This is a genomic window from Alteromonas sp. IB21 (assembly GCF_016405965.1).
Classification (GTDB): Bacteria; Pseudomonadota; Gammaproteobacteria; order Enterobacterales; family Alteromonadaceae; genus Alteromonas.
On record NZ_JAEFCD010000001.1, the window covers coordinates 45,813 to 161,155 of the forward strand.

The 115,343-nt window shown below is 44.5% G+C and carries 97 protein-coding genes and 1 tRNA gene (1 of these 98 only partly in view); 48 read left to right on the forward strand and 50 right to left on the reverse strand.

Annotation, left to right across the window (positions count from 1 at the left end):
* Positions 1 to 348: 348 nt before the first annotated feature.
* From ybgF to aspS, 12 genes are all read right to left on the reverse strand, one after another.
* Entirely contained in the window at positions 349 to 1,143 is a 795-nt protein-coding gene (ybgF, locus tag JC525_RS00185) for a tol-pal system protein YbgF (RefSeq protein WP_198812820.1), read from the reverse strand.
* Complete coding sequence (gene pal, locus JC525_RS00190; protein ID WP_198812822.1) at positions 1,143 to 1,709, reverse strand: peptidoglycan-associated lipoprotein Pal; 567 nt, start codon at positions 1,707 to 1,709, stop codon at positions 1,143 to 1,145. The genes ybgF and pal overlap by 1 nt, the downstream gene beginning before the upstream one ends.
* A 40-nt stretch (positions 1,710 to 1,749) precedes the next feature.
* On the reverse strand, positions 1,750 to 3,105 hold the full coding sequence (tolB, locus tag JC525_RS00195; RefSeq protein ID WP_198812825.1) for a Tol-Pal system beta propeller repeat protein TolB: 1,356 nt from the start codon (positions 3,103 to 3,105) through the stop codon (positions 1,750 to 1,752).
* Positions 3,106 to 3,109: 4 nt separating this feature from the next.
* Positions 3,110 to 3,985, reverse strand: coding sequence for a cell envelope integrity protein TolA (tolA, locus tag JC525_RS00200; RefSeq protein WP_198812827.1), 876 nt, complete (start codon positions 3,983 to 3,985; stop codon positions 3,110 to 3,112).
* Positions 3,986 to 3,992: 7 nt separating this feature from the next.
* Positions 3,993 to 4,412, reverse strand: a complete 420-nt coding sequence (gene tolR / locus JC525_RS00205) for a protein TolR (protein ID WP_105931903.1) — start codon at positions 4,410 to 4,412, stop codon at positions 3,993 to 3,995.
* A gap of 29 nt (positions 4,413 to 4,441) precedes the next feature.
* Positions 4,442 to 5,131, reverse strand: coding sequence for a protein TolQ (tolQ, locus tag JC525_RS00210; RefSeq protein WP_025254600.1), 690 nt, complete (start codon positions 5,129 to 5,131; stop codon positions 4,442 to 4,444).
* A complete protein-coding gene (gene ybgC, locus JC525_RS00215) occupies positions 5,121 to 5,519 on the reverse strand; it encodes a tol-pal system-associated acyl-CoA thioesterase (protein ID WP_198812829.1) in 399 nt (132 codons plus the stop codon). Before ybgC ends, tolQ begins: the two co-directional genes overlap by 11 nt.
* 619 nt (positions 5,520 to 6,138) lie before the next feature.
* A complete protein-coding gene (gene ruvB / locus JC525_RS00220; protein WP_198812831.1) occupies positions 6,139 to 7,143 on the reverse strand; it encodes a Holliday junction branch migration DNA helicase RuvB in 1,005 nt (334 codons plus the stop codon).
* A 68-nt stretch (positions 7,144 to 7,211) separates the two neighbouring features.
* Positions 7,212 to 7,832, reverse strand: a complete 621-nt coding sequence (gene ruvA, locus JC525_RS00225) for a Holliday junction branch migration protein RuvA (protein WP_198812833.1) — start codon at positions 7,830 to 7,832, stop codon at positions 7,212 to 7,214.
* 36 nt (positions 7,833 to 7,868) lie between these two features.
* Positions 7,869 to 8,387: a crossover junction endodeoxyribonuclease RuvC gene (gene ruvC, locus JC525_RS00230; protein ID WP_198812836.1), complete on the reverse strand. Its 519-nt coding sequence runs from the start codon at positions 8,385 to 8,387 to the stop codon at positions 7,869 to 7,871.
* Complete coding sequence (nudB, locus tag JC525_RS00235) at positions 8,387 to 8,827, reverse strand: dihydroneopterin triphosphate diphosphatase (protein WP_198812849.1); 441 nt, start codon at positions 8,825 to 8,827, stop codon at positions 8,387 to 8,389. Before nudB ends, ruvC begins: the two co-directional genes overlap by 1 nt.
* 3 nt (positions 8,828 to 8,830) lie before the next feature.
* Positions 8,831 to 10,591 carry an aspartate--tRNA ligase gene (gene aspS / locus JC525_RS00240; RefSeq protein ID WP_198812852.1) on the reverse strand — a complete coding sequence of 587 codons (1,761 nt, stop codon included), beginning with the start codon at positions 10,589 to 10,591 and terminating at the stop codon, positions 8,831 to 8,833.
* A 199-nt stretch (positions 10,592 to 10,790) separates the two neighbouring features.
* On the opposite strand from aspS, the gene JC525_RS00245 reads away from it, so the two are divergent.
* Complete coding sequence (locus JC525_RS00245) at positions 10,791 to 11,708, forward strand: DUF72 domain-containing protein (protein WP_233094794.1); 918 nt, start codon at positions 10,791 to 10,793, stop codon at positions 11,706 to 11,708.
* Positions 11,709 to 11,725: 17 nt separating this feature from the next.
* On the opposite strand, the gene JC525_RS00250 is transcribed toward JC525_RS00245, so the two are convergent.
* The 8 genes from JC525_RS00250 to JC525_RS00285 form a co-directional block, all read right to left on the reverse strand.
* Positions 11,726 to 13,066, reverse strand: coding sequence for a sigma 54-interacting transcriptional regulator (locus JC525_RS00250; protein WP_198812856.1), 1,341 nt, complete (start codon positions 13,064 to 13,066; stop codon positions 11,726 to 11,728).
* The gene (locus JC525_RS00255) at positions 13,063 to 13,647 is read right to left on the reverse strand and encodes a hypothetical protein (protein ID WP_198812859.1); all 585 of its coding nucleotides are present in this window, start codon (positions 13,645 to 13,647) and stop codon (positions 13,063 to 13,065) included. The genes JC525_RS00250 and JC525_RS00255 overlap by 4 nt, the downstream gene beginning before the upstream one ends.
* A 1-nt stretch (position 13,648) precedes the next feature.
* On the reverse strand, positions 13,649 to 15,046 hold the full coding sequence (locus JC525_RS00260) for a sensor histidine kinase (RefSeq protein ID WP_198813866.1): 1,398 nt from the start codon (positions 15,044 to 15,046) through the stop codon (positions 13,649 to 13,651).
* Positions 15,047 to 15,107: 61 nt separating this feature from the next.
* On the reverse strand, positions 15,108 to 15,389 hold the full coding sequence (locus JC525_RS00265; RefSeq protein ID WP_233094796.1) for a calcium-binding protein: 282 nt from the start codon (positions 15,387 to 15,389) through the stop codon (positions 15,108 to 15,110).
* Positions 15,390 to 15,700: 311 nt separating this feature from the next.
* Positions 15,701 to 17,770, reverse strand: a complete 2,070-nt coding sequence (locus tag JC525_RS00270; protein ID WP_198812862.1) for a putative bifunctional diguanylate cyclase/phosphodiesterase — start codon at positions 17,768 to 17,770, stop codon at positions 15,701 to 15,703.
* A gap of 173 nt (positions 17,771 to 17,943) precedes the next feature.
* The gene (locus JC525_RS00275; RefSeq protein WP_198812865.1) at positions 17,944 to 18,387 is read right to left on the reverse strand and encodes a tellurite resistance TerB family protein; all 444 of its coding nucleotides are present in this window, start codon (positions 18,385 to 18,387) and stop codon (positions 17,944 to 17,946) included.
* Between the two features lie 154 nt (positions 18,388 to 18,541).
* Entirely contained in the window at positions 18,542 to 20,218 is a 1,677-nt protein-coding gene (locus JC525_RS00280) for a fused response regulator/phosphatase (RefSeq protein WP_198812868.1), read from the reverse strand.
* A 21-nt stretch (positions 20,219 to 20,239) separates the two neighbouring features.
* Positions 20,240 to 20,545, reverse strand: coding sequence for an STAS domain-containing protein (locus JC525_RS00285; RefSeq protein ID WP_198813870.1), 306 nt, complete (start codon positions 20,543 to 20,545; stop codon positions 20,240 to 20,242).
* 170 nt (positions 20,546 to 20,715) lie between these two features.
* Here JC525_RS00285 and yciH point away from each other — a divergent pair, with 170 nt between their 5' ends.
* The 3 genes from yciH (at position 20,716) to pheA (ending at position 23,403) form a co-directional block, all read left to right on the forward strand.
* Positions 20,716 to 21,048: a stress response translation initiation inhibitor YciH gene (gene yciH, locus JC525_RS00290; protein WP_198812871.1), complete on the forward strand. Its 333-nt coding sequence runs from the start codon at positions 20,716 to 20,718 to the stop codon at positions 21,046 to 21,048.
* Positions 21,049 to 21,111: 63 nt separating this feature from the next.
* Positions 21,112 to 21,912: a response regulator gene (locus JC525_RS00295; protein ID WP_198812872.1), complete on the forward strand. Its 801-nt coding sequence runs from the start codon at positions 21,112 to 21,114 to the stop codon at positions 21,910 to 21,912.
* 309 nt (positions 21,913 to 22,221) lie between these two features.
* On the forward strand, positions 22,222 to 23,403 hold the full coding sequence (pheA, locus tag JC525_RS00300) for a prephenate dehydratase (protein ID WP_198812874.1): 1,182 nt from the start codon (positions 22,222 to 22,224) through the stop codon (positions 23,401 to 23,403).
* Between the two features lie 151 nt (positions 23,404 to 23,554).
* On the opposite strand, the gene tyrA is transcribed toward pheA, so the two are convergent.
* Complete coding sequence (tyrA, locus tag JC525_RS00305) at positions 23,555 to 24,709, reverse strand: bifunctional chorismate mutase/prephenate dehydrogenase (RefSeq protein WP_198812884.1); 1,155 nt, start codon at positions 24,707 to 24,709, stop codon at positions 23,555 to 23,557.
* Between the two features lie 41 nt (positions 24,710 to 24,750).
* Positions 24,751 to 25,839 carry a 3-deoxy-7-phosphoheptulonate synthase gene (locus JC525_RS00310; protein ID WP_198812887.1) on the reverse strand — a complete coding sequence of 363 codons (1,089 nt, stop codon included), beginning with the start codon at positions 25,837 to 25,839 and terminating at the stop codon, positions 24,751 to 24,753.
* 472 nt (positions 25,840 to 26,311) lie between these two features.
* Between JC525_RS00310 and JC525_RS00315 the strand changes: the two genes are divergently transcribed.
* The gene (locus JC525_RS00315) at positions 26,312 to 27,028 is read left to right on the forward strand and encodes an enoyl-CoA hydratase/isomerase family protein (protein WP_198812889.1); all 717 of its coding nucleotides are present in this window, start codon (positions 26,312 to 26,314) and stop codon (positions 27,026 to 27,028) included.
* Between the two features lie 76 nt (positions 27,029 to 27,104).
* Here JC525_RS00315 and JC525_RS00320 read toward each other — a convergent pair whose 3' ends face one another.
* From JC525_RS00320 to rpsP, 5 genes are all read right to left on the reverse strand, one after another.
* The gene (locus tag JC525_RS00320) at positions 27,105 to 27,755 is read right to left on the reverse strand and encodes a trimeric intracellular cation channel family protein (RefSeq protein WP_198812892.1); all 651 of its coding nucleotides are present in this window, start codon (positions 27,753 to 27,755) and stop codon (positions 27,105 to 27,107) included.
* Between the two features lie 129 nt (positions 27,756 to 27,884).
* Positions 27,885 to 28,244 (reverse strand): 50S ribosomal protein L19, encoded by a 360-nt coding sequence (rplS, locus tag JC525_RS00325; RefSeq protein WP_024015986.1) that lies wholly within the window; start codon positions 28,242 to 28,244, stop codon positions 27,885 to 27,887.
* An 18-nt stretch (positions 28,245 to 28,262) separates the two neighbouring features.
* Entirely contained in the window at positions 28,263 to 29,024 is a 762-nt protein-coding gene (trmD, locus tag JC525_RS00330) for a tRNA (guanosine(37)-N1)-methyltransferase TrmD (protein ID WP_198812894.1), read from the reverse strand.
* The gene (gene rimM, locus JC525_RS00335; RefSeq protein ID WP_198812897.1) at positions 29,025 to 29,546 is read right to left on the reverse strand and encodes a ribosome maturation factor RimM; all 522 of its coding nucleotides are present in this window, start codon (positions 29,544 to 29,546) and stop codon (positions 29,025 to 29,027) included. It abuts the gene before it with no gap.
* A gap of 23 nt (positions 29,547 to 29,569) precedes the next feature.
* Positions 29,570 to 29,821, reverse strand: a complete 252-nt coding sequence (gene rpsP, locus JC525_RS00340; RefSeq protein ID WP_105931878.1) for a 30S ribosomal protein S16 — start codon at positions 29,819 to 29,821, stop codon at positions 29,570 to 29,572.
* A 383-nt stretch (positions 29,822 to 30,204) separates the two neighbouring features.
* On the opposite strand from rpsP, the gene JC525_RS00345 reads away from it, so the two are divergent.
* The 4 genes from JC525_RS00345 to JC525_RS00360 all read left to right on the forward strand — a co-directional run bounded on the left by JC525_RS00345 (position 30,205) and on the right by JC525_RS00360 (position 37,171).
* Complete coding sequence (locus JC525_RS00345) at positions 30,205 to 30,699, forward strand: hypothetical protein (RefSeq protein WP_198812900.1); 495 nt, start codon at positions 30,205 to 30,207, stop codon at positions 30,697 to 30,699.
* Positions 30,700 to 31,048: 349 nt separating this feature from the next.
* Entirely contained in the window at positions 31,049 to 32,863 is a 1,815-nt protein-coding gene (locus JC525_RS00350) for an ABC transporter transmembrane domain-containing protein (protein WP_198812915.1), read from the forward strand.
* 140 nt (positions 32,864 to 33,003) lie between these two features.
* Entirely contained in the window at positions 33,004 to 34,062 is a 1,059-nt protein-coding gene (locus JC525_RS00355; protein WP_198812918.1) for an efflux RND transporter periplasmic adaptor subunit, read from the forward strand.
* Positions 34,055 to 37,171, forward strand: a complete 3,117-nt coding sequence (locus JC525_RS00360) for an efflux RND transporter permease subunit (protein WP_198812921.1) — start codon at positions 34,055 to 34,057, stop codon at positions 37,169 to 37,171. Before JC525_RS00355 ends, JC525_RS00360 begins: the two co-directional genes overlap by 8 nt.
* 118 nt (positions 37,172 to 37,289) lie before the next feature.
* On the opposite strand, the gene JC525_RS00365 is transcribed toward JC525_RS00360, so the two are convergent.
* The 5 genes from JC525_RS00365 to JC525_RS00385 all read right to left on the reverse strand — a co-directional run bounded on the left by JC525_RS00365 (position 37,290) and on the right by JC525_RS00385 (position 44,949).
* Positions 37,290 to 38,525, reverse strand: a complete 1,236-nt coding sequence (locus tag JC525_RS00365) for an alpha/beta hydrolase (RefSeq protein ID WP_198812924.1) — start codon at positions 38,523 to 38,525, stop codon at positions 37,290 to 37,292.
* Between the two features lie 30 nt (positions 38,526 to 38,555).
* Positions 38,556 to 38,948 carry a TerB family tellurite resistance protein gene (locus JC525_RS00370; protein ID WP_198812927.1) on the reverse strand — a complete coding sequence of 131 codons (393 nt, stop codon included), beginning with the start codon at positions 38,946 to 38,948 and terminating at the stop codon, positions 38,556 to 38,558.
* Positions 38,949 to 39,380: 432 nt separating this feature from the next.
* Positions 39,381 to 40,598, reverse strand: coding sequence for a phosphoenolpyruvate carboxylase (locus JC525_RS00375; protein ID WP_198812930.1), 1,218 nt, complete (start codon positions 40,596 to 40,598; stop codon positions 39,381 to 39,383).
* The gene (locus JC525_RS00380; RefSeq protein ID WP_198812933.1) at positions 40,595 to 41,230 is read right to left on the reverse strand and encodes a condensin complex protein MksE; all 636 of its coding nucleotides are present in this window, start codon (positions 41,228 to 41,230) and stop codon (positions 40,595 to 40,597) included. The genes JC525_RS00375 and JC525_RS00380 overlap by 4 nt, the downstream gene beginning before the upstream one ends.
* Positions 41,227 to 44,949: an ATP-binding protein gene (locus tag JC525_RS00385; RefSeq protein WP_198812936.1), complete on the reverse strand. Its 3,723-nt coding sequence runs from the start codon at positions 44,947 to 44,949 to the stop codon at positions 41,227 to 41,229. Before JC525_RS00385 ends, JC525_RS00380 begins: the two co-directional genes overlap by 4 nt.
* A gap of 245 nt (positions 44,950 to 45,194) precedes the next feature.
* On the opposite strand from JC525_RS00385, the gene JC525_RS00390 reads away from it, so the two are divergent.
* Positions 45,195 to 45,395, forward strand: coding sequence for a hypothetical protein (locus JC525_RS00390; protein ID WP_198812939.1), 201 nt, complete (start codon positions 45,195 to 45,197; stop codon positions 45,393 to 45,395).
* A gap of 131 nt (positions 45,396 to 45,526) precedes the next feature.
* Here JC525_RS00390 and JC525_RS00395 read toward each other — a convergent pair whose 3' ends face one another.
* Positions 45,527 to 47,638 carry a hypothetical protein gene (locus tag JC525_RS00395; RefSeq protein ID WP_198812942.1) on the reverse strand — a complete coding sequence of 704 codons (2,112 nt, stop codon included), beginning with the start codon at positions 47,636 to 47,638 and terminating at the stop codon, positions 45,527 to 45,529.
* A 189-nt stretch (positions 47,639 to 47,827) separates the two neighbouring features.
* The gene (gene ffh / locus JC525_RS00400; protein ID WP_198812945.1) at positions 47,828 to 49,258 is read right to left on the reverse strand and encodes a signal recognition particle protein; all 1,431 of its coding nucleotides are present in this window, start codon (positions 49,256 to 49,258) and stop codon (positions 47,828 to 47,830) included.
* Positions 49,259 to 49,492: 234 nt separating this feature from the next.
* Between ffh and JC525_RS00405 the strand changes: the two genes are divergently transcribed.
* Together JC525_RS00405 and JC525_RS00410 are read left to right on the forward strand one after the other, a co-directional pair.
* Positions 49,493 to 50,284, forward strand: a complete 792-nt coding sequence (locus JC525_RS00405) for a cytochrome C assembly family protein (protein ID WP_198812958.1) — start codon at positions 49,493 to 49,495, stop codon at positions 50,282 to 50,284.
* Positions 50,285 to 50,467: 183 nt separating this feature from the next.
* Positions 50,468 to 51,763, forward strand: a complete 1,296-nt coding sequence (locus tag JC525_RS00410; protein ID WP_198812974.1) for an HlyC/CorC family transporter — start codon at positions 50,468 to 50,470, stop codon at positions 51,761 to 51,763.
* A gap of 18 nt (positions 51,764 to 51,781) precedes the next feature.
* Here the strand turns inward: JC525_RS00410 and JC525_RS00415 are convergent, their stop codons facing one another.
* Positions 51,782 to 51,976 (reverse strand): hypothetical protein, encoded by a 195-nt coding sequence (locus JC525_RS00415; protein ID WP_198812977.1) that lies wholly within the window; start codon positions 51,974 to 51,976, stop codon positions 51,782 to 51,784.
* A gap of 120 nt (positions 51,977 to 52,096) precedes the next feature.
* Positions 52,097 to 52,612: a phosphohistidine phosphatase SixA gene (gene sixA / locus JC525_RS00420; protein WP_233094797.1), complete on the reverse strand. Its 516-nt coding sequence runs from the start codon at positions 52,610 to 52,612 to the stop codon at positions 52,097 to 52,099.
* 171 nt (positions 52,613 to 52,783) lie between these two features.
* Here sixA and JC525_RS00425 point away from each other — a divergent pair, with 171 nt between their 5' ends.
* From JC525_RS00425 to JC525_RS00435, 3 genes are all read left to right on the forward strand, one after another.
* Positions 52,784 to 55,531 (forward strand): insulinase family protein, encoded by a 2,748-nt coding sequence (locus tag JC525_RS00425; protein WP_198812983.1) that lies wholly within the window; start codon positions 52,784 to 52,786, stop codon positions 55,529 to 55,531.
* A gap of 220 nt (positions 55,532 to 55,751) precedes the next feature.
* Positions 55,752 to 60,308 carry an EAL domain-containing protein gene (locus tag JC525_RS00430; RefSeq protein WP_198812986.1) on the forward strand — a complete coding sequence of 1,519 codons (4,557 nt, stop codon included), beginning with the start codon at positions 55,752 to 55,754 and terminating at the stop codon, positions 60,306 to 60,308.
* 308 nt (positions 60,309 to 60,616) lie between these two features.
* Positions 60,617 to 60,787 carry a hypothetical protein gene (locus tag JC525_RS00435; RefSeq protein WP_198812989.1) on the forward strand — a complete coding sequence of 57 codons (171 nt, stop codon included), beginning with the start codon at positions 60,617 to 60,619 and terminating at the stop codon, positions 60,785 to 60,787.
* A 100-nt stretch (positions 60,788 to 60,887) separates the two neighbouring features.
* On the opposite strand, the gene JC525_RS00440 is transcribed toward JC525_RS00435, so the two are convergent.
* The 3 genes from JC525_RS00440 to fadI all read right to left on the reverse strand — a co-directional run bounded on the left by JC525_RS00440 (position 60,888) and on the right by fadI (position 64,764).
* Positions 60,888 to 61,085 carry a hypothetical protein gene (locus tag JC525_RS00440; RefSeq protein WP_198812992.1) on the reverse strand — a complete coding sequence of 66 codons (198 nt, stop codon included), beginning with the start codon at positions 61,083 to 61,085 and terminating at the stop codon, positions 60,888 to 60,890.
* Between the two features lie 207 nt (positions 61,086 to 61,292).
* Positions 61,293 to 63,434 carry a fatty acid oxidation complex subunit alpha FadJ gene (fadJ, locus tag JC525_RS00445; protein ID WP_198813004.1) on the reverse strand — a complete coding sequence of 714 codons (2,142 nt, stop codon included), beginning with the start codon at positions 63,432 to 63,434 and terminating at the stop codon, positions 61,293 to 61,295.
* 19 nt (positions 63,435 to 63,453) lie between these two features.
* Positions 63,454 to 64,764 carry an acetyl-CoA C-acyltransferase FadI gene (gene fadI, locus JC525_RS00450; protein ID WP_198813007.1) on the reverse strand — a complete coding sequence of 437 codons (1,311 nt, stop codon included), beginning with the start codon at positions 64,762 to 64,764 and terminating at the stop codon, positions 63,454 to 63,456.
* Positions 64,765 to 65,172: 408 nt separating this feature from the next.
* Between fadI and JC525_RS00455 the strand changes: the two genes are divergently transcribed.
* The 17 genes from JC525_RS00455 (at position 65,173) to JC525_RS00535 (ending at position 86,562) form a co-directional block, all read left to right on the forward strand.
* On the forward strand, positions 65,173 to 66,129 hold the full coding sequence (locus tag JC525_RS00455) for an AAA family ATPase (protein ID WP_198813010.1): 957 nt from the start codon (positions 65,173 to 65,175) through the stop codon (positions 66,127 to 66,129).
* Between the two features lie 3 nt (positions 66,130 to 66,132).
* Entirely contained in the window at positions 66,133 to 67,107 is a 975-nt protein-coding gene (locus tag JC525_RS00460) for a DUF58 domain-containing protein (RefSeq protein WP_198813013.1), read from the forward strand.
* On the forward strand, positions 67,107 to 67,760 hold the full coding sequence (locus JC525_RS00465) for a DUF4381 domain-containing protein (protein WP_198813016.1): 654 nt from the start codon (positions 67,107 to 67,109) through the stop codon (positions 67,758 to 67,760). The genes JC525_RS00460 and JC525_RS00465 overlap by 1 nt, the downstream gene beginning before the upstream one ends.
* Positions 67,753 to 68,802, forward strand: a complete 1,050-nt coding sequence (locus tag JC525_RS00470) for a vWA domain-containing protein (RefSeq protein WP_198813019.1) — start codon at positions 67,753 to 67,755, stop codon at positions 68,800 to 68,802. Before JC525_RS00465 ends, JC525_RS00470 begins: the two co-directional genes overlap by 8 nt.
* Complete coding sequence (locus tag JC525_RS00475) at positions 68,802 to 70,820, forward strand: VWA domain-containing protein (RefSeq protein ID WP_198813023.1); 2,019 nt, start codon at positions 68,802 to 68,804, stop codon at positions 70,818 to 70,820. The genes JC525_RS00470 and JC525_RS00475 overlap by 1 nt, the downstream gene beginning before the upstream one ends.
* Positions 70,821 to 72,647: a BatD family protein gene (locus tag JC525_RS00480; protein ID WP_198813026.1), complete on the forward strand. Its 1,827-nt coding sequence runs from the start codon at positions 70,821 to 70,823 to the stop codon at positions 72,645 to 72,647.
* Between the two features lie 206 nt (positions 72,648 to 72,853).
* Complete coding sequence (locus JC525_RS00485; RefSeq protein WP_198813029.1) at positions 72,854 to 74,707, forward strand: DUF885 domain-containing protein; 1,854 nt, start codon at positions 72,854 to 72,856, stop codon at positions 74,705 to 74,707.
* Between the two features lie 116 nt (positions 74,708 to 74,823).
* Positions 74,824 to 75,381, forward strand: a complete 558-nt coding sequence (locus JC525_RS00490; protein WP_198813032.1) for a sigma-70 family RNA polymerase sigma factor — start codon at positions 74,824 to 74,826, stop codon at positions 75,379 to 75,381.
* On the forward strand, positions 75,374 to 76,078 hold the full coding sequence (locus JC525_RS00495; protein ID WP_198813034.1) for a DUF3379 family protein: 705 nt from the start codon (positions 75,374 to 75,376) through the stop codon (positions 76,076 to 76,078). The genes JC525_RS00490 and JC525_RS00495 overlap by 8 nt, the downstream gene beginning before the upstream one ends.
* A gap of 300 nt (positions 76,079 to 76,378) precedes the next feature.
* The gene (locus tag JC525_RS00500; RefSeq protein ID WP_233094798.1) at positions 76,379 to 78,238 is read left to right on the forward strand and encodes a diguanylate cyclase; all 1,860 of its coding nucleotides are present in this window, start codon (positions 76,379 to 76,381) and stop codon (positions 78,236 to 78,238) included.
* 116 nt (positions 78,239 to 78,354) lie between these two features.
* Positions 78,355 to 79,860, forward strand: a complete 1,506-nt coding sequence (gene putP, locus JC525_RS00505) for a sodium/proline symporter PutP (protein WP_198813045.1) — start codon at positions 78,355 to 78,357, stop codon at positions 79,858 to 79,860.
* Between the two features lie 266 nt (positions 79,861 to 80,126).
* Entirely contained in the window at positions 80,127 to 81,041 is a 915-nt protein-coding gene (cysD, locus tag JC525_RS00510; RefSeq protein WP_198813060.1) for a sulfate adenylyltransferase subunit CysD, read from the forward strand.
* A complete protein-coding gene (gene cysC, locus JC525_RS00515) occupies positions 81,041 to 81,637 on the forward strand; it encodes an adenylyl-sulfate kinase (RefSeq protein ID WP_198813063.1) in 597 nt (198 codons plus the stop codon). The genes cysD and cysC overlap by 1 nt, the downstream gene beginning before the upstream one ends.
* The gene (gene cysQ, locus JC525_RS00520; RefSeq protein WP_198813066.1) at positions 81,637 to 82,428 is read left to right on the forward strand and encodes a 3'(2'),5'-bisphosphate nucleotidase CysQ; all 792 of its coding nucleotides are present in this window, start codon (positions 81,637 to 81,639) and stop codon (positions 82,426 to 82,428) included. The genes cysC and cysQ overlap by 1 nt, the downstream gene beginning before the upstream one ends.
* A gap of 1 nt (position 82,429) precedes the next feature.
* Positions 82,430 to 83,845: a sulfate adenylyltransferase subunit CysN gene (gene cysN, locus JC525_RS00525; RefSeq protein WP_198813069.1), complete on the forward strand. Its 1,416-nt coding sequence runs from the start codon at positions 82,430 to 82,432 to the stop codon at positions 83,843 to 83,845.
* Positions 83,846 to 83,861: 16 nt separating this feature from the next.
* Positions 83,862 to 85,586: an SLC13 family permease gene (locus tag JC525_RS00530; protein WP_198813086.1), complete on the forward strand. Its 1,725-nt coding sequence runs from the start codon at positions 83,862 to 83,864 to the stop codon at positions 85,584 to 85,586.
* A 271-nt stretch (positions 85,587 to 85,857) separates the two neighbouring features.
* Positions 85,858 to 86,562 carry a YIP1 family protein gene (locus JC525_RS00535; protein WP_198813088.1) on the forward strand — a complete coding sequence of 235 codons (705 nt, stop codon included), beginning with the start codon at positions 85,858 to 85,860 and terminating at the stop codon, positions 86,560 to 86,562.
* A 203-nt stretch (positions 86,563 to 86,765) separates the two neighbouring features.
* Here JC525_RS00535 and JC525_RS00540 read toward each other — a convergent pair whose 3' ends face one another.
* Positions 86,766 to 87,683 carry a DUF3025 domain-containing protein gene (locus JC525_RS00540; RefSeq protein ID WP_198813103.1) on the reverse strand — a complete coding sequence of 306 codons (918 nt, stop codon included), beginning with the start codon at positions 87,681 to 87,683 and terminating at the stop codon, positions 86,766 to 86,768.
* A 70-nt stretch (positions 87,684 to 87,753) separates the two neighbouring features.
* Here JC525_RS00540 and JC525_RS00545 point away from each other — a divergent pair, with 70 nt between their 5' ends.
* Complete coding sequence (locus JC525_RS00545; protein ID WP_198813106.1) at positions 87,754 to 89,421, forward strand: M28 family metallopeptidase; 1,668 nt, start codon at positions 87,754 to 87,756, stop codon at positions 89,419 to 89,421.
* Between the two features lie 387 nt (positions 89,422 to 89,808).
* Positions 89,809 to 91,479 (forward strand): asparagine synthase B, encoded by a 1,671-nt coding sequence (gene asnB / locus JC525_RS00550; protein WP_198813108.1) that lies wholly within the window; start codon positions 89,809 to 89,811, stop codon positions 91,477 to 91,479.
* 79 nt (positions 91,480 to 91,558) lie between these two features.
* On the opposite strand, the gene JC525_RS00555 is transcribed toward asnB, so the two are convergent.
* Both JC525_RS00555 and queE read right to left on the reverse strand, forming a co-directional pair.
* Complete coding sequence (locus tag JC525_RS00555) at positions 91,559 to 92,446, reverse strand: amino acid ABC transporter substrate-binding protein (protein ID WP_198813111.1); 888 nt, start codon at positions 92,444 to 92,446, stop codon at positions 91,559 to 91,561.
* A 37-nt stretch (positions 92,447 to 92,483) separates the two neighbouring features.
* Entirely contained in the window at positions 92,484 to 93,158 is a 675-nt protein-coding gene (gene queE, locus JC525_RS00560; protein WP_198813872.1) for a 7-carboxy-7-deazaguanine synthase QueE, read from the reverse strand.
* A gap of 94 nt (positions 93,159 to 93,252) precedes the next feature.
* Between queE and queC the strand changes: the two genes are divergently transcribed.
* Positions 93,253 to 93,909 (forward strand): 7-cyano-7-deazaguanine synthase QueC, encoded by a 657-nt coding sequence (queC, locus tag JC525_RS00565; protein ID WP_198813129.1) that lies wholly within the window; start codon positions 93,253 to 93,255, stop codon positions 93,907 to 93,909.
* 120 nt (positions 93,910 to 94,029) lie between these two features.
* Here queC and JC525_RS00570 read toward each other — a convergent pair whose 3' ends face one another.
* The 3 genes from JC525_RS00570 to JC525_RS00580 all read right to left on the reverse strand — a co-directional run bounded on the left by JC525_RS00570 (position 94,030) and on the right by JC525_RS00580 (position 98,778).
* On the reverse strand, positions 94,030 to 94,956 hold the full coding sequence (locus tag JC525_RS00570) for a LysR family transcriptional regulator (RefSeq protein ID WP_198813143.1): 927 nt from the start codon (positions 94,954 to 94,956) through the stop codon (positions 94,030 to 94,032).
* A 257-nt stretch (positions 94,957 to 95,213) separates the two neighbouring features.
* Positions 95,214 to 97,229: an excinuclease ABC subunit UvrB gene (uvrB, locus tag JC525_RS00575; protein WP_198813147.1), complete on the reverse strand. Its 2,016-nt coding sequence runs from the start codon at positions 97,227 to 97,229 to the stop codon at positions 95,214 to 95,216.
* A 163-nt stretch (positions 97,230 to 97,392) separates the two neighbouring features.
* Entirely contained in the window at positions 97,393 to 98,778 is a 1,386-nt protein-coding gene (locus tag JC525_RS00580) for an MATE family efflux transporter (protein WP_198813150.1), read from the reverse strand.
* Between the two features lie 998 nt (positions 98,779 to 99,776).
* On the opposite strand from JC525_RS00580, the gene JC525_RS00585 reads away from it, so the two are divergent.
* The 9 genes from JC525_RS00585 to JC525_RS00625 all read left to right on the forward strand — a co-directional run bounded on the left by JC525_RS00585 (position 99,777) and on the right by JC525_RS00625 (position 108,555).
* Positions 99,777 to 99,853 (forward strand) — tRNA-Asn (locus tag JC525_RS00585).
* Between the two features lie 194 nt (positions 99,854 to 100,047).
* Positions 100,048 to 100,629: an electron transport complex subunit RsxA gene (gene rsxA, locus JC525_RS00590; protein WP_105931838.1), complete on the forward strand. Its 582-nt coding sequence runs from the start codon at positions 100,048 to 100,050 to the stop codon at positions 100,627 to 100,629.
* Entirely contained in the window at positions 100,629 to 101,210 is a 582-nt protein-coding gene (rsxB, locus tag JC525_RS00595; RefSeq protein ID WP_198813154.1) for an electron transport complex subunit RsxB, read from the forward strand. Before rsxA ends, rsxB begins: the two co-directional genes overlap by 1 nt.
* Positions 101,211 to 101,215: 5 nt before the next feature.
* Positions 101,216 to 103,618 carry an electron transport complex subunit RsxC gene (gene rsxC / locus JC525_RS00600; protein WP_198813881.1) on the forward strand — a complete coding sequence of 801 codons (2,403 nt, stop codon included), beginning with the start codon at positions 101,216 to 101,218 and terminating at the stop codon, positions 103,616 to 103,618.
* Positions 103,618 to 104,706, forward strand: a complete 1,089-nt coding sequence (gene rsxD / locus JC525_RS00605) for an electron transport complex subunit RsxD (RefSeq protein ID WP_198813167.1) — start codon at positions 103,618 to 103,620, stop codon at positions 104,704 to 104,706. Before rsxC ends, rsxD begins: the two co-directional genes overlap by 1 nt.
* Complete coding sequence (locus JC525_RS00610; RefSeq protein WP_198813171.1) at positions 104,703 to 105,482, forward strand: electron transport complex subunit G; 780 nt, start codon at positions 104,703 to 104,705, stop codon at positions 105,480 to 105,482. The genes rsxD and JC525_RS00610 overlap by 4 nt, the downstream gene beginning before the upstream one ends.
* A gap of 2 nt (positions 105,483 to 105,484) precedes the next feature.
* A complete protein-coding gene (locus JC525_RS00615; RefSeq protein ID WP_198813173.1) occupies positions 105,485 to 106,177 on the forward strand; it encodes an electron transport complex subunit E in 693 nt (230 codons plus the stop codon).
* Between the two features lie 45 nt (positions 106,178 to 106,222).
* Positions 106,223 to 106,936 carry an endonuclease III domain-containing protein gene (locus JC525_RS00620; RefSeq protein ID WP_198813176.1) on the forward strand — a complete coding sequence of 238 codons (714 nt, stop codon included), beginning with the start codon at positions 106,223 to 106,225 and terminating at the stop codon, positions 106,934 to 106,936.
* A 203-nt stretch (positions 106,937 to 107,139) separates the two neighbouring features.
* Positions 107,140 to 108,555: a M20/M25/M40 family metallo-hydrolase gene (locus JC525_RS00625; protein WP_198813179.1), complete on the forward strand. Its 1,416-nt coding sequence runs from the start codon at positions 107,140 to 107,142 to the stop codon at positions 108,553 to 108,555.
* Between the two features lie 225 nt (positions 108,556 to 108,780).
* Here JC525_RS00625 and JC525_RS00630 read toward each other — a convergent pair whose 3' ends face one another.
* A complete protein-coding gene (locus JC525_RS00630; RefSeq protein ID WP_198813182.1) occupies positions 108,781 to 108,960 on the reverse strand; it encodes a hypothetical protein in 180 nt (59 codons plus the stop codon).
* 139 nt (positions 108,961 to 109,099) lie between these two features.
* Complete coding sequence (cspE, locus tag JC525_RS00635; protein ID WP_105932040.1) at positions 109,100 to 109,312, reverse strand: transcription antiterminator/RNA stability regulator CspE; 213 nt, start codon at positions 109,310 to 109,312, stop codon at positions 109,100 to 109,102.
* Positions 109,313 to 109,800: 488 nt separating this feature from the next.
* On the opposite strand from cspE, the gene gloA reads away from it, so the two are divergent.
* Both gloA and glpQ read left to right on the forward strand, forming a co-directional pair.
* Entirely contained in the window at positions 109,801 to 110,202 is a 402-nt protein-coding gene (gene gloA / locus JC525_RS00640; protein ID WP_198813185.1) for a lactoylglutathione lyase, read from the forward strand.
* A gap of 68 nt (positions 110,203 to 110,270) precedes the next feature.
* Entirely contained in the window at positions 110,271 to 111,383 is a 1,113-nt protein-coding gene (glpQ, locus tag JC525_RS00645; protein ID WP_198813200.1) for a glycerophosphodiester phosphodiesterase, read from the forward strand.
* Positions 111,384 to 111,446: 63 nt separating this feature from the next.
* On the opposite strand, the gene JC525_RS00650 is transcribed toward glpQ, so the two are convergent.
* On the reverse strand, positions 111,447 to 112,319 hold the full coding sequence (locus JC525_RS00650) for a flagellar protein MotY (RefSeq protein WP_198813203.1): 873 nt from the start codon (positions 112,317 to 112,319) through the stop codon (positions 111,447 to 111,449).
* 388 nt (positions 112,320 to 112,707) lie between these two features.
* On the opposite strand from JC525_RS00650, the gene rnt reads away from it, so the two are divergent.
* Positions 112,708 to 113,343 carry a ribonuclease T gene (gene rnt, locus JC525_RS00655; RefSeq protein ID WP_198813206.1) on the forward strand — a complete coding sequence of 212 codons (636 nt, stop codon included), beginning with the start codon at positions 112,708 to 112,710 and terminating at the stop codon, positions 113,341 to 113,343.
* Positions 113,344 to 113,447: 104 nt separating this feature from the next.
* Here the strand turns inward: rnt and JC525_RS00660 are convergent, their stop codons facing one another.
* Complete coding sequence (locus JC525_RS00660) at positions 113,448 to 114,053, reverse strand: peroxiredoxin (RefSeq protein ID WP_198813209.1); 606 nt, start codon at positions 114,051 to 114,053, stop codon at positions 113,448 to 113,450.
* A gap of 275 nt (positions 114,054 to 114,328) precedes the next feature.
* Between JC525_RS00660 and JC525_RS00665 the strand changes: the two genes are divergently transcribed.
* Positions 114,329 to 114,523 carry a bacterioferritin-associated ferredoxin gene (locus JC525_RS00665; RefSeq protein ID WP_198813212.1) on the forward strand — a complete coding sequence of 65 codons (195 nt, stop codon included), beginning with the start codon at positions 114,329 to 114,331 and terminating at the stop codon, positions 114,521 to 114,523.
* Positions 114,524 to 114,706: 183 nt separating this feature from the next.
* Here the strand turns inward: JC525_RS00665 and JC525_RS00670 are convergent, their stop codons facing one another.
* Positions 114,707 to 115,343, reverse strand: the end of a protein-coding gene (locus tag JC525_RS00670; protein WP_442859504.1) for a TonB-dependent receptor domain-containing protein. It continues 2,318 nt past the right edge of the window; only the last 637 of its 2,955 coding nucleotides appear in the window; the start codon falls outside the window, past its right edge; it ends in the stop codon at positions 114,707 to 114,709.

A 115,343-nucleotide genomic window follows, 5' to 3' on the forward strand; every position in this document is an offset into this window, starting at 1 on the left:
GAACCAGCGACCAATTGATTAAAAGTCAACTGCTCTACCAACTGAGCTAACGACCCTTTCTTTCCTGTTGTTGCCGATGTCTTGGCAACGGCGGCATATAATACTCAGATTTTTATTCGACGCAACCCATAACGTCCTTTTATTTTCATTTTTCTGTCAAAATACGACTAAACGGTCAAAATGAAAACAAATCGCTGGGTATTTATACCAGTACTAAATGAGTTTATTAATATTTATACGGAAAGAAGCGAGATTTGGTGCAGAAGATTGAAGCCGTCTAAGTGAAGTATTTTGAAGAAATGAAGAGGTAAAATAATAAAAAAGCCTCTTTGAAAGAGGCTTTGTCCATTACAAGTTATTTAATCTAGATTCAGCTAGGCGTTTTGCCGAAGAATCTGGGTATTCATTTACAACTTGTTGAAACAGCTGCCTCGCTTTTGCGCTGTCTCCCGTTCGCTCAGCAATGACACCAAGTTTTAACAAGGCATCAGGTCGCTTAGTAGAATCGGTAAAGCGATTAGCTACAATATTGAATTGCTCGCTAGCCTCACTCCATTGCTGTTTGTTAAACAACAACTGCCCTAACCAGTAATGCGCGTTTGGCGCATAGCCACTGTTAGGGAATCGTGAAATGAACGATTGAAATGCAGGAATGGCTTTATCGTACTCACGCGACTGAAGGATCAGGTTTACCGCATTTTCATAGGCTTCGTCTTCACCTGCTTGAGGCGCTTGCGAAGGCACAGATGCTGCTGGAGAGCTTACAGAGCCCGAATCTACACCCGCGCTAGGCATTGCACTACCTTGTAACGCCCCGCTTTGCTTAAGTGCTTCTACGCGCTTATCGATTTCAAGATAAAGCTCACGCTGACGCTCTAGTACTTTTTGAAGTTCATTGGTATTCACTTCAACTGCACCGCGTAGCTGATCCACTTCCATTTGCATATTGTCTAGCTGAGTTTGCAGCCTATGCTGCATCTCAGTTCGACTTTTTACAATACGCTCCAGCACAACAATGCGCTGCTCTAATTCGCTGCCACCATTAGCGTCTACCACAGGTGCTTGCGCAAATGCGGTAGAAACAGCAAGGGCGGCACATAAGGTGACGCCCATTTTTAATGTCTTATTCATTAGAATAGTCATTAGCGGTATACAACCACTCCGCGACGGTTTTGAGCAAATGCATACTCAGTAGAACCCATCACCGCTGGTTTTTCTTCGCCGTATGAAACAACGGTTACTTGGCTGCTGCTAACGCCAGCATTAAGTAGATAAGTTTCAACCGACTGCGCACGACGCTCACCTAGAGCGATGTTGTACTCTGGTGTACCACGACTATCAGTATGACCTTCAATCGTCACTTTAGTGCTTGGGTTTTTAACCAAAAACGCCGCGTGTTTGTCTAAAATACGTTGGAACTCTGGCTTGATGCTTGCGCGATCGAAGTCAAAGTAAACGGTTTGCTCGTTTTTCAGCGCTTCCATTTCTTGCTGAACCATTTCTTCTTGACGCTTCATACGCTGAGCCGCTTCTGCTTTAACACGTTGCGCTTCTGCTTCACGGGCATCTGCTTCCGCAGCAGCTTGCTCTTGTGCTAGGCGGTTACGCTCTGCTGCCAACTCTTCTTCGCTAGGGCCTGAAGAACATGCCATCATTGTCACTACTGGCAATGCGATAATGAAGCTCTTCATCACTTTATTCATTTGCATCCTACTAATCCTTAAATTTTATTGTTTAGTCGTTAAATTGTTAGAACAAAAATGGTGACCAACTTGGCGATTTAACTTGCCCATTGGCTGCTGGTAACCTAGCTTTAAAACGCCCATCAAGAGAAACCAACGACAACACTTGGGTGCCCTCATGAAGGGTGCTGTATATAATCATGCTTCCGTTCGGCGCTATACTTGGCGATTCATCTAAGTACGTCCGTGTCAGTACTTGCGGTGAACCACCCTCCAAAGACTGCTTAGCAATGTGGTAGTTCCCATTAGTTTGGTTAACCATGACCATTTGCGTACCGTCTGGAGAAATTGTAGCGCCAAGGTTTTGTTCACCTACATAGGTGACTCGCCTTACTTTCCCAGAATTTAAATTTACGCTATATATCTGGGGTTTACCACCCCGTTCCGAGCTAAATATTAAACCACTGCCGTCGGGTAGCCATGCAGGCTCCGTGTCAATCGCTCTATTGCGTGTAACTCGGCGAAGATTTTTTGTCGCTAAGTCCATCACATAGAGTTCAGGGTTTCCATCTTTCGACAGAACCATAGCAAGTTGCTTGCCATCTGGCGAGAACACGGGGCTACTGTTTATTCCGGGAAAATCAGTAATACGCGTGCGTTCACTGGTGTAGATATCCTGGATGAAAATTTGCGGTCTGCGGTTCTCAAAGCTAACGTAGGCTAGCTTTTCGCCATCTGGCGACCACACGGGTGACATTAGGGGTTCAGGAGACGATAACAAGCGCGTCTCGTTTTCGCCATCATAGTCTGCAATGACCAATTGATACGGTTTTTCAACCGTATCTCGGTCACGTACGATGACGTAGGCGATTTTTGTTAGAAATGCACCGCGAACACCGGTTAATTTTTCATATACTATGTCGCTAATTCGATGCGCGTACTGTCGAAAATCTCGACCATTAATCACAGCCTGACGAGCGGCTAAAACATGATCATTGCTCGATACTAAGCTACCGTTTTTGAGCACTTTTGCCTGACCGTTATCCACCTGGCCTTTCAAGATATCAATCAATTCATAGCTTACCAGATAACGGTCGCCCTCTTGCGGCTCAATACTTCCTACCAATACCGTATCAACGCCCAACGTGGCCCATGCTGTGTAGCTCACTTGCGCTACAGTCTCTGGATACTGTGGCATTTTGTCGACAGATACCGGATTAAACTTACCACTGCGCATTAAATCAGCCATTACCACTTTAGAAATGTCGCCAGGCATACTGCCCTGACCTTTCCATTTAAATGGCACAACTCCGATGGGACGTGCACTATCTACGCCCTCGGTTATTACAATTTCTAAGGATGCAAACACGTTGGCACTAAATGCCATCGTAATAAGCGCTATCCATAAACCTAGTTTTTTCATACCACTATAATTCCAATTTGACGGTTAAATTTATGTCCTTGAGCTTTTCGTAAACATCGGGATCATCAGATACAGGTAATTTATCCACACGTCTTAAGGCGCTCTCGGCCTCGCGACATAAGGCTGGGTCACCGCTCAAAACAGTAACTCTAGTTACGAAGCCTGTAGTTGCTAACCTAACGTTCAAACGGCACACTTTGTCTCTGAAGTTGTCGTCACGGTACAAATTTCTGTTTATTGTCAGCGATATTAAACTACGATATTTCTCTACTTCAGATAACACTTGCTGCTGCCTGCGCGCACTATTAGCCGCTTGCTCTTGCGCTAACTGCTCTTGCATGATCCTTTCCACCTCTGCACGTTCAGCCGCTTCTTTTTTCTTACGCTCGGCTTCTGCTTTCGCTTTTGCTTCCCGTTCTTTTCGCTCTTTTTCTTTCTGCGCCGCTAAGCGTTCTAGCTCTTTCTGACGTTTAGCTTCAGCTGCCTCGGCCTCACGCTTTTCCTTCGCGCGCTTTGCAGCAAGCTGCTGTTGGCGCTTTTTCTCGGCAGCGGCTTGCGCTTGTCTCTGTTTCTCTTGCTCCTCAGCTCTTGCTTGTGCTTCAGCTTGTGCTTGAGCTTTTTTCTGGTCGGCTATGGCTTGCGCATCAATAAAGGTCGCCTCTATAACAGGTGCATTCGACGGCATACTCGGCAAAGGCTCAGGAGAGAAACTGACGCTAATAAGCAACAGAGCGGCGATGAGGATATGTAAGCCAATCGATTTATATAAGCCCATTTGCTCAGGGCTTATATTGCTGGTCTTTTGCGTCTTCGCACCGCCTTTTGCGCCATTGGATGCATCCGCGTTTGATGTGCTTTTCGACACTTCGGTTTTAGACATATCTATATTACTCAACCGGATCCGTCATCAACCCTACTGAAGGTACGCCAGCCTGCTGTAACAAAACCATCAACTGTATGACCTCGTTGTACGCTACTTGCCCGTCACCTTTAACGACTACAGGCGTATTGGGCTCTTTGGTTAATTGTGCTTTTACAATAGCACCGAGTTCATCTGCGCTAATTGGAGACTCTTGGTCTTCTCCCACATTAAGAAAATAGCGACCTTTAACGTCCACAGACGCAATAATAGGCGGTGTATCCTCTTGTTCTATAGGATTCGCACTTGCTTTAGGCAAGTCTACCTTTACCCCTTGAGAAATAAGTGGCGCCGTAACCATAAAAATAATGAGAAGTACCAGCATCACGTCGATATAAGGCACTACGTTTATCTCTGATACCGGCCTGCGACGTTTTCTTACATACATAACAAGTCCTCCGTTTGGAATGTAAACGCTTAGGCTTGTTGTTGTGCTTGCGCAGCAACCGCTTGGCGATGAAGAATTGCTGAGAACTCTTCCATAAAGTTGCCATAGCTATTTTCTAGCTTCTCAACTTGGTGACTAAAGCGGTTATAGGCAATAACCGCCGGAATAGCCGCAAATAAACCTATGGCGGTTGCAATCAATGCCTCTGCAATACCAGGTGCCACCATAGCTAGCGTAGCTTGTTGTACTTCTCCTAGTGCGATAAAGGCGTTCATGATCCCCCATACCGTACCAAACAGACCGATATAAGGACTAATAGAGCCTGCGGTGGCTAAAAAGGGTAAACGGCTTTCTAGCTCTTCAACCTGACGCGACATCGAAACGCGCATGGCACGGTATGTACCATCGACGATTCCGTTCGTTGCAGTGTTTGATTTGCGCAAACGAACAAACTCTTTAAAGCCTGAACAAAAGATACTGCCCATGCCGGTTAAGTTAGTTCTTGCTGATAATTCTTGATAGAGGCGGTTGAGGTCTGCTCCTGACCAAAACTTGTCCTCAAACTGACGCATTTCATTACGGGCAGCAGAGAGGGCTTTACTACGCTGAAATATAAATGTCCAAGAAGCTACAGAGACACTGAGTAGTAAAAGCATAACGAGTTGAACAATAAAGCTCGCTTGTAAAAACAAGCCAATAAAAGTGAGATCAGATGACACGCGAAATTTCCCCTAACAAAGTACGTGGTAATCTTTTTGGCTTCATAACGGCCAAATCGACGCAGGCAACCTTAATATTTCCTGTTACTAAGGTAACACCTTGTTCATTTTTAATAATTTGTTGAAACGTCATACTAGCGCCTTTTAATTCTACAACGCGAGTTTCAATACTCAACAGCTGATTGAAACGTGCAGGCGCATAATTATGCATTTCAACGTGTTTGACGACAAAAGCGATGGATTGTTCCATCAAGGTATCTTGTTCAAAGCCCAGCTCGCGAAGCCACTCAGTTCGCGCTCGCTCCATAAACTTTAGGTAGTTTGCATAATACACAATACCGCCTGCGTCGGTATCTTCGTAATACACTCTTACCTGATGTAAATGCATAACTATTCCTTAAACTAAAGAATTAATAATCCAAATCGAAGTTGGACTAACTATTTATCACGATAAAATGCAAACTAGAAACACTCCAAAGACCCTATTAAAGCTGACATTTAATCAAATTAAAACCAATATTAAACACTCAATTAACACATTAGTTTTTCTAATTTAAAATCACAATTTTACTCAATTGTGGTTTTTTCCGTGATCTCTATAATGCACAGCATCAGTCGTACAGAGCGTGATGGTGCGTAGCACGGTCATGCAAGAGTTATTCTCCTGTTAGACATGAGTTCCCTGGATTTATTTCCTTCAACACTTGTTGTTTTAGCCCGCTCAATGAGCGGGCTTTTTTTTGCCTAAAATTTAGTATTAGTACTTAGAAGTTATGTACGCAATTGTATTATTGATTTATATCGGCCGCTTGTTTTAGCTAGCACTTCGCACTCATTTAGCACGAACCCTAAAACTGCTTCTACGCCGGCAGTCATATGACAGTGCATCCCTTGTGCAAGCATTATCCTTTCGAGCGTCACACTGAGTTGCACTTCCAGAAAAAGCCTAGCAATCCTGCTAGGCTTTAAGAAGAATCTCTCCCCCCTCTTACAAAAAGGGTGGAAAATTATTCAGAGGGAGCGAAACCAAAATGAAGATAGGCGCGCTGAGAAACGATACGGCCACGTGGCGTGCGTTGTAAGAAACCTTGCTGAATAAGAAACGGCTCAATCACGTCTTCTATGGTTTCTTTCTCTTCGCCAATGGCTGCGGCTAAATTATCTAGGCCTACCGGCCCACCATCAAACTTTTCGATAATAGCTGTAAGCAATTTACGGTCCATATAATCGAACCCCTCCTTGTCTACATCGAGCATATCTAGCGCTTTAGCAGCCGTGTCGGCGCCTACCGTACCGTCAGACTTAATTTCGGCGTAGTCGCGAACACGACGAAGTAGACGATTTGCTATACGTGGTGTTCCTCTAGAGCGACGTGCCACTTCTTTCGCCCCTTCTTCATTCATTTCTAAGTTAAGGTAACTTGCACTTCTTGCCACGATGCTGGTGAGATCTTTTACATTGTAAAATTCTAAGCGCTGCACAATGCCGAAACGATCCCTTAATGGCGACGTCAACGAGCCTGCGCGGGTTGTCGCGCCTACTAGGGTAAATGGAGGGAGATCTAATTTAATGGAACGAGCCGCCGGCCCTTCGCCTATCATAATATCAAGCTGATAGTCTTCCATAGCCGGATAAAGAATTTCTTCTACTACTGGGCTTAAGCGGTGTATTTCGTCGATAAACAATACATCGTTACGTTCAAGGTTGGTAAGCAGTGCCGCAAGATCCCCAGCTTTCTCAAGTACTGGACCAGACGTAGTTTTAATATTCACGCCCATCTCATTCGCCACGATATTAGCAAGGGTAGTTTTACCTAGCCCTGGCGGGCCAAAAATGAGTAGATGGTCTAGCGCGTCATCGCGATTGCGCGCCGCTTGGATAAAAATTTCCATCTGCTCACACACGTGAGGCTGCCCCGTATAGTCCTCCAGCATTTTAGGACGAATGGCGCGGTCGATGACCTCGTCTTCGGTACTGGCTTGAGGCGTAATCAGTCTGTCGGCTTCAATCATGATAGTTCTACTTTAAACGGTGATGGTAAGATAGCCTATCTCAATATAGACATCTTCACTGTGCGCCATTAAATGGCCGCTTTTAATGCTTCGCGAATAAGGGCCTCACTTTCCATGCCCTCTTTGTATACGCTGTCGACTAGCTTACTTGCCTGGGCAGGTTTGTAACCGAGAGAAATAAGCGCGCTTTGTGCTTCTTCGCGGGCGTCATTTAACGCCACTATACTGTTACCCGAAAGCAAATCGCTGGTAGGTGGCGGCATAGCAATGCTTTGCGTTTTACCAAACTTAGCCAACCGGTCTTTCAGCTCTACCACTAAACGCTCTGCAGTTTTCTTGCCTATACCCGGTAAACTTACCAGCGCAGATACATCTTCATTTTGCACGCTTGCTAAAAACTGACCTGCTGACATGCCAGATAAAATAGCCAACCCTAGCTTTGGACCTACACCGTTGGCTTTAATTAGTTCGCGGAATAACCCTCTTTCCATTTTGTCGGCAAAACCAAACAGTAACTGGGCGTCTTCACGAACCACAAAATGTGTGTAAACCACCACTTCTTCACCCACCGCAGGGAGCTGGTAGAAACTGGTCATAGGCATGTGAATTTCGTAGCCAACACCGGCTACATCTACAAGAATTTCCGGAGGCTGTTTCTCAGCCAACGTACCGCGAATTCGTCCAATCATGAGTTATCTCTGTAAAAGCGTGAGCTTTAGGCAGGTTTAGCGCAAACGACCACGAACGGTTTTTCGTGCTTGTCCTGCCATATTTATCAGGCTCTGCTCGGTGTGTGCATGACACAAGGCAACGGCTAATGCATCGGCAGCATCGGCTTGTGGCGTGCCGCTTAAATTCAAAAGGTGTTTTACCATATGCTGAACTTGCGTTTTGTCTGCGCCACCTTTTCCTACGACCGACTGCTTAATTTGCCTTGCGCTATATTCAGCAACAGGAAGTTGCGCTTGCGTGGCTGCTACAATAGCGGCACCTCTGGCTTGACCGAGTTTCAACGCTGAATCAGGGTTTTTCGCCATAAATACTTGCTCTATAGCAAACTGGTCAGGTTTATATTGACGAATAATATCGCCAACTCCGGTAAAAATGTTAGCAAGACGAGAAGGCAAATCTGCCGTTCCCACGCGAATGCATCCGCTTGCCACATATACCAGTTTACCTTGCCTACGCGCAATTAAACCGTAGCCTGTAATCCGAGAACCTGGATCTATACCCAGTATAACCATTAAGGCACACTCGGTACAAACAAAGATACCGCTTCTTTATTAGAGGGAGACCATAAACGTGCGAGCGCCTCGTCTTTTGACACCCATTCGAACTGCAGATGTTCAGTTAATACAATGGGTAAATCGCTGTTTATTTGAAGGGAAAATACATGTTCTGTGTTGTGCACAGTCCCTGGAGGATAGCGGTGTAGCCAGCGGCTACGAATTTCATATTGGTTTTGTTTATTGTGGTCGTTAACCACGAACCCATGTACTTTGGCATCAATGCCAATCTCTTCACGCACCTCTCGATATGCTGTTTCTAAGGGCAGCTCGCCATCTTCCAATGCGCCTGTTACCGACTGCCAAAAGGTAGGGTCGTCTTGTCGCTGTAAAAGCAACACTCGGTAGTGTTGGTCATACAACACTACCAGTGCAGATTCAGGCTTCTTATACGCCATAAATTACGATTGCTTTTTCACCGTTGCAATAGCGAGCTCTTCAAGCTGCTGTGGATTTGCAGGGCTAGGTGCAGACGTTAACGGACAAGCCGCTGTGGTCGTTTTCGGGAACGCCATAACATCACGGATAGACGTTGCGCCTGTCATAAGCATGACTAGACGGTCTAGACCAAACGCAAGACCTGCATGCGGCGGCGCGCCGAAACGCAGAGCGTCAAGTAAGAAGCCAAACTTGTTCTTCGCTTCTTCATCATCAATACCAAGAATGTTGAATACCGTAGACTGCATATCTCCATTATGGATACGTACAGAACCACCGCCTAATTCAACCCCGTTTAACACCATATCGTAGGCATCAGATAGGGCTTCAGCTGGGTTAGCTTTAAGCTCCTCAGGCGTTAGACCACGTGGCGCAGTGAACGGGTGATGGATAGCGTGAAGCTGGCCGTCGAATTCTTCGAACATTGGGAAGTCAACAACCCAAAGCGGCTTCCACTCGCCTTCAAGAAGCTCAAAGTCTTCACCAAGCTTAAGACGAAGTGCGCCCATGGCCTCGGTAACCACTGTATAGCTGTCTGCACCAAACAATAGAATATCGCCACTTTGTGCGCCGGTGCGTTCAAGCATGGCGTTAGTGATGTCTTCCGTAAGGAACTTAAGAATTGGCGACTGCAAGCCTTCAAGGCCTGCACCCGCATCATTGACTTTGACCCACGCCAGGCCTTTTGCACCATAAATACCTACAAATTTCGTGTAATCGTCAATTTGCTTACGCGAAAGTGACGCGCCACCTGGTACGCGAATAGCCGCAACGCGACCTTTCGGGTCGTTTGCTGGGCCGCTGAATACTTTAAAGTCAACGTTTGCAAGCAGGTCTGCTACGTCTGTTAACTCTAGCGGGTTACGCAGGTCTGGCTTGTCGCTACCAAAGCGCGTCATGGCTTCTGCATAGGTCATGCGCGGGAAGTCGCCAAGGTCAACGTTTAGCATTTTGTTAAACAAATCACGGATCATGCGCTCGGTAATAGACATTACGCCGTCGGCGTCTAAGAACGTTGTCTCGATATCGATTTGAGTAAATTCTGGCTGACGGTCAGCACGCAAATCTTCATCGCGGAAGCACTTAACGATTTGATAGTAGCGGTCCATGCCCGACATCATTAGAAGCTGTTTAAATAGCTGTGGCGATTGCGGAAGTGCGAAAAATTCACCTTTATGCGTGCGGCTTGGTACTAGGTAGTCACGTGCACCTTCTGGCGTTGCCTTAGTAAGAATAGGTGTTTCGATATCAAGAAACCCTTCTTCTTCTAGGAAACGACGTACTGCGCCGGTTACTTTTGCACGAAACTGCAATCGCTGGCTCATTACCGGGCGACGAAGATCAAGGTAACGATAGCGAAGGCGCTGCTCTTCTGAGTTTTCTTGGTTCCAATCTAACGGCAATACGTCAGCTTTATTAATCACTTCAAGACCAGTGCCAAGGATCTCAATTTCACCTGTGCGCATGTCTTTATTGATTTGTCCTTCAGGACGCGCACGTACTTTACCGGTTAGCTTTACACAGAATTCACTACGTAGCGTGTTAGCTACCGATAGCACCTCTGGCAAATCTGGGTCGAACACCACTTGTACGATACCTTCACGGTCACGTAAGTCGATGAAAATTACACCGCCTAAGTCGCGACGCTTGTTAACCCACCCGCAAAGGGTAACTTCTTGTCCAATGTATGATGAATCGATATTCCCACAGTAATCTGTGCGCATGGTCGTTGACCCCTGATGTTTTTCTTGCTTCGCGTGCAGTGAGTTGGCGTTTTAAACCGCGCATTTTTTGGGCTTAAGAGTTTGCCCAAAATCGCGTAAACTTGCTGGCCAATTAGCTGGCCCGCCCACTACATGCATAATGTAATGATTTAAAGGCCGCATAGTATAAACAAATGCTTGCTAAAGCCCAATGACAAATATGCACAATTCAGCTATATCCCGCGGAAATCTCTACATTGGTTTGCCAATGTGGCAACACAGCCATTGGCCCGGCTCATGGTTTGCTAATTATCCAAAGACTGATAATGGGTTGTCGCTATATGCAAAGGAGTGTAATACCGTTGAAGGGAATACCACGTTTTACTCACTTCCCAACGAAGATGCTGTGGCGAGATGGTGCGAATCGGTGCCCGCAGGTTTTCGATTTACTTTTAAGTTTCACCAGAACATTACTCATGTACATCAATTGCAGCATTGTGATGAAGAGGTTGCCCAACAGCTTTCTTTGCTGAGCCCGCTCAAAGAGAAACTAGGGGTTATGATGCTGCAACTCCCCGCCTCTTTCGGACCAGAGAAACTTACCGTTCTGGATACGTTTTTAGCAGCGCTGCCGCAAGAATTGAACGTGGCGGTTGAAGTGCGCCACCTGGCGTTTTTCGCTAAAGGGAATGAGGAAAAAGCACTAAACCAACTTTTAATTCGACACGGTACGAACAGAATAATTATGGACACCCGAGCGCTATTTACTGGCCCTTTAGACGCTGGCGGAATGATAGACGTTAGCGGCACTAGCAAACGTGCAATTCTTGAAGAAGTCAGGCAGAAAAAGCCCCGAGTTCCCGTCAACGTAATTGCAACAGGTCATACTCCTATTGTGCGCTTTGTAGGGAACGATGTAGATGAAAACAATAAACGTTGTTTATTGCCTTGGGTCAAAAAAGTGCATCAGTGGCAGGAAGAAGGCAAAGACGTGTACTTTTTTTGTCATCGCCCGGACAATAAAGACGCTCCCTGGTTAGCCCAGCAGTTTATTGATTTGTATAACGATAATTCATCACAGGTTAAGTTAAACAATCTTGCTTTGAAGCATCAACCCGCGCAAAACGCACTGTTTTGACATAGATCTATTTGTTATTACCTGAAGTCAGCTGCATCTAACTCGTGCTTTTTCATCAACTTGTGCATATCAGTGCGGTTTCTACCGGCTAATTCGGCCGCGCGGGTTACGTTGCCATCGGTCATTTTAAGAAGCTTATGAAGATATTGCTGTTCAAAGGCATCCCGGGCTTCTGTGAGCGTAGGCCAGCTTTGCTTAGTTGCTGATAGCGCCTGCTCTACCAAATGAAGCGGTATCACTGGGGTTTGTGTTAACGCTACGCACTGCTCTACCACATTAACCAATTGACGTACGTTGCCAGGCCATGATGAGGTTACCAGTTGCTGCATCGCATCATCAGAGAACTGGCTTGCATTTACACCGTGTCGCTGTGCGCTCTGTTGCAACAGAGAGCGCGCAAGAAGAGGAATGTCTTCACTTCTTGATTTTAGCGACGGGAGTTTTAAGTTCACTACGTTCAAACGGTAATATAAATCCTCTCGGAAGGTGCCTTCTTCCATCTCTTTGTGAAGATCTTTGTGCGTCGCTGAAATAATGCGCACATCAATATCTACATGCTTGCTGCTACCTACTGGACGAATCTGACGTTCCTGCAGCGCGCGCAATAGTTTAACTTGAAGCGTCATTGGCATATCGCCAATTTCGTCAAGGAAAAGGGTACCGCCGTCCGCTTCTCTGAACAAGCCGGGGTGGGCAGCGACCGCGCCAGTAAATGCCCCTTTTGCATGGCCGAAGAGTTCTGATTCGAGCAAGTTTTCCGGCAATGCACCGCAGTTAATCGCTACAAATGGTTTATCGCTGCGATTACTCGCCTTATGAATAGCATTAGCAAGTAGTTCTTTACCCGTTCCACTCGCCCCGCTGATAAGGACAGACACTTCCCGCTTGGCAATACGAAACGCTTGGTCCAACACGTTTAGCATCTCTGGAGAACGGGTGATGATGTCTTTTGCCCAGTCTCCAGGCTGTGCCGCCTGAGATTGACTTAGCGCCTTTTGCAACAAAGTGCGTAGTTCGTCGTGATCCACGGGCTTGGGCAAGAACCCAAATACCCCTCGCTGCGTTGCTGCAACGGCATCGGCAATCGTGCCATGGGCTGTCATAAGAATTACTGGGATATCCTTTCTAATTCCCATTATTTCCTCGAACAGACTTAAACCATCTAAGCCAGGCATCCGCAGGTCACTTAACACAACATCAAAACTTTCATTTTGAAGTTTTCGCAATGCCGATTGGCCATCTTCAACCGCGGTCACTTCATAACCTTCACCTTCTAAACGAATGGTTAATAGGCGCAATAAGCTTTTATCATCATCAACCAACAATAAGTTAGGGTTACTACTCGCCTTTTCGCTCACTGTTGTGTACTCCTGTTTTTATCCATCAATGTCGCTTCTATTTGCAACAATTCTTCTAATTTTTTGCGTAGGTTATCTACTTCTTTTTCAAGCACTTTTAACTTCTCACCCCGAGACGTATTCTCTTGCTCTAGCACAATTATTGCCGACTCTAGCTGCATAATCTGGTTATTTTGCGCGCCAGCAACAACCCTTATTAATTCTTGTGCTGCTGGGGTAAGTTCTATGGCAATGTCATTCAGTGCTAATTGCGCTCTGAGTCGATCCTGGTAAGGGGTATCATTAGGCAGCGTTAATATATATGCGTGAAACGTATCGAACGTCGATTTGCCTAAGGCACTCAACGTTTGCTTTCTCGCCAACCAAGGCTGATTGGCAGCATCAATCCACGTATTTAACCAATAGGTTGCATCGCAATTATTTTCAAAATTCTGTGGCGGCTCGTCAAACAAACAAAAACCGCGCTCTACTTTCAGGACAGGCGTTACCTTCTCAGGCTCACCTGCACTGTCGTTGTTTCTGGTTAAACTCTGACATCCTGTCAGAACCAGTAAGGCGACAATTAAACCACTTATTCTCATTTTACTTTTCCTGCTGCGGAATGGTCACTCTGAAGCAAACATCTGCATAGTCTACATCTACCACGCGTACATCACCATGCATTAGTCGAGCGCAATCGGCAACAATGGATAACCCAAGACCAGTTCCAATGACATTGTCATTTCTAGGCTCCGGTCCACGAATAAAAGGTTCAAACAATGTAGGTACTGATTCTGGCGCGATTCGCTTACCGCGATTTGCAACATCGAGTACTAAACTTTCTTTTTCTTTGTAAAGATGTATGTTGATTGGCCTACCCACTGCGCCATGGGCTACAGCGTTAGAAACCAGATTATCAAGTATTCTTCTGAATAATTCTTCGTCAACGTTCACATCGGTTGAGTCGATATTTACGTCTACTTCTCTATCTTGAATAGCTAAGGCATAATCTTCCAAACACGCTGAAACCAATTTTTTCGCGTCGCTTCTAACGATCTTCGGCTGTGCTTGCTGCAAGAGCAGGTTGTAATCGAGTAACTTCTCCACCAGCGTATTTAAGCGGTGAGTACTCGATGTAAGTAATGACAATATCTCTCTTTGACTATCGTTTAAGTCTCCCACTACATTTTCGGAAAGCAAACTACAGCCTTCTTTGATGCTAGCGAGTGGCGTTTTCAACTCATGAGCAGCATGTCGCAACAATGCAGTTCTAATGTGCTCCAACTGCTGTAATCGGTCGTAGAGCCAGTGTAAATCTTTTTCAACGTCGATAAGCTCTCTTGGCGCTTGAGTTGAAAGAGGCGGCAATTCACCGTCGCTGTGCGCCATAATCCTTATGATTTTTTTGAGGTTGTTTACCGGGTTAACAATAAGCTGACTGCCCAGCAATATCAGCAGTAGTGATACACTGACCAACATTGCCGTAGACCAAGCCTGTTTAGCTTGCATGGCATTAAGGTCGTCCTGCTGGACTTGGACACGCTCAGTAATCACAGCTTCAACATCGTCGCGAAGTTGTTCCACGCTATCACCAATTGAGGCTAAATAAGCATTTAGCAGCAATTGATCTTCAATAGTCCGGTAATCTGCTAATTGGTTTAACTGGCCAGAAAGGCGGGAGCACGTTGTGGGAACCGACAAGGCTTGGCATAAGTTATCCGCAGCAAGCGTAAACTGCTCGATTGCGTTATCTGAAAGGGAGGCGACTTGATCGCTTCTTAATACCGCGAACTGACGAATGCTCCTCTCGAGGTCCACAACAGCGTTGTCTAAACGCTGCATATCACCCACAACATCCACCACAAAACGCGTTTCGAGGGTTGTCATTTGCCCCACTTTGGCCAAGTCACTTTGGCTCTGCCAAAGTAGGGCAATAAGAGGAATAAGGGCCAGTAAAAAGCTAACTAACGTCAACTGCCTGAGCGAACCTAGCTGGACTATTCGCTTGCCAAACGAAACCTTGTTTATCAGAACCTTACCCTCTTCTGCTTATTTACTTTAGTTACTCACTTGCCGTGAGTTTTTTATTGCCAGGTGTTAACTGACTTTTCGCTAATTCGGATTCTGAAAGCTTTCCGTCTTCATTGTCGTCAATCAACCCAAAATTTCGAAGTAGTCCGGTATGATGAACCGCTTCCTTAAGTGAAATGAGACCATCTTTATTCGTGTCTAATTGTTGTAAGAGTGAGCGTGCTGGGTTGGCATGCGCATCCGCTACCGATATGGCTTGTACTGCAGCTACAGCACAGAGTGCTAAGAAAACTTTTTCGAGACGTTTCATCATGAATCCTCCGCAAAATGCTTATAAAATCCTTCTCTGAATGCTTTTTCATTCTTCAATTTTTTAACGTTAAGAATAAAAAAGCATGTAAATAGTACCACTAGTCTTCAATCAACCACTATCATAATTGACCACATTTCTTCTATGCGATTTATGTTATGCGATTTTTGGACCAAAAGGATAAAACCTAGACAAATCAGAGTCATGCACAACACTTTTTCACGCTAACTCATACGACAACATACAATGTGTTGCAATTAAGAAACACATATATGAAAGAATGTCAGAGAAGACGACTCCACATAGCCGTGAGATCAGGCAAACTCCTCGGTACTAAAGTGGCAAGGGGAATCTATCAATGTTGCAAGAGGAATAGGCTTGCTGAATAAGAAGCCTTGAACATTGTCGCAACCATGTTGCTTCAAATAATCCCACTGTTCGAGGTTCTCTATTCCCTCGGCACACACTGAGAGCGATAAACGTTTTGCAAGATCGATAATGGCGCCCGTCACCAAACGACTGCGCTCTGACGTTTGAAGCTCCATGACAAATTGCCTGTCTACTTTCAGCGTATCTATGGTTATTTGGGTAAGGTAGCTTAACGACGAGTAACCCGTACCAAAATCATCAAGGGCAATTGCGCACCCCATGTTTCCAATCCGTCTAAAGAACTTATTAGAGAGCGCGAAATTTTCGAGATAGGCACTTTCCGTTACTTCAAATTCGAAATTCTCTGGATTTACGTTATGCGATGTAAATGTACTATAAATATAATCAAATAGCTGAGTACTTCGTAAATCATGCCCAGATAGATTAATTGACGCCCTAAATGGAGAAGAAGCCCACTGATTGAGCGCAGGCATATCAATACAGACGCGCTTTATGACCCAACGAGTAATGGCGGTTATTTTGCCCCCCTGCTCTGCAATGGGAATAAACTCGTTCGGCATGACTAGGCCAAATTCAGGATGCTGCCACCGAATCAACGCCTCGACGCCAATAACTCTGCCGTCGTTATTCACTTTCACTTGATAGTAAAGCACGAATTCGTCGTTGGTAAGGCCCTTTTCAATGCCGTTCGCCAACAGCAGTTTTCGCTTATGCGATTCGACCATATCGGGCGTGAATAGGGTGTAACTTCCTCTCCCACGGGCTTTAGACCGATACATAGCCAGGTCAGCGTTACTCATAAGCTCACTGAGATCGTACGCGGCATCTGACGCTTTAGCTATCCCAACGCTAAGCCCCACAGTTAAAGACAGACCGCGAAGCTCAAAGGGTTCCTCAAAGGCTGTTATTAATCGGTTAGCTAGACTTTGCGCGTGTTTAGTAGAGGCATCTCTATCAGGAAGGACCAAAAATTCGTCGCCACCTAAACGAGCAAATAGGTCACCATCTCGCAGTAAACATTGCACCCGATCAGCCACTTCGATGAGTATCAGATCGCCTGTTTCATGTCCTAACGAATCATTGATGCCTTTAAAACCATCTAAATCGAAAAACAATAGAAGCAAATCTTCTTCATTTCTCTTGGCCCTCGCCAATTCTAACCTTAAATTGTCGAGAACAAACTGTCGGTTAGGTAACCCCGTTAAGCTGTCAAAGTTAGCGAGTCGCGACATGGTTTCTTGCTGATCAACCAGCGTTTGTTTTTGCTCAAAGTTCACCAGTAATTCAACTTCAATAGCATCTAACAAGTTGTTGATATTTCGAGCTAACTGACCAATTTCATTTGAAGCGTTTAAAGAGTTTCTCAAGGCGTAATCTTTTGACTCAAATACCTCTTGAGTGAATCGACAAAGGGAAGTAAGAGGCAACACTAATCGATATAAAATAAAAATACAGATGCCCGTACACAGAAGCCAAATGCCAAGAATGACAGGCACTTGCGTGAGAATTTCGCGAGCGGTATCCTTCGACTTTGCACGTTCAACATCGATGTAAAGGACCATATGTCCCATCGGATAAAGGCTACTTCCCACAATCTGATGTGCCACAAGGATATCGTCGTACTGCGTAATGCCATAGGGTGTAACTTCTGGTAACCGAGGTACTAATTGATCTTCGATTTCTTTTACACGTTCGCCATGGATCGTCGATATAACGTTATAATCGTTATCGTAGAGCGTCGCAGATAATAAGTGCTCATAGGCTTTTATAGGTTGGAAAACGGATGATAGTAGCGCGTTATTTCCTGGGTTTCTTTCCATCAACACCGCGAGTTGAAGGGCAACAGAATTACCCAATGCAGCAGTATTATCCCTTACAATTTTAACAACTGACTCAGTGCGATCTACTTTATTAACGACAGCAATAGACACAGCAAATGTTGACATGGTCGCTACTATCACAAGACCAATAGAAATCTTCAGGGTTCTAAACACACATGTGTCCTTTACTTACTACTCAGCTAACTTTAAAGAGCAACTCACTTTACGATTAACATTCATGCACATCGAGCGTGGCGCCTACTTTTTTGTTCACAATAGTAAGGCAGGAGCAAAGAAAGTAAAATGGATTTTTAAGAAAGTCCTATTTACTTTCTTTACAGTTTTAGTCAAACGTTGCCTTCAACGACAGAAAGTTTTGTTTTGATAAAGTCGCTGTGTGACACATATAGCAGGTCTGCGATTTGCCTGATAGTGCTTTCTTCAAGCGGAGCGAGAGACGAATCGGCATAGGCAATTATCCAAAGGCTTTTTACTACGCTGACTTTTTCATCTGCACTGCAGTGATTATTTAGCACCTGAGTAAAGTGCACAAGATCGACCGCTTCTTCTGAAGTCTCTTGTCCTCTTTTAAGAAGAAGCGCCATTGCATCCTCATCGACATTCACATGCTTCTTAAGTTGCTTTTCATATTCTTGCCGTTCAACTTCAGTGACTTCATTGTCTGCATTGACTATCTCACTGAGTAAAGCCGCCGTTGCCAATTCGACTGTGTAGGCCGGTTCCCTGTATCTGTGTGAATCTTCAAATAATTTCAAAAACGATTTCAGCATATATCCTCAGTAGTAAATTGTGCAACATCACCAGTGGCACGATAGTTTCTTCAATTTCTACTTAAGGAAAGAAAAATTCGATTAGTTATCTAATTCCCTAGATCACCTAACCACTACTAAACACCATGGGGAAAGAGACGTCGGATAGAAAAGCTCAATTTTGGGTATCAAGCAGGCAGAGCACCTTTTTGCCTCCATCCTCAAACCATACCCTTTCACATAGCGCATGTATAAGAGGTAAGCCACGCCCGTGACTCATTTCTTGTATGTTCCCCTTATTCGGCAAGGTTCGTCCTATGTCCCAACTAAACCCCTCCCCGCTGTCCTCTACTTGTAAAAGTACTTTACCCTCTGACGGTAAAGATTCGAAGCGAATATTAATTCGCCCATGACTAAGCGCCTTTAATGATGCATCACGCTCTGCATAGTATTGGTGGAAACCTGCGCTGTCTGTTTTGACTTTAGATTCGAGCTTTAAAATGCCGTGGTCAAGCGCATTGTTAAAAAGCTCCGTAAGAACGGTATACAAAATAGAACGTATATTTTGTATACCTTCACATTGACCAGCCAACTGCAAAATCCGCTGAAGAATATCAGGCTGCTTCAAGTGAGGCGCGCTCAGGGCGATTTCATGAACAGAGGGTAAACCCTCAACCGTTTTACGAATAGTGGATATGTTTATGGGTTTAGCATTGAAAACCACTAGAGTGACATCGTCATTTAATGTGAATGAGGAACCATACGTTTTCGCTTGACGAAAGAGCGACTCGGCGTCTACTTTTCCCCGCTCCTGCATTTGCGCTTTTATTATATTCGCTAAGCCTTCTTCCTGCAGCATCTCTCCATTGGCATTTGCTATTTCTATCAAACCATCACTATAAATAACGAGTTGCTCGTTGTGCCCTAAGTGAATTGTGTCATAGTCTGTGTTGAGGTCACTCTCGTCTAATATCCCAAGGGCCATATGCCGAGAAGGCACCGTGCGCAATGCGATATCAGTCTTCGCTGGAACTATCACTTCTGGCATGCCCCCCTGCCATAGATTGACGCGATCACCCGCCGCATTGATTTCTCCTATAACAGCAGCCATAAACATATCGCTTGGGAGAAATGTGATGAGAATTCGATTTAGTTCAGAGGTGATTTCAGCTATTGAAACGCCTTGCTGCGTCAATTCCCGAAATGCGCGGGTCACAGGTAGTGCGCCTATTGCTGACGCTAATCCATGTCCAGTGAAGTCTCCTACTACAAAGTAAATGCCTCCACTTGGACTTGCTTCGCATAGGAAGAGGTCGCCATTGAACGTCTCCGCTGGCTTTAATAAACAGTCAAAATGTGACAAGACTTCAGGGCAATTAACAATAGCGTGACTGAATATATGTTCCACAATGGCGTGCTCTCGCGCGACGCGCTGATTAAACAAAAGCAGCGTTTTGTTTTGCTGCTCAACGTGTTCACTTAGGGCCCGTATCTGCAGATGAGCTCTTATTTTTGCAATAAGGATGTGACGGTCGAACGGCTTAGTGGCAAAATCATTACCGCCAACTTCAAGACAGCGAACCAAGCTTTCTTTATCTTCAAGTGCTGTAATAAAAAGAATGGGCAGATAAGCGCCTTTCGCTAGCTTTCGAATTTTTGGCGCAACGTCAAAACCAGACAGTCCTGGCATCACAACATCGAGCAAAACTAAGTCTGGCTGCTCTTCTTCAAACAGTTTAATAGCTTCAACGCCGTTGACAGCTTCAATACACTCTTTGTAACCCGCGTTATAGAGCATGTTGGTTAACAGTGTGCGGTTGATGCTCTCGTCATCGACAATAAGAATTTTCACGGTCCGTGGATCTCTGAGTAGTTATTTGATGTCAAATTTCTTATCGAACCGAGATATTTGTAAGATTTTAGCAACTTGTGGGCGCGCATCTTCGATGCTGTAAGTGAGTTCTCTGCCTGCTAGCGATTTTTGCATATTGAGCAGCATGCCTAACGCAGAGCTATCCATGTATTCGGTGCGCGATAGATTGACGCTAATATGCGAAACATCGCTATCGAGATCGCAATAGGCGTTTCTAAACGCCTCAACTTTACTAAAATCGAATTTAGCACCTACATCAATGACTAATGTTTTTCCTTGATTTTCAAACCTTGCCGTTATTTCCATACGCGTTCCCTTAAATGTGAGCATAAATGCTTCATCTGATGCTTTTATCTTTGCTATTCTTATCTTAGTTGAAGTTTTCTACATCGTCATCGTTGCTGTATACAACTTTTGTATGATTGTGTTGTTTTCGGTGTAATTAAAATGGAAAGACGAATTTTATTGAGGTATTTATGCAAGACTGGCAAGACGCACTTTTAGTTTATAGTACTGAAAGCGGCAAAATAAAGCCTGAGCAGAAAACAGATCTGCGCTCAGTCTCTTCGGACGGTATCGTTCGTATTCATAGAGAAACTAAAGGGCGAAAGGGAAAAGGCGTATCCTTGATCAAAGGCTTAGACCTTCCCTCTGATGAGCTAAAAAAACTTGGCTCAGAACTTAAAAAGAAATGTGGTTGTGGCGGCGCGGTCAAAGACGGTGTAATTGAAGTTCAAACCGATGACAGAGAAAAGCTGCGTTCACTTCTTACAGATAAGGGTTACAGCGTTAAACTAGCTGGTGGCTAGTTGACGACAACGGATGGTAAGTGTTCCCTTTTTCATAAACACATAACAAAAAAAGAGTCTGAAATGGAAAAGCTGTCAATTTCTGATTTACATATTATTCTTGTTGAACCTTCTGATACTCAGCGGAAAATCATCACTACGTTGCTGTTGAAAGAAAACGTTAAGGAAATTGACCCCGTCAGTACCCTTTCGGAAGCGCGTTCTGCAGTAAAGGCCCATGGCGCCGATCTTATAGTAAGTGCGATGTATTACGAAGACGGAACCGCGTTGGAACTGTTAAAATTTATCAAAGAGAACGAGAATTTTAAGAGTATCCCTTTCATGCTTGTATCGAGTGAAAACCGATTGAGCAAACTTGAAGAATTTAAGCAGGCGGGCGTAGCCGCAATCCTGCCTAAGCCGTTCGAGCCCCTTCATTTATCTCGCGCGCTAAATGCAAGCTTAGACTTAATTAATCACGATGAGTTGGAACTTGATCTATTCGATGTTCACGATGTGCGTGTTTTGCTTGTGGATGACAGTAAGCTAGCAAGAAACCATATCAGGCGTGTATTAGAAGGAATGGGCCTACAACGCATTCAAGAAGCGGAAAATGGCGCAACGGCATTGACGCTGATAAAAGACCAAGCCTTCGACTTAGTTGTCACTGACTATAATATGCCAGAGATGGATGGGCGTGAACTGTCCGAGTTTATCCGCTTTAATCCCGAAACCACCCATATACCTATTATCATGGTGACCTCTGAATCAGCAGACAGTGCGCATATGGCTAATATTCAGCAAACGGGCGTAAACGCGTTATGCGACAAGCCATTTGAGCCGAATGAAGTACGGCAAATGCTGTCTGCACTTTTAGGTAACTAAGTCGTTAAGTTAAAGGCTTGAATTAGCAAAGTCGTTAGTGTGTGTTCACAAGGTTGCGTTGCTTACTTATTTTCTATGCTTTTTCAAGCCCAAAGCATAAAAAACAATAATACATTTTGTAAAAATGGGTTGACACGCATAGGTGTTCAACATACATTCAAGATATGAAACAGAACATAAAGCACGTAGCAGTTTTCTTTTTTGCGTTTACATCCTTAAATTAGGGAGGCGCGGCTACATGCATAAAACCTCCCATCTGGGAGGTTTTTTTTTAACAGCACTTTATTACATGTTACGCACGGGAACACTATGTCAGACAATGCATTAGATACTGTTAGAGAGCGGATTACCGCTTTGGACAGTGAATTACTTAAATTACTTGCAGAACGCAGAATACTTACTAACGAAGTCGCTGAGACAAAAATAAAACACCATATCCCTGTGCGAGATCAGAAGCGTGAAGAGCAACTGTTAGTGCGCTTAATTAAAGAGGGTCAAGGCATTGGCTTAGATCCCCATTACGTGACGCAAATCTTTCATGTCATAATTGAAGACTCGGTTTTGAACCAACAAGCAATGTTAGCTGAGCGCGCCAACCCCGGTAGCACCCTACCTCTTAACCGTGTAGCATTCTTGGGTGATAAAGGCTCATATTCGTACCTTGCAACACAAAAATACTTCTCTCGTCGACCAGGCGAGCTTTTAGAAATTGGCTGCCAAAGCTTTGCAGAAATCATCCATAAGGTAGAAAGCACCGAAGCTGACTATGCTGTACTCCCGATAGAAAATACGACCTCTGGCAGTATCAATGAAGTATACGACCAGTTGCAGCACACTCAATTAAGTATTATTGGTGAACTTACACACCCCATTCGACACACGCTACTGGTCGGCACCAATACCAGCATTGATAAAATAAAAACGCTTTATGCCCATCCCCAGGTTTTCACCCAGTGCAGCCATTTCCTCGCTGAGTTGGGCAATGTAGAAGTAAAAACTATGGACAGCACGTCATCCGCCATGTTGACGGTAAGCGAACTTAAACGGGATGATGTGGCTGCAATAGGAAGCGAAGCCGGTGGTAACTTGTATGGCTTGATGGCTATAAAAAGTAACCTTGCTAATCAGAAGGAAAACCACAGCCGCTTTATCGTTGTGGCGCGTAACCCCGTTGTAGTTCCACTTCAGGTACCAGCAAAAACCACACTCGTTATGTCCACAATTCAAAAGCCCGGCGCATTGGTTGAGGCCTTGTTAGTGCTAAGAGAAAACAGCATTAACATGACAAAGCTAGAGTCTCGCCCTATCCCAGGTAACCCGTGGGAAGAAATGTTTTACATCGACGTAGAGGGCAATGTAGAAGATGGGCCGGTACAAACCGCGCTTGACGCATTACGCGGAATTACGCGCTATATCAAAGTTCTTGGCTGCTATCCAAGCGAAGAAATAAGCCCAACAAAAGTGGCTGCAGCAAGCGCCCTTGCAAACTAATAAAAAGCCCCCTAATTGGGTAGTCCAATTAGGGGGCGCTTCACTTTCAGGCTCGCATTTCTTTTAAAGTTTGTGAGATTTAGGGGTGTTATACCATTAGTCCGCACAGATAATTACCCATTCAGCGTGCAATTATCTATGCGGATTAGTATCACTTATCTCTTAAAAGTTGACCATCATCTGCTTTTAATAACATTTGCTTACTGTCTACTAGGCATTTTTTAGCGTAATCACCGAACCAGGCTCCAACCTTCATAAACTGCTCCACAAACCCCTTTTTATCCCCACTCTCGAGAAGAGACAAGGCTAAGCCGAACCGTTCATAGAAACGACGCAGCAGCGCAAAATTGTCAGGATTGTTGAAAATAATATCGGCATAAAGCTGCGGTGACTGAGCAAACAGTCGCCCTACCATTGCGAGTTCTAAACGATAAATCGGCGAGCTAAACATGGTTAGTGACTCTAAATTCGGGTCTTCGCCTTTGAGGTGTTGTCCATACACAAAGGTATTAAAGTGGCGCATAACCTGGATATAGGCCATTGCTTGGTCATGCTCCAATGCACTAGAGTCGTGTATAGTAGCACCCCAGATTCGCATTTGTTCAATTAACCAATCATATTTTTCACTACCACGTCCGTCGCACACCACCACCACCTGCTTTATCATGCCAGGTGCATCAGGGCCGAACATGGGGTGAAGGCCCACAACAGGGCCGCTGTGCACTGCAAGCATTGCCTCTAGCGGTTTAGCTTTAACACTGGTTATATCTGCCAGTACACAGTCTTTAGGCAGCATTGTAAGCTGGCTAATTACCGCCTCGGTTAAGTTGATAGGCACCGCCACAATTACTAAAGATGCAGCACTTAACAGCGCCGCAGCTCGCCCGCTCTCCCAATCTTCTTTTTCGACTACCGATACAGCGTAGTTGCTCCGCTCGAACAAACTCACAAAAACGCGGCCAAGCGCCCCTGCACCACCTATTACAACTACATTATCTAGGTCAGGCTTAACACAGCGGTATCTGTTATTTTGAGTATGATAAGACTCGCGCATTACGCGGCGTAGTAAATCTTCAGTTAGGTCGGGAGAGACCCCGAGAGCTTCAGCCTGAGCGCGACGAGAGGCTATTAGCGCTTTTTCTCGTTCAGGTACATAAACAGGCATGCCAGCTTCGGCTTTGATTTGTCCAACTTGGGTCGTGATTTTATTGCGTTTTGCGAGTAATTCGACGAGCTGGGAATCCAGCTCGTCAATACCTTCACGCAGCGTATCTAGCTTGTTTAACTGCTGCGAAATATCGGCCATTATGTCTTATCCTTGAATCACATGGCACGGGTTGAGTTAGCTTATGCCACCGTGCGCTTATTTTGACGTAAGGGTAACACAGTAATTAATTTATCTCTGGCTTGAGCAATTAAGTTTTCTGTCGTTTCCCAATCAATACATCCATCAGTGATAGAAACGCCGTATTCAAGCTCTTCAGGTTTCTTACCTTCAGCTTTCTGGTTTCCGGGCTTCAAATGGCTTTCAAGCATAACACCAATTATTGACTGGTTACCTTCAAGTATTTGGTTCACTACATTCTGCGCTACCAGAGGTTGACGACGATAGTCTTTCGAAGAGTTCGCATGACTGCAATCAACAACTAAACCTGCAGTAAGCCCAGCGTCCTGTAATTCAATCTCACACTCAGATACGCACACCGAATCATAATTAGGCTGTTTCCCACCACGTAAGATAATGTGACCATCCGGGTTTCCACTGGTGCCAATAACACTTACTTGGCCCTGCTTGTTAATCCCCATGAAACGGTGTCCAGAAGCCGCAGATTTAAGTGCATTAATAGCAATATCCAAGCTTCCGTCCGTACCATTTTTAAAACCTACAGGCATTGAGAGGCCGCTCGCCATTTCTCGGTGAGTTTGCGATTCGGACGTACGCGCACCAATGGCAGCCCAGCTAAACAGTTCTGCTAGATATTGCGGGCTGATAGGATCTAATGCTTCTGTGGCAACAGGTAGCTCTAGCTCTGCTAACCAAATCAGCAGTTCTCTTGCTTTGCGAAGGCCCGTTTCAATATCAAACGTGCCATCGATATGCGGGTCGTTAATAAGCCCCTTCCACCCTGTTGTGGTGCGCGGCTTCTCAAAATAAACGCGCATCACGATAAACAATGTGTCTTTGCACGATTCGTGAAGTTCTTTAAGCTTAAGCGCATACTCTTTAGCTGCTTCAATATCGTGAATTGAACAAGGTCCGCACACCACTAGCAGTCTGTGGTCACGGCGATGGATAATATCGGAAACAATTTTTCTCGAATCAGAAATAGCGGCAAGTGCTTTTTCTGAAACAGGCAACTCTGCGCTAAGCGCGTCGGGTGTAATAAGCACATCTTCTGTACTTACGTGAACGTTATTAACAGTGTCCTTGATCATGGGAGTTCTCTTACTCTCTTAACTACAAATAAAAAATTGAAAATAAAACGCCAAAAGAGTGTCCAATCTGTATGTAAACTTTATTGTACAACCAGCTTTTTCTATATTTCTTCAACGTCATTGACTTTTTATCAATTAAAGCTTAATGAGGCAAGCTTTAACGAATAATACTTTAATCTAGGGTATATTCTAAGTGAATGAGCATGACCGAATGGCAACCTCCACTTTTATTAGCACATTTTTTAGTCGGCAGTGAGGTTTAACCTCTTTTCTTCGATGGTAATACGTTTAAATGTAAAGTCTTGCCCGCGATTTCTAGTAACCAGCAAAAATAGTTCGTATAACGCCCTAACACTGCCCCATATTTTATGTCTATTCATCATAGATAATTGACCAACATAAATAAGCTAAATTTCTCATTCCTCGTAAGGATTTTGTATCATTCCAACAACGGAATAATAACGAGAACACAATGCAAAATTTAGTTATCACCTACACGGGCCACGTTGCCACTTTAACCATGAAAAACGGTGAAAACCGCCACAACCCTCTCTTTGCCAAAGAGATGCTGTCTGCATTAGATACGATCAAAAGCAATGAAGATTGCAAAGCACTGGTTATCACGTCAAACGACGAAAAATGTTTTAGCTTAGGTATCGATACTAACTGGCTGATGCCTGCGATGAAAGCAGGTCGCACAGAAGAAATTAAGCAGTTCATGTACGATATGGATGAGGTGTTTAAAACTCTGCTTCTTTTTCCTCTACCCGTGATTGCAGCGATCAACGGACACGCTTTCGGTAACGGTGCTATCTTGGCCTGCGCCTGTGATTTTAGGTTTATGCGTTCAGACAAAGGTTTCTTCTGTTTTCCAGAGGTCGATTTATCTATTCCATTCCTTCCGGGCATGATTGAGTTTGTAAAGAAAGCGATACCTTATTATAGATTCAATGAAATGAAGCTTTCAGGTAGACGGGTGTCCGGTAAAGAGTTAGAAAATGATCATGTTGTTGAAAACGCTTACGAAACAGACGAAGCACTGATGGAAGGCGCGCTTAACTACGCAAAATCGTTTGATAAAAAGCGTGGAATTTTTGCTGAACATAAAAAACGTTTGCACAAACATATTATCGAAACTATTGATAATGAGAACGCCCCCCTCATCGAGGCGCTATCTTTAATGGCTTAACAAAGATCTACAGTGAAACTAGGTCGCCGAGTTTCACTGTCCTTAGTTGTCATAAAAGAGAAGCGTCAATAACACACTATAATTCAGCATCACATTTCTTCTTAGATCTTGGCGTTCGTTTCCTGAACAAGTCAACCTTCACTCCCCAATGCAAAGAGGCCGTTCTGAGTAAAACCGTTACAAATATAGAACCTAATATGCACCAAATATAGGGAGTATCTAACGCAAATAACGCGGCATAGGAAAGCCCCCCTGCAAAACACGCACTGGCGTAAACGTCACCTCGCATTACGTAGGGTACTTCTCTGCATACCACGTCTCTCATCAAGCCACCAAAAATACCCGTGGTCATCCCCATAGTCAGTGCGACTATCATTCCCGTTCCACTAATTAAGGCCTTTTCTATACCTATGACATTAAAGATAGCAAGCCCTACAGTATCGATGAGAATAAAGTAAAAATTTGAGGGGGAAGGCATGTAACGAACGAACAGCACGGTTGCGAAGATGGCAGAATAAGTAGCTATAAGATACTCCGACGTTTCTACCCAGAATATAGGCTTACCCAACAATAAGTCACGCAGCGTACCGCCACCTAGTGCTGTCATTACACCAACCACGACGATGCCAAAACCGTTTATATTTTTATCGTGGCCGAGTAACGCGCCAGAAACCGCAAAAAATGCAACGCCCAATATTCCCAGCACAATAAAATATTCTGAACTCATCCTTTTCTCTATTAACAAATATTAATATTTGTAATCGATGAGAGGACAAAAGGATCGAATTACGGGCACAAAAAAGCCCGCTTAACGCGGGCTTTTTCGAAGTTAACAATAACGCAAGGATTAGTAATCTTAGTTAAGCTTCTCTTTGATACGTGCAGATTTACCTGAACGCTCACGTAGATAGTAAAGCTTAGCACGACGAACCGCACCGCGACGTTTAACTTCAATTGAAGAAACTGCCGGGCTGTGTGTTTGGAACACACGCTCAACGCCTTCGCCGCTAGAAATTTTACGCACGGTAAAAGACGAGTGCAGACCACGGTTACGTTTAGCGATAACAACACCTTCATAAGCCTGAAGACGCTCTTTGTCACCTTCGGTAACGCGAACTTTAACAACTACTGTGTCACCTGGACCAAACGCAGGAACATCAGTCTTTAGCTGTGCTTCTTCGATTTTTTTGATGATATCTTGACTGACTTTGCTCATCATATCCTCTCGTCCTAGTTAACTGTCATCTTGCTGCAGTTGCGCTTGGAATAATTCAAGCAAACGCTGCTGCTCCTCAGTCAGAGCTAGGTGATTTAACAAATCAGGGCGACGATGCCAGGTTCTACCTAATGATTGCATCAATCGCCACTGCCTAATTTTTTCATGGTCCCCACTTAGCAACACCTCAGGAACCTTTTGACCATCAAGTATTTCGGGCCGCGTATAGTGCGGACAATCCAAAAGACCGTCAGTGAAAGAATCTTCAACTGCTGAAGCTTTATGCCCCAACACACCGGGAACTAACCGTGCAACTGCGTCCATAAGGACCATTGCTGGTAATTCACCGCCGCTTAACACGTAATCACCTATAGACACTTCTTCATCTACATGGCTTTCGATTACCCGCTCGTCGATGCCTTCATACCGGCCGCAAATTAAAATTGTGCGGTCGATGTTAGCAAGGCGCTGTACGCCTGCCTGGTCAAGGGGTTTCCCTTGTGGTGATAAGTAGATCACCTTACTTTTTTCGCCGCCCACTTTCTTGGCGGCTTGTATTGCGTCAGTTAGCGGTTTTACCATCATAAGCATACCGGGTCCGCCTCCGTAGGGGCGGTCGTCTACTGTACGATGGCGATCATGTGTAAAGTCACGGGGGTTGAAGGTGTCAACCGATAAGGTCCCAGATTTAACTGCTCGACCTATAACACCCTGCTGGGTAAATGGGGCAAACATATCTGGAAACAGGCTAACAACGCCGAACCACTTTTCCGGAGTCACTTAAAACCCCGGGTCCCAGTCAACTTTAATGACCTTCGCTTCCTTATCTACCTCTTGTACGACATCGTCGAACACAAAAGGCACTAGTCTTTCTTTTTGACCAAAAGCATCGCCTACATTTGCTTTAACGTGGATCACGTCGTTAGCACCTGTATTAAATACCTCTTTCACCACACCTAAGTCGTAACCTTGCGTTGTTACCACTTTCATGCCGGTGAGCTCACGCCAATAAATCCCTTCGTCACCTAAATCAGGCAGCTGTGAAGCATTTATGTTGATATCCAAGTTTTTGATGCCCTCGGCATCATCTCGACTATCAACGCCCACAATTTTTGCAACGAGGCTTTTACCGTGCGGTCGCCACTGGTCAATTTGGTATTCTTTTTCTTCGCCAAGAAACCATGGCGCGTACTCAAATATACCTTCTGGCGTTTCTGTATAGCTGTTGATTTTGACCCAACCTTTAACACCATACGGTGCGCCAATTTTGCCAACAATCACTTTGTCAGACGCTAGACTCATCTATACCACCAGTTAATAACAGCTTACGCTGCAGATTTTTTCGCTTCTTTTACCAAGCTAGAAACGCGATCTGATAAGCTCGCGCCTACGCCAACCCAGTAATCTACACGCTCTAGATCTACGCGAAGACGTTCCGCTTGACCTTGTGCAGTTGGATTGAAGAAACCGATGTTTTCAATGAAACGACCGTTTCTTGCACGACGGCTATCAGCCACCACTAGTTGATAAAATGGACGCTTTTTCGCGCCACCACGCTGTAAACGAATAGTAACCATAAATGCCTCAAACTCGTTGTAGCGTTACCGTTAACTTAAACCTTCAAACAACGTCTAAAAAATAGACGCCAGCTAGAAGGCCGCCGAATTATACGGATATCACTGTTTAATGCAAGTAAAAACCAGATTTATCCGTTGTTTAGTTAAACCTTTATTCATTGGCGTGGTATTGACGCTGAAACGGGTTCACAACTAACCTATCCATCGTAAATTTCTGTAAAACATATGATTCTGGTGTATTGTTAATAGTGCACTGTTTTATTGTGCGAATTGAACAGCCATATGCAGTTCAAAGGATGGCAACTCAGGATGTGTTTATTTTTAACTGAGGCTTTTGTTTATTGAAGGCATCAGTGTATGTTTCACGGAGAAGGACTATTCAAATGAAATTACCATCGCTTCTACTCGCTACTGCGATTGCTCCTCTTTTCGCTTGTACGTCTGTTTCAGATGTTATTAACCAACAAGCTAACGTTCAACCTAATGAAGCACGTATAGATTTTTTCGCTAATCGCGGCGAAGCTTTTGACAACAAGCGAGAGTACGTAAAACTGATGTGTCTTAATCAGCGTCCAACAAGTGCATCAGCGCTGCGGGACGTGGAAGAGGGAGAGCATGTTCTATTTGTTCGCGCCATGGTTGTGAATGCTGATCTTCCCGTAGACAACATGCGCGAAGCTATTGTTCGACTCGATGTAAATTTAGAAGGCGGTAAGCGTTACTCCCTTAACCAGACCCGCGACAATCGCGACATGAAAGTTTGGCTGCAAGAAACGGACTCTGGCATTCCAGTATCGGAAATCGTAACAACACGAGTTGAATACCCAAAATCAGTGGGTGATTTACGCCTTGAACAATGCAAAGAAGGCACTGTTTAAAAGTACGTACATTTTTCGATAATAGCTAAAGAAGACGCAGGGTTACACTTGCGTCATCGCCTCTTCCAATACTTTAGCTTCTTCGCTATCTTTCTCTTACCTTTCCTCACGGTTATTTCTACTTGTCGCTGCCGAACCTTAACACGTAAATACTTCGCAAGAGTTAACGCTAGATATGTGTAGCGTTATCACTTTAATGTTTTACTGCTTCATCCCAGCGTAAATACTGCCACTGTAATCGCATTGCTTACGTCCAATGCTCGTGCTTTGCCGTATAATCAAATCACGTATGTTAATTAGCGTTTTCTCAACAACGCTATCAGAAAGTCCCCCATTTAAAGAGGTAATTTTGACAACACCGCTAGCAACCGTATCGACGAAACAAGTTTTACAGTGGATTGGTTTTCATTTACTTCATTACAAATCGCGAGTTACGGGCGCAGTCATTGCGCTTTTTACTGCTGCTATCGCTTGGCTTTTACTTGGTCAGGGCATTAAGTATGCCATTGACAGTGGTTTTATTGAGAATGCTGCCGACACCTTAAACAAGGCAACGGTACTTGTATTGGGAATTACCCTATTGGCCTGCTTGGCTACTTACGCTCGATTTTATTTAATGACATGGCTTGGCGAACGTGTAAGTGCAGATATTAGAAATCAGGTTTATGCGCATCTGCTGTCTCTCCCCCCTTCGTTTTTCGCAGAGCTTAGAACAGGCGAAGTTATTTCTCGATTCACCAGCGATACGACCATCATTCAAACTGTAGTGGGTATGAGTCTGTCAATGACTCTGCGCTCCGTTGTAACTTTTGTTGGCGCTCTAGCGCTCATGACCCTATCAAGCCCATTATTAACGTTCTGCGTGATCGTTGCGGTGCCCGCAGTTTTAGTGCCTATAAAAGTGCTAGCGCCGCAAGTGCGTCGCTATGCGAAAGAAAGCCAAGATAAAGTGGCAGATTTGGGCGCGCGTATCGATGAAAGCCTACACGAGATAATGACAGTGCAGGCCTACACTGCTGAGAATGCTGAGCGAATGCACTTTTCAAGAAAAGTCGAGCTAGCCATGGACGTAGCCAAAAAGCGTATTCATTATCGGTCGCTACTTATCGGCTGTATTATGTGCATTAGTATGACAGCTATTATTTTCATCGCTTGGGTTGGTGCTAGACAAGTGCTCAACGGCACCATGACGGTTGGCGAACTGTCAGCGTTTTTATTTTATGCCGTGATGGCCGGCGGCAGTGTAGCTACTATTAGCGAAGTTATTGGTGAAGTGCAGCGTGGCGTAGGCGCGAGTGAGCGCTTGTACGAGTTATTAAACACTGAGCCCGCTATAAAGTCTGCGTTTGCGCGCGTGAAGCTTGGTTCTAAGCCATCTTCACCTTTTAATTCAGAATCAAAAGATGCTAACTACAACGCGCCAATTTCAAAAGCAGCACCTCACATACAAATAGAAAATGTCAGCTTTGCTTATCCCAACAGCAAGCCTTTATTCAATAATTTAACTATTGATATAAAAGCCGGTGAGCGCCTTGCGCTAGTCGGAGCAAGTGGAGCCGGTAAAACCACGCTGTTTCAATTATTAATGCGTTTTTACGACCCAAGCGCAGGGAAAATTTTATTTAACGACGTGCCAATCAACAAAATGCCCGTAGACATTCTACGGCAGCACATCGCTGTGGTCACACAAGAGCCTGTGGTATTCGCTGACTCCGTTTTAGAAAACATTCGTTATGGCAGCCCGGGGGCTAGTGATGAAGCGGTAATAAATGCCGCCAAACAAGCGTTCGCCCACGAGTTTATAGATAATCTAGACGAGCGCTACCAGACTCAGTTAGGTGAAAGAGGCGTAAAACTCTCTGGCGGTCAAAAACAACGCATTGCCATTGCCCGCGCCATCTTAGCGGACAGACCTATCTTACTTCTTGATGAGGCCACAAGTGCGCTTGATGCGATGAGCGAACGTATGGTTCAGCAAGCTATAGACAGATTGATGGTAGGCAAAACTAGCATTGTTATTGCCCACAGGCTAGCTACCGTGCAGCATGCAGATCGCATAATAGTAATGGACAAAGGAAACGTGGTGGGCAGCGGAGATCATGCTTCGTTGATGAAAAGCGATACCTTGTATAGGGAATACGCTGAACTGCAATTGCTTAGCTGAACCGCCTATGGTGCTATACGGTACAAATATGAGGTTAACCAAAAGTCTAATAATTAGGCAGTTTGGAAAAACAACAACAAAGAGCTTGCTGTAAAAAAGACAACGAAGAACCGCAAGTTCAATAGCGCTACGGGTTTAAAATGAAAAATTCAGTATATGGTGCACTGCAGACATGGACAGGTCTTTGTGCTCTTTTTCTTATTACAATACCAGTTGCTAACGCTCAATTCATGGGCGACAGACAAGCTAAACTTGTCGTCACCAAGCCTATCGAATTTATGAACGAAACGCGAAAAGTAGAGGCCGTTGGTAGCGCTGAGGCCGTGCGCTCCATCATCTTGTACCCGGCCGTTTCTGACGAGGTCACAGAAATCAATTTTGTCCCTGGCCAATCGGTTGAAAAAGGTAAGGTACTTGTTCGCCTTGATGACAGACGCCAACAAACTGCGCTTAAACGCGCTAGACTCAATTTAGAAGACGCACAGCGCACTGTAGAAAGACTGGCGTCTAGTTATAAACAAGGCGCAGTGCCTATCAGTGAATTAGACTTAGCTCGCACACAGCGGGACCTTGCCGAAGTTGCATTAGAAGAAGCCCAAGCAGATTTAGACGACAGGCATATTATTGCCCCGTTTGATGGTGTTGTTGGGATAACTGATGTTGAGGTGGGCGATCGCATAAACGAGCAAACGATCATCACTACGCTAGATAACCGAAGCAAACTTTTCATTAACTTCAAAGCGCCTGAAGCCGCATTGCCAGTGCTGCTCAACGCCCCTAATGTTACCCTAGAGCCTTGGAGCGATAAAGAAACGCGAGTAAAAGCTGAAATAGCGCAGGTTGATTCTCGTATAAACGAAGCAGATCGAACCCTTCGCGCGCGAGCGCTGCTTGACAATTCATCAGATCAATTCCGTCCAGGTATGAGTTTTCGCGTTAATTTGAGTATCGAAGGCGACCGTTTTGCCGCTATTCCAGAAGCTGCACTGCTTTGGGGTGCGACTGGCGCTTACATCTGGCTTGCTGAAGACGGAAAAGCCAAGCGAGTTGATGTGAGCGTTCATCAAAGACTAAGAGGCACCATTTTAGTTTCTGGTGAGATTAAAGAGGGCGACAAACTGATTGCAGAAGGTGTACAACGTTTGCGTACTGGTCAGGAAATTACAACTGAACTGGCCGGAGGGCCTCAAGGTGAGTGATCCTAATCTAGCGTCTTCTGTGAACGATTTACCCTCTCTATCAATACGACGCCCTGTTCTCATTGTTGTATTGAATTTACTCATTGCCATTGCTGGTCTTGCTGCATTAAGTGGCCTTGAAGTCCGTGAACTTCCTGACGTAGACACGCCCCGCGTTACTGTAACCGCTCAGTTTCCTGGCGCGTCACCAGAAACCGTTGATGCCGAAGTAACAGGCCGCCTCGAAGGTGCGGTTGCCCGAGTGAGTGGCGTAAAAGATATTTATGCACAAAGCGAAGAAAACTCAGCACGGGTACGCGTAGAGTTTCGCCCAGGTGTCAACTTAGAGGATGCTGCGAACGAAGTACGTGAATCGGTAAGCCGCGTACAAAGACAGCTTCCTGATGACGTTGAGCAAGTGGCGATTATTCGCGCTGACAGCGACGCACAAGCGGTGGTGAGCTTGGCCATATCAAGCGATACGCTGGATATGGAAACCCTTACTGAACGGGTTGATACTGACGTCGCACCACTGTTTTTAAGCATTCCCGGCGTTGCTGATGTAACCTTAAATGGCGATAGAGAGCGCGTACTGCGCGTTTCAGTTGACCCACTACGCCTCACTAGTTTTGGTTTATCAATGAGTGACATTGCCGATGCGTTATCACTGGCGCCCTTTGATGTGCCAGCAGGAAGCATACAATCGGCGGAACAAGCATTAATCGTTCGCGCTGACGCCACATCTGTCTCAGCTGAAGACGTTGGCAATATTGTGGTCACAGGTGATATACGAATTAACGACGTAGCCAGTGTATTTTTCGGCCCGGCTGACACCACCAGCGTGGTCCGTCTAGACGGCACACCTGTAATTGGCGTAGGCGTTATCCGTCAAGCCAGCTCAAATACCATCGAAATTTCGGACGAAGTGCTGGCGATGGTCGCTGATCTCGACAAGCGTTTTACAGATATGAATATTGTGGTGACCGCTGACGATGCTGAGTTTATTCGAGACTCAGTTAAAGAGGTGGTGATATCACTGAGTCTTACCGTAGCGCTTGTGATAGTTACGCTACTGGTGTTTATAGGCTCATGGCGCGCAACCATCGTACCTGCGCTGTCTATTCCCGTATCGCTGGCAGGTGCCCTTGCGATTATATGGGGTATGGGTTTTTCTATTAATATCCTTACCCTTCTTGCGCTCGTGCTGGCAACAGGCATGATAGTTGACGATGCGATCGTGGTTTCTGAGAATATTCAGCGACGTCGCAGCATGGGGCTTGGCGCTCGTGCTGCTGCCGTGGTTGGCACAAGAGAAGTGTTTTTTGCCGTGGTCGCCACAACAGCAGTACTGGCCTCCGTATTTATTCCTATTGCATTTTTACCCTCTACCGCAGGGCGATTATTTAGGGAGTTCGGCGGTGTACTTGCAGGCGCGGTAGTCATCTCATCTTTTGTTGCACTATCCCTCGTTCCCGCATTAACTGCTCGATTAAAAGTAAAACCAGCCAGTAAAGATGGTTTGTTCAGTAAAACCTTTGGCAAATTTGGTCATGCCTGTTTACGTCTTTATCAAGCCTCACTTCTAAAAGCACTAAAGTATGGCTGGGTTGTGGGCATTTTAAGCTTAGCGGCTGGCGGTGGTGCTTATATTTTGGCCCAAAATATCGACAATGAGCTTCTGCCTAGTGAAGACAGAGGCACTATACGCATTTTTGCCCGAGGTCCCGATGGAGCTGGCCTGAACTTTATGGACAGACAAGCAGAGAAAATGGAAGAGCTACTCATGCCTTATGTGGAAAACGGCACGATAGACTCTATTTACACTGTGGTGGGTTCTTGGGATCCAAACATTGTTTTCATCACTGCACCGCTTAAGCATTGGGATGAACGAGACAAATCCCTTCAAGATGTGGTGAATGAAATCCGTCCAAAACTTCAACAGATCCCGGGAGCGCCAGGTAATGCCTTTGGCGGAAATAGCTTGAACCTTCGTGGACAAGGCGGCGGTCTTGAAATAGCGCTTACCGGTGACACCTATGAAAATATCTTTAGTGCTGCACAACGCTTTTCCCGCCAGCTTGAAGAAACGCTGCCTGAGTTAGGCAGGCCTCGTATAAGCTACGACCCCACGCAGCCGCAAATGCGTGTAAATATTGACAGACGCCGTGCTGAAGAGCTAGGTGTACCGCTTACTGATATTGCAAGCACCCTTCGTGCTGCGGTTAATGGCGATGATATTGCTGATTTAAACGTGGGCGATCAAGCCATTCCAATTATGCTGCAAACCAACAACCGGAGTACCCTTGACCCTTCCGAACTTACCAGTCTGTACGTAAAAAGTAATGACGGTAACCTAGTCCCTCTCTCCAGCGTTGCATTCATAAGCGAAGAAGGTGTGGCCGCTGAGTTAGAACGTCAGGCGCAAAGGCGAGCGATAAAGATTGAAATGGAACTTCCTGAGGATGTAGCGCTAAGTGACGTCGTTGAAAAAATTCGAACGCTAGGTCTTGATACTCTGCCAGATGGTATAGGCCTGGTATTTTTAGGCGAGGCGCAGACTTTTGAAGAAACCTCTAAACAAGTCGCGCTTACCTATATATTGGCATTTGTTATCGTTCTGTTGGTACTTGCCGCACAGTTTGAAAGCGTAAATAGCGCAGTTGTGGTAATGCTCACCGTTCCTTTTGGAATAGCAGCGGCTGTGTATGCCCTGTTTTTAACGGGCACAAGCATTAATATTTATTCGCAGATAGGCCTAGTGATGCTGATTGGTTTGCTAGCCAAAAACGCGATCCTTCTTATTGAGTTTGCCGACCAGCTTCGTGACAAAGGGTTTGATGTTTACGATGCGATAGTCGAGGCCGGTAAAGTGCGTTTACGTCCCATTATGATGACACTGGTGTCGACCATTCTCGGTGGTCTACCGCTTATACTCTCGACTGGTGCAGGTGCAGAAGCCCGCAACGCGATAGGATGGGTGGTATTTGGTGGTTTAGGTATTGCCGTAGTATTTACGCTTTATCTAACCCCTGTACTTTACTTAGCCTTAGCTCGCTTTACCAAACCCCGTGCAGATGAAAGTGCAAAATTAGAGAAAGAAATGGAAGATGCTCAGGTACATAGCGCCTAGTTGGCGAGTGTTTGAGCGTTTTATAGAAAGTAAACCTAAACTGTTATCCTGTCGGTAAAAGACGCGCTCGCCAATTTGCATTCAGGTGATAGTTTAGGTTCGCTATGTAAGCAATTGTTCACTCGCTTTTGCAGAAAGCTGCGGCCTCATCTTTTCCGATAAATGCAGTTAACTGGTCTACTATCTTTTCGAAATAAGGGTTGTAGGTTAGCCTTGCGTAAACGTGAGGCTTCTCTTTCTCTGTAGGCTCATAACCCCAAGGCCCAAACCAAACCTCCTCTCCCGCGATACAGCGTGATTCTTTTTCGTCGCTTTGACCATTGTCACAAATTCGAAAATCACTTTGCGTGCCATATAGTGAGTTGTCAGAAGAGAAAAGCGTACTCATGTGAGATGCCGCGCTAATGCGCTGCTCTGGTAATTTCATCGTTTGAACGATAAGCGAATTTGAAGGTATGTCAGGCTCACTTTCCCCCTGCCACACTAAACACTTTTTTGGGTGAATGAAATTGTCCTTAAATTGCTGAGCAATGGTTAGCGTATCAACAACGCTGTCTTTTTCTGCAACAACCATGAAAACGGGCAAATTCAATTTACTTTGTTTGCTTGCTGATGCAGAAAACAAATCTTGAAGCGCATTAACGCTTTCTTGGTAGGCTGCAAAGCCCGGCATAGCGGTGGAATTATATCGGCTTGGATTATCCTCCTCTTCAACATTAGGCCACGGAAACAGTGAGTCAATGTAAGGCGCTAAACGAGAGACAAAAAAGCGAGATTTGTATGCTGGAGAAAAGTGTACAAGCCCTTTTATGTCGAGTTGATCGGCCATCGTAAAACTGGTGATGGCGGTTAAGTTTGCTCCTGTCGAAAAACCACCCAGGTAAAGGTTATCGACTTCGCTAGAAAACAGCTTGATGTGATGATTTGTTTCCTTTTGCCATTGCTGATAGCTGACATTTAGCATGTCTCCAGGTTTAGAGCCATGACCCGGCAATAAGATAGTTCTGACATGAACCCCCTCCCGACACAAAGCGCTGGCGATGTCTCGAAAGAAAAACGGAGAATCACCTAATCCATGAACAAGTAGTAGCCCTTTCTCGGTGTACTGAGAGCCGCATTCAAACGGCATATTCATGGTGACTTCTTTTGCTTTATCGTCAGAAATGAACGCTCTATGCTGGTAAAGGTAAGCTTCAACTTCTTCTAAGTAAGCGCTAAAAGGCTGAATCCCAACAGGAAACTGTTTTTCGCTGGCACTGAATTGAGAACTGTGTGAAGAATGACAGCCGCTCAACATTAAAAGCGACAGTGAAGCGGCACATGTAAATGCCGCTTTAATTACAAGGTTTGACATTATTTATAGGTCTATATTCGATACCTTGAATTATTGAAGGGTATCTTTTCCTGAAACTAGTGCTTTAGCCAATAACTTATGGGTAAGAAGCGAGAGCAGTTCCGTTTCTTCTTCACTACGCTCCCCGTCTACACCGGTTATCGCCATCGCAACTTCTAATGTTTTTTCAGCATCAAATGACAAGTCATTCTTTAGACTGCGTAAAAAAGTAATTGCATCGCCCGTGTCGATAGCCTTTCGAGTTTGATAGATAGTGTCGTTTAAAAACGCTTCGCGGCATATTGGGCTCTGCCAATCGAGCGATTCTACCATTGAGCTAAGATAATCCTGTTCAGACAGCGTTACCATACCGTCAACTTGATAAAGTAATACTGATAATTTGATTAGGGCCTGATTAAAGCTTTGTTGTTCTGATAATTGCATAACACTCTTCCTCTTCGTACTGTACGCGGCAGTACCACAACATGTACTGCATCCTGCAGTAGCGATAGTTTTGCGTTTACGTCACTGATTTTGATACTACGCGCAACGATAGCGCGATAACGAATCACTTGCTTTAGTAACCTAGACCAATGAATTGACCGTAATGTTACTCTGCAATGAAGCTTTTAGTTCAGCATGTTAAATAAGTGTAAACACTTACTGTATTATAGGTGCTTTTACACAGGTTCCAAGTATTGTACATCGTAAAAAAGTAAGAACTTTTTTGACGGTATGATTATTGGAGAAACTTGGGGCATAGACATTAACCATGGCCCTGTCGGACCTTGATGTGGTGATTAGGTGGAAAGATAAACGCCCAGCAGACGTTAAAGTCTATCGCTAGGCGCACTTCATATTGACATCACACTAGCACTATCTTAGTCCTAGTGTGATGTCATTAATATAAAAATTTCCCGTGTAAACCGCATCATTTTGGCCATGAGACTCTAGTGCGAAAAATTGCTTGTCTTCACTGGTTAGCGCTTGATATCCACCAATGACTTGATAAATCCATACTTCGGGATCGAAGTCTAAATCGTGCTCTTCATAGTAATTCAGCGCTGTCTTTGGCTGACCTGAGTCAATGACCTCACAGAAATACGCTTCTACTGCCTGCTGTAGCGGATCGCTTTCTAATGACAACGTTGATTGTTCCGTGACTTCAATATCGACCGGTTTAGTTTCTTCGTGCTTGGACTGACGTTTGTGAATGTGAGTCAACGAACCGACTATATGCTGATAGTCTGCTTCATGTTCTACGTTATTCACGTCGGGGGCAGCATTTGAAATGATGGAATCTGACTGGTTGAACAATACGGGAACGTTGGTAAGGTTGGCATAGTTGCCAGGCGCAAAATCAGGCTGCTGCTCCATATGAAGCAAAAATCCCTTGAGTAAGCGAGTACGACCTTGGAACTCTCTGAATCTACCAAGCAGATCTAGCAAGCGAGCTTGTACTACCGATAACTCCTGCGCAGCTTTGGCAAAACGCTGCTGCAGCGACACCACCAATAAATGACGAAGTTCACGGTTAGAGCCCGCCAACTCACTTAATTCATCGAAACGAAAACACTCAAGTTGTGCTAATAAGTCTGTGACCTGCCCTTGTGCTAGTTCGTTTTCACGAATTTTAGCTTCAACGGAAGACACATAGCCGAATTCATTATTAATACGACCGAACATGACACGTACACTGTTACTTAAGGATTCTGAGAGCTGGTAAACGTGCTCAGTCAAATCGCCCATATGGGCGGCGGCTTCGTTGTATTTACCGTAATGAAGCGCCTCTTTGTAGTGCTCGGTTAAGGTTTTAAGACTTGCCAACAACGCACCAATATTAGCATTAATGGTGCGGTTGCGTTCGTCTTGTAAACTGCCTTCTAAAAGTGTTCTTACCGCGCTTTTTAGGCGAAGTTCACTTTGTGCTTCTGGGCGCCATAACACGCCGAGCTGCACCAACTGCTCAAGCACTTTTGGGCTGTGATCGCGCTCTCTAACCGAACCGTTTACATACGCTTGCATGATAAGGTCACTGTGACGACCCAGCGCATTTAACAGTTTGGTACCCGCCTGAATTAACACTTGGCTCATATTAAGCTACCTTGCGAAATGGCGGCCTCCGCCTGCTCGGATAAACTTAACGCTTCAGTTTCATCAATAAAGCGAAGCATCTCGTACAAGTGTTCAATTTTACCCGTGCCTAAATAAATCTGTTTGTCTGGATTTGGCTTAATCAAATAGCCCATTTCGGTTAAGCGTTTAAATACCTGCTTAAGCTGACCATCTAAATTCACACTGGTAGAGCCGAACATGCGGTAACGCGATATTTTTTCTAGCTGCTCCGCATAGGCCGGTGTGTCTTCAATGGTCGTTTGCAGTTCATTTAAACGGATGGCGCTTCCCATGGTAATGGGCATGTCAGATTCGTTCGCTTGCTGTACGAGTAACAACCATTCAACTAAAGGAACTAAATTAGACGCCGTATCTTGAAACTGCTGAGTGAGCACTTTGCGCTCGCTCTCACCTATGGTGAGGTAGCTTGCAAAAAATACATCCCCTTCTGCGGTAGTTGATAATGTGCGGTTCAACAGTGCTAAGTGCGGCGCTAACTGTGCGGCATTGTCTCTTGATTTAAGAAAGCGCCACGCTTCCTCGTCGGTCACCTGACAAATAAACGCGCCTTGTAAAAGTGCACTTAGTACACGGCCTTTTTCTGTCATCATGCTGATGTCTCCTTACCCGCTACTTCATCGTCTTTTAGTGCTTCTTTTTTTAATTTTATACGCGCCCCTATCGAGCTTGCTTTTGGCTGAACGACCTGCAGTTGGCGAGTGACTTTATCGATTAGATAGCGATTTTCAAACAGCGTTAATACTTCCGACTCAGGGTTAGGAAACGCGCCGACAACGCTAATATTATTGTTCTGGCATGCCTCAAAAATTTTCTTCACGTTGTTTTGGTGAAGTGTGCCTAATTCATCAATAGGCCAATGCACGGTAGCATCAGCATCGCCACGAAGAAGGCGGGTGAAAGCTAATAGGAATTTACACAGAATAAGGTAGGCCATACCGTGGCTTGATGACTCATTGAGCTGTCGGTCAGTACGAATGACGAGGTCACTGTTACCTTCACGCAAATGAAGCTCGATATCAAGAAGCTTGCTGATGCCGCCAGTAAGCGCAGCACGGCCCAGAATATCGAGGACCCGGCGCATACTTTGACCGTATTCTTCCTCCGGTAGCTCATTTGCGCCCTCTTCCATCCAATGCTCGTAAAGCTTCCTAAACTGCTCCAGCTCAGGCCAGAATTCAAGTTCGCTGATACGAGAACGGATTTTGACAGCAGAGTCTGACACCCCGTCCAACGATAAATCGCCATCGACCTCTTGGGTAATTCGACGACTCTGCGACACAATGCGCTTATCGATATCTGCAAGAACAAAATAGTACTGTGAAAGGTCAGCCCCGAAAATACGCCCTTGCTCACGCAAGCCCTGCAGCTTCTGTGGAACGATGACATTGAGAAGCTGTGCCAAATGCGACACCATACGGCGGTGATCAAAGCTCTTCACGCCGTGAGCGTTAATTGTGGCGCATTCCTCTCGAGCGCGTTCCCACGTGTCTGATAAACCTGTACCCGCTTGCGCGGCAATCAACTGATCAAACCTTTCTACGTAAGCACGAATATCGCTGAGCAAGTTTTCTCGCTCTTGAAGCTGACTTTGCACTTCTGAAATACGCTGACTGATACTCACGTCATCGTGTTTAATCTCAGCAGTCTCATCCCCAGCATGCAGCGTTAGCTTAGCTAGCGATTTACTTAATGTTTTAACCTGCTCCAGGTGGTCGCTGGCGGTTTTAAGCGTTGCTTCTAATTGCACATGCTGTTCTTGAAGCTGTTCTCTTGCCGTCTTGTAGGTTGCCTGCTTACTCGCCAAGCTTCTTTCGGATTCACCGAGTAGCTTGCGCGCTTTAGATAAGCCTTCCTGCCATACAACCTTTTGTTTCGTGAATACATTGGAATACCAGCGTTCGTAGTCAGCCACTTTATGTCGATGGGTTTCAGTGCGCGTGATATCTTCTTTCAGCTTATTGATTTGCTTTTTAAGCTGGCCTATTTCATCTACGTCTACACCGCGATTGCTTAACTCACTTTCCAGCCAGTCTTGCATATTCTTACGGTCTTGCGCCGCGCTCTCTTTCGCTTTGCGCATATCGTTATCGGCTTGGGAAATCCTCGCTTCGCTATCAGCAATAAGCTGTTGCCAATGGAATTTGTGTTCGGTTTCCGCTTCGCGCTGCTGATCTTTTATCTCATCTCGACTCAGCTCAAACTGTGCCTTTGCTTGCTTTTGAGACTGCTGATTGGCTTCCAGCTTAGTTTTTGCTTTTTGCTTACGGGCAGATAAGGCCTGCTGATATTCACTGAGTACTGTGTCTCGGTCTTGCTGTGCACGTTTGCGCGTCGCTTCTGCGCTTTTTACTGTGTTATCTTTTTGCGTAACCACGAGTTCTGCGTTGCGCACGTCTTCGTTTGCTTTTGCAAGACGCTGCTCACATTCGTTTTGTGCTGCGTGTGCCGCAGCCTGACGCACTTCCGCTTCGTGTAGCTGCTGCTTAAGCGCTTGCTCGGTAAAGGCATAATCAGGTGTATCAAGCTCAGTGAGCGCTAATTTAACACCATTGAATATGTCGCTAACGCCCGCCGAGTCTGTCACCATGGTAGGCGCCAAATCGGTACGATCTAATAATTCTGGTCGAATGACTTTTCCAAGCGACAACTCCCAGTCGTCAACATTAGCGCGCAGGAATTCAAGTAGCGACCCTTCGCCGGGGTATAAAAGCGCATTAATTTTATTAACGGCTTTTTCTTCTTGCTGAAAAGCATTACGCGCTTTATCCAACGCGCTTGAACACTCTTTGCGAAACTCTACTGACTTGCTGTGGGCCTGCTGAGCTTGTCTTAATTCACCGCGCGCCGCATCTTCATTAATCGATGCTTCTTTTATGGCCGCATCAAGAATATCTAACTGAGATTGCTCAAACTCGTTGTAGCCCGCATTGCTAAGCGAAGCCTTAAGCTCGGCTTCTGCTACTTTCAGCTCATTTAAACTAGTTTGGTAATCATTCTGTAGCGCACTGAGCTGACCATTATAATCGCCTTGAATACGGCTTAATGCTTCACGCTCGTTTTGCTGCTGCTGCGCTTTATTCTCAGCGGCTTCTTGTCGTGCAGCCGACATTTCTTCCAACGTGATTGAGAGCTTCTCGCCTAGTTCAGCTAAGCGCTTGTTGTATGCAGATTCAATATCTTGGTGTTTTTCGGTTAGCAAAACATAGCGACTGTCGGCCATGGCTTTTTCATTTTGCCATTGGGCTAGATTTGCCACGTCTTCTTTCAGCTGTTCAATGTTCTCGTCTTGCCATTTATCGAATTCACGCTCTACTGTATCCAATTCACTCGTGAACTTTTCAACATCGGCGCGGGCAGACGAAATAACCTGGTTCAAGTGATCACGGGTATCCCCCCACTCACTGTCAGTTTGCTTGCGTTGAAAGCTGTTTTCATCAAGCTCATTTTTTGTGGTTTCAACACGTGCAGCTAAATAAGTTTTATCAAGTTCAAAACTATGTTTCAGGTTAGCAAGCACTTGCTCTGTGCTTGTCAGAGCCATGTCAGCCTGTTCAAGTTTAGAAAACTCTGGGCGAATTTTATCGAACTGCTTAATTAAGTGACACTCTTTGATCCAGTCATCTACGCGGTGGCGACTCAGGCCTGAAGTCGGTGGTGTAACGCCATCCTCTTCCAAGATAGCCGCTATCATGGCTTTGATAGTTTCCATCTTGCCTTCTTTGGAGTGAACCGCTTTTGCCAACTTCTCGATATGACGCATGTGCTTTGACGGCTCGCACAGGCTAAAGATTTTGGCGTAACCCAATAGTTCGCGAGCGTTGTTGCTTTGGTTTAGCACGCCATGATCGTTTTGAATAATTGCGCGGAAGTCTTTGGTATTAAGCAAGCTGGTTACCATGACGTTGTTACGCTTCATGGCGCGGGCAAGCTCGGCACTGCTAACGCTTGCGTGTTTACCGCTCTTTTGCTCTATCAGATAGTCGTTGATATCAAACGGTTTTCCAATTAACCGGTAGTTTACTCCGGTACCGTTAGAACTTAATACAGCTTGGCAAAGGTCACCCTCGGCGCGGGTGTATTCGTAAATAATAAAGCTAGACAGGCGAGGTAGATACCAACGTTCAAAACTGTCTCTGGTGGCGGGCACAACGCGACTGGGATATTCGCCGTAAAAGACAGGGATCAGTCGCTGTAGTGTAGTTTTACCCGACGCATTGGTACCACAAATATTGGTGTGTCCATCAAGCTTTAGCTCGACCACGCCTGGTAAATGCGTGTCGATAAGAATAATACGTTTTAAGCCTGCCATAGTGTTCCTGTATCAATAACTCTGCCACGCGAAATGCCACGCAGCACTAAACGGTACTCGCTTGCGTATGCCCAAAAAAGGCTAAAAACTGCATGCTTATATCACAGCAAGTACACGCGTACGATGTAGCCCGTCAGTGTATTATGAATTCGCTAATTTGCACAGACGCAGGTTGATTTGTTGGTTATAAAGCGCGCTATTGTGATGAAGTTTCTGGAACACTTTTTGAAGTAAATCGATTCTCTTTGGTTGAGATACTCGACGTAGCGTTGGTAATTATTAACAAGCTTGATATCGACAGGTGGCGGGGTGTTGCGGATGAAGACTCTATTCGCCTTAAAATGGGGTATTTAGCGTTCTGTCGCTGGCTAAACAAATCACGAGAGCAAGAGGGTCGCATGAAGTTTGTGGATTTTGTAATGAGTAGAGAAATGGCCCCAAAATGAGGGCTAATAATGAACGCGGCACACTTTCGCTACGTATAACGTACCACTTCTCTATGCTATCGGTTTGCCTCAGTGAGGACGGCGGTAGAAACGTTTGCTAAACAGTCTCTACCGCCACGACTTGCTTTAATTTACTGTACCGGCAACACTTGTACCGATTCAGGCGCGGGGTACATCATGCTAAAGGTCGGTGCAATATCACCCGATGCTGAATTTAGAATGTTATCGAAACGAAGGATCATGCCATTTGATTTTTCAGCAACGTATACGTGACCGTTGCTAAGCATTAAGTCCACTGGGTTACCCAACATTGAATTCGGACCGGCAATATTCACCGACACATCAGTTAAGCCATCGGCACGACCCGCGCCAGCTATCACGTAAAGCTTACCATCGGTGGCATCCGCTGCACTACCCACATCGGAGATAACAAGGCTGTCGCTTTGGCTGTCATAGTCAATACCGTGAAGGTTAGTGGGGGCGGAAAAAGCTGAACCACCACTTGCAGGCACAATCAGTCTATCTTCACCGGTAATGACGGTTTCACCGCTCTCCATTCTTCGGACAACTTCTTCAAATACCGCAACCGAACCATTTGTTAGTGCTAAATACGCACTGTCCGTCGCTGGGTCATAATCTACATCCCAAGGGCGAGCCCCATTAGCGGCTTCAAGCGTCAATAGAGGCGCAATGTTGCCAGAAGCACACGGCGAAAAGACGCGCACAGCTGGCGTTGCTTCGTTCACATCGGCAACAAATACAACCCCATCTTGTGAAGAAATATCTAAGCCTTTAGGCGCAACAAGCCCTGTTTCACTGCCTACAATCATATGGTCATAGCTATCGCTATACATCATGCCGTCACGCATGGTTTTAAGGCGATTAATTACAAGCAATCCACCTGTTGACGTATCCACATTATCAAAGGTGATAACACCATCGCCACTTGCGGTAAAGGCAGCACTCTCAATGCTTATACCCGCATCAAAGGTACTTAACTCGCTGGATAATACAGCGCTATATTGTGCTACTTGCCCTGTTGTTGCGCTCTCACTCGACGGGTTGCTTGATACAGACAGTCCCATGATAGGCGTGGTAGTTATGCCATTGTCAGACGCGTCTTTCATCGCTTCTAATTCTTTAAACTCGGCTACAGACTCTGGTTTTATAGAAGGCGTAGATAATGTAGGTTCGATATCACCGCTCTCGCCGTTGAAGATATTTGAGAACACAAGAATGGCGTCGTTTGATTTTTCCGCCACACGGAGGTCAGATCCCGTAAGAATAATATCTACCGGGTTACCAAGCTGAGTCGACGCTCCGCCAATCACTCTCGTTGGCACAACCGCTCCATCTGCAGAAGAAACATTGTCCAATACAAAAATTTGACCATCATCTGCAACCGCAGCATCACCCACATCTGACAACACCATGCGATTAGACATCGGCTCGTAGGCAATACCGTGAAGGTTTATCGATATTTGATTTCCATCAGCATCAGATGGTACGACTGAACGCATTACGGTGGGCGCAAACCCCGAGCCAGCGACATTGTCGTACACTGCCAATGTACCATCAGTCAATGCCACGAATAATCTGTCGTTTTGCTCATCATAGGCGAGGTCCCATGGTTTTGCCGACACCATTATTTCAGCAACAGGAGCAGCATCTCCCGCTGCCTGACCACCGAAAACACTTACCTTTTGGCCGTTGAAATCAGCAACCATCACTAAGCCAGCATCTTCAGCAAAAGTGATTCCTTTGGGGTTAACTAAGCCTGTTGAAGTACCGGTTATTTCCTTACCAGTACTCATCATATAATTCGTTTGAGTATCAAAATTACACAGCGTTCTCAATAAAGGTAAATCACTGTCACCAGCTTGAACCAACGCGCCGCCTTCAGTAAACACGATACCTTCATTTGCACCAGTTGTTACGATACTGAGTGGGTTGGCATTTTGATCGACGACTGTCACCGTGTTTCTATTAGCATCGCCATTGTTGGCAACCAAAAACTTGCCAGCTGCAAAGCCTGGAGCGCCGTCTTGGCCTGGTGCGCCGTCTTGACCGGGTGCGCCGTCTTGGCCTGGTGCGCCGTCTTGACCGGGTGCGCCGTCTTGACCAGCGGCACCGTTCAATCCATCAGAACCGTCGTCACCGTCACAGGCACTCAATGCGAAAACCATAGCGGTAGCTAATAACGATAATTTTAATTTTTGTTGTGATGTTTTATTAAGTTCCATCATCATCTCCATACTTGTTGTCTAGTGAAGAGACGTCGCGTATCGGCAGCGAGTGCGATAGGTACTGCTCACGTCCTGTTCAACAAGCCAAACGTTTGATGATTAATAGTGGATGCAAAAAAATAAAAAAACCTCAACGCATTGCTGCAATTGAGGTTTTTAAACATCTTAAAATGAAGAGGTAGCTCTTTACCGTGGCGGGAAGCCACCGCCTCCACCGAAGCCGCCACCGCCGAACCCACCTGGTCCTCCTGGGCCGCCAAAACCACCACCGCCCGGAGGCATCATGCCTTTCATCTGGCGCATCATTTTCTTCATACCGCCGCCAGACATTTTTTTCATCATCTTTTGCATTTGGGTAAACTGCTTTAGTAAGCGATTCACGTCTTGAATTTGGGTGCCAGAACCCGCCGCTATACGACGCTTGCGAGAACCTTTAATAATTTCAGGACGCGCGCGTTCAGCAGGTGTCATTGAGTTAATGATGGCTTCCATTTGATTGAACTGCTTGTCGTTTGCCTGATCTTTAATTTTGTCAGACATACCGCCCATGCCGGGCAGCTTGTCAAGCATGCCCATCATGCCGCCCATGTTTTTCATTTGCTCAAGCTGATCTTTAAAGTCTTGAAGGTCAAAACCTTTACCTTTCTGTACCTTCTTAGCCAGCTTCTCAGCTTTAGACTTATCAACCTTTCGCTCAACTTCTTCGATAAGGCTTAAAACATCGCCCATTCCCAAGATGCGAGATGCAATACGTTCAGGGTGGAAGGGCTCAAGCGCGTCGACTTTTTCACCCATACCGATAAACTTAATGGGCTTACCTGTAATATGACGCACGGATAGCGCTGCACCACCGCGAGCATCACCATCTGCTTTGGTAAGAATAACGCCGGTTAAAGGAAGTGCATCATTAAAGGCTTTAGCGGTATTGGCTGCGTCTTGACCTGTCATGGCATCAACCACAAACAAGGTTTCAATTGGCTTAATCGCAGCGTGAAGCTCTTTAATCTCGTCCATCATGTCGTTATCGACATGCAAACGACCCGCTGTATCCACGAGCAACACATCAAAGAAATTTTTCTTTGCTTCGCTTATTGCATCATTAACGATATCAATGGGCTTTTGTAGAATTGTAGACGGGTGGAAAGCAACGTTCACTTCACTTGCTAGCGTTTCAAGCTGTTTAATGGCGGCCGGACGATAAACATCGGCACTCACGACCATGACTTTCTTTTTCTCACGCTCAGTCAGATATTTGGCAAGTTTACCTACAGAAGTAGTTTTACCCGCCCCTTGCAGACCAGCCATAAGCACAACGGCAGGAGGTTGCGTGGCGAGGTTAAGCTTTTCGTTAGCTTCCCCCATCACCGACTCTAGTTCAGACTGAACTATCTTGATAAACACCTGGCCAGGTTTCAGGCTTTTGGTGACTTCGGTACCAACTGCACGCTCTTTAACTTGACCAACAAACGCTTTTACCACAGGTAGCGCAACGTCGGCCTCAAGCAGTGCCATACGCACTTCACGCAGCGTTTCTTTAATATTGTCTTCAGTAAGACGCCCCTTACCACTGACATTTCGTAATGTCTGGCCTAAGCGTTCTGATAAATTCTCAAACATAGTATGAAACTTCTTTTTATTTCAGACGTAATGCCTGCATTGTATCGTAAAAGGGAATATGAACGTACCCACAATTGCGGTTAAATTTTCAAACATTTATGTCGGTTATATAGTCAGGGACAAAGTGGGTGTGAAATAAACAAAATCAAGGAGATGGTTGAATTTACTTGCAAGTTGCAGTATCAATACCGACTCAGTCGGTGAACTCGTCACCTACGCATTACAGGAAGCACCATGAACACCCTTTTCGCCATATCCGCTGCTTTACTCTATGCCCTTGCTGCTGCAGTGCTTATTGGCAAATTTGTACATCAAGATGGACCTAATAAACGTTTGGGATTGTCCTTTGCAAGTGTAGGGGCAATTGCGCATATTGCTTTTCTGATTAACGTTATCATTCTTGCTCCCGGACAGGATATGAGTGTTACCAATGTGCTTTCATTGGTTTCATGGATTATTACCGTGTCTATGCTCGTTTTTGCTCGTGCTATACCCAACTTGATTTTGCTTCCCGTTGTTTTTGGTTTTGCGAGCCTTACTGTACTGGCGTCAAAGTTTATCCCAGTATCGTATATCATGCATATAGAGCTTCAGCCCGGTTTGGTTATCCACATCAGCCTATCTCTGTTTGCTTATTGCACTTTGGCCATTGCATTTTTATATGCGCTACAAATGTCTTATATAACCTATCGGCTAAAACAAAAAGGCGCCGCGCTTCTGCATTCTTCACTTCCCCCTTTGATGCTGGTGGAAAACATTTTATTTAAGCTTCTATTGGCAGGCACATCGCTTTTAACGGTTTCGCTTATCAGTGGTTTTGTTTTTTTAGATGATATGTTTAACAAAACCTACGCTCACAAAACCGTTTTATCTGCGGCGGCACTTGTGGTTTTCCTGATACTCTTAATAGGTCAAAAAGTACGGGGATGGCGTGGGCGTCAAGTCATCGTTATGACAGTACTTGGGGTATCTCTTTTATCCCTTGCTTACTTTGGTAGTAAATTGGTCCGCGAGTTTCTTTTGTGAACTCATACGCTTTGCACGCATTTCACCCAGCACACAGCTAACTTGCTTTGATTGAATTTTTGAGCCGTTAGTGCTGGTGCCTTTCGTTTTCTACATATTTAGGGGAATATCAACAATTTCCCCTTGAAACCAAGGCATCAAATCAATACATTTGAATCCTAAGATTAGACAGGAACCCATTAATTGGACGACATATCAACGAGTACGCTGTTTATCGCGCTCGGCGTACTCATATTATTATCCGCGTATTTTTCTAGTTCTGAAACTGGCATGATGTCGATAAATCGATATCGGCTCAAGCACTTGCAGAGCGAAGGCAACCGTTCTGCTATACGAGTTGCTAAGCTTCTCGACCGACCTGACCGCTTGATAGGTCTTATCCTTATCGGCAATAACCTGGTTAATATTGCTGCATCGTCTTTGGCAACAATTCTATGTATTCGACTATTTGGTGATTATTGGGGCTTGTTTGCGGCTACATTTGGCTTAACCTTGGTGTTGCTCATTTTTGCGGAAGTCACGCCTAAAACACTGGCAGCGCTTTATCCAGAGAAAGTAGCCTTCCCTAGCTCTATTATTTTGCTCCCGCTGCTAAAACTGCTCTACCCTTTCGTCGCCGCAATCAACGGAATTACCAACGGTATCCTTGCGCTTCTAAGAATTAGCCCTGCGAGTGGTAGCGATGATTCGCTAAGCAGAGAAGAATTAAGAACAGTGGTTTTCGAAGCGGGTGCGATGATCCCCAAGCGTCACCAGGACATGCTAGTTAGCATTCTAGACTTAGAGAGCGTTACCGCTGAAGACATTATGGTTCCGCGAGCAGAAATTTTTGCCATTGACATTAATGATGACTGGAAAAAAATCCAAAAAGCATTAACCCATGCGCAGCACACACGAGTTTTGTTATATCGCGACAGTGTTGACGATGCGGTGGGCTTTGTTCATGTGCGAGACGCACTGCGTCTGCTTTCGAAAGACCAATTCACTAAATCAAGTTTGCTTCGTGCGGTTCGTGAGATTTACTTCACGCCAGAATCGACGCCACTGCATACTTTGATGTATAAATTTCAGGCAGAAAAAGAGCGCATTGCTCTCGTCGTCGATGAGTACGGCGACATTATGGGGCTGGTAACGCTTGAGGATATTCTGGAAGAAATCATCGGTGATTTTACTACAAGCATGGTTCCCGACCACAGTAAAGAAGCCCACGTACAGCAAGATGGTTCAGTTTTAGTTGACGGTAGTGCCAACGTTCGTGAATTAAACAGAGAAATGAACTGGAATTTACCCACTGAAGGTCCTAAGACATTAAATGGACTATTACTTGAGTATCTTGAGGATATTCCTGAAAATAAGGTGAGCGTAAGGTTAGCCGGCTATCCGTTGGAAATTGTAGACATATCAGAGAGCATGATAAAAACGGTCAGAGTTATGCCGGAATATTATATTGCGCCCAAAGAATCTGGTAATGACCACTAGCGCTTTCCACTAAGATCACTACCCTTTTGCTTGCTCAGCTAGGCGCTGCGCTCGGTTTGCCAGTGCCCTAGCCTTCGCTTCAGCAACTTTATCTGATAACACAGATAATTTGGCAATAATATCCTGCGTCTCCTCATCTTCACGTAAATCCGCCTCCGCCATATGCGATTGCAATGAACGCTTAAGGAGCTCAGGAATAGATTTGCTGTCCATTTCCCAACCCTTCAATAGAATAAACTTTGACACTCTCAAAGATACTATCGACCGGATGAAAAGAACCTTAACTATTATTTGAGCAATTCTTATCTTTTAGTACCAATCCGCATTGATAAATTACAAGCCCTGATAATGTGTGACCAGGGTACCTTTATGTTCACGCAGCGAATACTTTATAACGGCAATTGAAGCTGTAGAGAATAAACTGGTTGTGTAAGAATCGCAGAGTTCGTCAACTAAATAGCTCACTAAAGGCATGTGACTTACCACCAATAGCTTTTTGATGGGCTTTTTCGAGTTAACTGCAGCGTGCAGAAGAGCGTCAATATAATCACTGACAAGTCGAGGAGAACCATCTGGAACAATATCCTCATAACTTTCTACTTTGTCTGCAATGATGTCTAGCGATACCATATCATGTGTTTGCTTGGCCCTGCGATAGGGGCTAACAAGTGCAAGGTCTACAACACCTTTTTCACAATATTGATCTCTTAACCATAAAGCTGCTGATTTCGCCTGCTCTCTCCCTAACGGAGTAAGCTGCCTGCTTTTATCATCGAGTCTGGGCGCTTCCGCTTCACCGTGACGCATAATGAAAAGATAAATGTCGTCGTTGCTACTTTGACCTGACATAACATTGCGCATAGTATTAATGAAAGTATGCGTAAGATATCAGAGACCTGGTACGACGCCTAGCGCTAAACGGCGAATAGTGAGAATATTCGTACATTATTTAATGTTTTTTGAAGTTCTACTTAACAGATGCTCCAGCAGTGAGGTGCTCTTGACTAATAACGAGACAATGTGAATAACATCATAAACTTAGAGAATGCACATCACGTTACCCTGCCCAACGGATTGGGTGTTATGTTATGCCATACCCCAGAAGCGAGTGAGTCGTTTATATCTATGGCTGTCAGAGCTGGACATTTCTATGACCCCCACGACTGTCAGGGCTTAGCTCATCTTCTTGAACATATGCTGTTTATGGGTAGTCGTCACTTACCCAAACCAAACGCCATCAACGGCTTTATCGAACAACACGGGGGGACGATAAATGCGTGGACAGGCACGGAATACGCTAATTACCACTACAGCTGCAACGGCGACGCTATAGCGCAAACACTGCCCGCCTTTGCAGACATGCTCAGGCAACCTTTGTTCGAAGAAGACGCGCTCACTAATGAAATTAAGAATATTCATGCTGAGTTCGAGTTTAAAAAGAAAGACGATTTACGTCGGCTTTATCAGATACATAAAGAAACCTGCAACCCTGAACACCCATTTGCTAAGTTTTCAGTGGGAAACAGCGATACATTTTCTAGGCATGACTGCGCAGAACTAAAACGTCGTTTAAAAACGCTTCATCAGACATTCTACTGTGCTCAAAATATGCGGCTATGTGTAGCCAGCCCAATGCCTCTCCCCCAGCTTGAAGCGTTGATAAACCAATGTTTTGGTTCGTTGACTCAGGGTGAATTAGCTAACGATAGTTGGCCACCGCTTTACACAGAAAATGAACTAGGTATTCAAATTAATATCAACCCGTTGCAGTCAGCAAGAAGAATGATTGTGACGTTTGCACTCCCTGCTTTGCAAAACGACTATGCCACTAAACCGCTTAATTATATAAGCCATTTAATTGGTGATGAAGGTGAAGGCAGCTTGCTTGCCTATTTAAAAGAGCAAGATTGGGCATTAAACCTTATTGCAGGCTCTGGGATAGAAGGTGATAGCTTCAAAGACTTCAACGTCAGCTTTCAGCTCACACAAGAAGGGCTAGAACACAAAACTTTGGTGTTAGAAGCACTGTTTAGCTACATAGAGTTAATAAAAAAGGCGGCATTAGAAGAATGGCGTTTTCATGAGAAGTCTCAGTTAAACGCACTCGCACTGGAATATGAGGAAAACATAAAACCACTCGGACTTATCATTGAGTATGCGCAGCACCAGTTCATTTTTGATCAGCACGAACTCAACCGACTCCGCTCTACTATTGGGAGCTACGACAGGGGCGTTTTAGAAAACGCCTTATCTTACTTCTCGCCCGACAATATTCGTCTCAAGATAATTGCTAAAGATGTGAAAACCACCAAATCCTGTGCATTTTACGAGGCCGAATATGGGATAGAGCAAATCGACCAGAATTTGCTGCGCTCCCTTGCCTCACCCAAGTTGAACCCAGCGCTTGCTCTTCCTCCGCCGAATCCCTATTTGGCGAACGAATATAAACTGATATTACCCGAGTCTGGCTTTAACATTCCTAACAAGCTGCACGACGACGGGGACTTCCGCTTCTGGTTTGCCCAAGACCAGCAATTCCATAGCCCCAAGGGCGATATCTATATTTCGTTTGACGCGAGCTATTTTTCAAATTCGTTACTATCGGTGGCAGCAAAGCGTATTTGGCTAGGTGCCCTGAATGACTATCTTCAAGCAAAATACTATCGTGCGGAAATTGCAGGGCTACATTATCGAATTTACGGGCACCAAGCGGGCTTTACGCTACACACCCGTGGTTTTACCAATCAACAAACCTTACTGGCAAGCCAGCTTCTCGAAGCTGTAGTAAATTTTATCCCTGATAAAAAAGCATTTGAACACCATAAAGCGCTGCAAATTCAGAGCTTGCATAATTCTTTGCTCAATAAGCCAACCAACAGGCTATTTTCTCGCCTGAGTGTACTTATTCAAAGAAATACGCAAGCGCCCGTTGAGTTATTAGACGTCATTGATGATATTTCATGTGAGCAGATGCTTACTTGTCGAGCCAAGGCATTCAATCGATACTTTATCGAAGCCTTTATGCATGGAAACTGGACCAGTGATGAAGCGAAACACTTTTCTGCGGGTTTACGGGAACTGTGCGCAAACAGGGGCGGCGCCCCACTCTCCCGCGCGGTATCTAAATTGCCGGTGGGCGGCTCGCTCTATCATGAGGTAATATGTAGTCACGATGACTCGGCGGTGGTGCTCTACCTACAAGCTCCATCTCCCAGCTTAACCGACACGGCACTGTGTATGGTACTAGAGCAGATGTTGGCAGCGCCTTTCTTTAACGCCTTGAGAACTGAGAAGCAGTTAGGGTATATCGTTGGTACCGGTTATGTTCCACATAATCAGCACCCAGGAATGGCGTTTTATATTCAAAGCCCACAGTGTGAACCCAAGGTTCTGTTAGAGGCTATGACAAACTTCTTATTCCAGCAGTTAAATGAGATCGAATTCTATCGCTTCTACTGGCCTACTATTCAGCAGAATCTTATTAAACAATTGGAAGAAAGAGACCTTACGCTATCAATGAAGTCGCAACGGTTGTGGGTGAGTCTAGGTACGCAGGACTTAGGCTTTAACCGCAACAGAAAACTAGCCGAACGAGTAAAAGCACTCGATTTTGAAGAAATACAAGAATTCGCTCAACAACTCGCCAAAAGAGAGCGATGTGGCGAGCTAGTGCTGTTCTCACGAGGAAAGTTCGACCCAATTCCTACCAGTGAAAAACGAACAATCAACAGTATTTCACAGTTTAAACAAGAAATTCCTTATTATTAAATAGTCAATTTTTTGCAGCTATCTGTCGAGATCTGCACGGAAAATAAGACTTAATCGATTCATTGACTAAAGTTGCTCAATAAGTAATCCACCGCCATGGTTATTTCCAAAAAGTCCTTGTAGCGACCACGTTAATTCGGCATATTTATTATTCTGGTTGTTAGGGATGCTGCCAGGAAAAAATAATAAATAATAAATGGCGTATGCCAAAGGTGTGTAGGTGCGCTCAATCCTAATATATTCAATGCTGTTTTTCGTGTTGGCTTTGCCTGGAGTATTCTTTTCCAGTGCGAAGGCGATAGAAGTGTCTGATCTTCATTTTACAGAATTAAATAAAAAACATGGTCTGTCCGACACCGCTGTTTTAGACATTGTGGAAGACGATATGGGCTTTATTTGGCTAGCAACGTCAAATGGCCTCAATCGTTATTCAGGTTACGATGTAAAGCAGTATCACCCTTCTGATGTCGACCCAAACTCCTTACCCTCTGGCTATATTCAGTCTCTTTTCGTGGATTCAGAAGGCAAACTATGGGTGGGTACCCATTCAGGCTTAGCGCTTTATCAGCCAGAGACCGACAACTTTAAAGTCTTTAATAAAGAAAACTCGGTAATAAAAACGGATTTAATTACGGCTATTTCGGAAGCTAAAGATGGTGACCTCCTTTTTGCCGATCGCAAATTTCTTTACCGTTACTCGAAAGAAAACGCTCAACTAAGTGTCTTAACACAAGTTTATAAAGAAGAAAGTTTCATTAAAGTAATTTTTGAAGAAGCTAATCGAATATGGGTTGGTTCCAATAAATTTGGAGCCAAACTTATAGACAAGGAAACGCTGGAAGTTCACGATACGGACAAAGTTAACCCCTGGGGAGTTACACTTGATATACGCGCTCTTCACGATATTGCAGTGATTAACGGTAATTATTGGTTAGCGACCAATGATGGCTTAATCGTTTTAGCTTCTAACGGCCGTGTTTTAAAGCGGATTAGAGGCGACGATTTAGGGGTCTATGAAGAAGTTAATTCTTTTTCGATCTCTGTAGTTGGTAACGATATTTGGGTCGGAACATATATCGGGCTGTTTTTATTATCAGATGCTGCTCAAAGCACCATATCATCCGATTTTATTCCCAATTATTTGCACTTGAACTCAGAAGCTTACAGCACAACCGGAATTCCATCTGCTATCGTAATTAGAGTTATCGAAGACCGTACTGGCGTAGTATGGGCGGCAACCTTTCATCGCGGCGCTTTCAAATACCACCCTGAATATGCCAGCGTACATTTTCAACCCGTTTACAATTCCAAGCGTCGTAGCGACGACAATTTTTCTACTCTTTGGGGCTTTGCAGAAAGCAGCAACAAGACTCTTTATCTAGTTTCCCAGCAAAAAGGACTAGGTAAAATATCCCGGGAAACAGGAAACGTAACGTTTTTCAATTTTTTCGAAAAAATGGATCCAGCAATATCTTACTGGGATATAGAAATTGATGATCAAGATAATATTTGGCTCGCCTCGTCTGCGGGGTTACTCGTTCTCAAAGAAACAGAAGAAGGCTTAGCACTAGTACGAGAGTATTTCAAAGATTCATTCATAGACTATATCTTTAAGAGCACCTCGGCAATTTGGTTACAAGCAGCAATTGGCGATGTACACACAATTAGTACTAATCCTAGTCCAGGCGAGATTCAAAGCGTCCTAGGGATAAATGTGGCGCTAACCGAAAAATCCGGGGACACTTTAGCGATATATGAAGATAGTGATAATAATATTTGGTTTAGGGCCAGTGACAAGATTGTCATTTACTCTGTGAAGGAAGGCCGCATCATTCGAACTCTGGATTCATCCAACGGCATAAATTCTTTGGTCTATGGCGTACACGAAACCCCAGATGGATTTTGGTTAACCACACGCTCAGATGGCGTCATTCAGCTAGATAAAAAAAGTTTTGCCTTAGTTAACAAACAAAACAGAGACAATCAAAGCGGGTTTATTACATCAACTACTGCATTAGAAAATAGCATCTGGTATTCCGATGCTAGAGGGGTTCATAAAGTTCACTTACCTACGCTGAGGGAGGCAGACAGTATTCCTAATGCCCAATTAGAATTTAATTCTCTTGGCGAAGGCGCTGTCATTGCAACTGCCGATAAGTCTATTTATTTTGGCGGTAACAAAGGCTTTGTTAAAATTTCGAAGCAAGCTACGAGCGCGGGTGGACGAGTAAATCAAACTCTAAGTCCGCAACTTTATCAAATTAGCGTATTTGGCTCATTGGCAAAAGCCAGTCGCAAACAATTTGAAAATGAGGAATTATCGGGTTATCAATCTTCAAAAGAAAATATCACCTACAAGGATAAGTTAGCGCTAAAGCACGATGAAACGCGCTTTAGTATTTCATTTGGGCTTGTTAACCCTGTTTATCCAGACCAAGTGACTTATCGCTACAGGCTGACTGGCTTTGAGAGTGAATGGATTTATGTAGACAAAGAGCGGAACGCTCAGTTCAATAATATCTCCTTCGGTAATTATACGTTTGCAGTACAAGCCAAAGAACCAGGAAAAACTTGGTCCGATAGTAAGGACTTACAGATAACTGTTGAACGCCCGCCTTGGCTTCACACCGTGGCGCTCGTTTTCTACTGTTTGGTAGCCTTCGCTATTTTCGCTTTTATTATTCGCCAATATCAAATTAGAAAGGCCAATCAGCTCGCCATTAAAGAGTCCGAAGAGCGCTTAAAGCTGACCCTTTGGAGTTCGGGCGATGAACTATGGGACTGGGACGTATATCGAGGTCAAGTTTACCGTGCTAATACATGGGGTACCTTAGATTTCCCACAAGATGATATACGTACTGCCGGCGCCTATGACGCTAACATTCACCCTAACGACATTAACCGGGTTAAAAACGCCTTAAGGGCTCATCTTGAAGGCAATAGCGATTTTTATGAACTCGCCTATCGAGCGAAAACTTTTAAAAATCAATGGATTTGGATATTAGACCGCGGAAAAGTGGTAGAACGTGATCACAACGAGCAGCCCGTGCGGATGACCGGAACACTCAAAAATATACATCACCTTAAAGAAGCGGAAGAACAGCTTAACCTGTTTAAACGCTCTATTGAAAACATCTCTGAAGGCGTATTTATTACCAATACACAATTCAAGTTTATTAGCGTAAATAATGCGTATTGCAGCTATACCGGTGAAACCCGTGAGCAAGCACTCGCTAGCTACATGCACTTTCACCTATACCCCGATGCGTTTACCGAAGAGATCAAAAAAACACTTAAAGCCAAAGGTAATTGGTCAGGTGAGGTAGAGAGCGTTCGGGTAACGGGCGAGCGCTATGAAATGGAGCTTAATATTGACGCCGTTCATGACGAAGACGGCAAAATAAGCCACTTTGTGGGTGTATTTAGCGATATCACATCACGCAAAAACACTGAAAAAGAGCTGCTGAAACTTGCCAATGTCGACCCGCTCACAGAGCTGCCTAACCGCTCTTTCTTCCAGGCGAGTCATCAAAACCTAGTGCGAAAAGCTGCGCAACATAGCTTGCTGTGTTTAGACATGGATAACTTTAAAAAGATCAATGATTCCCTAGGTCATCAAACGGGCGATATTTTAATAAAACAAATAGCGAAACGATTGCAACGAATTACGGGAAAGAATGCAACTTGCTATCGTTTAGGTGGTGACGAATTCAGTATTTTAATGGAAGATAATGCTGATATTCATACGGTTACTCACTTCGCGCAAAGCTTGCTTGATACCTTGTCCCGCCCTTTTATTATTAACAAACAAGAGTTTGTCTTGGGCGCGAGTATTGGTATTGCCTTTTATCCTGATGACGGCGAGTCGCCACAAGAAATGCTTAAAAATGCGGATACGGCCATGTATTTTGCCAAGAATAATGGCGGCAACAGCTACCAGTTTTTCAGTGGTGAAATGAATCAAAATGCCGTTAGGCAACTGCAAATTGAAAATCTTATCCGCCAAGGGATCAAAGACGACCTGTTCACTGTGTATTACCAACCCAAAGTGGATATTGCATCTGGTAAATTGGTTAGCATGGAAGCATTGGTACGATTTGAACACCCGCAAAAAGGCATTGTTAGTCCTGGCCAATTTATTCCATTAGCCGAGCAAACAGGGCAAATTATTGAGATTGGTGAACAGGTACTGCGTAAAGCCTGTGCGGATACGAAACGCTGGGTTAATCAGGGGTTATTCAGCGGCCGTGTAGCCGTTAATATATCGGCAAAACAGTTCGAGTTGCCAGACTTAGACGACAGAATAAACAAAATCTTAAGCGATGTGGGCCTTTCACCTTTGCACCTTGAGTGCGAGATAACCGAAGGCACCCTAATGGAAAGCCCTGAAAACGGCCTTCAAATGATGACTCGCCTACGGGAAAGAGGTATTCATTTAGCATTAGATGATTTTGGTACCGGTTACTCGTCATTAGCGTATTTAAAGCGATTCCCGCTCAACACCTTAAAAATTGACAAAGCATTTATTGATGATATTGCAAAAAGCAATGTGGACCGTCACATGGCCGCCGCTATTATCAACATTGCACATAATTTAGGTTTAAAAGTGGTTGCGGAAGGTGTTGAAGAAGAAGCGCAACTCGATATTTTACGTCGATATGATTGTGAAATGCTGCAAGGTTTTTTATACAGCCGTCCGTTAAACGCAGAGCGCTTTGAAAAACTGCTTACAGAGAACCAAAAGCTCCACACGCTTTTAAACAATACCCAATACTAACTGTACCCGTTAGGTGATAGACCCTCTGTTCAAGGGGGCGTCAATTTTCCTCTTTCAACTACGTCTATTGCAGCAAGAGGCAAAAAAGCGCCCCTAAACCCTTCGTATATTAGACTTTAGTGTCATATTTATGGCGCTGACAACCTCAACAGCTCCTTTCCCTTCAAATAAAAAACATAACCCTTTGTTTTATATAGCTTAAACTTTGATTTCAAAAAGTGGCACGCAATTAGCAAACATTAATATGTCGATAAAAATATAAAACAATCGGCTTTGTTTGTTCGTTCAAAAAATCAGAGGAAATTAACATGTTAAAAGAGTACGCCGTTGCACTAGTACTTTCTACCGCTACCCCAGTTGCTGCAGACAAACAAGAAGGCGCTAAACAGGCTCCTGAGTCGCAAAAAGAAACCATTACTCAGCCAGAGTATGTTAGACCTAAGACTGGTGGTGGTCATGGTGGTGGCGTAGGCTTCTAATTTGAAGTTTAAACGATTTTCAAAAAAAGAGAGTATGTACTCTCTTTTTTTATACCTGTTTCTTGATAAAAAGCTTTTTTAGCGAGATTGCCTACTGGGTCTATGCAGCGATATAAAGGTTATTAAACCCAACCGCATTGCGCCAATGTACATGACGAGAAATAGAGAACATAGGCAATAACACAGGGCCTAATACAAGGCCTGCAATAGCCCATTTTTTCGCGTTCATTCCCCACTTAAATGCTTCCACGTAAAAGTATAGTGAAAAGATTACGCTTAGTACCAACAGTGAAATCACATCGCCCCCATAATTTGACAAAACACAATGACAAAGACTCAATTAGTCAAATATTTGCAATAAGCTGCTGATAAATAGTGACAAGAATTTGACACGTGTATTTTTTAAACGGGCAGAGTTTACCCAAATTCGAACAATAAACCAGCAGAAATAAGCATTAGATATAAAAAAACCGGGCAAAGCCCGGCTTTTTAACATTTTATAAACTTAAGCGTAAAACTTGTGATCGTTTTCAGCCATTTTCACTAACACGTCAGCAGGTGTGAATTTGCCACCAACCGCGGTAGCGTAATGGTTAAGACGAGCAACCACATGTTTAATACCAAGGGTATCCATATAGCGGAATGGACCGCCCAGAAATGGAGGGAAGCCGATACCAAAAATAGCGCCAATGTCACCGTCACGAGCATTGCGAATAACGCCTTCATCCAAACAACGCGCCGCTTCGTTAAGCATCATTAAAACACAGCGCTCTGCCACTTCTTTTTCGCTTAACTTAGCAGAGGGTGACAGCCCCAGTAGTTCGTAGATTGATTCATCCACTTCTTTTCCTGGCTTTTTACCTTCATAAGAATAAAACCCTTTCTGATTCTTCTTACCTTTTCTACCATCAGCAAGTACTTTGTCGAAAGCGCTTGGTGCAGTGAAACGCTCTCCGAACGCTTCTACAAGGAATGGAATGATCTTGGTACCAACATCAATACCTACTTCGTCAAGAAGCTTCACCGGACCTACTGGGAAGCCAAACTTGACCAAAGATTTATCGATATGCTCAATGGGCTCACCGTCAAGAATAAGGTTTGCCGCTTCATTCATGTAAGGCGCTAAGATACGGTTAACGTAAAAACCTGCGCCGTCTTTAACAACCACCGGCGTTTTGCCTTGCTTCTTAGCAAACTCAACCGTAGACGAAATAACTTGATCAGAGGTTTTTTCGTGAGCAATAACTTCCGCTAACGGCATTTTGTCTACTGGCGAGAAGTAATGCAGGCCGATCACGTTTTCAGGGCGAGCTGCTTTCGCGGCAATTTGTGTAATTGGAATAGACGATGTATTCGACGCGAAGATTGTGCTTTCTTTACAGTTCTCTTCAATATCCGCCACCATCTTTTGCTTGAGCTCTAAATCTTCGAATACCGCTTCAACTACGATGTCGATATCTTGATAGCCACTATAGTCAAGCGTACCGGTGAGAAGCGCTAACTGCTTCTGCATTTCGCTATTACGCATAAAACGCTTCTTCACCTTTTTATTCAAGATGTCATAGCTGTACTTCATAGCGTTAGCGATGCCCTCAGCACGCACGTCTTTAATACGCACGGGAACACCAGCTTTCGTCGACGTTACATAGGCGATACCACCGCCCATCAAGCCGCCACCTAGCACACCAACTTTCTTCATCTTTTCAGGTTTAACGCCCTCAACGCCATTTTCTTTCTTCATTTCAGTAGTCGCGAAGAAAATTTGACGAAGCTGGAACGATTCAGGCGTCATGACAAGCTTTCCAAAGGCATCAGCTTCCGCTTTAAGCCCCGCTTTCATGCCTTCATTCATACCTGTTTCAATAACATCGATAATGTAGCCTGGTGCGGGATAGTTGCCCTTGGTCTTTGCAAACGTTGCTTCACGGGCTTTTTTAAACATCATGTTGCGGCCAGCGCCAGTTTTTTCCAACATTTTGTCCATAACGCTCTTCTGAGGCGCGTCGCGCTCAGGTTTGCGTTTAAGCGCAAACTGTTCTGCTACTTTTAGCAATACAGTCTGTGGTACAACTTCATCAACAATACCGTATTTTTTAGCTTGCTTCGCTCGCGCCGGAGAGCCTGTCAGCATCATTTTCATTGCTTGCTGAATACCGATTAAGCGAGGAAGACGCTGTGTGCCGCCACTACCAGGTAGTAATCCAAGCTGAACCTCAGGTAAACCTACCTGCGTACTTGGTGAATCGGTACATACGCGATAGTGACACGCAAGCGCGAGCTCTAAACCACCACCTAACGCAGGGCCGTGAATAGCCGCTACGAATGTCGCCTTCATGCTCTCAATTCTATCGAAAATGGCTTGACCGCCAGCGGCAATAGTTGTGGCATCTTCAGCGGTTTTACAGGCGGCTAGCATGGTAATGTCAGCACCAGCTACAAATGAACTTGGCTTGCCGCTCGTTAGCACAACACCTTTAATGCTGCTGTCACGCTCAATGTCGTCAAGCATGGCTGAAATTTCATCGCCAAACTCTGCTTTAAGCGTATTCATGGATTCACCAGGTACATCCATGCTTAGAATTGCGACGCCGTTATCCTGCTTAGTAAGCGTAAATGCGCCTGAGGTTGGCTGAACTTCATTTGTCATTTCTTGTTCCTGACTCATCTTATTCTGTCTCCACAATCATAGCCGCACCAAGACCACCCGCAGCACATGCAGTTAATAAACCTGTACCACCGCCACGGCGGTTTAACTCGTTAAGCATTTGCGTGATCATACGTGTACCAGTTGCAGCGAACGGGTGACCGTAGGCAATTGAACTACCCATTACGTTGAATTTGTCCATGTCAATTTCGCCAGTCGCTTTGTTGCGGCCTAATTTCTCTTTGGCGAACTTGTCACTTGCAAACATTTTAACGTTCGCTAACGTTTGCGCTGCAAATGCCTCGTGCATTTCGATAAGCGTTAGATCATTTAGGGTCATGCCTGCGCGGTCTAGGGCGATTGGAGTAGCATAGGAAGGCCCCATTAGCATGTCTTCCCACACATCGATTGCTGAGAACGCGTAGCTCTTAATATAGCCCAACGGCGTATAACCTAGTTCTTTTGCGCGGCTCTCTGTCATCATCAATACCGCTGAAGCACCATCGGTAAGTGGTGTGGCGTTTGCCGCTGTAACAGAGCCATACTTTTTGTCAAACACTGGACGAAGTTTCGCGTAACCTTCGAGTTTTGAATCGAAACGCACGTTGTTGTCGCGCTCAAGGGCACCTTTATATGGTTCAGCATAAGCGGTCATGACTTCGCCAGACAGTTTACCTGCCTCCCAACTTTCAGCTGCAAGACTGTGTGAGCGATGTGCGAGTTTGTCTTGTTCTTCCCGAGAAATTTGATGCGTTTTCGCCATTTGCTCTGCCGTTTGCCCCATCGACAATCCCGTAGAGTACTCGGCTACTGCTGGTGGAACCGGCGCTAAATCTTTCAGGCTCAAACGTCTGAAGATATTAAGTTTTTGACCAAGGGTTTTGGTTTTCTGTAAGTCAACCAACGCACGCGCAAGGTTTTTTGATACGCCAATAGGTGAGACTGACGTTGAGTCTGCGCCACCGGCAATACCCACTTGAACCGTGCCAGCCATCATACTTTCAGCAATATTGACCGTTGATTGGAAACTGGTCGCACAAGCCCGTGATACGCTATAAGCATCGGTGTGAACATTCATACCGGTACCAAGTACAATTTCACGTGCAATATTTGGGGCTTCAGGCATTTGAACCACTTGACCATAAACAACCTGGTCAACCCATTCCTTCTGAACACCGTGACGCACGAGCAGTTCGTTCACAACCATTTTGCCTAAATCTACAGCCGGCACGCCGTGAAAATATGTCGCCATTTTAGCAAACGGAGTACGCAACCCCGCGACAATGGCGATGCGATCACCCTCTCGGGTAGTAACTGATTGTTTTGTAGCCATAATGCACCTAAATTGATGACCTACTTTAAGATTAGCGCTATGCCTTTCAAGTGGTCTGACCTGTAATAGTTACGATTTTTACAAACTATGAACAAAATAGCAAATAATGCGGATAGAAGAACAAAATAAATGCCCCAAAGTTATTACCGCGACTGATGCCATGCTTAAAGACGGCCCGTTGCTTACAAGCATAACCAAATATCGTGTTATTAATACCGTTAAACGACTTGAAGAAAGATACAATGAACCTTATATGGAAATGAAAGTCTGTTTTGTGTCATTGTGACGTAAACCTAAGGTTTAAATAATCTAGTCATGGCATAAGCGATCACTTTAAAGTCATCTGTTTACGTCGTCGTCGCACTGACACATCCCAATAACGAGAACTTAAACGGAAATTTTTGCATTATGGCAGCAGCGCAATTTCAACAGTTACACGCTTACTTAGACCAACAAATCATTGGTCAACACGCGTTAACAAAAAGCCTTCTTATCGCTCTTTTGGCCGACGGTCACTTGCTTGTTGAGGGACCTCCAGGACTTGCGAAAACTCGCGCAATCAATGCACTTGCTAACGGTATTGACGGTGATTTTCATCGTGTGCAGTTCACCCCTGACCTACTACCAGCAGATTTAACCGGTACGGACATCTATCGACCTGAGACGGGTGAATTTGTATTCCAGAAAGGCCCGCTCTTTCACAATTTAGTGTTGGCCGATGAAATAAACCGTGCCCCAGCAAAAGTGCAGTCGGCGCTATTAGAGGCAATGGCCGAACGCCAAATTACGGTAGGGAGCAAAACCTATCCTTTGCCACCACTGTTTTTAGTTATGGCAACGCAAAATCCACTAGAGCAAGAAGGGACTTATCCTCTGCCAGAGGCTCAATTAGATCGTTTTTTAATGCATGTTGATATAGATTATCCAGGCGCGGAAACAGAACTAGAAATTCTGCGTTTAACACGCGGTGAAGCCCTGTCAGAGCCACCGGTAACACCACCTACGCTCACACAGGGCGATATTTTTACGGCCCGTAAGGAAGCCTTATCGCTTTATATGGCGCCTGAATTAGAACAGTATTTAGTTCAGCTTATTATGGCGACCCGCCAACCAGCAAACTTCGATGCTGATTTAGGCCAGTGGATTGCCATGGGAACAAGCCCCCGCGCCACCATTAGTTTAGATCGATGCGCACGCGCTCACGCATGGCTAAGCGGCAGAGATTTTGTCGGGCCAGATGACATTCAGGCTGTTGTACATAATGTTCTTCGCCACCGCATTATTTTGTCTTATCAAGCTGAAGCCGAAGGTGTAACAATCAACGATGTGCTAGATAAGATTGTCGCTACTGTCGCAGTTCCATAAGCCATGGAGAATGTGAAGTCGCAGCTAACTAAGCTGCAAAGCAACGGCGTCACCCTGTCAACAGCTGAGCTTCTTCGCTATCAGCAGCTATCTAAACTCTTTAGTTTAGCGCCCAAACGTATGCCTCAAGCCAAGCTTGCAGGAAGCTACCTTACTAAACACAAGGGGCGCGGAATGGAGTTTGACGAGGCGCGACATTACCAACCTGGCGATGATATTCGCGCCATTGATTGGCGCGTGACCGCGCGCACAGGGAAGACACACACTAAGATGTATCGCGAAGAGCGAGAACGCCCCGTGTTTCTGTTTTGCGATTACTTGCCCTCAATGGCCTTCGGAACGCAATTGTTAACGAAAGCAGTCCAAGCCGCTCATGTGTCTTCTTTAATTAGTTGGTCTGCTGCCGCTCGCGGAGATAAAGTTGGTGCGTTAGTTTTTAATCAGCAGCAGCATAAAGAAATCAAACCTCTCACGCGTAAAAAGGCCGTACTGCACGTATGCCATGAACTCATGTCCCTTCATGAGCAAAGTACGCAACATATGCCAGATAAAGCTCGTGATGAAAAAGCCTTTGCCGATGCTTGCGCTCGCGCTAGACGCTTAGCCAGACCTGGAAGCCTAGTTTACTTAGTGTCTGACTTTCAGCATCTTGGCACTCAAGCTATTCAGCATTTAAGCCATCTTACAAGACATTGTGAAGTTAGAGCCATAGTGGTCAACGACCCCATAGAGCACGCCTTACCAAACACATCGTCACTTCAAACGGTAAGTGTTTCAGACGGGAAAAATCAGCAGCGCTGGGTTTTAGGCGACAGTAAAGAGCAAGATCAATACAAACAATGGCGTGACGAACATAACCGTACAATTTATGAAATGCTAAGAAAAAATAATATCGCTCGTTTCAGTGTCTCAGCCGGGCTTCCCTTAGATGATCAGCTTCAAAGTATGCAACAAGAAAAACGATTGGAGCTGAATTGATGCAAAACAGCAATATTCCGTTAAACGTTACAAAAACTATGCAGTTACCTAATCAGCAACCTTTACAAACGCAGCAGCAGGACCCACTCGCTCAGCTTCGAGATATCCACGTTCCTAACGACGTCAGTGCTTGGCCGCTAGATTGGGGGTGGTGGTTACTTACTGCTTTAGTTGTCATTACAATTTTCGGCCTTTACAAAACGCTTTCAGCTTACCTGCGCCATAACAAGCCGCGAAAGCAAGCTTTAGCACTTCTTGAGTCCGTTTCAGCACAACAGAATAATTGGCCCGTAGCGCTTAATTCCATATTGAAGCGCGCAGCAATGAGCTACTACCCTACTCAACAAGTAGCTGGTTTATATGGTAAACAGTGGCAAGCGTTTCTAACCTCAGCGCTGAGGAAACGTGATAAAAAACTTGAGAGCGATTTAGCATTGTTGGTTAGCAATATTTATCACGCCAACCCAAATTCCAATGATTTTGATACATGTAAAAACGCGGTAAAAGGTTGGCTGTCTAAAGCTCGCTTTCCCAAGAACAAATTAACATTTGACGTGCCTGGCAATGAAGAATTCGAAGGCAGTAATACGCAAGCAGCCTTAAACGGCGCATCAGCAAACGACAATCAAGCAAAGGAGGCTCATCATGCTTAATTTTGCTTGGTGGTGGGTATTTTTTGCGATCCCCTTGCCTATTATTGTGCGCCTGCTTTCTAAAAAAGCGCAAGACATGCCGATGGCTGCGCTGCGGGTTCCCAGTTTGCGGCCTGGCGAAGTGTCAGAGCAAACTCAATTAAGGCAAACCAAGATACCGCTTGTGGTAAGTAGTTTAATATGGCTACTGCTTGTGACTGCCGCAGCCCGCCCTCAATGGTTGGGCGAGCCCGTGAGCATTCCCAACGAAGGAAGGGAAATGATGCTAGCCGTCGACTTATCAGGCAGTATGAAAATTGATGACATGCAGCTTCAAGGCAGACAAGTAAATCGACTAACCATGACAAAATCTGTGGTTTACGATTTCATTCAGCGTCGCGTGGGCGATAGACTTGGTCTTATTTTATTTGCTGATACCGCATACGTTCAAGCGCCACTAACTTACGACAGAGACACAGTATCTACACTTCTTAGTGAAGCTGTTATTGGTCTAGTGGGCGAGCAAACCGCAATAGGCGATGCTATAGGTTTAGCGGTGAAACGTTTTGATGAACGTGAAGAATCAAACAACGTACTGATCCTTCTTACCGACGGACAGAACACAGCAGGTAACATCACGCCAGAACAAGCCAAAGAACTCGCTATTAGCAAAGGCGTTAAGGTATACACCATAGGTGTAGGCGCCGACAAAATGCTAATTCAGAGTTTCTTCGGCAGTCGCCAAATAAACCCTTCGCAAGAGCTTGATGAGGGAATGTTGACCGACATCGCAACTTCAACGGGTGGGCAATATTTCAGGGCAAGAAATGCGCAAGAGCTACAGTCCATATACCAACAGCTTGACGCACTTGAGCCAATTGAAGGTGAAACCCGCAAAATGCGCCCATTAAGCGCACTTTTTTACTATCCTCTTGCGGCAGCAATACTCCTATCTGCACTATGGGCATTTTTAACCCTGGCAATTTCGTCATATCGCTGGATAAAACGAAAGCAAAATCCGTTTTCCGCGCATGGTCCAGAATTAACTAAGGAGACGAAATAATGAAACTCGACTTCTTAAACCAATTTCATTTTTTGCGCCCCGAATGGTTTATCGCGTTGATTCCTCTAATGTTGCTGGTGATATTAATAAGAAAAACCACGGCTAAGCAATCGGGATGGCAATCGGTGATCCCCTCTCACTTGTATCAATACATGGTGATTGGAAAAAACGAATTAGGCGCAAAACCGCCTATGTGGATGCTGGCCTTTGTATGGGTTATAAGTGTTATTGCGCTAGCTGGTCCAACGTGGGAACGATTACCTCAACCGGTTTATCAGCTAAAAATGGGACATGTCATTGTTATTGATATGTCGCTATCTATGCGCGCTACCGATATGACGCCTGATAGGCTGACCCGAGCTAAGTATAAGGCGATAGACTTGGTCAACGCTATTGGTGAAGGCGAAATGGGTCTTGTCGCTTATGCGGGAGATGCATTTGTTATAAGCCCATTAACCGAAGACGCTGGCAATATCACAACGCTACTTCCCAGTCTTTCACCCGAGATCATGCCAGTGCCAGGCAGCGATCCGCTGTTAGGTATAGAGAGTGCAGCCGAGCTTCTAACCAATGCGGGATATAACTCAGGCATGATCTATTGGATTACTGACGGTATAGAGTTAGAACAACAGCAAGAACTTCAAGAGTATGTGGCATCTATTCCTTTCACTGTAAATGCGCTTACGGTTGGCACGTCTGAAGGCGCTCCCATTCGCCAACAAAGCGGCGAGCTTCTAAAGGATTTTACAGGCAGCATCGTTATACCTAAGTTAAATGAAGGCGCAGTGAAAGGTGTTGTAAAAACGAGCGGCGGACGTTTCGAATCCTTCACATCAAACGACGCCGATATCGAGGCGCTCGCGGCGGTATCGCTACTCGATAAAAGTGATAGTGAAGAGGACGAAGAAGAGAGCAATTTACAGGGAGATCAGTGGAAAGAAGTCGGCCCTTACCTGTTACTTTTACTCCTTCCGTTCGCAGCTTTTGCATTTAAACGAGGCCTAGTATTCATTGTATTAGTTGGCATACTGAGTCCGTCTTTCGTTCAAAACGCTCATGCCTTGCAAAGTTCTCAAGACTCACAAAACGCAGCTGCACAGACATCGTCTGCACCAGCGTCGGCAAGCGGACCCAATCCGCTTTCATGGTGGCAAAAGCCGTTTATGAATGACAATCAGGAAGCATTGAACAGTTACCAAAGAGGTAAGTATAAAGACGCTGTTAACCAGTTTAATGACGAAACGTGGAAGGCCTCATCACTCTATAAATCTGGTGATTATGAAGGTGCGTTAAATGCCTACCAAAACATCCCTGGACCCAACAGCGCCTATAACCAGGGTAATGCACTAGCAAAGCTCGGTAAGCTTGAAGAGGCGGTTAAAAAATATGACCAAGCTTTGCGCGAAGATCCGGATTTTGAAGATGCGAGAACCAACAAAAAGATTATTGAAGATTTGCTGAAACAGCAACAACAACAGCAGAATCAAAATGATCAGCAGCAAGACCAAGATCAGAACGAGTCTGATAATAATAGCGAGCAAGATGACTCTCAAAATAGTGACCAAAACAATCAGGATAGTTCAAATGACCAGAACGGTCAGCAAAACCCTGGTGAGGACCAACAGTCAGATAAAAATCAAGATCAGCGCGCTAACAGTGAACAGCAAAATAGCGGTGATGACTCGCAGCAACCTGATGATTCAAAGATAAATGACGAGGACGAACCATCGGATTCACAGCAACAAAATGCAGAGCAGGACCAGTCTGATCAGAATGAAAATGCGCAGCAAAATAGTAAGCAAGCAAAAGAGAGCGAGCAACAGGCAGAGCGTGAAGCACAAGCCGCGCAAGGTCAAGCTGAAGAACTCACTGATGCAGAAAAAGAAGAACTACAGCGAATGGAAAGTTTAATGCGTCGCGTACCTGACGACCCCGCATTTTTGCTTAAACGAAAAATGCAATTAGAAGCCCAAAAACGTCAGCGTCAACGTATGCCTTCAAATCGGAGTGATTGGTAGATGAAAGCTTTATTACGATCTACATATTTTATTTTTATACTAACCACCTTGTTTAGCGCAGTGGCAAGTACAAACGCATGGGCGGATGTGAACGCAGTAGAAGCCACCATTGATAGAAACCCTGTAATGATAGACGAAGCGATACGCTTAACTATCACTGCAGATGGAAGTGCAGACAGAGATGCATTTGATAGTTCCCCTCTGTTAAAAGACTTTGTGGTTGGCAGAACGTCTGTAAGCAGCCAAACGTCTATCGTTAATTTTGACACTAAACGCACCACTGTCTGGACCACCACGCTTTTCCCTCGCAAGGAAGGTACGTTTACCATTCCTTCACTCACAATAGAGGGTAAGTCTACCAAGCCCATTCAGGTGAAAGTTATTCCGGTTCAAGAACAAAGCAATGTGGCCCGTGATTATTTCGTCACCACAGACATAGATATAAAAGAAGCCTATTTAAACCAACAGCTTCTTTACACCGTCAAACTTTTTCTCTCAAGTAATATTGAACGGGGCAGCCTTCAAGCACCCGAAATGCAAAATGCCGAAATTAAACAACTAGGTGAAGATAAGCAGTACACCGACATTGTTAATGGACGACGTTATCAGATCATTGAACGTCAATTCGCTGTAGTCCCTCAGGCATCTGGTGAATTCACCCTAAGAGGCCCTGTCTTTACTGGAGAAGTGATGGCGGCTAACACTAATCAGCGGTTTGGCTTTTTTAACAGAACGCAACAAATTAATCGGGTTGGGCCTGATATCACTGTGAACATTAAACCCATTCCTCAGGGAATTGATTATCCATGGCTGCCCTCTGAAATGGTAAGAGTGGATGAAGAGTGGCCGCAGGGAGATTCCTTTGTTGCAGGAGAGCCAGTAACCCGAATCGTTACACTGACTGCGCTAGGTGTGGTAGAGGAACAGCTTCCGGATATTCCCGAGTTTTATCCGCCAAACTTTAAATTATATCCAGACCAGTCGAATACGACGACTGTGGAAAAGGACCAAAGCCTTATCTCCCAGCGCCAAACGTCGTTGGCTATTATCCCTACTCAAGCGGGTAACTTTGTTTTACCTGAAATTACTGTTCCTTGGTTCAATACGCTTACTCAGCAAACCGAGTATGCCACCATTCCTGCTCGCTCAATTACGGTAGCGCCAGCAAGTGGCGCAAATAAGGGCAGTGCGACGAACGCGAACACCCCATTACCTAGCAGTACAACAGTACAGGACATCCCAAGCGATGTACCCTCAACTGCAGCGCAACCTTCCACTAACCCTGACGATGAGACTAACGCATCAAAAAATGCTTCAGATGACACCAATACTAATAAGATTTCGCCCTTATATTGGATTGTTACTGGAGTATTCATGGTGCTGTTCGTTATTGCGCTTTCGGGGTGGCTATACACCTATAGAAAGCTTAAACAATCGTGGATGTTTGGGCAAAACAGCAGTGTTAAAAATGTTATACAGGGCTCGCATGCTTCAACTAGTTTTGATGAAAAAGCCCAATATCAAAATCTTATGTCAGTGATAAAGGCAAAGGATATACGTTCATTATCCCCCTCACTTAGGCAGTGGATAAATGCGTTAACAGCAGGTAATGTGAAACATTCACAGTTTGAAAGTATTAACCGTATAGTTAATGAGTTGTACGCACTGCGTTTTTCAGCCAATAAATCTGATGCGAGCGTCCAAACCAAACAAATAACGAAGGTTTTGGAAGAACTTTCACATGAAGTTAAGCGTACTCGCAACGAATGGAAGCGAAAAGACGTGAGGGACAGTCACACGCTATCTAACCTATATCCTGCTTCATAAAACGCATTTCATTTGCTAATGGATTGGAATTTGCGTAATCAAAGCCCTTGCACTTTGCCATATCGTACTGGCAGGGGTTTTGTTGATACGATGTCTGTATTTGATAAACAGCTAGGGCCTCAGGCCTTATTGCCCTCAAAAGGTTTATTAACCGTAAAAGCCCTAGCCTATAAAAATAACCAATTAAACGCGACGGGGAACTAAAAATGAAAAAAACACTTTTGAAGCTAACGCCAATAGCGTTAGCTATTACGACGCTTGCGGCATGCTCTCCAGCAACGGAAACAGCCAATAACGCACCAGAGCCAATAAAAACTGAGAAGCCAGCTGGACAGTCTGAGTCAGAGCGTCTCAATGCGTTCTTTGAGCGCACCTTTGAAGAAGACCTCAAACGCTCTCCCCTGTTCCAAAGTTACCTTGGCAAAAAATGGGACTACGATAAATGGGATGATATCAGCGATGAAGAGGCCGATACTCGCGTTGCTATTGCCAAGAACCGACTTGAGAAACTAAATAGCTTCGACACAAGCAAATTGAGTGAGCAAGAAAAATTGAGCTTGCGTCTATACAAACTGGGTATAGAGCGTGATTTAGCTAACGACGAATTCAGACATCACCGCTATATTGTGCACCAATTCCGCGCTGCACATACTCAAGTGCCAAGCTTCCTTATCAATATTCACAGCGTAAAGAGTAAAGAAGACGCCCAAGCATATATAGGTCGTCTGGATAATGTTCGCACGTACTTCGATCAAGTTATTGAACAAATGAAAGTACGCGAAAAAGCTGGCGTATTTCCTCCAGCGTGGGCTTACGACCAAATGATTGATGCGTCCAAGAATGTCATTACGGGGGCACCTTTTGATTCTAGTGAAACGCCTTCCACGTTATGGGAGGATTTTCAAAATAAAGTTAGCAAACTAGATATAACTGACGCTGAAAAAACCACTTTACTTGGTGAAGCCAAAGCCGCTTTGGTAACATCAGTCATGCCCTCGTACGAGAAGTTTATCGAAGAACTGGCACATCAGCGTGAAGTAACACCAGAAGGCGATGGTGTATGGCGTTTACCTAACGGTGATGCGTGGTATCAGAACCGCCTCAACTGGTTTACCACCACCGACCTGACTGCAGATCAAGTACATCAGATAGGCCTCGATAATGTAGAGCGCATACACAATGCAATGCGCGACATCATGAAACAAGTAAAATTTGAAGGTACTCTTCAAGAGTTTTTTGTTTTCATGCGTGAAGACGATCAATTCTACTTACCTTCTACAGACGAAGGCAGGCAGCAATACCTTGATATGGCGAAAACCGCTATAGATGACATGCGGGACGCTATTCCTGAGTACTTTGGCATTCTTCCAGAAGCGCCAATGATCGTTAAACGCGTTGAAGCCTTTCGCGAACAGTCTGCGGGCAAAGCGTTTTATCAAAGCCCAGCCCAAGACGGCAGCCGCCCTGGGATTTATTACGCCAACCTTTATGATATGAAAGCAATGCCAACTTATCAGTTAGAGGCGCTAGCGTATCATGAAGGCATTCCTGGCCATCACATGCAGCGTGCAATTGCACAAGAGTTAGAGGGTGTTCCTCAATTTCAGAAGTTTTTAAGTTTTACGGCCTACACGGAAGGTTGGGGTTTGTATACTGAAGAATTGGCGAAAGACATGGGATTCTATCAAGACCCCTACTCCGACTTTGGTCGTTTAGCCATGGAGCTTTGGCGCGCCTGCCGCTTAGTGGTAGATACGGGCATTCATGCGAAAAAATGGTCCCGTGAAAAAGCGGTAGATTATCTTATTGAAAACACACCAAACCCTGAATATGACGCGCAAAAAGCTATAGAACGCTATATTGCCATGCCGGGTCAAGCCACTGCTTACATGATTGGTAAACTTAAAATCATGGAGCTTCGAGAAATGGCGCAGAACGAACTTGGCGACAAGTTTGATTGGAAAGGTTTCCATGATGAAGTGTTAAAATATGGCCCTGTACCGCTTTCTATTTTAGAAGAAAACATAAATGCATGGATAGCTGCACAAAAAGGTGCCTAGCAATCTCGATTAAATACTTTGCTCTAAAGTAGTAAATAAAAACGCGTCTTTCGGCTAACGAAATGACGCGTTTTTTATGCCATAGTGAAAAAAGTTTGGTTATTTTGGATTTTTTTATGTTCGGCCGAAATAAATACGATAGCGGTCAGGTCTTATCGGGTATGAAAGCAAAACACCAACGATATGAAGCGCTAGTAAAAGCCTTTCACGCAGATATCTATCGCTATGCTTTTTGGCTTATTAAAGACCAGAGCATTGCTGAAGACGTAGTGCAAGAAACCTTCTTACGCGCTTGGCGCTCACTCGACGCCCTAAATGATGAAAAGGCGGCAAAGTCATGGTTAATTACCATTCTTCGCCGTGAAAACGCCCGTCGGTTCGAGCGCAAGCAATTCGACACGGTGGATATTGACGATTGCCACATACAAGATGATACGCAGCACGCAGACGGCGATTTAAAAGACAGAGAACTTCAGCGACTGATAGGTGGATTGAGCGTTGAATATCGCGAGCCCTTAATCCTTCAACTCATCTTTGGGTTCAGTGGTGAAGAGATTGCTAATCAATTAGGACTTAATAAAAACACGGTAATGACCCGTTTGTTTAGGGCGAGAAATCAGCTGAAAGAGGCATTAGAGAAACAAAATGAACAGAGAGGTCGTGTAAATGGATGAATTAGAATTTAGGCGTCGAATCTACGCCGATCCAGAAACGACTGACAGTGATGTTGTAGAAGCGGCAAAAGATGATGAAAGCAAACGCAGTTTCTGGAATGAACAAAAGCAGTTCGACAAACAGTTAAAGCAAGCTTTGAAAGTGGATGTCCCGGAGGACCTTGCCAGTAAACTCATTTGGCAACAGTCTGCAGATGAATTCACCCGTTATAAACGCAGAAGCCGCTGGTATCTGGCCATGGCCGCATCCGTTGCTTTTACCGTGGGCATTGGCCTTACCATGTGGTATCACCAGCCGCTTAGCATTGGGGGGCAAGCGCTTGCTCATATGCAGTATGCAGAAATGGAACATGCACATTCATTGCTTCCGGTTGACTTAAATATGGTTAATGCAAAGTTAGCAAGCTTCGGCGGTAGTTTTAGCGAAATGTTAGACGGTGTAGAAGTTGCAAACTATTGCCACTTGAGCACGGTTAGAAGCCTGCACCTCATTGTTGATACGCCACAAGGTAAAATGTCTATATTTGTGGTGCCGGAACGAGGTGACATTAGCATACCGAGTAGGTTCGGGGATAGCCAATATCACGGCGAGAGCATTAAGATGCAGCGCGCAAACGTTATGATTGTTGGTGACAAAAACGCGGATCTTAGCGAAATGAAAAAAGCCATTTCGGAAAGGATACAGTTTTCTGCATAACGCTTTTATAAGGCGTTCCTAAAAACTGTTTACCTTACTCCTTCCCTTCTTCGGCCTAATGTGGCCGATTTTTTTGCCCAAATTTAAGGTGAAACTCACGCTTATAAAACTTATAATTGCTACCTGATTAAAACACTCGTTTTAAATTACAACAATATTCCGCTTATCCGCAGTATAGAGGTAGCAATTACAATGAGCGCTTGGTATCGCTTTACAAGGCTAATAGTGTGTCTATTGTTGCCTCTGATAACTTGTTTTTCTTTACGCGCACAGAGCCCAGATATCAAAAACGCTTTAAGGTTGGAGAAACTTGACGGCTATAGTCACATTGCAGCCACAACCATCTACCATTGGAACACACCAAGTGACGTTAGCAATACTGACATTACTGTGATGATTGAGGAATCAGGCTTACAGAATGATATTCAAAGTGAAGGGGTGATATTTAGACATTTATTAGCCACTTCCACTGCAAATGATGTTGATTCCCCAAGAGTTCCGATTTTCGTTAAAGAGCCGTTATTAGATAAACACTGGCAAGAGCTAAAAGCCCTCATGCCTGAACTCTTCGCTGCTTCTAAGGCGTATTACATATATGCAAGGGCGGTTAACGACTTTGATGGTTCTTCTCTGCGTATTAATGAAACTGTGCCCGCACTGAGACGGTTGAAACTTGAAGCTTTGGAGACGGGTAGTAAAACAGCTACAGCAATAGCGAGTATATGGCTGGCTATGGAGCTCAACTTAGCGAATCCTATTCAGGCCATTAATGAACTTGAATATGCGTTGGCGCATCTTCCTCATTATTCACCAGACAAAAACTTACAAAATGCCCTATCAAGAACTATCGCGCATGATTGGCTTAGAGAAGCCTATCTCGAGCTCTTCGTTCCGAGCAGAGCCTACTACCACTCTCAGCAACTTATTGATGGAAAAAAACAGGCTGAAAGCACAATTGTCACAGCTTGGGCCTTCTTTTCGGCGATAGACGCATTACTTGTTCAAAACAGTTTTGACGATGCTTTAGCTCTAGTAGAGGACGCGATAGATTATGTATCTAAGGTAAATTCAGTCGACGAGAAGCTGTTGATATATGTTCAAAAGCTTCGTGCTATTATTTTTCAGAAAGGTGAAGGTTATGAAAGCTCAGCACAAAAAGTCATGGAGCAAATTAGACAACTCGATACCTCAAAAGTGAAGGAAAAAACCCAAGAACTCTCTGTCTACGCAGATGCACTTTACTCAGCGCTACTGAATGATGAAGCAAAGTTCAATGATTCACTGCAGCAATATAAAAAGATCGTTCTCGCGAAAACCTCCGATTCAGGTTTTAAAGACAAAATTAAGCTCAAAATGGAGCTCGAACTCTCAAGACTCTACGATGCTGCGGGCGATTACAAAAAAGCGTATGAGCACTCTCAGTCCTACAATAAATTACTCGTTGCAAAAAATACGGAGCAATTTAAATTTTCTTCGTCTTACTTCACAGATAACTTGGCAGAAGATATTGAATTAGCGCACTATCGGCAGAAAGAGTTAACTACACTACGAAATGAAAGAAACGGTCTTTCTACCGACAAAGAAGCCATGAAAACGACGATATTCGCGTTGATACTAACCATATTGCTCATCCTTGTCCTCTGGCTCTGGGTCGCCAAAAAACAGAGCGATTTACTCGCTGAACGGGACTCGCTTACCGGCGCCCTTACCCGTCGAGCTATGTTAAATAGCTTGAAGAAGTCACTTAAAGACAACAAGACCTCAAGTATTGCACTATTGGATGTTGATAACTTTAAGAAGATTAACGACAGATACGGTCACGCTGTCGGTGATGAAGTGCTTACGACAATAACCCAGATTATTAAAGATAGAATTCGCAAATCTGACAAACTTTGCAGGTACGGAGGCGAAGAGTTTTTAATCTATTTCTCCGACACGGATGAAAAGTCAGCCAAACGGATACTCGATGAACTAAATCTGGCTCTTTCACGCCAAAAACATTGGAACGGCACTGATGAAAAGTTTTGCGTTAGCTTCTCGTCTGGGCTGTTAGACGTGAAAGGAGAAACAAACTTAGACACAATTATCAAAGCCTGTGACGACCTGCTTTACAAGGCTAAACGCGACGGCCGTGCTCGCGTAGCCTCTTTTTCATTTTAAAATTCCCTCAAACTTTATTTACCTATAGCCGTATAGAAAACATGCAAGGTCGCTGAATGACGTAGAGACTCTGAGTCATAGGTGTTAGCATGAAAGAAAAAACATAGGGAATTTATATGGCTACAGGCACGATAATCTCGTTGGGTTTATATTTTGTAGTAATGTTGGGAATAGGCCTCTTCGCCTATCGGCAAACAGATACCAACGTCGAAGGCTATATGCTCGGCGGCCGTCAATTAGGCCCCGCTGTTACCGCACTCTCAGCAGGCGCATCTGACATGAGCGGATGGATGCTCATGGGTTTACCCGGCGCTATGTATGTATCAGGTTTGTCTGCCGGTTGGATTGCGGTTGGTCTGACATTAGGCGCATTAGCAAATTATATGTTAGTTGCACCACGTCTTCGCGTGTATACGGAAGTCGCCAACAACTCCATTACGCTTCCAGATTATTTTGAAAACAGATTCGCAGACAACTCTCGTCTACTTCGCGTTATCGCCTCTGTTGTCATCGTCGTTTTTTTCACCCTTTATACATCTTCGGGTGTTGTAGCTGGCGGGAAATTGTTTGAAACATCATTCGGATTAACCTATGAGACAGGGCTGTATGTCACCGCAGGCGTTGTTGTAGCCTACACATTAGTGGGTGGTTTTATGGCGGTAAGCATGACTGACTTCGTTCAAGGCTGTATCATGTTTGTCTCGCTTATTATGGTCCCCGCTGTGGTTATCAGTGAGCTAGGCGGAATAGGTGCTTCAATCGACGCATTAGATACCATCAACCCAGCACTATTCGATGCCTTTATGGATGCGTCTTCCAACGAAGCATTAACGTTCATTGGTATTGTTTCTCTCATGTCATGGGGTCTCGGTTATTTTGGACAGCCTCACATCATTGTTCGTTTCATGGCTATCCGTTCAGTCAAAGATATCCCGACAGCCAGAAACATTGGTATGAGCTGGATGATAGTGTCAATTATCGGCGCCTTAATGACAGGCCTGTTTGGTTTGGCTTATGTGACAGGAAACGGTAATGAAATTGATCCGGAGACCGTATTTATTTACCTGTCTCAAATTCTGTTCCATCCGCTTATCGGTGGTTTCCTACTTGCAGCAATTTTAGCGGCGATAATGAGTACCATTTCATCACAGCTATTGGTAACGTCAAGTTCATTAACCAGTGACTTCTATCAGGCATTTCTGCGTCGTGACGCTTCAGATGGCGAACTCGTTATCGCAGGCCGTGTCAGCGTTGTAATTGTGGCGCTCGTTGCTATCTATCTAGCCTACGATAGAAACAGTACTATTTTGACCCTAGTAAGTAATGCATGGGCTGGTTTTGGCGCCGCCTTTGGCCCACTTGTTTTATTCAGCTTATTTAAGCGTGAAATGACCCGTCGGGCGGCACTAGGTGGCATGATAGTCGGAGCGGTAACCGTGTTGCTGTGGATTTATCTTCCTGTTGAGGTTGGTGGTCAGAAGCTTGGCGACTGGATCTATGAAATTGTGCCTGGGTTTATTTTATCTAGCTTAACCATCATGATTTTAAGTAAATCAGGTGCACCTCGAGAAGGTGTAGTTGATACTTTTGATGCGTTTCAAACGAAATTAAACGAAAAGTAAACTAAAGATAAGCGAAAAATAGCCCAGCGAATATCGCAAATACAAAGCTCTGTTTAGATTTCTAAGCAGGGCTTTTTTCTAATTATAGCCCTTGAAAAAAGTGGCTTATGCTTCAATTGCATGAAATTTTTAATTAATGGAATAAGATAGCTATTTTAAATAGCAAAATCGCATACTACTTTTTAAATTAAATATGTTATCGTTCTATGCAGAAAAATAACCCGTATATAACTTTTTTGCATATAACATAAAATTCGGACTTCAAAATGACTGCTAGTATCCCGTCTGTAACGCACTTGAAACAACTCGAAGCCGAGAGTATTCAGATTTTCCGTGAAGTCGCTGCTGAGTTTGAAAACCCAGTAATGCTTTACTCTGTAGGAAAAGACTCTTCTGTTCTGCTTCACCTTGCACGTAAAGCCTTTGCACCAGGCAAGATTCCTTTCCCGCTACTTCACGTAGATACTACGTGGAAGTTTGGTGAAATGATAAAATTCCGTGACGAACAAGCTAAGAAATACGGTTTCGACCTGCTTGTTCACATCAACGAAGAAGGTGTTGAAGCTGGCGTTGGTCCATTTAGCCACGGATCAGCAAAACACACTGACATCATGAAAACCCAAGCACTCAAGCAAGCATTGAACAAATATAAGTTTGACGCTGCGTTTGGTGGTGCCCGTCGTGATGAAGAAAAATCTCGCGCGAAAGAGCGCGTTTATTCATTCCGCGACAGCAACCACCGCTGGGACCCTAAAAATCAGCGTCCAGAGCTTTGGAATATCTATAACTCGCAGGTAAACAAAGGTGAAAGCATCCGTGTTTTCCCAATGTCTAACTGGACAGAGCTAGATATCTGGCAATATATCTACCTAGAAAACATCGATATTCCGCAACTTTACCTTTCTAAGCCTCGCCCAGTTGTTGAGCGTGATGGCGTATTGATTATGGTTGATGATGACCGCATGCCGCTAGAAGAAGGTGAAGTACCAGAGATGCGCTCTGTGCGTTTCCGTACTCTTGGCTGTTACCCACTTACCGGAGCGGTAGAGTCTGAAGCGGCAACCTTACCAGAAGTTATTCAGGAAATGCTGCTTACCAAGACGTCTGAGCGTCAAGGCCGAGTTATCGACCATGACAGCGCGGGCTCTATGGAGAAGAAGAAAATGGAAGGGTACTTCTAATGGCCACAGACAACGTCGTTTGGCACAAACACGAAGTCAACAAAACCACCCGCTCTGAAAAGCTAGGTCAAACGCCTCGCGTATTTTGGCTTACAGGATTGAGTGGTTCTGGTAAATCTACTTTAGCCAACTTGCTAGAGAAAAAACTGCACGAGCAAAATAAGCATACGTACCTGCTAGATGGCGACAACGTACGTCACGGTCTATGTGGCGATCTAGGTTTTAGCGATAAAGATCGGGTTGAAAACATTCGCCGCATTAGCGAAGTCGCCAAGCTATTTGTCGATGCCGGCACTATTGTGCTTACCGCTTTCATCTCGCCTTTCAAAGCCGACCGCGATTACTGCCGCAGCTTGATGGAAAGTGGCGAGTTTGTAGAAGTGTTTGTGGATACACCTCTTGAAGTGTGCGAAAAGCGCGACCCTAAAGGCTTGTACAAAAAAGCACGTAGCGGTGAAATTAAGGACTTCACAGGTATTGATTCAGCGTATGAAGCACCTGAAGCACCTGAAGTACACTTAACCTATCAGGATGAACCGGCAGAGCAAACCGCTGAGCGTTTGTATGCTTTGCTTCAAGAAAAGGGATTGGTGTAATGACACAGCCTATTAATTCTCTTGCACAGAAAGTGCTGACTATCGCTAAAGAAGCGGGCGATAAGATAATGGCGATTTACGAGAAAGATTTTGCCATTTACGAAAAGCAGGATACCAGCCCATTAACCGAAGCTGACCTTGCCGCGCACAACGTTATTGTAAATGCCCTTGAAGCGGAATCTGATCTGCCAATCCTTTCTGAGGAATCAGCAGATATTTCGTGGGAAGAGCGCAAGACATGGTCGTCATACTGGCTGGTTGACCCGTTAGACGGCACGAAAGAATTTATTAAGAAAAACGGTGAGTTTACGGTAAATATTGCTCTTATCGAAAACGGTAAACCAACAATGGGCGTGGTTTATGCGCCGGCACTCAACAAAAGCTATGTAGGCATTGTGGGTGAAGGTGCATGGACTGAAGTAGATGGTGAATTCACCCCTATTTCTGCGCGTAAGCACGACGGTGCAGAAGTATGGAAAGTGGTAGGCAGCCGTTCTCACCAGAGCCCCGAAATTCAAAATTTATTGGCACAGCTTGATGGTGAAGCTGAGCTAGTGGCGATGGGCAGCTCACTGAAGCTTTGCTTAGTGGCTGAGGGCGAGGCACATCTTTACCCTCGTCTGGGCCCAACATCTGAATGGGATACGGGTGCTGCACATGCAGTTGCATTAGCGGCGGGTGCAAACGTAACCGTACTTGACCCTGAAAACCCATTAGATGACAACGCTGACGCTCTTACCTATAACCAAAAAGAGTCTGTGTTAAACCCCTTTTTCCTTGTGAGCGCATAATATGAACAATGAAAACGAATTATTAAGACAGGACATTCTGTCTTACCTTGAACAACACGAAAAGAAAGACATGCTACGTTTCCTTACTTGCGGTAGCGTAGATGATGGTAAAAGTACCCTTATTGGTCGCTTACTTCACGATTCAAAAATGATTTATGAAGACCAGCTTGCTGCAATCACTAAAGACAGCAAAAAAGTGGGGACAACAGGCGAAAAAGTTGACTTGGCACTGCTTGTAGACGGTCTTCAGTCTGAGCGTGAACAAGGTATCACCATTGATGTAGCGTACCGCTACTTCTCTACCGACAAGCGTAAGTTTATTATCGCTGACACGCCAGGGCACGAACAGTACACCCGTAACATGGTAACCGGCGCGTCTACTTGCGACTTGGCTATTATTCTTGTTGATGCTCGCGGCGGCGTTAAAGTACAAACGAAACGCCACTCGTTCCTGGTTTCTCTTCTAGGCATTAAGCACGTGATTGTTGCTATCAACAAAATGGACTTAATGGACTATTCAGAAGAAGTCTACAAACAAATTCAGGAAGACTATCTGAAATTTGCAGAGCAACTTGATATTCCTGATATTCAGTTTGTGCCTATTTCAGCATTAGAAGGTGACAACGTAGTTGGCAAAAGCGAACATACCCCTTGGTTTGACGGCACGCCGCTAATGGAAATGTTAGAAAATATTGAAATTGGTGAAGACGACAACCACGACGATTTCCGCTTCCCTGTACAGTACGTTAACCGCCCTAACCTGGATTTCCGTGGTTTTGCAGGGACAGTTGTCTCAGGTCAGGTTGCACCTGGAGACGAAGTGACTGCACTTCCTTCTGGTAAGAAATCTAAGGTGAAGCAAATCGTTACCTTTGAAGGCGACCAAGAGCGAGCGTATGTACCTCAGGCAGTGACACTAACGCTTGAAGATGAAATAGACATCTCTCGTGGCGACATGATTGTTAAATCAGACAACCTGCCTTTGCTTAACACACAGTTCAAAACCCACCTTGTGTGGATGTCTGAAGAGTCGTTAATGCCAAACAAGCAATACTTGTTTAAGTTCGCGACCAAAACTACGCCAGGCGTTGTCGCCCACATTGATAACCAAATTGATGTAAACACCCTTGCAGAAACGGATGCAATGCACCTAAATCTTAACGAGATTGGTGTGGTTGACGTTAAGTTCACACAGCCTGTGGCGTGTGACCCGTACAAGCGCAACCGCCCTACCGGTTCATTCATCGTTATCGACCGCTTAACGAATGGTACAGTAGGCGCTGGTATGATCATTGATGAAATTGCCGGTGACGCTCAGCATACATCGCCTAACTTCTCTGAGTTTGAGCTTGAATTCAATGCGCTAGTACGTAAGCACTTCCCGCATTGGAACTCTGTGGATATCAGTAAACTATAAGCAGGACTGGAGTAATATGGATGTGACCCAGTTCATCGTACTGGCAATTTTTGCCAGTACGATATGTGCGCTGATTTTTACCAGTCAGCGCCCTTCTACTGTATTTTCAGGTGCAGTATTAGCTTTACTGGTTACCCAGCAGTTATCTCTTGATGACATCTTGCTAAATTTAACCAACAAGGGCCTTATCACCCTTGTTTTGTTGCTTTTAGTAAGCAGTGCTATAGATAAAACCGCATTAATAAAACGCCTTGGTAGAAAACTAGTAAGTGCTAACTTTACGAAATCCTACTGGCGGCTCTTTTCACTCACCTTTATTTCCTCTGCACTGCTAAATAACACGGCAATTGTGGCAAGCCTTATTGGCCCTGTAAAACAGAACCAATATCACCCCGCTTCCCGATTACTCATACCGCTTTCATATGCGGCTATTTTAGGCGGTACAGTTACCCTAATCGGTACATCTACCAACTTAATCGTTGATAGCTTTCTACAAGAGCACGGGCACCCGGGCTTCAACTTTTTCGACTTTACCTTATATGGCACCGTGGCAGGTCTCAGCTGTGGCTTACTGATGTTTTTATTGCTGCCTTTACTGCCTCATATCGGTAACAAAAGTAATAATTATCACGAGTATATGGTCGAAGCTGAAGTTGAAGCTGGTTCAGAGCTTATTGGCAAAACCGTTGAGCGAAATCATTTACGTAACCTGCCAGAACTCTTTTTAGTAGAGGTGGTTCGCAATGGCAATCTAATATCTCCGGTCGGCCCAGAATTAGTGATTCTTGAAAACGACAAGCTTATTTTTTCGGGCAATGTTCAAAAGCTTGAAAACCTTAGCCACATTAAAGGCCTAAGCATGTTTGCAGAAACCGACGGTGTGCTGCGCGAAAGCTTAACCGAAGTGGTAGTGGCTAATCGCGCTCAGGTGATTGGCCAAACGATTAAAAAGCTTGGCTTTAGAGCGCTATTTGATGCCGCCGTTGTAGCCATACGCCGTGACGGTGAACAGCTTTCAGGTAAGCTCGGTGAAATAAAACTTCAAGCCGGTGATTTTTTATTACTCGCTACCGGCCCTGACTTTGCAACTCGACAGAATTTAAACAAAAACTTTTTCATTTTGTCAGAGCAAAAAATCGCTCGCCCGTTAACGAACAAGCAAGAATGGATTACCCTTGGCGGTTTTCTTACCACGATTTTACTGGCCGCTGCAGACGTCATTTCACTGGCTATTGGCTTGTTATTTTTAGCCGCCGTTCTGATCGGTGTTAAAGTAACGTCAAATGGTGAGATGAAGCGAAACTTGCCTTTAAATTTGATTGTCGTAATTGTGGGCGCTTTAAGCTTAGCCACCGCACTTGAAAATTCAGGCGTTATTAGTACGACAACGGAAGCACTCATGCCTGTGTTATCCGATACCGACTGGTTTATAGCGTTGATAGTGATTTACTTACTTACACTGGTTTTGACCGAGTTTGTTACCAACAATGCGGCCGCGGCGTTAATGTTCCCTTTTGCCTACGGCTTAGTTCAGATTATCGGTGCGCCATTAATGCCATTTGCCCTTGCGGTAGCCTTTGCAGCAAGCGCTAGTTTTATCTCGCCGTTTGGCTATCAAACCAACTTGCTTGTTTATAATGCGGCGAATTATAGATTTTCGCATTTTATAAAAATAGGTCTGCCTATTTCAGTCATGTATAGCGCTATCGTGCTTACACTTTTGAATGTGACTTATCTATAGCGTTGAGTAAGAATTTTGTCTAAAGGGAAGCCTCGCTTCCCTTCTTACTTCCAGTTAATTGAAATATTTCACACTTTTTTGAGTTAGCTATATTCATCTTCCCTTACAAATAAATTCGTTTTATCCGAACCTTGTGCTGTACAACGGTTTTAGCCACCAGTAATCTGTAGTTTCAAAATAACTCGCGTGTTAAAAAGCAATTACGAACAACCAACCGTCGCTTTAAACTGCGCCCGAATAAAATATTAAAACGAAGAAAAAGGAGCAAGGGATGCACAACGTATCGAACCCCTTCCAAGCGTGTAATGATATATTCTTCAAGCCAAATGGCGTGTTCAAGGCCGTAGGCGAAAACAATAACTGGAGTTGGATGCCATTTATATTAATCATGGTCATCACGCTGGTATCTCAATATTTATATGTAAACTTTGTAGACATTGAGTGGTTCGCACAGATGAATATTGCCGCACAGGGCGATATGAGCCCAGCAGAAGAAGAGCAAATGAAAGCCTTCTTTACCAGAGACGCGTTACTTTGGTCATCAATGATTGGCGCTTTTTTTATTCCAATTATTGTGAATGCTGTATACGCGGTCTACGTGAACTTGATGACACGCTCAGATGATAGCCATGTTTTCGGCTTTACGGACTGGTACGGTTTTGCGTGGTGGCTTTCAATGCCTTATGTACTAACGGGTTTGGTTGGCTTAGCACTGCTGCTATTGGCCGGAGATCACCAGGTTGCTCCTTCGATTTTGTCACCTACATCTGTTGGCTTTATCGCGAGCATTCCCATGGACTCACCTTGGTACGCGTTCGGACAAGCGCTAAGGCTAGAGCTATTTTGGGGCATTTATTTAGCCACCGTTGGTATCTCGCAATGGACGTCATTTCCTCTTAAGAAAGCTGCATTGATTGCAAGCGCCCCCTATGTCGTTATTTATGGTATTTGGTTACTAGCACTTGCTGTATTTTAATTCGTTTGCGCTCGCTTTGCGCTGTATTCAGATGAGCACTGGTACAGCGCGCATACGTATTTATTCATCATCTTCACAGTACCGCGCTTTCTAACTTCATTTTTTTATGTGCACGCTTTTAACGTACTGCAGTCGCACTTTACATTATCTTTCGCCGTTCACGCAGGAAAAATGCTAAGCAATAGGCGTAGCAAAATAAGAAACTAAGACCATAGTGGAAGCTGTTTTGACGCCTTGGCTCCCGTTCGGAGCGGCCTGAAATAATCTTTGTTTTGATAAAACGCCGCATCTTGTTGACTATGCCACAAAGGTACGCCTAGCAAGGGCAAAGGCTTTAGAAGCGGTGCCGATTGGAAATAATCTAGTGCTTCAACGCGCGCTACAATAGCATCGTCTAGGACCAAGCGCTGCTGCCACCTGCCGAGATTGCGAAACCCGTAAGGTACTGAAACCGCTAGCCATTTTCCCGTAAGCCCTATAAATGGGTTGAGCATCATTTCTAAATTCGCGTGTCCGAAAATAAATGGAGTGACTTCAGCATGCCATCGCCCTCGATGGGTTAAAAAGGTCTGCTCCCATTCATGGGCGGCAAGTTTCTGCAGAAAGGCCTCTAGCGAATCAACATTATGTTGTCGGCTATCATGCTCCCTTTCAAGACCGACACCATTTTGTGTCGCATGCTTTGGTTCTTCTATCGCAAGCACTACACCACATTCATCGAAGTGAGTAATGCGATTGCGGCGAGCCGTTCTTGGGCTCACACCGTGTTCGTTAATATCGCGAATATGCAGCTCATTTAACAGAGATTTGGTTTTTGGAAACTGCAGCCAAACGAGCGCATTAAACAAGTCGTGCCAGCTTCCCTCGCGAGTTGGTACTACCTTGTCTTCACTAATGATGGTTTCATAGTATCGCTTGTCGTCATCTGAAAACTGACTTTGGCCTTTAAACTGAGGGCCTTGCCATTGCTTGTGATATTGCGTCGTTAATTGGTTCAATAGTTCGGGCGTGGGAAAATAATTGTTCCCTAATAAACCAACTTCTTCTAGAAGAGCCGTAACCGGTTTGCTGGCATGGTTTATTAGGTAGTCTTTACAGAAGGGTATTGAGTCTGATTGCATATCAACTATTGGTTCGCTCTGGGGTTTTCTCTATACTGGAACCGTATTGTAGAGCAAACAGAGACTAACAATGAAAAAAATGTTTTTGCCATTACTTGTACCTACTCTTTTAGGCGTAAGTGCATGCACACCATCAAACGACAGCACACCACAGAATCAAACCGCCAAAAAGGAAATGCCCGCGGTCTCAAATTTTGACAGTGTTTACAACAGCATTTCAGATGCCGATATTCGCGAGCCCCTTAAAGTACTTTCTTCAGACGAATTCGAAGGTCGTTTACCTACCACTGAAGGCGAAAAGAAAACCATCGACTATCTTGTCAGTGAGTTTACTAAAGCAGGCCTCAAACCCGGCAACGGTGATAGCTTTTTACAAAAAGTCGCGCTAATGGAAATCACCGCCGATCCAGAGATGACAATGACGATCGGCGACAATAGCTTTGTTTATAAAGAGCAAATGGTTGCGTCATCTAAGCGCGAGCAAAGCTCAGTGTCGCTTAAAGATTCTGAGCTTGTTTTCGTTGGTTATGGCGTTAACGCACCTGAGTACGACTGGAACGACTACGAAGGGCTAGACGTCGAAGGCAAGACAGTGGTCATGCTCATTAACGACCCTGGTTTCGAAAACCCTGAAAGCGGCAAGTTCCAAGGCACCACCATGACTTACTATGGTCGCTGGAGCTACAAATATGAAGAAGCTAGTCGTCAGGGCGCAGCGGGCGCTATTATCGTTCACGAGACCGCACCGGCCTCTTATGGCTGGTCAGTAGTCGCAAATAGCTGGAGTGGTCCGCAATACGGTCTAGTAAGCGCTGACAAAGGAGCAAGCCGTGTAGCTGTTGAAGGTTGGCTGACGCTTGATGCCGCGAAAAAAGTGTTTGCTGATGCAGGCCTTGATTTTGATACTGAAAAAGCTAACGCCATGAAAGGTCCCTATAGTAAGGCTATGGATATCCAAGCTTCAGTAACGGTCAAAAATACGTTCAAAAAATCAGAGAGCAACAACGTGATTGCCACTCTACCTGGCGCTGATTTTCCTGATGAGCATATTATCTATACAGCGCACTGGGATCACTTGGGTAAAGATGAAACTAAAGAAGGCGATCAGATTTATAACGGTGCTCACGATAACGCAACGGGCACGGCAGCGATTCTAGCCATGGCAAAAGCCTATTCTGAGCTAACGCCGGCGCCAAAACGCTCCGTATCATTTTTGGTGGTAACCGCTGAAGAACAAGGGTTACTAGGCAGTAAATTCTATGCAAGCAACCCTGTTATTCCAATTGAGAACACTGTTGCTAACATTAATATGGACGCAATGAACGTTTTGGGTAAAACAAAGAACGTGGCTGTTGTGGGCATGGGTAAATCGGAAATGGAAGAGTACCTTGAAAAAGCTGCTGCAAAGCAAGGCCGCTCGTTAACTCAAGAAGACCGCCCTGAAGCGGGCTACTACTATCGTTCAGATCATTTCAGTTTTGCCAAGCAAGGCGTACCAGCACTTTACGCTGAAGGTGGTAATGAGCCAGCAGATGAAGAAACGGCGAAGTACAGAAAGCGTATGAATGTTATTGTCACTGGTTGCTATCACCAAGTATGCGATCAGTATCGCGACGACTGGGATTTAAGCGGCATTGTGCAAGATACTCAAATGTTATTCGATGTTGGTGTAAGTGTAGCCAATGCGGACGGGTGGCCAAAGTGGAACGAAGCAAGCGAATTTCAGCGCAAATATTAGTTTTATAACCCCTCTATATGCATTTGATTGAGCATAAGATAAGGAGCCTTCCGTAAGGCTCCTTTTCCTTTATGCGTTTTAATAAGCTACGTTCAACAACAATTTTATTAGCCATAAAAGCGCTAGCGTTCTTATTCAAACAATATAGAAATATCGCTTCTAACGCTGTGAGTAGGACGAAAATGTTAATAAAACGCTATTTTGAGATAAAAGAAATAAGAATTTCCATTTTCTCATCATAATGTACTTGCAATTTCCTGTCAGACTGGCACATTCAAGGCACGCGATAAAAGAATAAAAACAATCCTTCGCTCACTCGTACGCGAGTACCGACAGAAAAAACTTCAAATTATTTTTTTCAACAAGTGAACAGAGAGAATCCGTTATATGTGTGGTATTTTCGGTATCCTTGATATCAAAACCGATGTGTCTGAACTCAGAACCCAAGCCCTCGATTTATCTAAACTATTGCGCCACCGTGGCCCTGACTGGTCGGGTATCTGGAATAATGACAATACCATTCTTTGTCACGAAAGACTGGCGATTGTCGATGTAGACACTGGTGCGCAGCCTCTTATCAGCCAAAACGATAAGCAAATTCTTGCGGTTAATGGCGAGATTTATAACCACAAACAGCTAGCTGCTAACTTAGATGAGCCTTATCCGTTTAAAACGCGCTCTGACTGTGAAGTTATTCTTCCCCTTTTTCAACAAAAAGGTGTGGACTTTATTGATGACCTAGAGGGTATGTTTGCTTTCATCCTATATGATGAAGAGCAAGATGCTTACCTTATTGCCCGTGACCATATTGGTATTATTCCCCTTTACACTGGCTACGATGAACACGGTAACTTCTACGTTTCATCTGAAATGAAGGCGCTAGCTGGCGTGTGTAAGACAATCAGTGAATTCCCTCCAGGCCATTACCTATGGAGCAAAGAAGGGAAAATCACCAAGTATTACAAACGCGACTGGATGGAATACGACAACGTAAAAGACAACACGAGCGATCTAGAAGAACTACGCGTTGCGTTTGAGAAAGCAGTGAAGTCTCACATGATGTCTGATGTGCCTTACGCGGTGCTGTTATCAGGTGGCCTAGACTCGTCACTAGTGTCAGCCGTGGCTGCACAATATGTAGCAAAGCGCGTTGAAGACGAAGACAAAACTGATGCGTGGTGGCCGCGCCTGCACAGCTTTGCTGTAGGTCTTGAAGGTGCTCCCGATCTAAAAGCTGCGAGAAAAGTGGCGGATATGATTGGTACAGTTCACCATGAGATCCACTTCACTATTCAAGAAGGCTTAGATGCCATCCGTGATGTTATCTACCACTTGGAAACCTACGATACAACAACCATTCGTGCCGCCACCCCTATGTACCTAATGACTCGCAAAATCAAAGCGATGGGCATTAAAATGGTGCTATCTGGAGAAGGCTCTGACGAAATTTTTGGTGGTTACCTGTATTTCCACAAAGCGCCGAACGCTAAAGAGTTCCACGAAGAAACCGTACGTAAGCTTGACCGCCTGCATATGTTTGACTGTGCTCGCGCCAACAAAGCAACTTCAGCGTGGGGCGTTGAGGCGCGTGTTCCTTTCTTAGATAAGAACTTCATTGACGTCGCCATGCGTTTAAACCCACAAGATAAAATGTGTCTTGATGGCAAAATGGAGAAGTGGATCCTTCGCAAGGCGTTTGATAACGGCGAAACGTTGCCTGCAGAAGTATTGTGGCGCCAAAAAGAACAGTTTGGCGACGGTGTGGGTTATTCGTGGATTGACTCAATTCGCGACTTCGTAGAAAACGAAGTCACAGATCAACAGCTTGCTACCGCTGAGTTCCGCTTCCCAGTTAATACGCCTGACACTAAAGAAGGCTACTACTACCGCACAATTTTCGAGGGCTATTTCCCTCAAGAAAGTGCAGCGCGCTGCGTACCCGGTGGTAAGTCAATTGCATGTAGCACAGTAGAGGCACTAGAGTGGGACGAAAGCTTTAAAAACAATGCTGATCCATCAGGTCGCTCAATGAAAGGCGTTCACTCGGGTGAATCTTAATGGCGATTTAGCAATCAAAGAGTAATAAGAAACGCGGCTGATGCCGCGTTTTTTCATTGTTAAGCGCATTAAGTAACGGCTATTCTTCTTTGATCTGCTTGTACCAAAGGGATGGGTTCGACAAAGGAGTTTCAACTGGCAGTAGCGGGTTTTCTAACGTAAAAACTGTTCTCTCTGCCACATTTAAAGACGCTAAAATAGGTGCATAGGTTGAATTGAATAATTCATCGAACGATCCATCATCTATGGCTCTTTGTAAACCCGTCTCAATTAAGTTCGCTAACGTTTTATTATTTAAGCTCACAAAATAATACATTGCCGTTGGATAATACAATGCCATAGATGGCTCAAGATAAAGATTGCTACCCGGACCTTCAGCCTCAAGTTCAGCGCTGACTTCCATCACTGAACGAGGAAAAATATCGCCCTTACCCTGCCCTATCAAGTCATAGGCTTCACGAAACTCTGGCACTGTGAATACATTAAAGCCGTTTGCTTGAAGAATTTTCGTATCTGGCCATTCTTCGCCTTGAATAGGCGTTAGTTTACGCATATCGTTGAGAGACAATACGTTTTCAAACTTCGACTTTTTATTTTTGTTTATAACGAACACCCGAAGCCCGATTAGCCCTTTTGCAATGGGGATTCGAATAGGCGTTAATTCCTTTTCTCGCTGGCTATCAGTCATGCTCCACACCACGTTTACTTCTCTATTTTCGCGAAGTTGACGCATTGCTTTTCCTGTCAGAAGGATCCTGTCTGATGGACGTAACTCGTAATTTACGCCTGTTTTATCTAGGGCAAGTTTTAATAATGCAATTGGATATTGTGCACGAGCGTCTGAGTCATCAATAGGACGAGGATAATTAATAGTCCACAGCGCCCCCTGCGCAGAAGACGCTGTAAGCAGGCCACATAGAACACAAAACAAAAGGTTAATCCTTTCAAATAGCTTTAAATTAACCATTTTCGCAGCGCCATAGGTTGGTCTTTTGAACTGACATTTACTCAATACCAATATACTTGTGTGTTTGTAACGATAGTCGCCAGTTGCGCTCAATACAAGTCTTAACTGCAAGCTCTGTCGCTCGCTTTTGCTGGCTAATAGGTTGTAAACACACCTGTTTTCCTTCAAGGGAAGACACAGTAGAAAGCAGCGCGTCAAGTTCATCAACGTGCTTTTGCATGGCAATAGGATGCTTAATCTCATTGGCTCTTTCAAGCGCACTGACTAATACATCATAACCGCCTTTCATATTTATTTTTGGCGACACTGTCACATAAGTACGCGCATCACAAAGCACTTCGAACGTACCGCTAGTTTCGATTTGCGTAGAGTACCCATTATCGTGAAGTAGCTTGGTGAGCGGTCGCAAGTCGTACATACATGGCTCACCGCCGGTGATAACCACGTGTTTTGCAACATATCCTTCCTTAGAAAACTGTGCCAATAACGCCGCTTCATCAGAAATAAAGTAGGTTTCAGATTCTTGACCTTTCTTAATCACAGCCTCTGGCGTTACGCTCAAATCAGCCTTTATTTCCCACGTATGCTTAGTGTCACACCACGGGCAGCCGACAGGGCAACCTTGCAACCTTACAAAAATAGAAGGAATACCAGTGTGAGCACCTTCACCCTGGATAGTTTCGAACATCTCATTGATGTTTAGCGTGGACATTACAGACAATTTGATACCCTTTAACGATTGTGTGTTGGGATTTTACCAAGGATCACATAAAATTCGGGCATAATTTCTTAAATCTTCAAAAACTATGTCAGAAAACGTTGTTGTTATTTACTCTGGAGGTATGGACTCCTTCACAGTGTTACATAAAGCATTGAAAGAGGGAAAAAAAGTTCACGCTCTAAGTTTTGACTATGGTCAACGCCACAAAAAAGAGCTTGATTACGCTGCCAGGGTATGTGAATCCCTCAATGTTCCGCATAAGGTTGTGGATATCAGTGCCATCAATACTCTGATTGGCGGTTCGGCGTTAACTTCGGATATAGAGGTACCAGAAGGGCACTATGAAGAGCCGAGCATGAAGCAAACCGTTGTGCCCAATCGCAACATGATACTGCTCTCTCTTGCTGTGGGTTATGCAGTGAGTCTAGAAGCTAACAAAGTCTATTATGGCGCACATTCTGGCGACCACGCTATATATCCAGACTGTCGTCCTGAATTTGTCCATAAAATGAATGACGTCTGCGGTATCGCTAATTACACCCCAGTCACTATCATGACCCCTTATATTGACGTGAGCAAAACGGCGATTCTGACTGATGGTCTTTCCATGGGGCTAGATTACGGACAAACGTGGACATGCTATAACGGCAGGGAAAAGGCCTGTGGTAAGTGTGGTGCTTGTGAAGAGCGTCTCGAAGCGTTCAAAGAAAATAATGCTACCGACCCCCTTGAATATGAATAAAGGGTACTAAATAAAAGCCTCTCACTTTTGCGCTGTTGTCTGCGACAAACCAGCGTTAGGTGAGGGGCATATTTGTGCGTCTTCGATTATGAGATCTCGTTGCCGTTAAATATTGGATGGTTATTTCTGGCTCTCAGCAATGAAGTAGCTCAATTCTTTAATACAGTGACGTAATACCGGGTTCAGGCGGGTATTTTTACCGTTCATTACGAACAGTTCGTGGCTAAAATTAAATAGACTTCCTTTCGCGATAGGTACAAGCCCAAGTGCAGCACCTTGCTCTTTCGCCATATAGTCAGGCAATAATCCGATGTATTCACCAGTCATAATGGCAGACATAGCGGCATCGAACGAGTCAGAAAAGGTTTGAATCGATAATCTCGTTTCATCCTCAATATAATTGGCCGAAGACAAACCTGAAATACCGATTGCGGGATAGTCGCTTATTTTAACGCCCTCAGGTAATTCAGTATCGCGGTATTTCGCCAACGGATGCGCAGGCGAGCAATAAAGTCGTCCTTCAGTGCTAATACCGATGGGGTGGAATGTCACTGATTCTGGCTTAACCATATCATAGGTAGATACGACTAAATGGCATTCTCCCGATAGCGCCACATGTTCCACTTCGTTGTATAGCCGAGTTTGGATATTTACGTGGATATCATCAAACTTCTTCATCGTGCTTTTTACTGCCTTACTGACAGCCAAATGCATGGATAACGGCAGACCAGCCATTAATACAAGAGTGATGTGACCAGAATAGTCGTCATGAAGTGACTTCAGGTTAAACACGAAGTTGTCAAAGGCATTAAAGATACGTTTTGTTTCTTGAAAAACGACCTCCCCTTCCTTTGTCATCTGGAAACCACCGCGACCACGATGGCAGAGTACTAAATCAAGCCGTTCTTCCAGTTTCTTAATTGCAGCACTGATATTTGGACGTTGCATTCGCAACACGGGTTCAGCCGCAGTAAATCCATTGCAGCTTGCCACTGCGTAGAACACACGCAATAGCTTTATATCTGATTCTTGAAGACGGTTAAGCATATTAGCACCTGTTTATAGGTATAGTTTTCGATACTCAATATAGAACTATATGAAACTAATTGTGCTATTACAACGACATTTTACGGCTTTTCATCTCATTTCAAGCAAAAAAACCTAATACTGTGGTAACGAATCTAAGTCATTCTCAAATTAACAGTGGGTAAGATAAATTAGAAGGGGAGTAAAGAAAGGCTGATGGGGTTATTCATCTATATACGAAAACCCACATTCAGCCATGTGTTAAGCAAAAGCAATAACTAGGAGAGTGTAACGACTTGTTTTCTCAATGATTCAATATCATCACGCAATGACGCCGCTTTTTCAAACTCTAGTTCGCGGGCATATTCAAACATTTGCTTCTCAAGTTCGGTGATTTGATCCATAAGGTCAGTTGCACTGGCTGCTTTTTGTTGTTTCTTCTTCTCTTCAACTTTTCTGAGCCTTACCTTGCCAGACGCGGGATGCGCACTTTCACCTAAGTCCATGATATCGGTAATTGGCTTATTTAATCGCATCGGCGTAATATTATTCGCCTTGTTATGAGCAATTTGTTTTTCTCGGCGTCGGTCGGTTTCATCCATGGCTTTGCGCATCGATTTAGTTATGCTATCTGCATAAAGGATTGCTCTACCGTTCACATGTCGCGCTGCTCGACCTATCGTCTGAATCAGAGAACGCTCTGCACGTAAGAAGCCCTCTTTATCAGCGTCTAAAATAGCCACCAGAGAAACTTCTGGCATATCCAAACCTTCTCGTAATAAGTTTATCCCTACCAACACATCGAATTTACCCAAACGCAAATCACGAATAATCTCAATTCGCTCGACAGTATCAATATCAGAATGCAAGTAACGAACTTTAACGCCGTGCTCGTTTAAATATTCACTTAAATCTTCGGCCATGCGTTTCGTTAGCGTGGTTATCAAGACCCTTTCGTCAACTTCCACTCGTTTTTTGATCTCAGAAAGGACATCATCAACCTGTGTGGCTACAGGACGAACCTCTATTATTGGGTCTAAAAGACCTGTGGGACGAACGACCTGCTCGACGATCTCGCCGTCCGTCTTCTTTAATTCATAATCCCCCGGCGTAGCCGATACATAAATTGTTTGAGGGCAGATCTGCTCAAACTCCTCAAATTTTAGTGGACGATTGTCTAACGCTGATGGCAACCTAAAACCAAACTCTACAAGGGTTTCTTTTCTAGAGCGATCGCCTTTGTACATGGCTCCTACTTGTGAAACCGTAACGTGAGATTCATCGATGAACATCAAACCATCAGCGGGAAAGTAGTCTAACAACGTTGGTGGCGGCTCTCCGGGAGCACGTCCTGACAGGTAACGAGAATAGTTTTCTATACCGGAGCAATACCCTAGCTCCATCATCATCTCAATGTCGAATTGCGTTCGCTGCGATATACGCTGCTCTTCTATCAGCTTATTCGCTTCTTGTAGCTGTTTCTTTCTATCGCCCAACTCATCTTTTATATGCTCAATAGCATTTAGAATTTTCTCACGAGGCGTCACGTAATGGGTTTTAGGAAAAACCGTGGCACGTATTACAGACTTGTCTACAGCCCCCGTTAGGGGATCAAACAAGCTAATTTTATCAATTTCGTCATCAAATAATTCAACTCTCACGGCTTGTTTTTCAGAGTCCGCAGGAAAGATATCAATGACATCACCGCGAACCCGAAATGTACCCCGCTCAAACGCTAGATCATTTCGCTTGTATTGAAGTTCAGCCAACCGACGTAAAATATCACGCTGATCCATGGTGTCGCCCTGTCGTAAGTGCAACAACATTTTCATGTAGGATTCAGGATCGCCCAAACCATAGATGGCAGAAACGCTTGCTACGATCACAACATCTCGTCGCTCCATCAGCGCTTTAGTCGCTGACAGCCGCATTTGTTCGATATGATCGTTAATAGATGCATCTTTTTCGATAAACGTATCCGTACTGGGTACGTAGGCTTCAGGTTGATAGTAATCATAATAAGAAACGAAATATTCCACCGCATTATTGGGGAAAAACTCTTTCATTTCACCATAAAGCTGAGCCGCTAAGGTTTTATTATGCGCTAAAATGAGCGTAGGGCGCTGCACCTTGTTGATGACGTTAGCCATGGTAAAGGTCTTACCCGACCCCGTCACACCAAGAAGTGTTTGGCCGGCTAACCCACTTTCTAATCCATCTACTAAAGCTTCTATCGCCTTTGGTTGGTCACCTGCCGGCTTATATTTAGAATGAAGCTCGAACCCTCTACTCATTACTTTAACCTTTTATAGAACACGTTGAAGCTATCTGCTATCTGCTATCTGCTATCTGCTATCTGCTATCTGCTAAAACTAAATCATCTTTCAAATACACGCTGCAAGTTTGTTATTTGGCCTTTTTCTAACCTGTGAAGCTATATGAATAGTCAAAGTCAGATTATGTCTTTTTGAGTGAACTTGGCGTCTCTGCTTCAAAATCGGCAACGGCCCGTTTAAAAACAACGAAGGAAACACACGCCATTGCTATATTTGCGACAACGGTTCCTGCAAACAATCCTTTTAGCTCAAAAAGAAAACCACCTGCAATGCTGATGGGTACGAAGAAAACGAACAACCGGATGACACTTAAAAGCAATGCTGTCATTGGGCGATGCATGGCGTTCAGTGAAGAATTTGTCAGTATAATTATCCCCTGCATGCCGTAACCCAATGGCACTATCATTAGAAAGAGCTGAATGAGTACACTTACTTCCACCTCGCTGGCAAATGCCACGGCGATCCAGCTTGAAAGCGCCCACATCAGCAGAAAGATAATAAACTGCCACACAATGACAAATTTTAAGGTGAGTGAATACGCTTTCTTAACACGGTCGATCTGCCCCGCCCCAACATTTTGACTAATAAAAGGCGGCAACGTCATGGATAAGGCTAACACAACAATACTGGCAATAGACTCCATGCGATTGCCTACGCCCCACGCCGCCACAGCCTCGGCGCCATAACTGGCAACAAATGCAGTCATGACTCCACCGGCTATGGGTGTTAGCATGTTAGCGCCAGCGGCGGGTAATCCTATTTTTAAAATCTCTCGGCTGCTATCGCGTAACTCAGTGACAGTAAGTAGTCGGGGCAGCATCAACTTGCGACGAACAGCCAAAATATAGAGTATCCAAAGAGCACCTACTATCCACGCGATAAACGTGGCAAGCGCAGCGCCTTTTATACCCATTGCCGGAATAGGACCCAAACCAAAGATAAAAATAGGGTCAAGCAACGCATTTAGCCCGCCACCTGCTGCCATAACAATACTTGGCGTTCGCGTATCACCGCAGGCGCGTAATACGCTATTACCCACCATAGGCATAGCTAGGAAAATGCTAGATAAATACCATAACCCCATATAGTCAGAGATATACGGCATAAGGTTATCTGTTGCATTGAGCAATCTAAAAACAGGCTCGATAGTAAAAAGGCCGATTACCGCAAGAGCACCGACAAGCAACACAGACAACATTAGCGAGCCGGTTGCATAATGCTTAGACTTCGTTAATTGTTTACTGCCCTGTAGCTTCCCGATAATTGCAGACGTACCAATCCCTAATCCAATGTTTAAACTTATGACTGTAAACGTGACAGGAAAAGTGAAACTTATGGCGGCGAGCGGATCGGTGCCTAATAAACTCACAAAGAAAGTGTCGATAAGCCCGAAACTCATCATCATTACCATGCCCAATATCATGGGAATAGTCATACGCTTTAACGTGACACCAATCTCTTCTTCCAATAGGTCAGAAGAACGTGGTTTAGCGTTACTTTTTATCACTTGAGCTCCGGCAAACTAAAATCCTGATACAACTGTGCATTAGTGTAAAAGAGCAAGGTATAGATAGCTATGTGTATTCGACAAACAATTCAAAGGATGAGAGCGCTGTTTGTAAACACCCTTTTTTAAACGTAAAAACACATAAATTTGATAATTTTGCTCTCAATACAGGCTCAACAATACTTTTTGAACAAAGTACGCCGTAAGACGCCGCAATAAGCTGGTTACAGTTTAATGTCTGTTACGTTTCAGTTTTACTACTCACTGTTTGCACCTGCGATGGCTATAAGAGACGGTTATGCGGCGTACGATAGACACACTTATTTGTTAATGGAATGTAAGGCATTGAGAAATAAGATGGATTTCATTGGGTAGCATTTAGACATTCGTTGAATTAACACACAAGCTACTTTTTGTTCAACCGATCTGATGAGATCGAGATTAACGATCGCAAAATTAACCATAACCTTCTGATACAAAATAATTATTACCGATAAACGTTGATAAATACTGTAGATCAACTTCTCACTGATCTGGCAAAAGCACTTATAAAATTTAAGCTATCAACATAGTTATCCACAGATTTAGTGGATAACTAACGCTAGACCATATTTGGCGCGATTTTGTGCTCGATTAATCCCCTAACACGTAAGTGACGACTAACCTTTTAATCCTCAGGTACAGGTTACAGATTTATTAAAGGCTGTACATAATAACAGTGTGGAAGTATTTTTTTATTCTATTTAGTTATATAAGACCGACAAAAATGGATATTAGAAAAAGGTTGTAAATCATATTATTCAAATTCCAAAAAACGCTTAACACTTGCAATTAACGAATAATGGGTACTTATTAATCACCGCTTTCACAAGATTGACGACAAAATAAGCACAAAAGCCTCAAAAAGCTATTTTTTGCGCAGTCAGAACAAATATTTCATTTATGTTGTTGACAGTTCCTAAGTACGTCTTTAATATTCGCCTCCGTTGAAGCACAGGTCCCCCTTAGCTCAGTTGGTTAGAGCGACGGACTGTTAATCCGCAGGTCCCCCGTTCGAGTCGGGGAGGGGGAGCCACTTAGTTGGCTTCCAAATCGTCTCACCCACATCATTCTATTTTAATTCCTAAAACAACGCGTTTAGACATTAAATAACCCTAATTCAATCAAGTTGTTAAACCCGTTCTAAAAAGGGATAATAGACGCAATCTGTTTTTCTTTTTAAATCACGGGCGATGTCCGTCAAAATTCCTCGAAGGAATAGCGATATTCATGACTGAATTTTTACTGCTATTGATTGGTACAGTACTGGTTAACAACTTCGTGTTGGTCAAGTTTCTCGGGTTATGCCCATTCATGGGTGTGTCTGGAAAACTAGAGACCGCCATGGGCATGTCTATGGCAACCACATTCGTACTGACCCTCGCGTCTGCAACAAGCTACTTAGTAGAAACCTATTTACTCGCACCTTTAGGTATTGGTTATCTAAGAACGCTAGCTTTCATCCTCGTTATTGCGGTTGTGGTGCAGTTCACTGAAATGGTGGTGCATAAAACCAGTCCTACCTTATATAGGTTACTGGGCATTTTTCTTCCTCTCATTACCACTAATTGTGCAGTGTTAGGTGTTGCACTTTTGAACCTCACTGAACAACATAATTTTATGCAGAGTCTCATTTATGGGTTTGGCGCTGCTGTTGGTTTTTCATTGGTATTGGTACTTTTTGCCGCGATGCGCGAGCGACTAGCTGCAGCAGATGTACCGGTTTCATTTAAAGGCGCGTCAATAGCTATGATTACAGCAGGCCTTATGTCACTTGCCTTCATGGGTTTTAGCGGTTTGGTGAAGCTATAATGACGATGTCGACTGCTATAGTTTTTGCCGTTATTGCTATCGGTGCATTGGCCCTAATCTTTGGCCTTGTTTTAGGCTATGCCAGCATCCGCTTTAAAGTGGAAGGTGACCCGCTGGTAGAACAAATAGATGCCGTGCTTCCACAAACCCAATGTGGACAATGCGGTTATCCAGGATGTAAGCCCTATGCAGAAGCTATTGCCGAGGGAGATGACATAAATAAATGTCCACCGGGCGGTGAGTCTACCATCAAAAAGCTTGCTGATTTGATGGGTGTAGAGCCCAAACCCCTCGACGCGGCCCATGGTGAGGAAGACGTCAAAAAAGTCGCGTTTATTCGTGAGGATGAGTGCATTGGTTGTACGAAATGCATCCAAGCATGTCCGGTCGATGCAATCTTGGGCGCGGCAAAGCATATGCATACCGTCATTACCGATGAATGCACAGGGTGCGACCTGTGTGTAGACCCCTGCCCTGTTGACTGTATTGATATGGTCCCTATCACTCAAACAACTTCTACGTGGAAGTGGGATTTCTCATCATCGCCTAAAGGTGATATTCCCATTAAAATGGTGTCGTAATTGTGATGTACCCAAGCTTTGATTCAATTATAGAAACCTTAAATGCGGGAAAGACATACTCGTTTCCTGGTGGCGTACACCCTGACGATAAAAAAGCCCTTTCCAATGCGTCAGTAATCCAGAAGCCTTCTATGCCCGAACTATTGGTAGTTCCGCTTCGACAGCATATTGGTTCAGATGGGGTATGCTGCGTAGACGTCGGTGATACCGTATTAAAAGGCCAAGTTCTCTCGCAAAGCTCTTCGCCTTTTTCAGTGCCCGTTCATGCGCCCACGTCGGGTGAAATTGTCGCTATTGCGCCGCACGTTGTTGCTCATCCAAGCGGACTCACAGAAATGTGTGTTTCGATACGCCCTGACGGCAAGGATACATGGTGTGAACTGTCTCCTATTACTCATTACAGTAATGTCGACCGTAGTCAGCTTATTGATGCTATTTGTCAAGCTGGTATTTCGGGTATGGGTGGAGCAGGCTTCCCTACTCACATAAAAGCATCCACCTCAAAGCCAGTTGAATTTCTTATTTTAAACGGCATTGAATGCGAGCCTTATATTACATCTGACGATCGCCTTATGCGCGAGCATGCGTGGCAAATACGTCAAGGGCTAGATATTCTTACGCACTTAATTGGCCCTAAAGCAATCATTGTGGCAGTAGAAGATAACAAACCAGAAGCGTTTGAAGCCTTAAATATTGCGTGTCAAGATAAGAAAGATTACCGGGTAGTCAGCGTCGAAACCAAATATCCTGCTGGGGGTGAGAAACAACTCATCCAAGTTATTACTGGCCGTGAAGTGCCAAGAAACGGTCTGCCTGCAGATATTGGCGTAATGATGTTTAACGTGGGCACCTGCTACGCTATTGCCGATGCCATTTTGCATGGCAAACCGCTTATTGAGCGCATTGTCACTGTTACTGGTGAAGCCGTTGAATCACCGAGCAACTTTAGAGCATTGATCGGCACGCCTGTATCTCATTTGTTAACTGAAGCCAAATACAATTCGAAAAAGCAAAAGGCGCCCAAAGTCGTCATGGGCGGCCCCATGATGGGATTCACTCTATCAGATGCAAACATACCCGTGGTGAAAACCACTAACTGTTTGCTTGTTCCTGCAAAAAAAGAGCTCGTAGACGACAACGCAGAGCGACCATGTATTCGCTGCAGCGCATGTGCTGATGTTTGTCCAGCGTCTCTGCTGCCTCAGCAAATGTTTTGGCATGCCAAAGCAAAGGAATATGACAAGGCAGAAGAATACGACCTGTTCGACTGCATTGAATGTGGTGCTTGCGCGTATGTCTGCCCAAGTGAAATACCGCTAGTCCATTATTATCGCCAAGCCAAAGCCGAAATTCGTTTACAGCGTGATGAGAAGAACAAAGCAGAAAAAGCAAAACAACGTTTTGAGGCACGCAAAGAGCGATTAGAGCGTGAAAAGCACGAACGTGAAGAAAAGCATAGAAAGGCCAAAGAAGCCCGTTTAGCTGCGAATAAAGCGAAAGAACAAGATGTTGTAGCGGCCAACAACGCCAGTAACGGTGACGCAACAGAAGCAAAAGATAAAGTCGCCGCAGCGCTTGCTCGCGCGAAAGCGAAAAAAGCCGCTATGCAGGCTAAATCAAGTGATGAAAGTGCAACGTTGAATACTGACGAGCCAAGCACTGCGCCAGACGATAAAAAGGCTCAGGTAGCTGCCGCTATTGCCAGAGCAAAGGCGAAAAAAGCGGCGCAAGCTCAAAGTGAAAAGGTCGACGATTTATCGGCTGTGCAACCTGCTGCGCCATCGCCTGAAGATGAGAAAAAAGCCAAAGTTGCTGCAGCTATTGCAAGAGCAAAAGCGAAAAAAGCAGCACAAGCTGCTCCCTCTGAAGAGCCGTTAACCGGAAACCACTCAGACAAACACGCAGACAATCAGGTTGCAAACAAGGCAGAAGAATCTCACGCTGAAAACAATGCAGCTCTTTCAGCAGAAGAACAGAAAAAAGCGCGAATTGCGGCTGCAGTGGCAAAAGCAAAAGCCCAGAAAGCGGCTAAAAGTATGTCCGAAGATGGGCTGTCAGAATCGTCATCACTAGCACAACCTTCTTCTCAAACCATTATTGAGGCAGGTGAGCAGAAGAATGAGCAACAGGATGAGAAGCGGGCAAGAATTGCCGCTGCCGTAGCTAAAGCTAAAGCGAAAAAGCTTGCCCAAGCAAGCCAAGAAAAATCGCAACCTACCGATATCAATGAGACAGAGAGCCAGGCGAAGGGCGAGCAGAGCGAATCACCTTCGTTAGACGATGTCGAAACGAATAAGCAAGAGAGCGCTCACATGTCGGGACAAGATGAAAAGAAAGCGCGTATAGCCTTAGCTATCGCGAAAGCTAAGGCCAAAAAAGCTGCCGCTGACAAAGAGAAAGAATCATAATGAAGTTAAGTTTATCGAGTTCACCACATCAGAGGGTTAAACGCGATACGGGTCAAGTCATGCGCATGGTGATCTATGCCATGATCCCTGGAATGATAGCCCAATCCTTCTTTTTTGGTTGGGGAATGATAATACAGTCAGTGATTGCTGTAATAAGTGCTCTGGTTTTTGAAGGCGTTATTTTATACCTGAGGAAACGCCCTATAGAGCGCACACTTACCGACTATAGCGCTGTATTAACTGGGCTTTTAATCGCAATAAGCATTCCGCCTACTCTACCTTGGTGGATGACAGTAACCGGTGTTTTTTTTGCTATCGCAGTAGCTAAGCAAGTTTATGGTGGCTTGGGGTTCAACATTTTTAACCCGGCTATGATTGCCTATGTTGTTTTGCTCATCTCTTTTCCTGCCGCCATGAGCTTATGGTTACCTCCCACTACTCACGCTGGAATTACTCCGAGCTTCTTTGATTCTGTTTCGCTGATATTTACTGGCTTTACCACAAGTGGATATGACGTTACTCAGCTAAAGACGATTGCCGATGGTGTGACTATGGCCACGCCGTTAGACACGTTAAAAACCGATTTAACGCAAGGTGTCACTTACTCAGAATCACTTACTAAGCCAATTTTCGACGGCGGTTTTTTTGAAGCCGCTGGCGCAGGCTGGGGAATAGTCAGCATTGCTTATTTGCTGGGTGGACTATATTTATGGAAAACCCGTGTTATCAGCTGGCATATACCAGGCGGCATGTTAATAAGCGTATTTGCCTGCGCTTCATTGCTTCATTTAGCCAATGCTGACTACTATGCCTCGCCACTTTTTCACTTGTTCAACGGCGCGGTTATGGTTGGCGCTTTCTTTATTGCCACCGATCCTGTATCAGCATCGACCACACCTAAAGGGCGTATCATTTTTGGGGCGGCCATCGGTTTTTGGATTGTTATCATTCGGACGTTTGGTGGATACCCAGATGCTGTAGCGTTTGCAGTAATCATTATGAACATGGCTGTACCTCTTATCGATTATTACACTCGCCCACGTGTTTATGGGAAAAATGCCGATAAAGGTCGAGGTAAATCTCAATGATGAAAGACAGCTTAACCAAAAACGGCGTGATGTTAGGTACGTTTGCCGTCGTGACTACCGCGCTTATCTCGCTTACCTTTTATGGCACTAAAGATAAGATTGAGCAGCAAAAGCAACAGAAACTGCTAAGCGTGCTCAATGAAGTAGTGCCGAGTGAGTTTCACGATAACCCTCTATACGCAAACTGTACTCAAGTGACGGCGATTGAATTAGGCGCCAAAAAAGCGCACAAAGTCTACCGAGCCACATTGAACGGTAAACCGAGTGCATTGGTACTAGAGGCCACTGCACCTGACGGCTATAGCGGTGATATTGATTTAGTCGTAGGCGTCAGTGTGAGCGCATCTAAGTTTTTAAATTCAAAAAACAATGATTTAGGAAACAACGTTGATCAACACGAAAGAAAGACTACCGATAATAAAATGACGGTACTCGGCGTTAGAGTGATCGAACACAAAGAAACGCCAGGGTTAGGCGATAAGATTGAGCTTGCGGTTAGTAACTGGATCACCTCGTTTAGCGATAGACCTTTTTCCGATGACGATTTAGCACCATGGCAAGTTAAAAAAGATGGTGGCGAGTTCGACCAGTTTACCGGCGCAACCATTACACCACGGGCGGTAGTAGGCGCGGTGCGTGAAGCCTTATTGTATGCACAGGCTAACCAGGCGGCGTTATTCTCTGCCCCTAATACTTGTGAACGCAAAGATAACGCTAATACCGCTGAGCCTAACGATATTTATGAGGCACACCCTCAACAAGTAGAGGAGCTTTGAACGTGACCGATTTTCGCGACCTATCGCTACAAGGGCTTTGGAAAAACAACCCAGCGCTGGTTCAGTTGCTTGGACTGTGCCCCCTGTTAGCGGTTACCGCTACCTTTATCAATGGCTTAGGTTTAGGCCTTGCCACCATGCTCGTTCTGATTGGTAGCAACGTAACCGTATCATTAGTACGAAACCTAGTAAGAAATGAAATTCGTATCCCGGTTTTCGTCATGATTATTGCTGCGTTCGTAACTATCATTCAGCTGATAATGAATGCGTTTACTTATGAGCTTTACTTGGCCTTAGGCATTTTTATTCCGCTTATTGTCACCAACTGCGCAATCATTGGTCGCGCTGAAGCATTTGCCTCTAAAAACGGCCCTCTTGCCTCCGCCTATGACGGGCTTATGATGGGGTTAGGTTTTACTGCCGTTTTGGTTATTTTAGGTGGAATGCGTGAAATTTTGGGCGCAGGAACATTATTAGCAGGCGCTGACAGGCTATTTGGTCCAATTGCTGAAAACTGGACAATCGTGCTGTTTAACACAGAGAACCCGTTCCTACTCGCCGTTCTTCCGCCCGGTGCGTTTTTAGGCATGGGCTTGCTCATCGCTATAAAAAATATCATCGACGCTAAAATTGCGGCACAGCAAACCGTCCCAACGGAAAAAGCCGCACGGGTGCGTGTTACTGCTGAAAGCTAGTCATCCTTTACCGAGACCATAGAATAAGAGTAAGAGACCGTCTTAATGTTAGATGTTGCTAAGCCCATCTCAAAGCAAGAAAAAGTCAATGAAATCATGCGAATTTTGGATGAGCTTTATCCAGAAGTGCCCATTTTCTTAGATCATAAAGATCCCTACACTCTGCTAATTGCTGTGCTGCTATCAGCGCAGTGCACTGACGAAAGGGTAAACCAGATTACACCGAAGCTATTTGCTCGCGCCGATAACCCCTATGATATGGTGATGATGAGTATCGAGGAAATTCAAGACATTATCCGTCCTTGTGGTTTATCGCCCATGAAGTCTAAAGGCATCTGGCATTTATCCGACATGATTATCAAGCTACATAACGGTAAAGTTCCAGCAAGCTTTGAGGCATTAGAAGCGATGCCGGCTGTAGGACATAAAACCGCAGCAGTTGTCATGTCTCAGGGGTTTGGCATTCCTGCATTTCCTGTAGATACACATATCCACCGACTAATGTATCGCTGGGGTCTTTCAAACGGCAAAAGTGTGGAGCAGACAGAGCGTGACGCAAAACGTCTGTTCCCCCGAGAGAGATGGAACGATCTCCATCTACAAATCATTCTTTATGGAAGAGAATACTGCCCTGCCCGAGGATTTGACTTAAATAAGTGCGTTATTACACGAGAATTCGGCAGAAAAAGCTTTATTAACGAAGTACTCAAAGAGCAAGAGAAAAAGCAAAAACTGATGCTGAAGAAGAAGCGGAAATAAAAACGTTTTAAGAGGAGTCGAAAGACTCCTTTTTTATTTTTCCTATCTCATATAACAAGTCGCACCAAACAACTTTGCGATTAACGAACCACATGGGCTTGTGGTTTGCCTCGAAAGCATATTTCAAATTGGCTATGATAAGAATGTCCTGTTTGTGCCCACACAAATAAAATAGAAATATAAAAATAACTCACGGAGAACACATGTCTCGATTAAATACTATCGCTAAAAGCTTAGCGTTTGGAGCATTAGTAAGTGCTTGCAGCTTTGGCGTTTTTGCTGAAAGCTCGCCAATTACTCCGCAACAAAAGAAAAATGCTGAAGCACTTATCCAAAAAGCACTGAAAAGTGATTTGGGCTATCGCATTGTAGAATCGCTTACCACAGAAATAGGCCCTCGATTAGGTGGCTCTGAAGCGGAAAAACGCGCAAGAGACTGGGGTGTAGAAGTTGGTAAACGTTTAGGTTTTGATAAAGTCAGTATAGAAGAATTTACTATGCCCTTTTGGGATAGAGGTCATTTACATATTTCACTTACTTCGCCCTATGCACAGCCGCTTTATGGCACTGCGCTCGGTGGTGCTGCCCCTTCAGAAAATGAAATCAATGCAGACATCGTGTATTTCAGGGATATTCACGCCCTAACAGCTGTTAAAGATGGTGCGCTTAAGGGCAAGATTGCCTTCGTGGATGGCGATGCCATGGTGAAAAGTCAAACCGGTGCAGGTTATGGTCAAGCGAACCAACGTCGCCGTATAGGATGGCAGCATGCTCAACGCGGCGGTGCTGAGGCACTGGTAGTACGTTCAGTGGGTTCTGATTCACATCGTTTTCCACACTCTGGCATGATGAGTTCAGACGGTGATAACTGGGCAGATATTCCCGTCGTTGCTATTTCAAACCCCGATGCTGATCATTTACGTCGTCTACACAATCTTGGCAAACCACTATCACTTTCGCTTCACTCGGAATCTAAGTGGAAAGGCGAAGTAAGCAGCGGTAACGTCATTTTAGATTTAGTAGGTAGCGAAAAGCCTGAAGAAATTGTACTTATAGGTGGCCACTTAGACAGTTGGGATTTGGGTACAGGCGCGGTCGATGATGGTGCAGGTATTGCAATAACAACGGCAGCTGCGGCGTTAATTGCCTCTTTGCCAGAGCGCCCAAAACGCACTATTCGCGTGGTCATGTTTGGCGCAGAGGAAGTCGGTTTATTAGGTGCTTTTGCTTATGCAAAACAGCATGATAAAAATCTGAGCAATCACGTTTTGGCCACAGAGTCTGACTTTGGGGCTCAAACTATTTGGCAGCTTGTGTCTAATGTAAACACCGAGGCAACGGTGCTAGTAGATGAAATCGCAAAAATTCTTTCCCCACTAGGTATTGTTCGAGGCGGATCTGATATCGCCGGCGGCGGTCCGGATATTATTCCACTTGCAGCGAAAGGCGTGCCTACTATTAGATTGAATCAGAACGGAAGGGATTATTTCGATCTTCACCACACTCCAGATGACACATTAGATAAAATCAATCCAGATGAGCTTGCGCAAAACATTGCAGCCTATGCGGCTAGCATATATTTACTTGCTGATTCAGAGATAGATTTAAAAACAAAATAATCTTGAAGAAACGTCCGTTTTTTTCATTGATGCCACGTGCAACTAGGTCAGCATGCAAAACAGGTATGCTGGCCTTATTATTCGCTTAAAATACTTTTGCTAATTCCCAGCACTAGATATCAGCCAACAAAGGCCTAATACTTTAATGACGCACGTAGTTTTTTGAATTGACATAAAACTATCCCTAAGAGCATAGAGGACTTAAGGTTTGCCTAGCTTTTGCTGTTATGACGCTTTCACTAACTCAGCAACAAATCGTCTGACTTCTTCACGCGAGGTAAGAACAACATGACGGTAGGTGTTTGCCTCTTTAAAAGCAACAGTGGTTTTATTGGTAGAGATATTTGAAATTAACGCTGAAGATGTCGCGCTATTAAATGTAGAAAGAGAATGTTGAATTTGCATATTAAGAACTTCTTTATAAGTGTTGTATGTTTTGAATTCCTCGCAGGTTGGGTTAAGAAATTTTAAAACGAAAAGTAGGCTCTTTATACCTCGCTCAGCGAGTCAAAGAGCCCATATTTACTAGATAAGCGTTATGGTCTTATCGAACTACTACGTTAGCAGCTTGTGGACCTTTTTGGCCTTGTTCAACTTCGAAGCTAACTTCTTGGCCTTCAGCAAGAGTCTTGAAACCGTCAGAAGTGATTGAACGGAAGTGTACGAATACGTCCTTACCGCCAGCTTCAGGTGTTAGGAAACCGAAACCTTTTTCTTCGTTGAACCATTTAACTGTGCCGTTTACTGAATTAGACATAATAATAACCTTTTTTTAAAAAATTGATGTGTGGTGAAAATCACCGGTAGCAATAGACATAACCAAGCTAGTAAAGCAGTTGTATATCTAAATAGAACTTCAATTTGAAGGAATAAAGAAAGGTACAGCGCAGTATTAGGTAAAGCATATAACATATCTAGAGCGAGACAGAAGGTACAGGTAAAACATCGCCATGTCCAATCATTTCGCGTTTATTTTTTAGTCGCGTGATTTTAATAATGCATTTATATAATTTTTAATGGCTTAAATTAGCCAACAAAAATTGTATAACTGTCTTAAAGAGTTAACATTCATTTATTAAAGTCACACTGCGTTGTGTTTGTTGCTCTGTTCTTTATCTGTATATCACTGTAGGCCCTAAATTGATCTACAGTGTTTTCGCTTGAATGGAAAGACATTACCTACGCATTAACCATGCAGTACGCCGCAAGCTATTACTTTCGCTGTCGGCAATATAGGAGTCTGTTATGCGAATGCTTCACACTATGCTTCGAGTTGAGAATTTAGAATCATCACTTCACTTTTATACCTCGCTAATGGGTATGCGCCTTCTTCGTCAATCAGAAAACAAAGAATACGAATATACCTTGGCATTTGTGGGTTATGGCGATGAGTCTGACAGCACTGTGCTTGAGTTGACCTATAACTGGGGCGATAACACTTATGATAAAGGTGATGCCTATGGCCATATCGCAATTGAGGTGGACGATATCTACAGCTTTTGTGAAAACTTAGCGGCAAACGGCGCTGACGTTTATAGAAAGCCTGGCCCCGTAAAGGGCGGCACCACCGTGATAGCCTTTGTTCGGGACCCTGACGGCTATGCGATTGAACTTATACAAAATAAATCTTTAGCGCTCGAGCACTGATATTCACGCAATAATTGAAAGCCTAATAATGTAAAAGGCTAAAAAAGAGAAAGAAAAGGCAAATAACGATGAACACATGGGGTAGTGCAACTGTGCAGTATAAAAAGTTAGTTTTTTCAAATAGTGTGAAAAGTAAGACTATACAGAAAAGTCTTTTACCTGCTTTGCTATTAGTGTGTTCAAGTATTTTCACATCAAGTGCGCCACTTGCGAACACTGATGAGGCAAACGCAACTAAGCCCTTCACGGTTATTGCACATCGCGGCGCATCAGGGTATTTACCAGAACATACACTTGAAGCTGCTACGCTCGCTTTCTCTTTGCGGCCCGACTTTATAGAACAAGATGTAGTCATTACCAAAGACGACATACCTGTTGTTTTACATGATATTCATCTAGAAACCGTTACCGATGTTGAAGACGTATTTCCCGCTCGACACCGTGCTGACGGAAGGTATTATGCACGGGATTTTACGCTTGCAGAATTGAGAGCACTAAGAGTACATGAACGTACAGGTGGCAACGGTACACCCGTATTTAAGGATAGATACCAAGGTAAACACGCGAATTTTAAGATTGCTACATTAACTGAGCATTTTGAGCTTATTCGCGAGCTTAATCGCCAGTTTGATGCATCTGTTGGTGTGTATCCTGAAGTAAAGTCCCCGGCCTTTCACCGCGATGAAGGTGTTGATGCGAGTAAAATTGTCATCGACACCCTCAATGCGTTCAGTCTCGGCGGGAAAAATAGCAACAGCTATATTCAATGTTTTGATTTTAAAGAAGTAAAACGACTTCGCGACACATTGGGTTATAAAGGCAAAGTGGTAATGCTTATAGGCGAGAATAGCTGGGGCGAAAGTGACACCGACTTTGATTGGGTTCGTTCTGAAGAAGGTATGAACGAAGTAGCATCTTATGCTGATGGTATAGGGCCATGGTTAGGCCATCTACTGAACAACAAAGCAATGGCACAGGGGAAGATTGAGGCTGCAAAGTGGCTTGAGTTCGCTCATAAAAACGGGCTGACGATCCACCCTTACACCTATCGAAAAGACGCGTTGCCTGACGGCCTGACGAGCGAGGAAGTATTAGAAATGCTTGATAAGGTTGTCAACGCTGACGGTGTGTTTACTGATCACTTAGTTCCAGTATTGTCATGGCGGACTAGTAGGAAATAGAGGCTTAAACCTTTTCCCTCCATTTCTTATACTACTTGTGAGTTGATAATAGGCAACCAGCGCTCAAGATTTAGACAGCCGTACTACCACACGTCGGTTTTGGGCACGGCTTTCTCTGGTATCGTTTGGCGCGATGTGACGCTTTTCACCATGACCGGTAAGCTTAATTCTATCTTCAGGCACACCGAGCGTTGTGAGGTAGCTTTTCACCTCATTAGCGCGGCGTATAGAAAGCTGCTCGTTATTCCAACGGCCACCGTAACTATCGGTATAACCATCAAGAAGCACCAGTTCTAGTTCGCTGTCCTCTTTTAAATACTCACCTATCATAGTAAGGCGCTTTTGTGAGTACTTAGTAAGCTCAGTGCTGTTATTTTGATAAGACAGTACTGTATAGGCGATATCGTCGAAATTGAAAGGCAGTAAATTAGATACACACTTAACGAATTCGCGGTACACGCTCGAAAAATTGCTAGCGTTTAGCGCTACGCTGACTTGGTCATACTTATTGTACCAATCTTGATAATAGATAGTGGGCCAAAAACCTTTTTCTAGTTCAGATAGCATCGTCCATGCCGCGTCTTTAGGCAGATCACCATTATATTGTTTTCGAAGAGACATATCCGCAATAGGCTTAGGTGCAACGCCCGGCATCCACTTTGGTGGTACAGAATAAACAGCCGCCATATCAAATTTACTAGGCAGCAAATGCATGTCCAGTTCAAATTCCATATTGAGCTGTTTTGATGCGGTGCTTGTGAACATGGCTTCACCATATCCTGGCAAATCATGATTAAGCGTACACTGTAAGCGTGTTTCGGTATCGATACGCCAGCTAGAGCTCTCTATAGTCGCAGAATACTGCCGCATGGCGGCGTGGGAAGAAAGTGAACTCACCATCCCAATCAACGCGATATATTTTAATTTCGAGACCATTTCGACACCATTCCGAAAACCAAACTAAACCAGGTGCAGACTGCATTTTTCATCACCTCACCCTTTTGAAAGCCACATTTATCCACGCTGCTCAGTAAACTCAACAACCTCAATTTGCCTGACTAAAAACGATCGCCATAGCAAATACGGCAGCGTGTAGTTCCACCTATAATGTGTTTATCGTCCAAAGTGTAGAAAAGTTTAGCGCCTAATACCATTCACTTTTCTCGTTTTAGCGACTAATCTCGCCTTCATTTGAGCGTGTTCAAATTGGAACTGGCAACTCAGTAACATCCTTGCGATAATTCACCATTCACATACATTTCGCATGTTGGTGCGCATTTTAAGTCATCAACGTGTTTTTCTAATCTAGTCTACAAGAGTGTTTATGTCTGCTAACCCGCCCCTTCTTTCCCAGCGCTTCAGAGGTTATTTTCCCGTTGTCATCGACGTTGAAACAGCCGGATTCAATGCAGGTACCGACGCTCTATTGGAGTTAGCAGCCGTAACAGTCAAAATGGATGAAGACGGCATTTTGCACCCGGATCAAACCTTCCATTATCATATTGATCCTTTCGAGGGTGCGAATTTAGAGCCTGCAGCGCTAGAATTTAATGGTATTGACCCTAATTGTGCTCTGCGAGGCGCTATCGAAGAAAGTGAAGCAATGAAAGATCTCTGTAAAGGTATTCGCAAAGCACAAAAAAATGCGGATTGTCAGCGCTCAGTCATTGTGGCTCACAACGCGACGTTCGACCAGAGTTTCGTCAATGCAGCAACGGAGCGCTGTAATATTAAACGCACGCCTTTTCACCCTTTTGTATCGTTTGATACGACGAGCCTTGCTGGATTGACATTAGGACAAACTGTTCTGGTAAAAGCCTGCCGTACTGCTGGCATTGAATTTGACCAAAACGAAGCCCATAGCGCGTTATATGACGCTCAAAAAACTACCGAGCTATTTTGCTATATGGTAAACCGATACAAAGCATTGGGAGGCTGGCCTTTGGAAAGTGGAGAGTAAAGCCTAAGGCTGATTTTGCGATGATGAGCGTTTTTGAACGCAGATTTGTAAAACAAGAACAGCGCCAATAGGCGCTGTTCTACTATGAACTTTATACAATAAACTTACAGTTTGTCAGCTTCTTCAGATAGATACTTCGCCACGCCTTCAGGCGACGCATCCATACCCGCTTTTCCTTCAGTCCAACCCGCTGGGCAAACTTCGCCGTGCTCTTCATGGAACGCTAGGGCGTCAACCATACGCAGCATCTCGTCAACATTACGTCCAAGTGGAAGGTCATTCACTACTTGGTGACGTACCATACCTTGCTCATCGATAAGGAATGAACCGCGGAACGCAACACCATCTTCTGGGTGCTCTACATCATAAGCTTGGCAGATATCATGTTTAACATCAGCAACCAACGTATATTTAACTGGGCCAATACCACCTTGATTTACTGGGGTATTTCTCCACGCATTGTGTGAGAATTGAGAATCGATAGACACACCTATTACCTCTACACCACGCTTTTTGAATTCGTCGAAACGCTTGTCAAAAGCAATAAGCTCAGACGGGCAAACAAATGTGAAATCTAGTGGGTAGAAAAACACGACCGCTTTTTTACCTTTAATAGCCTCGCTTAACGTGAAAGTATCAACAATTTCTCCGCTACCAAGTACTGCCGCCGCAGTAAAATCTGGCGCTGGACGACCAACTAATACACCCATGAGTATCTCCATTTATATGTGGATTGTAATAATAGAAATAATTACTCAACGCAATTATTTAGGATAAATTTCTATAAGAGCAAAAGTAGGTACTAATATGCAAATAACAATACTCGATATTGGTTTTTCTAACAGATCATACCAATGACACAGTGAAAACCTCTTCGCCTAGTTAAAATAGCAATCAATTTCATTGAGTTTAATTTTAATTATCTACTTGCCAAATTCATGAATAGCAATTATTATCATTTACAGATTCATTTGGAGTACGTTTAATGTTTGTTTGTATGTGCTATGGGGTAACAGATAAAAGCATTCGCGCGGCCGTTGAAGAAAGCGGTGTGGGAAATATGCGTGAGTTACGTCAACACTTAGAGCTTGGTTCTCAGTGCGGCAAGTGCATTAATATGGCACAGCAAATTATTGACCAAACGATTGTCGATGAGACCTTATTCAAAAACGTGGGCTAAGTAAGTTATTAGGCCCACTTCACGTTATTCCTTCTGACCCGTTGTTCTTCAATCTCTATCACAATATCTTCTACTTTCCGCTGCATTAATGCCGTGACGAACAAGCAAGGCCGCACCTAATCATCCCTTCGATAATACCATCTTTATTGAAAGCAGTGAGACGAAAATTCAACTGTCAGACTATCACTTGAAAGTATATTCAAGCCCTGCGTAATAGAAAGCACCATTGATGCCACTTGGAGATGTAGGTGGGTAAAGCGCCCCAACCTCTCCTTGAAATGGGTTTTCTTCAGGAAGCGCGTCAAAAAGGTTTTGCGCTCCAAAGGTAAGCACGGTGTGCGGTAGAACTCGCCAAGAGAGCTGGGCGTCAAACGTAGTTAATGCACTGCCAAAGATATCCATACCCGCTGAGGCATCAAGATGGTCTTCATAAAACTTACCGTAATAATTTAGGCGCCAAGTAAACGCCCAATCACCTTTTGATTGCTCGAGAGTGAGACTGCCTCGGTGACCCGGCAGATTATCTTCTAGCATTTTAACTCGAGCCTGAGTTAGATTGGGTAAAAGTTGTATTTCGCCATTGACCAAAGCAGGATAGCGAGTAACGCGCTCCACTTGCGTGTCTGTCCAGTTATAAGCGAGCAGCAAAGAATTTGACCAATCGTCATAGGAAAAGCTGTAATTTACAACGACGTCGACCCCTTGTGTCTTTGTATCAAAATCGTTAGTAAAATATTTAGCTGCATTGTATTTCGCGGCATCAGGACGCCCCTTGGCTATAAGTGCAGTGATATCCTCTTCGGTCAAAGGGATAGCTGAC

Bases quoted from the DNA above. Each gene is read 5' to 3' on its own strand.
- JC525_RS00245 (WP_233094794.1), top strand. From the start codon at position 10,791: ATGCACAATTCAGCTATATCCCGCGGAAATCTCTACATTGGTTTGCCA.
- JC525_RS00355 (WP_198812918.1), top strand. From the start codon at position 33,004: ATGAAAAATTCAGTATATGGTGCACTGCAGACATGGACAGGTCTTTGT.
- JC525_RS00540 (WP_198813103.1), bottom strand. From the start codon at position 87,683: ATGCAATCAGACTCAATACCCTTCTGTAAAGACTACCTAATAAACCAT.
- JC525_RS00660 (WP_198813209.1), bottom strand. From the start codon at position 114,053: ATGGGTGTATTAGTTGGTCGTCCAGCGCCAGATTTTACTGCGGCGGCA.
- JC525_RS00630 (WP_198813182.1), bottom strand. From the start codon at position 108,960: ATGCAAATTCAACATTCTCTTTCTACATTTAATAGCGCGACATCTTCA.
- queE (WP_198813872.1), bottom strand. From the start codon at position 93,158: ATGTCCACGCTAAACATCAATGAGATGTTCGAAACTATCCAGGGTGAA.
- rnt (WP_198813206.1), top strand. From the start codon at position 112,708: ATGTCTGCTAACCCGCCCCTTCTTTCCCAGCGCTTCAGAGGTTATTTT.
- JC525_RS00570 (WP_198813143.1), bottom strand. From the start codon at position 94,956: ATGCTTAACCGTCTTCAAGAATCAGATATAAAGCTATTGCGTGTGTTC.
- fadJ (WP_198813004.1), bottom strand. From the start codon at position 63,434: ATGACAAATGAAGTTCAGCCAACCTCAGGCGCATTTACGCTTACTAAG.
- cysN (WP_198813069.1), top strand. From the start codon at position 82,430: ATGAACAATGAAAACGAATTATTAAGACAGGACATTCTGTCTTACCTT.
- uvrB (WP_198813147.1), bottom strand. From the start codon at position 97,229: ATGAGTAGAGGGTTCGAGCTTCATTCTAAATATAAGCCGGCAGGTGAC.
- tolR (WP_105931903.1), bottom strand. From the start codon at position 4,412: ATGTATGTAAGAAAACGTCGCAGGCCGGTATCAGAGATAAACGTAGTG.
- JC525_RS00315 (WP_198812889.1), top strand. From the start codon at position 26,312: ATGCAAAATTTAGTTATCACCTACACGGGCCACGTTGCCACTTTAACC.
- ruvB (WP_198812831.1), bottom strand. From the start codon at position 7,143: ATGATTGAAGCCGACAGACTGATTACGCCTCAAGCCAGTACCGAAGAC.
- rsxA (WP_105931838.1), top strand. From the start codon at position 100,048: ATGACTGAATTTTTACTGCTATTGATTGGTACAGTACTGGTTAACAAC.
- rpsP (WP_105931878.1), bottom strand. From the start codon at position 29,821: ATGGTTACTATTCGTTTACAGCGTGGTGGCGCGAAAAAGCGTCCATTT.
- yciH (WP_198812871.1), top strand. From the start codon at position 20,716: ATGCAAGACTGGCAAGACGCACTTTTAGTTTATAGTACTGAAAGCGGC.
- sixA (WP_233094797.1), bottom strand. From the start codon at position 52,612: ATGTCAGGTCAAAGTAGCAACGACGACATTTATCTTTTCATTATGCGT.
- queC (WP_198813129.1), top strand. From the start codon at position 93,253: ATGTCAGAAAACGTTGTTGTTATTTACTCTGGAGGTATGGACTCCTTC.
- JC525_RS00470 (WP_198813019.1), top strand. From the start codon at position 67,753: ATGCTTAATTTTGCTTGGTGGTGGGTATTTTTTGCGATCCCCTTGCCT.
- JC525_RS00310 (WP_198812887.1), bottom strand. From the start codon at position 25,839: ATGATCAAGGACACTGTTAATAACGTTCACGTAAGTACAGAAGATGTG.
- cysQ (WP_198813066.1), top strand. From the start codon at position 81,637: ATGACACAGCCTATTAATTCTCTTGCACAGAAAGTGCTGACTATCGCT.
- JC525_RS00485 (WP_198813029.1), top strand. From the start codon at position 72,854: ATGAAAAAAACACTTTTGAAGCTAACGCCAATAGCGTTAGCTATTACG.
- JC525_RS00465 (WP_198813016.1), top strand. From the start codon at position 67,107: ATGCAAAACAGCAATATTCCGTTAAACGTTACAAAAACTATGCAGTTA.
- JC525_RS00545 (WP_198813106.1), top strand. From the start codon at position 87,754: ATGAAAAAAATGTTTTTGCCATTACTTGTACCTACTCTTTTAGGCGTA.
- JC525_RS00495 (WP_198813034.1), top strand. From the start codon at position 75,374: ATGGATGAATTAGAATTTAGGCGTCGAATCTACGCCGATCCAGAAACG.
- aspS (WP_198812852.1), bottom strand. From the start codon at position 10,591: ATGCGCACAGATTACTGTGGGAATATCGATTCATCATACATTGGACAA.
- nudB (WP_198812849.1), bottom strand. From the start codon at position 8,827: ATGGCGTATAAGAAGCCTGAATCTGCACTGGTAGTGTTGTATGACCAA.
- JC525_RS00555 (WP_198813111.1), bottom strand. From the start codon at position 92,446: ATGGTTAATTTAAAGCTATTTGAAAGGATTAACCTTTTGTTTTGTGTT.
- ybgF (WP_198812820.1), bottom strand. From the start codon at position 1,143: ATGACTATTCTAATGAATAAGACATTAAAAATGGGCGTCACCTTATGT.
- cysD (WP_198813060.1), top strand. From the start codon at position 80,127: ATGACTGCTAGTATCCCGTCTGTAACGCACTTGAAACAACTCGAAGCC.
- tolA (WP_198812827.1), bottom strand. From the start codon at position 3,985: ATGTCTAAAACCGAAGTGTCGAAAAGCACATCAAACGCGGATGCATCC.
- pheA (WP_198812874.1), top strand. From the start codon at position 22,222: ATGTCAGACAATGCATTAGATACTGTTAGAGAGCGGATTACCGCTTTG.
- JC525_RS00475 (WP_198813023.1), top strand. From the start codon at position 68,802: ATGAAACTCGACTTCTTAAACCAATTTCATTTTTTGCGCCCCGAATGG.
- JC525_RS00455 (WP_198813010.1), top strand. From the start codon at position 65,173: ATGGCAGCAGCGCAATTTCAACAGTTACACGCTTACTTAGACCAACAA.
- JC525_RS00415 (WP_198812977.1), bottom strand. From the start codon at position 51,976: ATGGACAGCAAATCTATTCCTGAGCTCCTTAAGCGTTCATTGCAATCG.
- JC525_RS00490 (WP_198813032.1), top strand. From the start codon at position 74,824: ATGTTCGGCCGAAATAAATACGATAGCGGTCAGGTCTTATCGGGTATG.
- ruvA (WP_198812833.1), bottom strand. From the start codon at position 7,832: ATGATTGGACGAATTCGCGGTACGTTGGCTGAGAAACAGCCTCCGGAA.
- JC525_RS00625 (WP_198813179.1), top strand. From the start codon at position 107,140: ATGTCTCGATTAAATACTATCGCTAAAAGCTTAGCGTTTGGAGCATTA.
- JC525_RS00265 (WP_233094796.1), bottom strand. From the start codon at position 15,389: ATGATGAAACGTCTCGAAAAAGTTTTCTTAGCACTCTGTGCTGTAGCT.
- rimM (WP_198812897.1), bottom strand. From the start codon at position 29,546: ATGAGTCTAGCGTCTGACAAAGTGATTGTTGGCAAAATTGGCGCACCG.
- JC525_RS00285 (WP_198813870.1), bottom strand. From the start codon at position 20,545: ATGGAAATAACGGCAAGGTTTGAAAATCAAGGAAAAACATTAGTCATT.
- JC525_RS00435 (WP_198812989.1), top strand. From the start codon at position 60,617: ATGTTAAAAGAGTACGCCGTTGCACTAGTACTTTCTACCGCTACCCCA.
- ffh (WP_198812945.1), bottom strand. From the start codon at position 49,258: ATGTTTGAGAATTTATCAGAACGCTTAGGCCAGACATTACGAAATGTC.
- pal (WP_198812822.1), bottom strand. From the start codon at position 1,709: ATGCAAATGAATAAAGTGATGAAGAGCTTCATTATCGCATTGCCAGTA.
- JC525_RS00365 (WP_198812924.1), bottom strand. From the start codon at position 38,525: ATGTCAAACCTTGTAATTAAAGCGGCATTTACATGTGCCGCTTCACTG.
- JC525_RS00395 (WP_198812942.1), bottom strand. From the start codon at position 47,638: ATGGAACTTAATAAAACATCACAACAAAAATTAAAATTATCGTTATTA.
- JC525_RS00650 (WP_198813203.1), bottom strand. From the start codon at position 112,319: ATGGTCTCGAAATTAAAATATATCGCGTTGATTGGGATGGTGAGTTCA.
- glpQ (WP_198813200.1), top strand. From the start codon at position 110,271: ATGAACACATGGGGTAGTGCAACTGTGCAGTATAAAAAGTTAGTTTTT.
- tolB (WP_198812825.1), bottom strand. From the start codon at position 3,105: ATGAAAAAACTAGGTTTATGGATAGCGCTTATTACGATGGCATTTAGT.
- JC525_RS00275 (WP_198812865.1), bottom strand. From the start codon at position 18,387: ATGCTGAAATCGTTTTTGAAATTATTTGAAGATTCACACAGATACAGG.
- JC525_RS00620 (WP_198813176.1), top strand. From the start codon at position 106,223: ATGTTAGATGTTGCTAAGCCCATCTCAAAGCAAGAAAAAGTCAATGAA.
- JC525_RS00375 (WP_198812930.1), bottom strand. From the start codon at position 40,598: ATGAGCCAAGTGTTAATTCAGGCGGGTACCAAACTGTTAAATGCGCTG.
- JC525_RS00460 (WP_198813013.1), top strand. From the start codon at position 66,133: ATGGAGAATGTGAAGTCGCAGCTAACTAAGCTGCAAAGCAACGGCGTC.
- ruvC (WP_198812836.1), bottom strand. From the start codon at position 8,387: ATGGTTATACTGGGTATAGATCCAGGTTCTCGGATTACAGGCTACGGT.
- JC525_RS00480 (WP_198813026.1), top strand. From the start codon at position 70,821: ATGAAAGCTTTATTACGATCTACATATTTTATTTTTATACTAACCACC.
- putP (WP_198813045.1), top strand. From the start codon at position 78,355: ATGGCTACAGGCACGATAATCTCGTTGGGTTTATATTTTGTAGTAATG.
- gloA (WP_198813185.1), top strand. From the start codon at position 109,801: ATGCGAATGCTTCACACTATGCTTCGAGTTGAGAATTTAGAATCATCA.
- JC525_RS00380 (WP_198812933.1), bottom strand. From the start codon at position 41,230: ATGATGACAGAAAAAGGCCGTGTACTAAGTGCACTTTTACAAGGCGCG.
- ybgC (WP_198812829.1), bottom strand. From the start codon at position 5,519: ATGCATTTACATCAGGTAAGAGTGTATTACGAAGATACCGACGCAGGC.
- JC525_RS00665 (WP_198813212.1), top strand. From the start codon at position 114,329: ATGTTTGTTTGTATGTGCTATGGGGTAACAGATAAAAGCATTCGCGCG.
- tyrA (WP_198812884.1), bottom strand. From the start codon at position 24,709: ATGGCCGATATTTCGCAGCAGTTAAACAAGCTAGATACGCTGCGTGAA.
- fadI (WP_198813007.1), bottom strand. From the start codon at position 64,764: ATGGCTACAAAACAATCAGTTACTACCCGAGAGGGTGATCGCATCGCC.
- JC525_RS00295 (WP_198812872.1), top strand. From the start codon at position 21,112: ATGGAAAAGCTGTCAATTTCTGATTTACATATTATTCTTGTTGAACCT.
- JC525_RS00530 (WP_198813086.1), top strand. From the start codon at position 83,862: ATGGATGTGACCCAGTTCATCGTACTGGCAATTTTTGCCAGTACGATA.
- rsxD (WP_198813167.1), top strand. From the start codon at position 103,618: ATGAAGTTAAGTTTATCGAGTTCACCACATCAGAGGGTTAAACGCGAT.
- rsxB (WP_198813154.1), top strand. From the start codon at position 100,629: ATGACGATGTCGACTGCTATAGTTTTTGCCGTTATTGCTATCGGTGCA.
- JC525_RS00405 (WP_198812958.1), top strand. From the start codon at position 49,493: ATGAACACCCTTTTCGCCATATCCGCTGCTTTACTCTATGCCCTTGCT.
- JC525_RS00535 (WP_198813088.1), top strand. From the start codon at position 85,858: ATGCACAACGTATCGAACCCCTTCCAAGCGTGTAATGATATATTCTTC.
- cspE (WP_105932040.1), bottom strand. From the start codon at position 109,312: ATGTCTAATTCAGTAAACGGCACAGTTAAATGGTTCAACGAAGAAAAA.
- JC525_RS00320 (WP_198812892.1), bottom strand. From the start codon at position 27,755: ATGAGTTCAGAATATTTTATTGTGCTGGGAATATTGGGCGTTGCATTT.
- cysC (WP_198813063.1), top strand. From the start codon at position 81,041: ATGGCCACAGACAACGTCGTTTGGCACAAACACGAAGTCAACAAAACC.
- JC525_RS00370 (WP_198812927.1), bottom strand. From the start codon at position 38,948: ATGCAATTATCAGAACAACAAAGCTTTAATCAGGCCCTAATCAAATTA.
- JC525_RS00610 (WP_198813171.1), top strand. From the start codon at position 104,703: ATGATGAAAGACAGCTTAACCAAAAACGGCGTGATGTTAGGTACGTTT.
- asnB (WP_198813108.1), top strand. From the start codon at position 89,809: ATGTGTGGTATTTTCGGTATCCTTGATATCAAAACCGATGTGTCTGAA.
- JC525_RS00255 (WP_198812859.1), bottom strand. From the start codon at position 13,647: ATGAGAATAAGTGGTTTAATTGTCGCCTTACTGGTTCTGACAGGATGT.
- JC525_RS00345 (WP_198812900.1), top strand. From the start codon at position 30,205: ATGAAATTACCATCGCTTCTACTCGCTACTGCGATTGCTCCTCTTTTC.
- rsxC (WP_198813881.1), top strand. From the start codon at position 101,216: ATGTACCCAAGCTTTGATTCAATTATAGAAACCTTAAATGCGGGAAAG.
- JC525_RS00385 (WP_198812936.1), bottom strand. From the start codon at position 44,949: ATGGCAGGCTTAAAACGTATTATTCTTATCGACACGCATTTACCAGGC.
- rplS (WP_024015986.1), bottom strand. From the start codon at position 28,244: ATGAGCAAAGTCAGTCAAGATATCATCAAAAAAATCGAAGAAGCACAG.